Here is a 115,343-nt window from a genome sequence, read left to right as displayed (position 1 = left end):
TTCAGTATCTTGCCATGAAGTCCGGCAAGAATATCTCCGTCATGATGCCGTATGCGGATTCCCTGAGGTATATTGCAGACTGGTATGCGCAGCTTTGGGCAGAAAGCCTGGGAAAGCGTGTCAACTCCAGGGGAGAGACGGTTCATGCGGGGCAGACTCCTGTTAAGGCTTTGGGAGTGACCGATCAGCATTCCCAGGTTCAGCTCTATACGGAAGGTCCCTTCGACAAAGTGGTTACCTTTCTGAGAGTGGGAAGATACCGTACTACTGTGAAGATTTCCAATGGATTTGAAGGGATTCCCGCTGTGTCCTTTCTTGGAGGGCATACCATGAATGAGCTGATCCATGCTGAGCAGACGGCGACGGAATATGCCCTGCTGAAGGCAAAAAGGCTGAATTGGACCATTATCCTGCCGGAAGTGAATGCCTTTACCGTAGGCGAACTTTTATATTTCCTTGAAGTGGAGACGGCGTTTGCCGGGGAGCTTTTGGGTATCAATGCCTTTGATCAGCCGGGAGTGGAAGAAGGAAAAAATGCAACCTATGCGTTGCTGGGCCGTCCGGGGTATGAAGCAAAAAAGGCAGAACTTGCTGCAAGGCCGGAGAAGAAGCCGGAATATGTATTGAAAGGGAAGGTAAAGGAACCGGTCGGCGGCGCTGTATAACAAGCTGATAAAAAAGAGACATATTCCTGTCCTGCATCCGATAAGATAGTATCAGTGCAGATACAATACACCGTGACCGGAGGGCAGGATGCTGGATATTTTACAGGTACTGATCCATTTTGTCGTCGGATCCCTATTGATTGTGACCGGCGTGAACACCATGGGAAGCACACTCGAGCAGGCAAACTCGAAGCTTCTGGATAAAGCCATGCGTGCATTTTCAAGGAACAAATGGACTTCCTTTTTTACCGGCATCCTGCTGACCGGTCTGGTACAGAGCAGTACAGCGGTAACGATTTTGACGATAGGATTTGTGGATTCCGGCATCATGAAGCTGGAAAGTGCAGTCGGCATTATTTACGGCGCAAATATCGGGACGACGTTTACCGCCCAGTTCATGAGCTTTCAGATTACCCAATATTCCCGGTATATCCTGATAGCCGGGTGTATTCTGAGTTTTGGCCCGATGCGAAAGTTCAGGACAGCAGGCAATGTACTTGCAGGCATCGGTTTGTTGTTTTCGGGATTGGAGCTGATGGATAAAAGCGTAAACATCCTGAAGAACAATGCTTTTCTGGTTCAATGGCTGCAGGCTCACTCGGACAACGTCTTTCTGTGTCTGCTTGCCGGTCTGGTGATCACCATGCTGGTGCAGAGCAGCAGTGCAACGGTCGGAATGACCATATTGCTGTTCAACGGCGGATTGCTGCCGCTTTCTTCCGCTGTTGCGCTTACCCTGGGGGACAATATAGGGAGCTGTATTGTTGCCCAGATCGCCGGTATGGAATCCAGCACGGCGGGGAAGCGGGCCGCATGGGCCCATACCATTTACAATATTGCCGGCGTTCTGCTGGCATGGCTTTTCTTGTCTCAATTCTGCAGGTTTGTTCAGTTTATGACCCATTGGATGGGGCAGGACAGCAGCCGCCTTATTGCAAATGCCCACACGATGTTCAATGTGCTGAGCGCCATGCTGTTTCTGCCGATTTCAAAGTATTATGTGAGATTTCTTCAGTGTGTCATTCCGGAAAGGAAACCGATCCGCCGTCTGAAGGAATCCAGGCACCTTTGATGCCCGGATTCCTTTCGGTCGGGCGGACTTTTAATACTCATTTTCAAAACGCTATTTTGTATTCCGTTTTTTAATATATTTGATCAGATCATACCACAAAACCGAAGCAGCAGCCAGTCCCACAGCAGTCAGCAGCAGGGGGGCAGACAGCGCAGACAGCTTCAGGATGCCGGAAAGGGGTGAGTAAAGAATAAGGGCCAGTAACAACAGAGTGCCGGCATTTGCCACCTGCATCACCCGGTCTCCGGCAAGCCGCCGCATGGATCGGAACGCGGGATCGCTGTCGGAGCTGTTGACCTGTACCAGGAACAGATTTGCCAGCATAAGGATGGCAAGCCCCATGGAGCGGGCTACGGGCGCACGGGAAACATCTCCTTTCAGCAGGGAAAAATATGCGCTGAATGAGGCGGCGAATATGAACAGACCCTGCAGGGAACTTTTGAGGAACAAGCCGGGAGTCAGCAACTTTTTCTTCGGGTCGCGGGGGCGTCGCTCCATGATGTCCGTTTCCGCCGGCTGGCGCTCCAGTACAATGGAGCAGGTGGGATCGATCAGTATCTCCAGCAGTACAATATGGAGCGGTAGCAAAGGCAGTGCTGCAGGCGGAATCTTCAGCAGCGGCGCCAGCAGAGAAGCAAAGGCAATCGGAACATGGATCGTAAACACATATCCCACCGCCTTGCGGATATTATCAAAGATACGGCGTCCATCCCGTACGCTCTCCACGATGGTGGTAAAGTTGTCATCCATCAGGATGAGGTCGGCAGCCTCCCTGGCCACCTCGCTGCCACGTTTTCCCATGGCAATGCCGATATCGGCATATTTCAGGGCTGGTGCATCGTTTACTCCGTCGCCGGTCATGGCTACGATCTCCCCGTTCTCCTGGAATGCCCTGACAATGCGCATTTTATGTTCCGGCAGCACACGGGAGAAGATGGAAACTGTTTGAACGGCTCTTTGAAGATCCTCATCGCTCATGGCGCTGAGCCTGTCGCCCGTTAAGATGTCACCGCTGTGAGGCAGCCCTATTTTTCCGGCAATGGCGGAAGCCGTGGCGCCGCTGTCGCCTGTAATCATAACGACGCGGATACCAGCCTGGTTACAAACTGCGATATCCGCCCGGACATTTTCCCGCGGCGGATCGGCCAGGCCCACCAGCCCCAGCAGAGTGAGCCGGCAGTCGGTAATGGCGTCCGGAATCTCCGCTTCGCTGGCTGGCTTTGCCATGGCAACCGCAATCACCCGCAGTCCCCGACCGGAGAGCTCCGTGTTTTGCCGCTCAGCCTCCGCCCTTTGTTCGCCGGTAAGGTTACAGATGGTGAAAATCCGTTCGGGACTGCCTTTGGCAGCGATTCGGATTTCTCCCTCATGACGCCAGACATGGCCCATCATTTTCAGGTCATTGGTAAAGGAGTATTCCGTGAGAAAACCGCTTTCCTCAAAGAGGTGTTTCCGTGAAATACCCTGGTCTTCGCAATAGGACAGCATTGCCTTTTCCATTGGATCAAAGGGTTCGGTCTCGCAGGCCAGGCCCATGGTTTCCACCAGGCCCTGCCTGTCGCCGGCTGCAACCCAGATATCCTCAACGGACATTTGATTTTTGGTAATGGTTCCGGTTTTATCCACGCAAAGTACGGATACGGCACCCAGCGTTTCCACACTGGGAAGCCTGCGCACCAGGGAATGTTTTTTCGCCAGCCGCCATGCGCCCATGGAAAGAAACACGGTCAGGATAACCGGGAATTCCTCCGGAATCATGGCCATGGCCAGAGTAATGCCCGACAGGACACTCTCTGTCAGCCGGTCCGGGAAACCATGATCCGGGAGATTGCGCCAGGTAAATATGCCAATCAGGATAAACAGCCCGCCTGCAATGCCGGCGCAGGTTTTGACCAGATGGTTTATCTGCTTCTGGAGCGGAGTATCTTCCTGTGGAGCACCCGCTACGCTTTTACCGATTTTCCCATACTCTGTGCCTGTACCAATGTTCGTCACCCGAACGGCAGCGGACCCCTGGTTTACCAGTGTTCCCGCGTAACAGCGGTCCTTTCGCCAGTAATCCCCCGAAGGTTCGGCATCTCCTTCCGCGGTTTTCCAGACGCTTTCGGCTTCTCCGGTAAGGGAAGACTCGTCTATGCGAAGATCTGCACATTTGACGATCACCCCGTCGGCGGGAACCTTTATTCCTTCCTGGATCATCATAAGGTCGCCGGGTACCAGATCCGCACTGGCTATGGTTTGCTGCTTTCCATCACGGATGACGGCAATGCGGGGCTCGGACAGATCTTTCAGGGCATTCAGGGTTTTGTCGGTTTTCCATTCCTGAACCACATCTATGGTGATCATACCGGTTACAAAAATAAGCATGATTCTTCCATCATGGGGTTCTCCAAGAACAAAATAAATTGCGGCTGCCGCCAATAGCAGCAAAAACATGGGTTCACAGAGAATGTGCAGCGCCTTTTTGAAAAAGTTGTGCTTTTTTGGGGGCGTCAGCTCGTTTTTACCGAACTGCTCCTGAAGGCGTCTGACTTCGTCTGAGGTTAAGCCTGTTTCGACAGGGTTTGATGTGTTTGTCATAAAAGAATCCTCCAATGGCCTTTTGGCGTAAAAGATTTCTCCTATGGCACTCCATTTTTCAAAAGTCGGCTGTTCTGTCAGAATATGAAAAAACACATCTGCAGAACATACCACTGTCCCACAGATGTGTTGATCGTTCATCTGTTGCCGCTCTTTGGGCGGCCCGGCACCATGCCATACGGCATCGCCTGCTCAGTTTGTACTGTTGAACTCGCATTCCCATGGAATGTAATGCAGTGCAAAGAGATTACTATATAGTATATGAGCCCAGTTGGTTAAAGTCAACCGTTTTTTTAGGTTAATGTGAAAGATTACCGTATAGTATATGAGAGGGTATCGGAAATTTACCAGGATTCATTGAATTTTCAAGGTTCATCGCTCTTTTTAAACTGCGAAGTTTGAGTAGGTTATATATTTATTGCATGCTCGATAAAAATCTTATCTGGAGCCCAGTTCTATTTTTCATCCTGGAAAATTTCTATGTCCCAGCTAATTCCGAACCCCTTTCACTGCGGATAACTGTTATTATGATTCAGAATTTTTTGCTTTGTTCTCTCATCAAGAAAAGACCGAAGCTGCTGGAGCAGCTCATTGCCTTCAAAATATTCCCTGCCATAGCTCAGGTTGAATAAATAATCGAAGTCCGGCGGATTATCACCCTGGTTATGCTGTATAATCGTTTCTGCCTTATCCAATGCCTTTACCAGTTTGGCTTCCGGCGTTGTGCCTTCATTATATTCCAGCCAGACATTCACCATTCTGCGGGCCTGTGGTTCTGGCAGAATCGAAAAAACAGACTGCACCGCCCGATATTCGGATTCGTATTTTATTTTCTTGTCCGGGCATGACGCAGCGGAAACATCGCCATCATAGATTTCGCCAATATCATGAATGAGACTCATTATCAGAACTTTGGATAAGTCCAGCTCAGGGAAAGAATCTGACAGAACAGCGGCAAAAAGAGCAAGCCGCCATGAGTGCTCCGCAGTGCTTTCCCTGCGTCCTGTGCTGGTCCAGGCCGTTCGCAATACAGATTTCAGCTGTTCCGATTCTTCCATAAAAGATAAGAATTTTCTTATCTCCATATCTATTCTCTCCATTCGTGTTTTTCTTCATTGCCGGTTGCGCTGATAAGCAAAGTATACAATCGTTTTTAGCAATCCCGTGATCAGTAATATGGAAAAGGACATATAAAAAGCCGTCATATTGTACATAGACGAAGTAAGTGTAATGGACAGAAGCAAAAGCATCAGGATATCCACCACAATTCCTCCGCTTTTGTCATGAAGGAATTGATTTCTCTCATCCAGTTCCTGCCTCATCTGCTCTTTCAGGAGGTATTTGTTGCTCAGAAGCTTTTTGCTTGCATGTATTCTGTAAAACACATACGCCAATCCTCCGAAAAAGGCGATGCTGCTGAAAGACTGGGCCAGCGGCGTCATAATGCGCGAGTCACCTCCGCCTGTCTCGCCGATCACAACCATATACACCAGCATGCAGATGACGATCAGCCACAATATGCGGATACGCCTTCTGATTTTGTCCATATATGAAAAATGACTAGAGTCCTTCATACTTTCTGTCCTCCAATTCTTTATTCTCTTTCAGGCAGCACAAATCTTCAATGGTTGTTCTGAACACCCGGGCCATCCGGTAAGAGAGCATCAGGGAAGGATTATATTGCTCTTTTTCGATGGAAATAATGGTTCTGGCAGAAACATGAACCAGATCGGCAAGCTGTTGCTGTGTCCATCCATTGGCAGTTCGCATCTCTTTCACTCTTGTTTTCATAGGATCAGGATCCCCTCCTGCAATTATGAAGCCAACTTCATGTGAGGCTAGCTTCATAATATAGGAAAGAGTAGGAATTGTCAATATCCCTGGCAGATTTTTATGAATATCTTCCGGGTTCGCTTTTCGGATCACCAGGTTCATGGGTCGCGTCCTCTTCTATTTCATCAGCAGAGCCATAATGGCTTTGTGCGTGTGCAAGCGGTTTTCCGCCTCGTCAAATACGATGGAATGAGGCCCATCAATGATTTCGGTGGTGACCTCCTCCCCCCGGTGGGCAGGCAGGCAATGCAAAAAGACAGCATCGTGTTTGGCAAGGGCAAAGAGGGCAGAGTTTACCTGATAGGGGGAAAACGACTTAATCCTTTCGCTGCTTTCCGCCTCTTTTCCCATACTGGACCAAACGTCGGTATAGACTGCATTCGCATTTGCAATGGCTTCCTGTGGACTGTGGGTGATTTGCACCGAAGAGCCGGCAATGAACGCGTTTTTCTTTGTTGTTTCCACGATTTCCGACTTTGGCTCATAACCGGCGGGGCAGCCTACGGAGATATCCATTCCCACTTTGGAGCAGCCGATCAGCAGGGAATGGGCCACATTGTTCCCGTCGCCGATAAAGGCGAGCTTCAGACCCTGCAGGGTGGATTTCTTTTCATAGATTGTCATCAGGTCCGCCAGAATCTGGCAGGGGTGCAGTAAATCGGTCAGTGCATTGATGACGGGGACGGTGCCGTACTTAGCCAGATCTTCCACATCACGTTGCCGATAGGTCCGGATCATGATGCCGTCCACATATCGGGAAAGAACCTTTGCGGTATCTTCTATGGTTTCTCCCCGGCCGAGCTGAATATCATCGGAACTGAGGAACAGAGCCGAACCTCCCAGCTGATACATTCCCACCTCAAAGGAGACTCTGGTGCGGGTGGAGGATTTGGTAAAGATCATGGCCAGTGTCTTTCCCTTCAGCAGAGGATGGGCAATGCGGTTCCTGCGCTGCTCTTTCAGTTGGAGCGCCAGGGAGAGAATTTGAAATATCTCGTCTGAACTGTAGGACTGAAGCCCCAACAGATGCTTCTGCCCAAAGGGCTTTTCCGGTTTATAAGGATACAGATCCATTGATTTCATCCTTTCCTTGCTATTATGAATTCGGTTGTTTTATCGTACACGCTGCCGTTTACGGCTGTTTTCCCGGTATTTCCCCGATCGGGGATCTTCATGCTGGAAGCGAGCATTGCTTTGGTCAGGGCCCGGATACAGGAGGTGTCCGTCCCCATTACTTCACCGGTGGACTTCATCTCCGGTCCCAGAAAGGGATCCACGGTGGTCATCCTGGAAAAGGAGAAGACGGGAGCCTTTACGGTGACCAACGGGGATTCCGGGATCAGGCCTGTCCGGTAGCCCAGATCGGCAAGGGAGGTTCCAAGCATGATTCGGGTTGCCAGGTCCACCATGGGGACACCGGTTATCTTGCTCAGGACCGGTACGGTCCGGCTTGCCCGGAGATTGGCCTCCAGCACGAGGAGATGATCTTCCGGATCAATCACAAATTGGATGTTGAACAGTCCCTTGATGCGGAGCTCTTTTCCGATCCGGATGCAGGTATCCACGATCTGCCTGCGGACGGCAGGGGAGAGGTTCCATGGAGGATAAACGGAAAAGCTGTCTCCGGAGTGGACACCGGCCCGTTCGATGAGTTCCATGATACCAGGGATCACCACATCCTTTCCGTCGCTGACGGCATCCACCTCCACTTCTCTGCCGACAATATACTTGTCGATAAGAATCGTATGATTCTGCGCGGCCTGGACAGCGGCAGCCATATATTCCTCCAGTTCCCTGTCACTGTAAACAATTTGCATTGCCCTGCCGCCCAGCACATAGGAAGGGCGGACGAGGACGGGATAACCGATGGAGTGGGCAATCTTCAGGGATTCCTCCAAAGTAAAGGCCGTACTGCCGGTTGGCAGGGGGATATCCAGGGAATGGAGGACCTGCAGGAATTTATTCCGGTCTTCCGCCTTGTCGATGTCCTCCACCGAGGTACCCAGAATGTTGACACCGTTCTTCCGCAAAGGTTCTGCCAGATTCAGTGCAGTCTGACCGCCGAACTGGACAACGACACCCAGGGGCTTTTCCTTTTCGATGATATCCAGCACACATTCCAGGGTCAGGGGCTCGAAATAGAGAACGTCCGAAGTGTCAAAATCCGTGCTGACCGTTTCCGGATTGCTGTTGATGATGATGGCTTCCAGTCCCAGCTTCTGCAAGGTTTTGACGCAATGGACACTGCAGTAATCGAATTCGATTCCCTGTCCGATGCGGATGGGTCCGGATCCCAGTACAATGACCTTTGTATTGTCTGAGGGACGGACATCATCGTACCGGTCATAGCTGGAATAGTAGTAGGGGGTGACCGCTTCAAACTCTCCTGCGCAGGTATCCACCATTTTGTAGGAAGGCTTCAGATTCCATTTCTTCCGAAGATTTCGGATTTCATTTCCATGGGTGCCGATCAGCTCGGCGATATACGAATCTCCGAATCCATATTTTTTACAGTCATACAGGATCTCTTTTGTAAGATTCTTTTGGGACAGGACTCGGATTTTCCGGCCGATGCCGCTTATGTTTTTCAGCTTTTTGAGGAAGAACCGGTCAATTTTTGTCATGTCATATATTTCATCGATGCTGTATCCGCGGTTCAATGCTTCGGAAACTACAAATATCCTTTCGTCGTCGGGATTTTTCAGGGAATTCCGGATGTCCCCGCCGCTCCAGGTGGCGATTTCCTTCATGCCCAGATGATAGTTCAGCCGGATATCCAGGGAATCGATCGCCTTCAGCAGGGATTCCTCAAAAGTCCGACCGATGGCCATGACTTCTCCGGTGGCTTTCATTTGGGTTCCCAGGGTGCGGTCGGCGGTGATGAATTTATCAAAAGGCCATCTTGGCACCTTGGTTACCACATAATCCAGTGCCGGTTCAAAGCAGGCACATGTGTTTCCGGTCACGGGATTTTTAATTTCGTCCAGATTCAGCCCCACGGCGATTTTACTGGCTACCCTCGCGATGGGGTAACCGGTGGCTTTGGATGCCAGTGCGCTGGACCGGCTTACCCTGGGATTTACTTCGATAACCACATATTCGTAGCTGAAGGGATTCAATGCAAACTGGATGTTGCAGCCGCCCCGGATCCTGAGGGCGCGTATGATCCGGATGGAAGCGGTACGCAGCATCTGATATTCCCGGTTGGAAAGGGTCTGACTGGGAGCCGTTACAATACTGTCCCCGGTATGGATGCCCACAGGATCAAAATTTTCCATATTGCACACAACAATACAGTTGTCCGCATTGTCCCGGATCACTTCATACTCGATTTCCTTCCAGCCCGCAACGCTCTGCTCCAGCAGGACCTGATGAATCATGCTGTTCTTCAGGCCTTTTGCCACAATGGATCTGCATTCCTCCATATCATGGGCGATGCCGCCTCCGGTGCCACCCAGGGTATAGGCTGGCCGGATGATGACGGGAAATCCTGATCCGATGGCAAAAGTTTCTGCCTCTTCCCAGGAGGTGGCAATGATACTTTGTGCTACTTCTTCATGGATTTCCTCCATGGCTTTTTTGAACCGTCCCCTGTCTTCCGCTTTCCGGATGGAGTCCAGGGAAGTCCCCAGCAGTTCAATGCCCAGCTCTTCCAGAATCCCGCTCTCCGAAAGCTTTACGGCCATATTCAGACCGGTCTGCCCGCCCAGTGTCGGCAGAATGCCATCCGGGAGTTCCCTGCGGAGGATCCGGATCATCATTTCCAGGGTGATGGGTTCGATGTAAACTTTATCGGCCATGTCCGGGTCGGTCATGATGGTGGCGGGATTGCTGTTTACCAGCACCACTTCGATGTCTTCCTCCCGAAGAGCCTTGCAGGCCTGGGTACCGGAATAGTCGAATTCGGCTGCCTGTCCAATGACGATAGGGCCGGAGCCAATGACCAGTACTTTATTGATATCATGTCTTTTCGGCATGGAATTCATTACTCCTTTTTGCTACTGCAGATTTACGGCCAATGCGGCAATTCAGCCGCGGGGTATCCATGTTTATTGTTTCAAACCGGGTATCGATACGGTATCCGGAGGTGATGGCAGGATCAGACATCCGTCTCAGCAGCAGGCGTCTGAAACCAACTGCAGGAACTTATCAAATATTTTATTGGAATCCGATGGACCCGGCGAAGCTTCCGGATGAAACTGGATGCCGATGGCGGGATATTTTTTGCAGGAAAACCCTTCCACCGTTCCATCATTGAGGTTGATGTGGGTGATCTCCACATCCTGTGAAAAGTCCTCCCGCAGGGCATAATTGTGATTCTGTGAGGTGATGTGGATCCGGTTTTCCCTGAGGCTTTTAACCGGTTGATTTCCTCCGTGATGTCCGAATTTGAGTTTATAGGTCTTTCCTCCCAATGCCAGGCCCAATACCTGATGCCCCAGGCAGATGCCCAGAATCGGTTTTTTTCCGATCAGCGAACGGACGGTTTCCACAACATACGGAATTTCCATAGGGTCGCCGGGGCCATTGGAAATCAATATTCCGTCAGGCTTCAGGGACAGGATACTGTTCCATGACGTAGCAGCGGGTACGACACTGATATCGCATCCCGTATTTTCTAAAAATCGTATAATATTTTCCTTGACGCCCAAATCAAGAATAACAATTCTTAATCCGTTTCCTGCATAGTGGCGCCCTGTTCCGGTACTGACCCGGGAGACCAGATCCTTCTGTCCGGCCACTGTCTCACGGGCCTTTGCTGCAAGCATCCTGATGTTTCCGGGACTGTCGTCCTCTTCGCTGCTGATGACTCCTGCCATGCTTCCGAAATCCCGGATATGCTGCGTCAGATGCCGGGTGTCAATATCGCACAGACCAACAATGTGGTTCTTGCGAAAGAACTGATCGGGATTTCCAGTATTTCGCCAGTTGCTGGGCATATCGCAGAGTTCCCTTACCACAAAACCCTGAATATGAGGTTGGAAGGATTCATTATCTTCAAAATTAAATCCGTAATTGCCGATCAGCGGATATGTCATAACAACGATTTGACCTTGATAGGAAGGATCCGTCAGGATCTCCTGATAGCCGGTCATACAGGTGTTGAATACCACTTCACCGCATGTCCCGGACCGTTCTCCGAATGATTTTCCCACATAATAGGTTCCGTCTTCCAAAACAAGCAACGTCTTCATTTGCGCTCTCTCTTTTCTTTCCGGATGGAGGATTTCTTTGTATCATTCTATAATTATACATTAATATGCATATTAATTCAACATTTTAATGAAAGCAAAGATAATGAAAACAAAAAACTTTTTAGTTTTCATTACGGTTTGTTATTCCGCTGCTGTTTTCTTTCCAAACTTCAGAAGTTCCGGCGGCAGACCCCTGACGGCCCAAAGGGAAAGGAAAAAAGTAATAAAGCCAGCCACGACGGACAGGATCAGATCGGTCAGAACAGGGATGTGAAGGCGCCCCAGATTATTATGCAGGGCGCTGCATGCAAGCGCCATCAGAAGGGCAGAAAAGCCGGGTTTGAGAATCCAGTCCGGAAAGCGGAATGGCATTCTGGTGGTTTTCAGTACGGCAACAAGATTGCAGATGCAGACGATATCATTATTGAGGAAGACTCCGATCAAGAGACCGTAAACCCGAATGGACGGGTTTGCCAACAGGAAATAACTGCAGAGAATCTGGATCATGTTTCCGATCAGAAAATGGACGGCCCCCTGAGTCTGCTTGCCCAGACCGTTCAGAATACCGCTGCAGGTATGCGAAATTGCATGGAATACAATGGCATAGGAAATGGGAACCAAAAGGGTGCCTGCCATGGGCTGATGATACAGGATTTCCCCGATCGGTCTTCCCAGGGAAGCCATCAGTGCCGTGCACGGAAAGGCAGTCAGACAGGTGATCAGCATTGCCCTGGATACCTTGTTGCGGATTTCATCCCAGTTTTTCAGGGCCAGATTTTCCGAAAGGTCGGGAATAATCACCACGGTAAGGGCATTGGTTATGGCAGAAGGCAGGAACAATATGGGCAGGACCATTCCGGACAGTATGCCGTACATTCCCACTGCTTCTTCCCGGAGCATACCGCCGGCGGTCAGCCGCTGCGGAATCATGATGGAATTGACGGCATTCATCAGGGAGTTGATCAGGCGGGTTGCGGTGATCGGCAGGGCAATTGCCAGAATGGTCCCAAGGATTTTTTCGTGTTTGGCTGGAATTGGCTGCCTGGCAGAATACAATGCCTTTGAAGTCCGATAATATCTGTAATGCAGAAACAGCAGGCTGGCAAGTTCGCCAAAGACCGTTCCCAGCATGGTAACCGCAACCTTTGTGGAGTCATTCGCCTCTGAGGCAAACAGGAAGAGCAGAGAAAGCGCAAGGGCCATTCGTGTCAGCTGCTCGATGATCTCTGCCAATGCAGGGGGATGAATCTCCTTTATGCCATAAAAGAATCCTTTCAGGGAGGATCCCAGCCCAATAACTGTGATGCATGGAAACAAAACAAAAAGAGCACTTCTTGCCCGCTCATCTCCGATAATATTTTTTGCGATCCCATCCAAATTGCACAATGCGGCAATGGTAATCACAATGGAAACTCCTGTAACCAGCAGAAGGGTTGTCTTTACCACATGCCGGATTCCCCGGATGTCCCCCCTGGCATTTTTTGCAGATACCAATCGGGAAATTGCGGTGGGAAGACCTGCAGTCGTCAGGGTAATGGCAATCTGGAATACAGGGAAAACCAGCTGCATCAGGCCCATCCCCTGAGGGCCCATCAACCGGCTGAGTACAATGCGATAGACGAAACCCAGCAGCCGGACTATAAAATTGGCGATTGTCAGTACCAGAGTCCCATAAAGCAATGATTTCCTATTGATTTTCAAAATAAAAGCCACCGCCCAATGTAGTATGTCTGTTTTATTCTATTCCGGACCGGAGTGCTTTTAGAAGTGGATTCCTTTTCCCGGAATTTTGTTTTGTCAATAGTACAAAAAGTAAGCCGGCCGCCCGGTAACGACACGGGAACTGCTTGAAAATGGAGAGCTTTATCTGGTTTTGAAGCTTTTCGGTAAGGTGACCCAAAGGCTTTTCAGCGCAAAGTGGCATTAATACTCTTACGTGTTTCTGAGTACATTTTACCTGATTCCTTACCATACTTTGCTGTCCGGGGTTGATTTGCGCTTTCTCTATGCATTGATCAATTACCCGGATGCCCCTTATGGGATCTGATATCGAGGATAATTATGTGACAGAGGATGGCTATCGTGCGGTAAGTATGAATAAGTATGAACTTTGCGAAAAGTTATTGAATATGCTTCAAATATATTCGTGAAATGATTTTTTGCAATACAGAAATAGCAAATACGAAGAAGGCTGGTATGCATTTTACTTCCATATATGGATATATAGAGAAAATGTTATATGCAACCCCTTCAAAACAAAGTGTAAATTTTTTGTTAAGAAGTGCTATAGCCAGATTCTGCTTGTACGGATATAATAAAGATTGTATTGAGGGGTGAACGGAAGATCCAAATACGCAAGTGCATCGACAGGTGCGAAAATTCAATTATGGAGGGGTTTTAATGTCAAGTGTTACGCTTAAAAACATCTATAAGGTCTATGAAGGTGGCGTTACAGCAGTCAGCGATTTCAGCCTGGACATAGCCGATAAAGAGTTTATTGTTTTGGTTGGTCCTTCTGGATGTGGAAAGTCGACTACACTGAGAATGGTCGCCGGTTTGGAAGAGATCACCGAAGGTGAATTGTACATTGGCGACAAACTGATGAATGATGTCGCTCCCAAAGACCGGGACATTGCAATGGTGTTTCAGAACTATGCTCTGTATCCTCATATGACCGTATACGACAACATGGCTTTCGGCTTGAAACTGCGAAAGACTCCAAAAGCTGATATTGACCGCCGTGTAAAGGAAGCAGCACGGATTCTTGACATAGAGCACCTGCTCAACAGAAAACCAAAGGCGCTGTCCGGCGGGCAAAGACAGAGAGTTGCGTTGGGGCGTGCCATTGTCCGTGAGCCCAAGGTGTTCCTGATGGATGAGCCTCTTTCCAACTTGGATGCAAAGCTGAGAGTTCAGATGAGGACGGAGATTACCAAGCTCCACAACAGGTTGCAGACAACCTTCATTTATGTTACCCATGACCAGACGGAAGCCATGACAATGGGTACCCGCATTGTTGTTATGAAAGATGGATTCATTCAACAGGTTGACACGCCTCAGAATCTGTATGATTATCCCGTGAATCTGTTTGTTGGCGGTTTCATCGGAAGCCCCCAGATGAACCTCATTCCTGCCACTCTTGTTAAGGAAGGCAATGATGTTTATGCGACATTTGACGAAAACAGGATAAAGGTGCCGGAGGGCAAAGTAAAGAAATTCAAGGATCCGTCCTATATTGGCAAGGAAGTCGTCATGGGCATCCGCCCGGAAGATCTTCACGATGAGGAAATCTTCCTGCAGAGCTCAACGGAAAGCACTGTAAAGGCTTATGTGGATGTTGTGGAGCTTATGGGTTCGGAAACCTATCTTTATCTGAACCTTGCCGGTAACAACGTTACCGCAAGGGTAGATCCCAGATCCACTGCAAGACAGGGGGATACCATCCGCATCGCCATGGATTCCAACCACTTGCACTTTTTCGATAAGGAGACAGAGGAAAGCATCCTGGTTCGATAAAATAAGATAAAATTTCAGGGAAAAAGAAGGATTTTTGTCTGACAGGCAGAAATATTATTCGTAAGGATAGTATTTCTGCCTTTTATATTAGAAAGCATAGGATTGGAGAAGATAACGGATGGATAAAATTTCTTCTGTTAATCCGTGAATAAATTATGTATACTTTAAATGAGTAGGTGATAGGAATGTTAGTTGAAAAAAGAATGCAGAAAATTTTGGATAAACTGGTAAGGAGTATTCAGGTTGAAACGGATATATTGGATATCAACGGTATGATTGTTGCCAGCAGCGACAAGTCACGGATCGGAGAGACCAATTTTATCGTCAAGGGATTTGTTGAGGAAGAGGATAAGGCCATCTTTATCGACGACAACCGGACTTTTATGAAATTCACGGTGGACAAGACATTGGTGTATTTTCTTTCCATGGAAGGGACCAACCGGGTGATAAGGAATTATTGCCTGCTGATGGTATCCCTTATGGAATCCTATCTGAAAAATATGCTTCAGAAGCTGGACAAGGAAGAAGTCATGCGGCGGATCCTTTTGAATCAACTGGGTGAGCTGGAGCTTCAGGAAGTGATCCGGGACTATAAGCTGGAACTGGGGCTGACAAGGTGTGTATACATTATCCGGACGGAGGGGATGGAAGCCGATAATGTATATCATATGTTATTGAAAGCTTTTCCGAGGAATCATGGGGATATCCTTGTCCTTGTGGACGGCATGACAGTCAGCCTGGTAAAAGCCGTGCCAAAGGAAATGGATGAGGATGATCTGACGCAGCTGGCGGCAGCCATGGATGAAAGCATTCAAAATGAGATATCCAGCAAGCCTTATATCGGAATCGGCAAGGTTAAGGAGAATCTTTTCCAGCTGCAGGAGTCCTATGACGAAGCAACAAAGGCCATTGAGGTCGGCAAAATATACAACACCAGCAATCGGGTTTACATGTACAATACATTGCTGCTTGAGAGATTTCTCTATGAGGTCCCTGTGAATCTGTGTGAGACTTATAGTAAATTCCTGTTTACCAAGGAATACAAGAAGTTATTGAGCGATGAAATGATTCGGACGATCAATAAATTTTTCGAAAACAGCCTGAACCTGAGTGAAACTGCAAGACAATTGTTTATTCACCGCAATACTCTGGTCTACCGGTTGGATAAGGTTCAGAGAATCATGGGCCTGGATCTGCGGAACTTTCATGATGCCGTTACGTTTAAAATCATGATGATGTTGATGGACAGGTATACATGGGAGGCATAGCTTTGATACAGTTTAAGAATGTAACGAAAGCATATGACAATGGGATTCATGCGCTGCAGGATGTAAACCTGAAGGTGGAAAAGGGGGACTTCCTGTTTATCGTCGGGGCAAGCGGTGCCGGAAAATCCACTGTGATCAAGCTTTTGCTGAAGGAGATTGAACCATCCCAGGGGCAGGTCATCGTAGACGGTGTAAATTTATCCCATTTAAAGCGGAAGGAAGTACCTCATTATCGGAGAAAACTGGGAGTCGTCTTTCAGGACTTCCGCCTGTTGGAGGATAAGACCATTTATGAAAATGTAGCCTTTGCCATGGAAATCACAGAGGTTCCCCGGGCGGAAATTCAAAGACGGGTGCCTGAGGTTCTTAATATGGTGGGGCTGGGCAGAAAAGCGGACGATTATCCCGGACAGCTGTCCGGAGGAGAGCAGCAGAGAGCAGCGTTGGCCAGGGCTTTGGTCAACCGGCCTACCCTGCTGATAGCGGATGAGCCTACGGGGAACCTGGATCCGGAAACGGCAGACGAGATTATGAGAATACTTGTTACGGTAAATCGGAGAGGAACTACAGTCCTTATGGCGACTCATGCCAAAGACATTGTGAATTCCATGGAAAAGCGGGTTGTTACCTTTCAAAATGGCAGGATTGTATCGGACAAATGGAAAGGGGAATACTTCGATGAAATTAAGGACATGGAATGATATGCTGAAGCAGGGTTTTCGGAATGTATTCCGAAACCGGGTTATGTCTCTGGCGTCTGTCAGTGCCACTACAGCAGCCCTGTTTGTGTTGGGACTGATACTGGCAGTGATCATGAATCTCAACAATATGGTTGCAGGACTGGAATCCAAGGTAGAGGTAACGGTGTTTCTGAAGAAGGGCATTCAGGGAAAAGATGTTCAGGCCATGGAAATGCAGATAGAGAAATGGGATGGAATTGAGAACTGGAAATTCGTTTCCAGGGCAGACGCTCTGGAAACATGGAGAGACGAATGGGGAGATAAAAAAGATCTTTTGGAAGGTTATAATGCAGAAAACAATCCACTGCCGGATTCCTTTGAAATTCAGGTGAAGAAGCCGGAATATGTGGAACGGGTCGTAAAATCTGTTGAGGATTTTCATGCGGCGGAAAAGATTCAGTACAGCAAGGATGTGGTGGATTCCATTACCAGTATCGCCAATATCACCCGTATGATCGGAATGATTATTGTGGTTCTTCTCTGTGTCATGGCAATGGTCATTATCCACAATACCATCCGGATATCGGTTTTTTCCAGACACCGGGAAATTAATATAATGAAATATATCGGTGCAACGGACTGGTATATCCGCTGGCCTTTCCTGGTCGAGGGACTGACGCTGGGGCTGCTGGGTGCCCTGATTTCCGGCGGCCTGACAGCGGGAGTTTACAATGTACTCATGAGTCGTTTGGGAGACCATGGGGTGCAGAACGGGCTTTTCTCCATGTTCCGGATGCTTCCGCTGCGCAGCATTCTGCCCTGGATTCTTGGCCTGTTTGTTCTGGTGGGCAGTATTGTTGGAATCGCGGCCAGCATGTTGTCCCTCCGAAAGCATCTGCGTGTGTGACAGTTCATGGTTTTCCGGAAAGGATAACAAAGTGGGATGGGAGGAAATCAAATGCCTGAGTTGGTATTGGTGAGACACGGAGAGAGTGAGTGGAATCGGGAAAACCGGTTTACAGGATGGATCGATGTGGATCTTTCGGAAAAGGGGATCCGGGAAGCCACCCATGCCGGGGCCCTGCTGAAGGAGAATGGCTTTATCTTTGACATTGCCTATACCTCGGTTTTGAAAAGAGCCGTCAAAACCCTGTGGTATATCCTGGATGCCCTGGATCTGCAGTGGATTCCGGTTTATAAATCCTGGCGCCTGAATGAGAGGCATTATGGAGCGCTTCAGGGACTGAACAAATCGGAAACAGCCGGGAAATACGGAGAAGAGCAGGTCCATATCTGGAGGAGAAGCTATGATGTCCTGCCGCCTTCCCTTACAATGGAGGATGAAAGGTATCCCGGAAAGGATATCCGATATTCCGGTATCAGAAGGGATCATCTTCCCTTGTCCGAATCCCTGAAATCGACAGTGGAGCGATTCCTTCCCTATTGGGAGGATACCATTGCACCACAGATCCGTCAGGGGAAAAGAGTACTCATTTCGGCACACGGCAACAGTCTGAGAGCATTGGTGAAGCATCTGGAACAGATATCCGACCGGGATATTGTGGGGCTGAACATTCCCACCGGGGTTCCGCTTGTTTATGAATTGGACAACGGTCTTCAGCCAGTCCGGAAGTTTTACCTGGGGGATGAGGAAGAGATCCGGAAATCCATGGCGAACGTTGCCAACCAGGGAAAAGCAGAGGAGTAAAAAAGGCGGGAACCCTGTCAGGAGATAAAACAGGGAGAGATACCAGGCCAGACAAACGGCCTGGTATCTCTTTGTGTCTTTCCGGGTTCTTTCTGAAAATGTTCTGGATTGTATTGACAATTTATTTGAATTTCTATATCATACTATAGGGTGAAATTTATACGTATCAATAAACAAGACATCATTGGGAAGGCCATTCTATATCCCGAAACAATCAAACAGGAGGACTGAAAATGAATTGGCAGCAAAAGCTGAATGAAGTAAACCTGGACCAGGCCCAGGCTTTTCCAGGTCAGCTTACCGCATACCTGGAGAAAACTATCCGGAGTGAGACGCCAAAGCTGGCAGTTTCAACGGACCTGAACCTGAGCGGCAGATTTGAGGAGCAATGGATTGTGGTAACGGATACAAGCATCCATGCTCTTCAGCAACCGACTCCGGAGGATAAAGTGAGAATGAAGTCCTGGTCCCTGGCAATTGTCCGGAAAGTGGATATCAAAAATTATTATGGGGTTGGCTCTGTGGAATTGATTACAGCAGACGGAGCCATTGAGCTGCTTCGGTTTACCCTGCGCTTTCGGCAGAGATTCTATCGGTTTGCCGATTACCTTCAGAAGATATTAAGGGAAGAACAATTCAGTGTCGATGAGGCGGTTCATCAGAGCGACGGAGAAAGCATGTATGGGGAAAACAGATGTCCGAATTGCGGGACTCCGTTTCGCAGGGGAACCACCACTTGTCCCAAATGCTCCAAAAAAACCGAGACATTCCGTAGATTATTGGGTTATCTGCAGCCTTATCGGTGGAAGGTTGCCCTGATGCTGCTGACAACACTGATTTATACGGTACTGACCCTGGTGCCGCCTTATCTGCAGAAAATCATGATTGACGATGTGATCCGCAGGAGCAGGCTGGATTACCTCAGATGGATTGTATTGATCATCTTTGGATCCAGTCTTCTGAGTGCTTTGTTTCAGGGACTTCGGAGCTATCAGCTTGCCTGGCTGGGACAGAAGATCGTTTATGATCTGCGGTCCCGGGTATATGCCCATCTGCAGTCCCTGGGCCTAGCCTATTATGACAAAAGGCAAACGGGAGCCATCATGAACCGGGTCACCGGGGATACTTCCTCCATACAGAATTTTATTGTAAGCGGGATCCAGGAGACCATTGTGCAGATCTTTACGCTGGTTGCCATTACCATTATTCTGTTTGTGCAGGATTGGCAACTGGCTTTGATTGTCCTTTTGCCCACTCCCTTTATCTTTTTCGGGACAAAAATCTTCGGGAAAAGAATCCATAAGCTGTATCACAGGATCTGGAGGCGCCGGTCCAATATGAGTGCTGTGTTGGGAGGGGCCATACCGGGTATCAAGGTCGTAAAGGCCTTTACCCAGGAACGTTACGAGACGGAAAGGTTTCAGGAAGCACTGGAGGACTATTTTCATGAGGAGGTCCGCGCCATAAAATATCGTTCCACTTTCTTTCCGCTGATTTCCCTGGCTACCTCCATCGGTGCGGTGCTGATATGGGGCTATGGGGGCTACCGGGTGATTGCCGTCCGGGACATCAGTCTTGGTACCCTGACCGCCTTTATCGGCTATATGTGGAGGTTTTATCAGCCGATCACCACCCTCAGTCACCTGAATGAGCAGTACGAGGGCGCCATTACAGCCGCCGAACGGGTTTTTGAAATTCTTGATCACCAGTCAGAGTTCCGCCAGGTGAAGTCGGCGCAGAAGGCGGCTCCGGTGAGGGGGGAGATTGTGTTTCGCCACGTCTCTTTCTATTACGAGGCCGGGGAAGAGGTTCTGAAAGATATCAACCTTCATATACATGATGGTGAGCTGATTGGTCTCGTAGGTTCCAGCGGTGCCGGAAAATCCACTCTGGTCAACCTGATTCCCCGATTTTATGAGGCGACAGAAGGAGAAATCCTTCTGGATGGGGTCAATATAGAAGATATGGACCTCAACGTCCTTCGTTCCAATATCGGCGTTGTGCTTCAGGAACCGTATTTGTTTTACGGAACGATTGCCGAGAACATCTCCTATGGTCGGCCTTCGGCGTCTCTGGAGGAAATTGTATGGGCTGCCAGAGCGGCAAATGCCCATAAATTCATCATGAAATTTCCGGACGGCTATGATACTCTGATCGGAGAAAGGGGAATCGGGCTGTCCGGCGGTGAGAAGCAAAGGATTTCCATTGCCAGGGCAATCCTGAAAAACCCCAGAATTCTGATCCTGGATGAAGCTACGTCGTCTGTGGATACGGAAACGGAAAAGCTGATTCAGGAAGCCATCGACAGGCTGGTCCACAATCGAACGACCATCGCCATTGCCCATCGGCTGTCCACATTGAAAAACGCCCACCGGATCCTTGTCCTGGATAAAGGCATGATTGTGGAAGAAGGAACGCATGGTGAACTGATGAAGAAAGAAAATGGAACATTCCGCCACCTGGTTGAGATACAGGCGGAGGTTGCAAGAACAAATGTCGTATAAAGATGTCATGGGAGGTTCGTATGGAACAGGAAAGATGTACCACCGGGTCGGAAGATGACAATGCCGTTATGAAGATCGATTTTCTGAATCCCTCTTCTTTGGAATTTCGGCTGGACAGCTATATGAGATTAAACCTTTACAACAAAACAACAAGGGAGATTATGGAAGATGCGGATCTGAAACTGATGTTTCCCCTGACTCACAGGACCGGCTATCTGGAGATATTCAACGGGGAGGAAGAAATCGGCGTGATCCGCAATTTAAAGGACCTTAGTTCGAAAAATCAGAAAGTCATTGAAGAAGTTCTGGAGCAGAGATATTTCGTTCCGGAAATTACACAGATACGGAAGGTAATCGAAAGATATCGTCTGGTGTACTGGGAAGTTCTTACGGACCGGGGAGAGATGAACTTTTATACAAGGACAAGGCATGATATTGTTGTAAAGGAAAACCAGGTCTTTATTCGGGATATCGATTCCAACCGCTACCTCATCCGGGATATCACAAGGCTGAACCCTCAGAGCCGGAAGGAATTGAATCCGCAAATTTAGAATCATTATTTTCATATGCATTGAAATTGGTTTTGTCGCATACCATTCAATAGGGGAGGAGGTGCAGGTAAAATGGCCCGTAAATCATTATACAGGTTCCTGCTTCCCCTGTTTTGCGTTCTGATTCTGTTTTTGCTGGCCTTCTTTGCCTTCGAGAAGGCAATCCAGCCCACCCTTGTGGCCATGTCCGAAGCCAAGGTGGAAAGCATGAGCATTGTCGCAATGAATACGGCAGTAAACGAAATACTTGGCTCGGATGTGAAGTATACCGATCTTACCAGCATTATAACAGACTCCAACGGAAAGATTTCCACAATTCAATACAATACCATTCTGATCAATGAACTGGCCAGAAAAACCTCTTCCCTTGCTCAGGGCAAAATAGCATCCATGGGGCAGCAAGGCATAGATATTCCCATGGGCTCGGCAACCCGAAGCAAGATATTGGCCGGCAAGGGACCCAATATCAACGTGAAACTGATTCCAATCGGATCGGTAGCCGCGGACTTTTATGAAGAGTTTTCACAGGCAGGCATCAATCAGACCAGGCATAAAATTTACATATCTTTAAAAACCAGTGTGCATATTGTTGTGCCATTGGGAAGCGACACGATCAAATTGTCCAATAAAGTTCCCATCACAGAAACGATTATAACAGGAGAAGTTCCTGACACCTTTATCGACGTAAGAAATATGGATCAGGCCCTGAAACTGATTCCCATGGATTAAATGTATTGCACCCATGACATATTCAAAAGGATATGGGAATACATATAAATGTAATTGGTTTCTTACCAAACAGAACGATCAAAAATACAAACGAGGTGTCAGACAATGAACCTGATCAGTCCAAAAGAAGGCATTTACGGAATGAGGGGCCTGACCGATGAACAAGTGAAATCCTCCAGAGAACGGTATGGGGATAACAATCTGGTTCAGCAAAAAAGGCGAAGCTTTACAAAGGAGTTTTTAAGCAATTTCGGAGATCCCATTATAAAGATCCTGCTTATTGCCCTGGCTGTTAATATTATTATCCGGCTTGGCAGTTTTGAGTGGTATGAAACCATAGGAATTGCCGTTGCCATATTGGTTTCCACATTTGTATCCACCATATCGGAGTATGGAAGTGAATCTGCTTTTGAAAAGCTGCAGGAGGAAGCCCGGAAGACCAAATGCCGTGTGAAAAGGTCGGGTCAGCTTGTAGAGATCGGAGTCGGTGAAGTGGTGGTCGGTGATTATGTGCAATTGCAGGCCGGAGATCGCATTCCTGCAGACGGGGTGATCCTAGGCGGTGAATTGTATGTGGACCAGTCTCCGCTGAACGGAGAAAGCAGGGAGGCCTATAAGGCACCCCAGGAAGGAGGAAAGCGTAAACACTGCGATACAACGGATTTCAACGATCAAAACAGTTTGTTCCGCGGCTGTATCATTTCTTCCGGAGAGGCCATAATGGAAGTGCAAAAGGTAGGCGAAGGGACTCTTTATGGAAAACTGGCCCGTGACATTCAGGAGGCTCCCCGTGAAAGTCCCCTGAAGCTGAGACTGGGGAAACTGGCACAAACAATCAGCAAATTGGGATACATCGGGGCTGCCCTGGTAGCTGTCTTCGATTTGTTTCAATCCATTGTTCTTGCCAATTCCTTTGAGCTGGCTGCAATTCAGCAGTTTGTGCATTCGCCGAAGCTGATAACGGAATGTATCTTTCATGCTGTCACACTGGCAATATCGATTATTGTCGTAGCAATCCCCGAAGGCCTGCCCTTAATGATCACTGTTGTTTTATCTTCCAATATGAATCGTATGCTGAAGGACAATGTTCTGGTAAGAAAGCTTGTGGGAATTGAAACATCCGGAAGCCTGAACATTTTGTTTTCCGATAAGACAGGGACGATTACAAAGGGGAAGCTGAAAGTGGATTCCTTTTTCAGCGGGACTGGGACAAGTTATGACAATTTTCACAAGTTGAAAAATAAACGTTTGGGTGACCTTCTTTCCATATCCTGCGTTTACAATACAGGAGCATCCGTCAGCAGAAAGAATGGAAAGTCCGTTGCCATTGGCGGAAATACCACAGAAAGGGCCTTGCTGGAATTTGTTATGAAAGATGGTGCCCGGCAGGATCCGGTCCGGGTCATCAGCAGCGTTCCGTTCAGCAGTGTGAATAAGTATTCCAGCGCGCAGGTACGGGGAGCGCTCAGCGGCACTTTGATAAAAGGAGCTCCTGAATTGATTCTGCCCAAATGCACGACCTGTTATGATGAAAACGGGCAGAAGAAGCCCTTTCGCTCTTCGTTTAAGCTGAAAAATTACATGAAGAGGGCAACTCTAAATGCAGAGAGGCTTCTGGCAATCGCCATAAGCGACAGTCCGGTCGCCCGTCCCTCCAGCGGCATGACTTTGGTGGGGATTGTTCGCATAAAAGACGAGATGCGGCGTGAGGCAGTCCAGGCAATCAGGCAGGTGAACCAGGCAGGCGTACAGGTGGTCATGATCACCGGGGATAATAAGGATACGGCTTTTGCCATTGCCCGTGAGGCCGGATTGATGAAAGAGAAGGATAAAAACGCTGTATTGACAAGTGAAGATCTGAAAAGAATGTCGGATGATGAGCTCATAGTCCGGCTGCCGGAGCTGCGGGTGGTTGCCAGGGCAGTTCCTTCCGATAAAAACCGGCTGGTTAACATCGCCCAGAGCCTTGACATGGTCGTGGGCATGACCGGGGACGGGATCAACGATGCGCCTGCCCTGAAAACAGCGGATGTGGGATTTGCCATGGGCAGCGGTACGGAGATTGCCAAGGAAGCCAGCGATATTGTCATAATGGATGATAATTTCCTGTCCATTTCAAAAGCCATTTTATATGGTCGGACCATATTCAAAAGCATCCGCAAGTTTATTATATTTCAGCTGACGATAAACCTCTGCGCCGTCGGGATTTCCATTATCGGTCCGTTTATCGGGGTAAACTCCCCTCTCACGGTTTTACAGATGCTGTGGGTAAATATGGTGATGGATACGCTGGCGGGTCTGGCCTTTTCCGGGGAAGCACCCCTTACGGAATATATGAATGAGCCGCCGAAACAGCGGGATGAACCAATCATAAATTCCTATATGTATAACCAGATACTGATTCTGGGTTCCTATGTAACCCTGCTTTGTATACTGTTTTTAAAGCTTCCCTGGTTTCACAGGATCTTTGGTTACGATCCCGGCAATATTTCATTTATGACTGCGTTTTTTGCCTTGTTTATCTTTGCCGGCGTATTCAACAGTTTCAATGCCCGTACCAGCAGGTTGAAATTGCTGGCCAATATCGGCAAAAACCAAAGATTTATCACAGTCATGCTGTTTGTAGTGATGATTCAGCTGATCATCATATACTTCGGAGGAGCGGTTTTCCGCACCGTTCCGCTGTCCCTGCCGGATCTGTTCTTTGTCATCCTGATGGCAGTTACCGTCATTCCCGTGGATCTGATAAGGAAAATGCTGATCGGTTCCGCCTGGCGCGGCAATGCGATTTGAGGTAGAATGGCATTACCAGGATATACAGTAATACAGCAGCAAGCAGAAAAGAGGAATCAGCATGTCCATTGAGAGTAAGATCAGAACATACAGGAAAGAAGGTTTTCCAAAAATTCGCATATCGGATCAGGGAGATGGAACGTTTCGGAATCCCATATTGTATTCCGACTACTCCGATCCGGATGTGATCCGGGTGGGCGATGAGTTCTTCATGGTTGCCTCCAGCTTTTCCTGTGTTCCCGGGATTCCCGTTCTGTACTCCCGGGATCTGGTGAATTGGCAAATTGTGAATCATGTCGTGGATAGGATCCCTTTTCCGGAGTACGGGAAGCCGCAGCATGGAAGAGGGATCTGGGCACCGAGTATCCGGTATCACAATGAATATTTCCAGGTCTTTCTTCCCATGCCGGACGAAGGATTGTTCATGAGCAAAACGAAAGATCCATTTGGGAAATGGGATCCTCTGGTTTGTATCAGGAAAGTGAGGGGATGGATTGATCCCTGTCCGTTCTGGGATGATGACGGTAGTGCCTATCTGGTGAATGCTTTTGCAAAAAGTCGGATTGGGTTTAAGAGTGTTCTGGCAATCAGCAGGATGAAGCCGGACGGGACCGATCTTTTGGATGAGTTTCGGGTCGTATTCGATGGGAACGGCCGTCACCCTACGATAGAAGGCCCGAAGATGTATAAAAGGAATGGCTGTTATTATATCTCCGCACCTGCAGGAGGGGTCCAGACGGGCTATCAGGTGATTTTAAGGTCCAGGAATGTATATGGCCCCTATGAAGATAAGATTGTGCTGCATCAGGGGGATTCTGCGGTAAACGGTCCTCATCAGGGAGCCTGGGTTGAGCTGAAAAACGGAGAGACGTGGTTCCTGCATTTTCAGGATGCCGGTGCCTATGGCCGGATTGTACATCTTCAACCGGTTCAATGGGTGGACGATTGGCCCATGATGGGAGTCGACAGCAATTGCGACGGTATCGGAGAGCCGGTTTCCCAATACACAAAACCGGATATGGGAAAGCCGTGCCCTGTGGAAGTACCGGATACAAGTGATGATTTCAACGGGCAGGAGCTGGGGATGCAGTGGCAGTGGCAGGCAAACCCGGAGCCGGACTGGTACTCCCTGCGGGACAGGCAGGATCACATCCGGTTATTTGCCCGGGACGGCCTGCAGCAGGCGAAGAGAGTCCTGTGGAATGTTCCCGGTCTTTTGCTGCAGAAATTTCCGGCGCCTGAATTTCAAGTTACCACAAAAATGGATTTCCGGCCGGAGTCCGTGGGGGATCAGGCCGGATTGGTTATTATGGGAGTGAAATATGCTTATCTGGCTGCCGGAAAGGGGGAGGACGGAAGCTGGAAGTTGGTATTGTTTCGGGGAGACGGCTTGAAGGAAGAGGAATACGCCGAAGCCTGTACCGATATGGATTCCTGTCCTGTGTATCTGCAGGCAACCGTAAGCAGGGGTGGGAGGTGTGCGTTCCATTACAGCACGGATGGCGTGAATTTTATTCGGATCGGAGGGGACTTCACGGCGCAGAAAGGACAGTGGATCGGAGCAAAGGCAGGAATATTCTGCATCAACAATCAAGGCAAATACAGCAGTGGGTTTGCTGATTTTGATTGGTTCCTGGTGGAGGAAATCTGAAGCAGGCAGTAGTCTCGGGCACCTTGGCATGGCTGCAAAAAACAGTATGCTTGAGGGGAATAGCATAGAGCAATATATTGATAATGTTTTATTCGGATACAGCAAGAACAGGATAGAGTAATTGAAAGCGGTGAGATAAAATGACAATGGGATAAAAAATCTGTGAGGTGAGTGGTTTGAAAATAGGAATCTGTACGGATGTCTCAGACATCTCCAGGGTGGAGAAGATGGGGTTTGATTATCTGGAATCCTCTGTATCCAGAACTGCGTCCATGGGGGAACAGGAGTTTATGGAAGCAGTTCAGAGAGTGGAAGACAGCAGTCTGGAATGTGAAGCGTTCAATGTGCTGTTCCCGGGGAATATCAGATTAACCGGTCCGGAGGTGGATTTGAAGGCAGTCCGTGAATATCTGGGAAAAGCCTTTGACCGGATCCACCGGCTGGGAGCGGAGATTGCTGTTTTTGGAAGTGGAAGATCCAGAAAAGTTCCGGAAGGATGGAAACAGGAAGATGCCTGGAAGCAGCTTGTTGATGCAGCCCGAATTGTGGGAGATGTGGCTGCAAAATATGGATTGACCGTTGCTATGGAACCTTTGAACAGAGGGGAGACCAATATTCTCAATTCCGTGGAAGAGGGATATCACTTTGTCCGGGATGTCAACCATCCGAATATTCAGTTGCTGGCAGATTTCTATCATATGCGTCTGGAAAATGAGAGCATGGACGTATTGAAAAAGGTCGCCCCCGCTCTTCGGCATCTTCATATTGCCAACAGTCATGGCCGGGTGTATCCGCTGAATCCTTCGGAAGATTGCTATGGAGAGTTTTTTGAAGCATTGAAGAGTGCAGAATATAAAGGGAGGATCAGCATTGAAGCCGGTACCAGGGATATGGACAGGGACGCCCCGATTGCATTGCAGCTTTTAAGGAAATTTATGGAATAGCCATTGTTTTGTTTTCAGCTTCCTGAAGGAGGATCCATGGGTATGGCATTAAGATTCGGTATTCAACCATTTTGGTTCTGGAATGGAAAGATGGAAGACGGAGAAATTGCAAGACAGGTTCGGGAGATGGAAAGCCAGGGCATAAGAGGATTTTTTATACATCCCCGTCAGGGCCTTTCGGTGCCTTATCTGTCGGAAGAGTGGTTCCGCAAAGTGGGAATCGCCGTGGAGGAAGCAAAGAAACATGGACTGGAAGTATGGCTGTACGATGAATATCCATATCCCAGCGGGGTAAGCGGCGGACAGGTCCTGCTGGATCATCCCGAGTTTGAGGCAAAGTCGCTGAAACGCCTGGTGATGGAGGAATGCGGGCCAAAATCGATGGAGAAGGTTTTGCCATGGGGACAGGTTATTCTGGCAAAGGCGTATCCCCTCCATTCCGATACGAATAAGAAGATGGATCCGGTCGAGTGGGCGAATCCAGTGGATCTGGCTGCTTTTATTGGTACGGGTTACCGGGAAAATATTTTTCAGATGAGTGGATTGACCCAATACAACCGGAAACGATTTTTTACCGGTAATCCCGCCAAAAAGCTGTACTGGCAGGCCCCGGAAGGTCGATGGCATATTGAAATCATCCTGCAGACAACAGTGGAGCACTTTAAGTATTTTGGGAAATACATAGACACATTGAATCCAAATGCAATTGCTTATTTTATCGAAACCACACATGAACAATATCGGAAGCATTTTGGACCGGAATTCGGGAAAACGATCCGGGGATTCTTCAGCGACGAGGTCACAGCTTTTCCGGGCAGTATGCCCTGGTCTCCAACGTTGCCGGAGCTGTTTGAGAAGCGGAATGGGTATTCCCTGAAGGATAGATTGCCTGCTCTCTTTGAAAGAATGGGCGAAGATACCGATCAGGTAAGATATGATTACCGGAGCACCGTTACGGATCGCTTTATTCAAAGCTATGAGATTCCAATTCGTGACTGGTGCCATAACAATCATCTTCTCTATGCAGGAGAAAAGCCTGTTATGAGGAGTAGGCAACTGAAGTATTTTGACATACCCGGGATCGATGCCGGTCATCAGAAGGTTGGATCCATTCCTCTCATTGCCAGCCCGAATTATCGTGCCAATGGGAAAATGGCCGGTTCCGCGGCTCATTTTTATAAGAAACCTGGCGCATTGTGCGAGTGTTTTCATAGCATTGGCTGGGGCATGACACTGCAGGATATGAAATGGGTATTTGACTGGCTGGCTCTTCAGGGGATTTGCTGGTTTGTGCCCCATGCTTTTTTCTATACAACCGATGGATTAACCAAGCACGACGCACCGCCGTCTTCCTTTTATCAAAATCCGAACTGGCGGTACACTGGGTTGTTGTCGGACTACGCAGGAAAGATCACGGAAGTGATAACCCGAAGCAGACGCGAAGTCCCTGTTTTGTTGTTGGATCCAATATCCAGCCAATGGACAGCCATGGGCGAAAAACGTATCGTGAACAAGAAACTGAAAGAGGACTTTTCCGCCCTGCAAAGGCTGCTGCTGAGCCATCATCTGGATTATTACATCATCGATCCGGAGCTGCTGGGGCAGTGCACGATATCAGATCACTGCATCCAGGTCAATGGAGAAAAATTTGAACTGCTTATTTTGCCGCCAATGCTCAATATAGAGGACGATGCCTATTTCAAAGTGAAGGAATACGTGGAAAACGACGGGAAGCTGATTGGAAGCCTGTGCCTTCCCGTTGAGCAAATCGGGAAAGTATCGGATGTCGGGCTTTCCTTCAGCCGATGGTTTCATATGGATGCAGGAAAGGTATATCGGGAATATTTACAGGGAAAGAAAGGCGTGGATGATACAGACTGGCTGGGTTATCCGACACTTTCCAATGAGGTAAATTGCATAAATAAGGCTGAGAACACAAACAAGCCGGTTTGTCCGGGGGATTCCGGAAGTTTAAAGAATGAAGCTGTTATTTTTGCAGATGATCTGAAAACGATTCCGGAGCTGATTGGAAAACTCCTGGACCGGGATATTTCCGTGGAAACGGAGAAAGACGGAGAGCAGGATGGCAGTATTCTGTCTGCAGTTTATAAGCATGAAAACAAAACAACCTGCTTTTTGATCAATGCATCCGGAGCAGAACATCGGGTGAAAATCACATTGCGGGCAGATGGGATGCAGTCTCCCGGGCTGACATGTCTTCCCATCGGACCGGAAGGCGGTAAACCAATTCCTTATAAACAGCAGGGACAAAGGATTCATTTTCATTTGATGTTTTATCCGTACCAGTCCTTTTTGCTTGAGATGGAGGGCAGAAAATCAGAGGACTTTGGAGCAGAGGGCAGAAAATCAGAGGCCCTTGGAGCAGGTGGCCGAAAAGCAGAGGACGGAAGAACAGAGGATCCTGGAACCGAGGATTTGAACCAGATTCAGCAAAAAGTCTGTGAATCGATTGTCCGGAAGAATTTGGACATGGATGGAGACTGGAGCTTATCCGTGGATCGCATGAATTCTCTTCGGCTGGGCACGTGGAATTTACAGATAAAAGACGATCCAAAGGAATACCGGGTGAACTGCCAACCTATTATCAATCAGATAGCCGATGCTGGCATTCCATTGCCAGTACATCTTAAGGAATATTTTGGATGCCCAAGGGAGATGGAGTTTCCGTCCTTATCCTGTCGATATCGGACGACTTTTCAACTTGGTGCAGGCGCTGCCATTCGGCCTGTTCTGTTGGTCATGGAGCCTGGCAGCATAGAAGGAAAATGGTATGCTGAGATAAATGGCCATCGGATTCTTCCGGGCGATTTTCATGAAAAGGCCATCTATCTTCCGACCAATCAGGTGACAGACATCACGGACTACCTGAATACCGGGATCAATGAGATCCGGGTATGGGTGGATACAAAATATCATCATGACGGACTGGTGAATCCACTGTACCTGAGTGGAAACCTTTCGGTATATCAGGAGGAGCAGGATGGTGTATGGAGAATGGAATCTCCTAAAGCTACGGGAAGGATTGGGGACAGGAAAGGGAATGGTTTGCCCTTCTACGCCGGAACAATACAATATACCAGACAGATGGACAGCGAAGCCGGTTTCATTTTGGATGACAAAGAGGAAGAATGGGAGCTTTCCATCCGGAATCCATACTTTCAGGATGCGGCGGAATTGTATATCAATGGGCATTCTGCCGGAGTCCGTGCCTGGAGCCCCTACACATGGCGCATAAAGAAAGGCTGGCTGAAATCGAAGGACAACGAAGTTCGGCTGCAGGTGACGACTACCCTCATGGGATTGTTTGAAGGACAGTACTTTGATCCGGATCAGCATCAATATAGGAACATCGAAAATAGCTGATCTACCAATACCCGGAACGACAGAATAATCCGAAAAGCCCAAATTTAGGGAATACCTTTCACCCATATTTTACTCAACCTCTTTTTTGTTTACCATTTTGTGTAATAATCAGCTGACTGGTATTTTGGAATCATCAAAGTTCACTTTCTTACGAAATGCAGTAGGGGTACATCGATATTTTTTCTTAAAGAGTGTTATAAAATAGCTGATCGTATTAAATCCAACTGTTTCGGAAACCTGGGTGATATTAAGATCGGAATATCGGAGAAGCTTTTCCGCTTCGATGATTCTTTTTTCCGTAATAAACCCCATGATGCTGCTTCCTGTAACTTCATTAAAGCTATGGCATAAATAGTATTTGCTTATGTAAAATTGCGCGGATAGCATGTCCAGGGTAATCGGCTCGTTATAGTTGGAGTTAATATAATCAACAATCCGAGCGATCCGCTGTTCCTTTGAATTGACTTCTGCACTGCTTTCCATGGCATTGCCTTTGTCTACCATATCTACCATAGAGAGCAGTAGATTCAATAAGGAAAACAGTGCCTTTAGTTTCGTTATTGGTTCCGATTGCTGTGTAAAGGCCGGATAGATCTGCTCCGTCAGCTTGTGAAATAATCTTTGATTAAATTGATTCGGGAAAGAAAGCTTTTTCTTTTGAAACATTATCAGGACCTTGTTCCTGATATCCTGATCCGGAATGATATTAAGGGCTTCATCACTGATATAGATCAAGAATCTTTCCCCTTTTTCCCCTTTCTCATACCAAGTCTTGTGATATGTGAATTTGTTTACAAATATTACATCGTACTTATTCACCTGGTAGGATTTGTTTCCAATAAAGTACGTTGCCGCATTTCCAAGAAAATAATATATTTCATAGCAGTTATGATAGTGATTCAGGGGCATATTCTGTTTTTTGGGTGCTTGGGTATATTCTACCCGAAAGCCTTCCTTCTGTGACAAAGGTTCGTTCTTGATTTTCATACAGAACACCTTCTATTAAAGAACAATATTATGATACAAGAATCATTATACATGGCAATTCTGTGAAAGTAAAGAAGAGGATATTGTTATATAGTAATCAAGAACGGACTTTGCTTATGGCGGAGAGAATGAATTAAAACAGCCAGAAAGTGATATGATGCATGAGATGGCATCCGCTTTATGAACAATAGGTGGAAAAGACATTTTTAGAAGTACAAGAAACCGGCGTAAAAATACTTTGGAGAAAGAAAGGATGAAAGCCCCTTTGTTTGCGGATCAGGATTTTTACATTACGGAGTATGGAGCAAAAGGAGACGGCATTCACAGAAATACCGAATCAATTGCCAGGGCAGTGGAAGACTGCAGCCTGAAGGGCGGAGGAAGGGTTGTCGTACCTGCCGGAGTATGGCGGACTGGTCCGATATCTTTACGGAGCAATGTAAATTTACATGTACAGGAAGGCGCGCTTGTTGTATTCAGTAAATGTATTGACGATTACCCGCTTGTTTCCTCCAATTTTGAAGGGCAGGATACAGTAAGGTGCGTTTCTCCAATAAATGGAATGGATTTGGAGAACATTGCAATAACCGGAAAAGGCATTTTTGATGGTTCCGGAGAAGCATGGAGGCCCGTCAAAAGGTCAAAGATGACAGAAAGTCAATGGAACCGATTGGTTCGTTCCGGTGGATTTGTAAATATCGATAGCCAGACATGGTGGCCTGAAAAGCAAGCATCAGAAGGGGAACAATTTTTCAAAAAGCACAAGGCGGAAGCAGACAGGGAGGCATACGAATCTCATAAGAGGTTTGCCCGGCCAACACTTTTGAATTTGACACGATGCCAAAAAATATTGCTGGACGGACCAACTTTTCAGAACTCCCCGGCGTGGTGCATTCATCTCTTACTATGCGACAATGTAACGATTTCCAATATCTCCGTAAGAAATCCATGGTATGCGCAGAATGGAGATGGACTGGATCTGGATTCGTGTAAAAATGTAATGGTATCCTACTCCGATTTTGATGTGGGGGACGATGCAATATGCATGAAATCCGGAAAAGACCAGGAGGGAAGAGACCGGGGTGTCGCCTGTGAGAAGGTAAGTATTTGCAATTGCACTGTTTATCATGGACATGGTGGATTTGTAGTGGGAAGCGAAATGTCCGGGGATGTAAGGAATATTCATGTATCCGATTGCATTTTTATAGGCACGGATGTTGGAATCCGATTGAAAAGCTGCCGGGGAAGAGGCGGGGTTGTAGAGAAGATATGCATAGACAATATCCGGATGAAGGATATTCTAAAGGAAGGAATTTTAATGACAACCCGTTATGACAGTGAAAGGATCTTCGCAGAGACAGAGGTTGCATTGCCGATATCAGAGGGCACTCCCGAATTCCGGGATATTTCCATTCAGGGTATCACCTGCATCCATGCAGGCCAGGCGATTTCCATTTTAGGCCTGCCGGAGATGCCAATAAAGAATATTCATCTGGAAAACTGCTGCTTTAACGCAGAAAAGGGGGTGAAATGTGCTTATGGGAAGGACTTGAAATTTCATAAGATGAGACTTCTGATACAGGAGGATCCGATTCTCCCGTTCCGGAATTGCAGCGGCACGGAATTGTCTGAAATAGAAAAGGAGAAGAGCAAGAATTTATAAGTACCGCAATTTTTTTATATACCTATGCTTAAGGAAAACAATATTGTTAAAGTAAAAAGTTCGGGATGTAAAAGAATTATTTCTTAATATTATTGAAGCGAGTAAAATTATAGGTATGTACCAGGCAGGATAAAATTAAGAGCCGGGAAAGGCGATACCGGAATATCAAAAAAATGCAGATGGTGATAGAAAGGAATGGATGCATCCGGATCTTACCAACCGTTATACACATCGTCATTTGTCTCATATCTATCCGCTGCCCAGAGGGATAAGCAAGAGGAAGAAACAGATCTGGTATAAAAAAGAATCCTTTCAGCCATGGAATGCATCTTTTCAGCCACAGAATGCGTTGCTGATTTGTGGCGATTTGTAATTATAAATTTATCTGTGCGAGAGGGGAAAATATCAGATGATAGATCGCTATCAGCTTGTTACCCGACATAATCCCGTTTATCACAGAGCAGATATTCGTGCTCCGCTGTCTGTGGGGAATGGTGAGTTTGCCTATACGGCAGATGTTACCGGGATGCAAAGCTTCCCGGAAGCATATGAAAAAGGGCAGCCTTTATGTACGCAGTCTCAATGGGGATGGCATACGAATCCAAAGCCTTCCGGACTGTCCTATGAAGATTTTAAAATGACGGAATACGATACGCCTTGGGGTAAACAGGGATTTCCAACCAGTTCCAAAGGGCAAAAGGATCTTTACGCCTATTTAAGGCAAAATCCACATCGTTTGCATTTGGGTCAGATCGGCATGGAACTCAAAAAGGTTGGTGGAACAAAAGCTGTTTTGGAAGATATCACGGATATTCGGCAAACCCTCGATCTTTATCATGGAATACTCAAAAGCTATTTCAGGATAGATTCCACACCGGTTCAGGTGAGAACAGCTTGCCATCCTTCTCGGGAGGAGGTTGTCTTTTCCATTGAATCCTCTTTGCTGCGAGAGGGAAGGCTCACCGTTCGTCTTGCCTTTCCCGGAGCTTCTCCTGGCCGGTCGTTTTCCGAAGGAAGAGCTTCCCTTCCGGATCGATGGCCTGATTACCTTTCCGCTGCAGACTGGAGGCATCCGGAATTTCATCATACCTATCTGGTTGAGAGTGATACAAATACTGCAGTATTTCTCCGTAACCTGGATGATGACCGGTATTTTGTCAGAGCTCATTGGAGCGGGCAGGGCATTTTAAAACAGACGGCACCCCATTGTTTTTCTGTCTGCCCGCAGCCCGGATCGGATCGTTTTCAGATAGGCTTTGAATTTCAGCGTAGTTCATTTGAGCATGATGTCGATGAAATTGAGAACACCTTTCGCAGCAGTATCAATTATTGGAGCCAGTTTTGGTCTGCCGGAGGAGCAGTCCAGTTATCAGACAGCAAGGATCCAGGGGCAGAAGAGCTGGAACGGCGGTTGATCCTTTCTCAATATCTTACTGCAGTTCACTGTGCGGGCAGCATGCCGCCACAGGAAACCGGCCTGATGAACAACAGTTGGTATGGAAAGTTTAATCTGGAAATGCATTGGTGGCATGCTTATCATTTTACTTTATGGGGAAGGACATCTTTGTTGGAGAGGAGCCTGTGCTGGTATAACGCGAATTTGTCCAAAGCAAAACGGATGGCGAAAAGACATGGATTGTCCGGAGCACGCTGGGTGAAAAGCTATGGTCCGGAGGATTGGGACGATGCCATGCCTTCCGGAATCGGTCCACTGCTGATATGGTGTCAGCCCCACCCTATCAGCTTTGCAGAAGCCTGTTATAAAGCCTGTCAGGAATCAGCCTGCCCGGAATCCGGCGTTTCAATTCTGGAGAAGTACGGAGATCTGGTATTGGAAACGGCGGAATACATGGCGGACTTCGTCGTCTGGGACAGAGTGAACAAAAGATACATCCTGGCTCCGCCGATTGCCACTGCCCAGGAAGTTCATCCGCCCATGACGGTATGCAATCCATCCTTTGAGCTGTCATACTGGAGATATGGTTTAAAAGTGGCGCAAAGATGGAGAGAACGCATGAAATTAGGCCGCAGTGAAGAATGGGACGATATTCTTCAGCATCTTTCAAAACTTCCAGTGTATCAAGGAGTATATCTGGCCCATGAAAACTGCCGGGATACCTATACACGATATAACTATGATCATCCTTCCTTTCTGGCATGTTTCGGGGTTCTGCCGGGAGAAGATGTGGATCATGGGATTATGACAAACACGCTTGCCAGGGTATTAAGGCAATGGGATTTAAAGAAAAAAAGCTGGGGATGGGATTATCCCATGATCGCCATGACAGCGGCCAGGCTGGGACAGCCGGATGTTGCAGTTTCCATACTTTTAAATGATCTGCCGCAGAATCAATTTCTGGCAAACGGACATAACGCCACCCGAAGTGATCTGCCGTGCTACCTTCCGGCCAATGGCGCCTTACTGACAGCTGTTGCATTGATGGCGGCCGGATGGGAAGGGGGACCGGAAGAAGAAGCGCCGGGCTTTCCCAAAGACGGTTCCTGGGCCGTTCAGCAGGAGGGCATTCGAAAGTATGGGTGAGGATAGGCAGACTCCAACGGATGATTACCGTAACTCTATTCGTTTTGCCGGTGTACCACTTGTTGGTTTATAATCGGCTGGCGTATCTTTTGTTGGTTCATAATCCGTTGGTGTATCGTTGCTGGCGTATCCTTTTCGTGTCTTGACAACGAACCCGCTGTGCCCTAATATTAGTATATACAAGGGTTAAAATATCATTGAATTGAATAAATTGGGGAGGCATATCATGGGTGAAATATTCAAAAGCATTCCGAAGGTAAAGTACGAAGGGTCATCTTCCAAAAATCCTTTTGCGTTCCGGTATTATGATGCGGACAGGGTCATTATGGGAAAAACCATGAGGGAGCATCTTCCTTTTGCCATGGCCTGGTGGCATAATCTTGGAGCGGCCGGTGCTGATATGTTCGGAGTGGGTACAGCAGACAAAAGCTTTGGATCAAAGATCGGCACCATGGAACATGCCAGGGCAAAAGTCGATGCAGGCTTTGAGTTCATGGAGAAACTGGGCATCGAATATTTCTGTTTTCATGATGCGGATCTGGTGCCGGAGGCCGAAACCATCTCCGGGACCAATGCGCGTCTGGATGAGGTTTCCGATTATATCAGGGAAAAGATGAAACACACCGGGAAAAAGCTTCTTTGGGCTACGGCAAATATGTTCAACAATCCAAGATTTATGAACGGGGCAGGGAGCACCAATTCCGCGGATGTATATTGTTTTGCCGCGGCACAGGTCAAGAAAGCTCTGGATCTTACCGTAAAGCTGGGCGGCAGGGGCTATGTATTCTGGGGAGGCAGGGAAGGCTATGAAACACTGCTGAATACCGATATGAAATTCGAGCTGGAAAACATTGCGGCACTTATGAAAATGGCGGTGGAATACGGCAGGAGCATTGGTTTCAAAGGAGATTTTTATATTGAACCCAAGCCCAAGGAGCCGACAAAGCATCAATATGATTTTGATGCTTCCACGGCGATTGGCTTTCTGAAGGACTATGGTCTGGATCAGGATTTCAAGCTGAATATCGAAGCCAATCATGCGACGCTGGCAGGACATACCTTCCAGCATGAGCTGCGGGTCAGCGCGATCCACGGGATGCTGGGAAGCATTGATGCAAACCAGGGGGATTGTCTTCTTGGGTGGGACACGGATCAGTTTCCCTTTAATGTATATGAAGCAGCCATGTGCATGTATGAAGTTTTAAAGGCCGGTGGACTGAAAAACGGAGGGTTCAACTTCGATGCCAAAAACCGGCGTCCCAGCAATACCCATGAGGATATGTTCCTGGGATATATCCTGGGAATGGACACCTTTGCCCTGGGTCTCATCAAAGCTGCTCAGATCATAGAGGACGGCAGGATTGACCGCTTTGTGAAGGAAAGATACTCCAGCTTCGAAACCGGACTGGGCGCAAAGATCAGAGAAGGCGGGACGAACCTGACGGAGCTTGCCGAACATGCCGAAAAACTGGGAGCGCCTGAGCTGCCTGGGTCCGGAAGGCAGGAATATCTGGAGAGTATTGTGAATTCCATACTTTTTGGTTAAGCAATTGTTTCCGGAAGTACCATCGAACTAAGTATTATCGAAGTAAGTGCCATTGAAGCAAGTACCATCGAACTAAGTACCCTCAAAGGACCCATCAAGGAACGGGGCAGGTGTGAAATGTATTTTATTGGAATAGATTTGGGCACCTCAGCAGTAAAACTGCTGCTGATGAATCAAAATGGTGTCTGCGTAAAGAGCGTATCAAGGGAATATCCCATTTCCTATCCGAAGCCGGGCTGGTCGGAACAAAATTCGGAGGACTGGTATCGTCAGACATCGGATGGACTCCGGGAACTTCTCCCGGATATTGATAAATCCAGGGTGGCCGGGATTGGAGTAAGCGGACAGATGCATGGCCTGGTGGCACTGGACAAAAGCGATCATGTGATTCGTCCCGCGATTCTGTGGAATGACGAGAGAACCGCTGAGGAGACCGAATACCTGAATCAGGAGATTGGGAAAGACCGTTTATCGGCGGATACAGCGAACGTTGCCTTTGCCGGATTTACCGCGCCGAAGATTCTGTGGATGAGGAAACAGGAACCGGATCATTTCAGGCGCATTGCAAAGATTATGCTCCCAAAGGATTATATCGTGTATCGGTGGACCGGGGTACATAGTTCCGATCCTTCCGACGCCTCGGGGACATTGCTGTTTGATGTGAAAAACAGATGTTGGTCAAAAGACATGATGCAGATATGCGAGGTAACCGAGGAACAGCTTCCAGCCGTCTATGAGAGCTATGAGGTGGTTGGAACCATGAAAGAGGAGATCGCCGGGGAATTTGGTTTACCCGGGAATGTCAAAATTGTGGCAGGGGCAGGGGACAATGCGGCTGCTGCAGTTGGGACCGGTACAGTGGGGGAAGGAAGGTGCAACGTTTCCCTTGGGACTTCCGGCACCCTGTTTGTCTCCAGCGAACAATTTGAAGTGGATAAAAACAATGCCCTTCATGCCTTTGCCCATGCGGATGGCAATTATCATCTCATGGGAGTGGTGCTCAGTGCTGCTTCCTGCAATAAGTGGTGGATGGAAGAGATCCTGAAGACGAAGGATTTTGCCGGAGAGCAGAAGGATATTCATAATCTGGGCAGCAACCGGGTGTATTTTCTTCCCTATTTGATGGGAGAGCGTTCTCCCCACAATGATCCCAATGCCAGAGGAGCCTTTGTCGGCATGACCATGGAAACCACCCGGAAGGATATGACCCTTGCCATGATGGAGGGAGTGGCATTTGCAATCCGGGATTCCTATGAGGTTGCCCGATCCCTGGGAACCGGGATAAAGAGGACCAAAATGTGCGGCGGCGGAGCGAAAAGTCCTCTCTGGAGAAAAGTCCTGGCCAATGTTCTGAATCTGAAGGTGGACATCCTGTCCGTGGAAGAAGGGCCGGCACTTGGCGCTGCCATGCTGGCTGCGGTGGGCTGCAGAGCATACGCTTCCGTGGAGGAGATTGCGGAAAAGATTGTCCAAATCCGGACTACAGTGGAGCCGGACCCTGCAATTGTTTCTCTTTATAATGAAAGATACCGGGTATACCGGAGCCTTTATCCGGGGCTGAAGGATTTGTTTCCCAAAATGTAGATGTGTAGATGGGGTACATCATAGGAACTTACATAGGAACTTATAAAGGAAACAGGAGTGCTCTACATGGTAAAGTTCTATTCTTGAAACAATTATGCGTATCATTGAGTATGGAAGCTATAAAAACAGGATGGTGAAGAAATGGGAGCAGAAGCAGTTGAAGGAAGGACGAACCGAATCACAACGCAGGAAGCGGAAAAACGTGCGCGTAAGCTGGTGGATCAGATGACCATAGAGGAAAGAGCATCCCAGCTGAAATATGATGCACCGCCCATAGAGCGGCTGAAGATTCCTGCGTATAACTGGTGGAATGAGGCCCTTCATGGTGTCGCGAGGGGCGGCACGGCCACCATGTTTCCCCAGGCAATCGGTATGGCTGCCATGTTTGATGAACATTTTATGGAGGTAATTGGGAATATCATTGCCACCGAGGGGCGGGCGAAATACAATGAAGCGGCAAAGCATGGAGACCGGGATATCTATAAGGGAATCACCTTCTGGTCACCCAATGTAAATATCTTTCGGGATCCCAGATGGGGCAGAGGGCATGAAACCTATGGCGAGGATCCCTATCTGACGGGGAGACTGGGGGTCGCTTTTATAAAGGGCCTGCAGGGTCATGGCAGATATCTGAAGTCTGCGGCCTGTGTCAAGCATTTTGCAGTGCACAGCGGCCCGGAAAGCCTCCGGCACGAATTCGATGCGACAGCATCAAAGAAGGATATGTGGGAGACCTATCTGCCTGCATTTGAGGATTGTGTATTGGAAGGCAAAGTGGAAGGCGTCATGGGAGCGTACAACCGTACAAATGGAGAGCCCTGCTGCGGGAGCTATACATTGCTTCGGGATATCCTGAGGGGCAAATGGAAATTTGAAGGCCATGTTGTCTCAGACTGTGGGGCAATCGCAGATTTTCATACCGGGCACCTTGTTACCTCCACAGCCCCGGAGTCTGCCGCTCTTGCCATAAAGGCAGGATGCGATTTAAATTGCGGAAACACCTATCTTCACTTACTGCAGGCTCTAAAGGATAACCTGATTACAGAAGAGGATATCACCAGATCCGCGGTAAGGCTGTTTACCACCAGAATGAAACTGGGCATGTTTGATGAATGCGAATACGACAGCATTCCCTACTCGGTAGTGGATTCCGGAGAGCATAATGAAGCGGCATTGGAAGCCGCCCGAAAGAGCATGGTCCTTCTGAAGAATGACGGGATTTTGCCTTTGGACAAAGACAGGATAAAGACAATCGGGGTCATCGGGCCCAACGCCAACAGTCGTCTGGCTTTGAAAGGAAACTATTACGGGACTCCTTCCAGGACTATCACGCTGCTTGAAGGAATACAGGATTATGTCGGGGATGAGGTTCGTGTTTATTATTCGGAAGGCTGTCATTTATATAAAGACAAGGTGGAAAATCTGGGGCTGAAAAACGACAGGACAGCGGAAGCCCGGACTGTGGCGGAACACAGCGATGTGGTGGTCCTTTGCCTGGGTCTGGATGAGACATTGGAAGGAGAGCAGGGAGATGCCGGAAATGCCTCTGCATCCGGAGACAAGGCAGATCTGAATCTTCCGGAGGTGCAGGAGGATCTGCTGGAGAAGGTAGCGGCGGTTGGGAAACCAACCGTACTTCTGTTGTCAACAGGGAGCGCCGTGAGCATCAATTTCGCCGATAAAAAGTGCAATGCCATTCTTCAAACCTGGTACCCCGGGGCCAGAGGCGGTCAGGCTGCGGCAGAATGTCTGTTTGGCGACTACTCCCCTTCCGGAAAACTGCCTGTTACCTTTTACAGAAGTGTGGAAGAGCTCCCGGCATTCACCAATTACTCCATGAAGGGAAGGACCTATCGTTATATGGAAACAGAGCCCCTGTATCCCTTTGGATTCGGGCTTACCTACAGCAGGGTTGAGCTAAGGGATCTGAGGATACAGAACAAGATAGCAAAGGAAAGCGATATCCGGTTATCGGTGGAAATCAAAAATGCAGGGTCCTACGATACCGATGAGGTGGTACAGTTCTATATAAAGGACAGGAATTCTAAATATGCGGTTCCCAATCCCTGCCTGTGCGGCTTTCAGAGGATCCATCTTGGGAGGGGGGAAAGCAGGGTGGTGGAAGCCATGATTCCCAACAAAGCTATGAATATCGTGGACGGGGAAGGAAACCGATACCTGGACAGCAATCACTTTACGGTTTTTGCAGGGATAAGCCAGCCGGATCAAAGAAGTGTGGCCCTGACAGGCATACGGCCTTTGTCGGTTGAAATAAGCTTTTGATAAAAGTAATATTCTTCCTGGAAGAATCATAAGGATTGATTTGTAGTGAAAAAAGAGGATATGCTGAGATAATTCCTATGGCTGCCTTTGTTAGGGGGAATAAGCATGGCAGGCTTATGGAAGCACAACAAGGCTTTCAGCCGAATATTTCTATCCTATTTGATCCTATTGGCCATTCCAATGATTGTCCTTGGAGCCGTTCATTATTATCAGACATTGAAAATTATGGAGGATAAAATTGAGAAAGATAGTCTGGCGGCTTTGCAGCAATCTTCCGATACAGTGGATTCTTTTGTGGAAGGGCTTTATAGGATATCCAGTGAGTTTTCCCTGAATCAAAGGCTACATGATTTTCTTTATACAAAAGCGGAATCTGCACGGGATTTGAGCTCATTGGCCAGGCCGGTGATGTTGGATTTACGGAAATATACAATTTTAAACAATTTTATCGGAGATATCTATATCTATTCCAGAAAGAACAACTCTATTGTGTCGCCGACCGGTCTCTATACTCCGGAGATCTTTTTCAGCTGCGTCTATCCCCACACGTCTGACCAGGCGGAGTTTGGAAAATGGACAGATGCCATAAGGAAAGCAGATTTTCGAAAGACCATTCCTGTTACAGTAAATACTTGTGCCGGCAATATAGATAAGAAAATTCTTTTTAAGGATTCTCTGCCCAATGCACAGGATAATCTGGGATGTATCCTGGTGCTTATGAATCAGGATCGGTATCTGGATACATTTTCGGAAGTACTGAAAGGATATCATGGAAGCCTGTATATACTGGGCCATGACCGCCGGGTCATTGTATCGGAGAATCCCTGGCATGGTACGGATATTACAGAAAAAAATCTGCGATCCCGGACAGCTGCGGAAACGATTGCAACATCAGAAGGAAAAGTGCTAAAGGTACACATCACATCGACAAAAAACAACTGGAGATATGTAAGCATTATTCCATATAACGCATTCATTGATCAGGTAAAGATCTTGAAATTGTCCACCATATGCATTATCGTTCTGTTTGGTTTTTTTGCTTTTATGATATCTTTTTTTGCTGCTAACAGAAATTATGCGCCGATCAGGAACATCATACAGTTCATACAAACAGCATATGGAGATCAGGCGGAAGAAAAGGATGATTATCAGGTTATATCAAATATAATACAATCTTCCAGTGAAGAAATAAAGTCGAATCAGAAGATAATGAAGAGGTATATCCCTGTCATAAGACAGCGTTATCTGGCTGAAATTATAGGGGGGGATGAAAATTGCCAGGAAAGTCAAAGCGATTCAATGAATCAATTGCTGGGCATTCGTCTGGACTTCACTGTTTCTGCAGTGGCATTGTTTCATGTAAAGATGAAAGAAACGGCTGATAAGAAACAGGACGGGCAAAAGGAATTGTACAAGATTGCATTATGCAATGCCATAGAAGAAGTCGTGAAAGATCACTGTGTAGGATATGCAGTGGAAATGGGCCATAATACCATTGCCTGCATCTGTGGGTCGGATGTTGCAAACCCGGACAGTTTACAGGAGAACCTGTATGCGCTGGCAACAAAGCTGAAAAAGGATCCGGAGAACAAACTGGATATTGTTTTATCAGCGGGGATAGGAAATATCTATAAGGGTCACATGAATTTATCCCGCTCTTATGAGGAGGCAGAAGAGGCCCTTCATTATGCCGGGCTGATGAATGAAGAGATTGTGTACTATAATGATATCCTGAAGAATGATAATTTGTTTGCATTTCCTGTTTCAAAGGAAATACAACTGATAAATGCCATAAAGTCAGGGAAACAGGAAGAAGCACTGGAAGTTGTGAGCAGTGTTTATAATGAAAACTGTCTTCATAAACAGCTGACCTATGAGATGATGGAACTTTTTTTGTATGATTTGTACTGCTCAGTGGTTAAGGCAATGGAAGAGTTAAGCCTGAAGCATTGCGATTCCATCTTTCAAAGCATTCGGGAGCTGGATAATCCGGACAACGGACATCGGGATATGTCCTATTTTCTATTGGATATCAAGGAAAAGGTCATTCAGGTCTGTAAAGAAATCAAGATACAGCAGAGCGAACGGCCAGCAAAGCTGGAGAAAGGAATCCGGGTCTATATAGATGAACATTTTCTGGATCATCAGCTCAGTCTGGAAAGGCTGGCGGATGTGTTTCATGTCACGCCCCAGTATTTAAGCCGTTTTTTCAGGGAGCATTTCTGTAAAAGTTATGTGGATTATGTAAATGAAAAAAGAGTGGTGATAGCAAAGGACTATCTGCTTGGGAATGAAAAAGTCAAGGATGCCGCAGTAAAGTCCGGTTTTAATAATGTTGGTACATTTATCAATGCCTTTCGCAAATGTACCGGCTTTACACCCGGAGAATTCAGAAATGCCAGTCAATAGTTTACATTTTTATAACAGTATAATAATTGTAACAACAATACATTAAGAAATCGGAATGCTGTAGATTTCAATATTTACATTTGAACTCTTCTTCTTATAATGAAATTAGGAAACAGATATCTGTTCTGCAGGGTTTGTCTCGAGTGTTGTGAGGAAAGAAGTGCACGGGAGGAAAGGTGGCAGTTGAGCCACAAATAAATGATCAGAAAGAAGGGTTTCTATGAGAAGCATTAAAATCAAGGCGTTCGTTTTGGTATTGTCCCTGATACTTTGTTTGAACCTGATGACAGGCTGTAAAGGCACGGACCAGGCAGGCAAGGAAACAGATGAAAAAGCGGTGTCTCAGAATACACCAGATGTTTCCGATAAGAACTTGGAAAAAACATCATCCGGAGATGGGCCCAAAGATGATGCAAGTAAAAATGCGATCTATCCTATGAAAGGGAAGCCTGAATTAACCTATTGGGTGGGGCTGGCATCCAATGTATCCGCATTTGCGACAAATTACAGTGAGCTTCCATTCCGAAAGAATCTGGAGAAAGTCACAGGGATCAAAGTAAAATATGAGCATCCCCCCTCCGGTCAGGAACGGGAAACATTGAATGTACTGCTGGCTTCCAGGGAATATCCGGATATCATCGAGTATGCCTGGCCCGGATATCCCGGTGGTGTCACCAAGCTTTTCAACGATGGTGTCATACTGGAACTCACGGATTTGATGAAACAATATGCTCCGAACCTTGCTGCTTATTATGAATCGAATCCGGAAATTGCCAAGCAGGTAAAGAGCGATGACGGCAAGTTTTATCTCTCTGTTTCATTATAAACCCATGTACGGTACCATCATTGCATTTAAGAACTTTACTCCGGCAAAAGGAATTATGAACAGTCCCTGGGCAGGGCTGCAGCACTTTAAAAATTTTTTCTCCAGTGTTTATTTTGGCAGGGTGTTGAAAAACACCCTGATCATCAGCATCACTCAATTGATATTCGGATTTCCGGCGCCCATTCTGCTTGCATTGTTGATCAATGAGTTACGGAACCGGGCTTTTTCACGAACGGTACAAACCATCGGCTATATGCCCCATTTTATTTCCCTGGTAGTCTTATGTGGCATGATCAAGCAATTTACAAGCGACAGCGGATTTATTACTTTGCTGCTGTCTCATGTTGGACTCAAAAAGCAGACCATGCTCAATCAGCCTGGATTGTTTGTCCCGATCTATGTGATCTCCGATATCTGGCAGAATGTGGGGTGGGGAAGTATTATCTATCTGGCGGCATTAACAGGGATAGATCCGGAATTGTACGATGCCTCAAAAATCGATGGCGCCGGAAGATGGAAACAGACGCTGTATATAACGATTCCCTGCCTGCTGCCTACCATCATAATATTATTGATTTTGAGGACGGGAAGTATTCTCAGTGTCGGTTCGGAAAAAATTATTCTTTTATATAATCCTTCTATTTATGAAACATCCGATGTTATTTCCTCCTATGTATACCGGCAGGGCCTTCTGAATTCTGACTGGAGCTACAGTACCGCCGTGGGGCTGTTCAATTCCGTTGTAAATTTTGCACTGGTGGTGATGGTAAATAAAATAAGCAGGAAAACCAGCGAAATCAGTTTATGGTGATGGAGGGATTCCAATGAATAACAAGATCCGAGCAGGAATCGGGGAACGTATTTTCAATGTTGTAAATATATTACTTTTGATTAGTATTATGGGGATTACACTTTATCCCATGCTCTATGTTGTGTTTGCTTCGTTCAGTAAACCGGATCGGTTTATGATGCATTACGGGCCTTTATGGTATCCTCTGGGGTTTGATCTGTCTTCCTATCAGGCAGTCTTCAAAAACCCCAATATTTGGAATGGATACCGGAATACCATTTTTATCGTTGTGGTGGGAGTGGCTGTCAACATGTTCCTGACATTACTGGGAGGATACCTTCTGTCCAGGCGAAACTGGATGTTTCAGCGAGTAATGGCGCTGTCTGTCATCTTCACCATGTACTTCAGCGGCGGATTGATTCCCTTTTATCTGACGGTACGGGATCTTCGACTGGATAAGACTTTATGGTCGCTGATTCTTCCAACGGCAATCAGCACCTATAATTTGATTATCATGCGAACGGCTTTTGCGGCGATTCCGGAAAGCTTGGAAGAATCCGCAAAGCTGGATGGGGCAAGCCATTTTGTCATCCTCACAAAGGTCATGATTCCTCTGGTTGGGCCTACCATCGCAGTTCTGGTACTGTACTATGGAGTCGGACACTGGAATTCCTGGTTCAACGCCATGATATTTCTGATGGGAGTACGTTCAAAATATCCGTTGCAGCTGATCCTGCGGGAGATACTGATTCAGAATTCCCTGGATGATATGACCATGGGAGCGGGAATGGAAGATAGGGAGATGATAGCCGAAACAATTAAATACGCTGTGATTGTAGTTTCCACGGCGCCTATTCTTTGTCTGTATCCATTTCTCCAAAAATATTTTGTGAAAGGGGTTATGATTGGAGCGTTGAAAGGATAGTGCAGCACGCCGCCTTCAGATTGTCGTCGCATGGATAAATGCCTGGTATCTTTCAAATACTTGTGAAATGCCTATTATCTGAAATCTCAGATATATCTCCGTTTCCGGCTTGCAGTCCGGAAACGGCATTTTATATGGATGGAACATCCATCCGGACAGCAGCGGAAGAATGAACAATCGTCCAAACAGAAAAAAGAGGTCTGATATCCTTTCTTTTTGTCTATACTAATTAGTAAATACAGGCAAACATCTTTTGTATAAATGGATAGGGGATGTTATAATAATTATATTGGATGCGGCAACAGGGAGGGTATATATGATTAGCAAAAAGAAAGCTGTAATCGGGGCAGTTATCATTATTTTATGCACGGCGGTTTTTTCATCCCTCATTACACTTCGGGTGAATGAATACAAGATGATCAGTCAGGGAGATGTCATCCAGGCAGAAGATTATACGGAGCTGAGGGATTTTTACAGGAAATTCAATCAGGTAAAAGCAGTCGTTCAGCAGGACTATCTGGAGGAACCGAAGCTGAAGACGCTGTTGGACGGAGCGTTAAAGGGTATGGTCGCTTCCCTGAATGATCCGTATTCCTATTATCTGACAGCAAAGGAATACCAGGATTTCCTGGTGGATGTGGAAGGATCCTATGCGGGAGTGGGTCTTACCGTTACAGTAAACAAGGAAGACAACATGATTACCGTTGTGAATGCTATTAAGGGAGGCCCCGCTGCAGAAGCCGGCATTGTGACAGGTGATAAGATCATAAACATCGATGGAGAAGATGTGGATGGATCCATGCTGGATGCTGCAGTAAGCAAGATGCGCGGCAAGGCGGATACTAAAGTAAAGGTTTCCATTCTGCGTGACGGCAAAACCGAGGAATACAGCATCACTCGGAAGGTTGTCAATCTTCCCGATATGGAATACAAAATGCTGGACGACAAAATCGGATACCTGTGGTTGTACCGGTTTGATAAGAATTCCTCCGCCAATTTCTTCAGGGCTGTGGAGGAACTGCGTTCCAGGGGGATGCAGGGCATGGTACTGGATTTGCGCAACAACCCTGGCGGCTTGCTGGATGAATGTGTGGCAATCGGGGATAAGCTGCTTCCGGAAGGCTTGGTATTGTACAGTGAAGACAAGCATGGCAATCGGGAAGAATACAAAACAGACAAGCAATATCTGAAGATTCCCCTGGCCGTATTGGTCAATGAATACAGTGCCAGCGCATCGGAGGTTTTGTCCGGAGCCATACAGGACCATGGAGTTGGTGTGCTGATCGGCCATACCACTTTTGGAAAGGGACTGGTTCAGACCATCCGCGGGCCCTTTAAGGAAGGCGACGTCGTCAAGCTGACCACCGCGAAATATTTTACGCCCAAAGGCAGGGATATCAACAAAAAAGGTGTGGTACCCGATATTAAAGTAAACGAGCTGGAGGAAGCCGGCCAATTTGTCACGGATCATCCGGGAAAGGACCTTCCGTTGAATCTGGATGCTCCTCTTTCCAAAGGATTGGAAGAAGTGAAAAAGCAGCTCAGTCAGTAAGGGCGAAAAAGGAGAGACATACCATGTCCGGATTTATCAAAATGCTGTTTACTGCTTTTGCCCAATCCATAACGAGCTTTCTCTATCTTTTGATTCTGCTGATGGTTTATGCCGAAATCAAGAAGAATGCCCGGCTGGAAGAGTCCTGGTTGGGTTCTTTACGGGACACTTCAGGAAATCGTTTGATGGACAGTATGTTGTTTGGCATGATTGCAGGTCTGATTTCCAGCACTTTGATTATTTTGATAGGAATTCCCATCAATCTGAATACCCTGGTCATTCTCCTGCCTTTCTCCCTGCTCCTTACTTTGCTGAATAAGCGATATCTGTGCCTGTCTTATGCAGGAGGTGTTCTGTCCCTGGTCAGCCTGATCTTCGGCTGGCCGGATATGGATGTTCCATCGCTTCTGGCACTGATTGGGATCCTTCACCTGACCGAAAGTCTCCTGATTATGCTGGACGGGCAAAAGGAAACCGTGCCGGTGGTAATGGAACATAAAAGGTTCAAGCCCATTGGAGCGTTTGCGATAGGTAAGTTCTGGCCGGTGCCCCTTGTCATTCTGACGATTCCGTCCGGTATTCTGCAGACGGCGGGAGGAGGAATGCAAATGCCGGATTGGTGGCCTTTGTTCGGAGGACAAGGAGGCAGCGGTCTCATGCTGTTTCCCATTGCAGTCCTGTTGGAATACAACGATTTGGCTGTTACGGCCCGTCCGGAGCAGAGGGCAAGGAAAACCGGCCTGTGGATGGGCATGTGCAGCCTGCTGATCCTGGTTATCGCCGTTTTGTCTGTTCACTATGTCTGGCTGATGTTTGCAGGCGCAGTCCTGATGCCGCTTCTGCACGAATTTCTGTTGTATTGGAGCAGGAAAAGCCAGTTGAACGGAAATCCGATTTTTGGCGCTCCCTGGCGCGGGCTGCGGATACTGGATGTTGCGCCGGATACCATAGGCAGTCAAATGGGGCTGAAACCAGGAGATATTCTGCTGAGTCTGAATGGAAAGGGAGTCAACAGCGAAGAGATGCTTCGGGAAATTTTGCAGACTGCTCCAATGTATCTCTGGATTGATTACAAAAGGGACGGGAAACCGGGAACAGCAGAGTATCATTCCTATCATTGTGATGAGGATCGCATGGGGATTTTGTTTGTACCAAGAAAGACCAGTCGGTTTTTCCGGGCAGAAGAGCAAAAGGGTCCTCTTCTCCGGCTATGGAAATGGATTCAACGGATGCAGAGGCAGAGGAAAAATCGCGATCATTTAAAGGCTTAATCCTGAGGCCGGAGGCTCACGTCCCGGTTATCCGGATGGTCAGATGCAGTTTCACCTGGCTGGCCTGTCTGGAAGTATTCCAGCCAAATACGTGAAGCGAATCGATTTTTGAATGGAAAGACAAAGGCAAGGCAAACTGTTCTTCGAAACGCACGGATTGATTCGGAGAGAGGGAAACCTTGCCTATCATCTGAGCGAAGGATTTGTCACGGGACCATTGCCACAGCATCTGTCCTGAAGGCAAGTCCAGCTGGAAGTCATACCTCTGGCTGGTATTGTAATCCAGCTGCATGGTCCGATTGGAGAGGTTTGCCATCCACAATGACAGTAAGACGGTGTCTTCGGGCTGATAAACCGGCTTGTCAGCAGACAACAGCAGAGACAGTCCGGAAAGGACCCTGGCAGACTGGCAGGGCGGAGGAAAAGCAGCTGAAAGATAATCGGAATTCCGGACAGGAAGGGGAATGTTCAGTATCTGACCCGGATGAATCCCTTCCGGATCACGAATCGGATTGCTTTTCATCAGGGCAGATACTGTTGTCCGGAACTTCAGGCTGATGGAATATAACGTATCACCGGGCTGAACAATATACTGTATCATGGAATCTCCTTCCCTGGTATGTGTGAATTCCTTCCTATTTAGTATCATATATATTATATTATCCGGAAACTATTCCTGCAATAAGGGGACAAGCAATTCTTTTTTAGAACAGGTGTTCTGTTTTCTTGACAAATATGGTATAATGTCTGACAGTACGAGGAGGAAAGCGTATGAAGTTTGTGATCAAATCGGATATGAAGCCGCAGGGAGACCAGCCTCAGGCCATCGAGCAGCTGTCAGAAGGAATCCGGAAGGGAAAAAAGGATCAGACGCTGCTTGGCATTACCGGATCCGGAAAGACATTTACCATGGCCAATGTGATTGAAAGGGTTCAGAAACCCACCCTGGTACTGGCGCATAATAAAACCCTTGCAGCGCAGCTTTGCAATGAATTTCGTGAGATATTCCCTGACAACGCTGTGGAGTACTTTGTTTCCTATTATGATTACTACCAGCCGGAAGCATATGTTCCTTCCAGTGATACGTATATTGAAAAGGATGCCTCCATCAACGATGAAATTGATAAGCTTCGCCACTCTGCCACCTCTGCGCTGTTTGAGCGCAGGGATGTGATTGTCGTATCCAGCGTATCCTGCATCTATGGCCTGGGGAATCCCAAAGAATACAGGGATCTGACGTTATCTCTCCGGCCCGGTATGGTAAAGGACCGCAATGAGGTGCTGAAGAAGCTTGTGGACATTCAATATGAGCGGAATGATGTGAACTTTATCCGTGGTACTTTCCGGGTTCGCGGGGATGTTGTGGAGATCTTTCCGGCCAATTCCTCCGAGCGGGCCATACGGGTGGAGTTTTTTGGAGACGAGATCGATCGGATTACCGAAATCGATACTGTGACCGGAGAGATCCTGGGCTATCTGTCCCATGCCGCCATCTTTCCTGCTTCCCATTATGCATCTTCCCGGGAGCATATTGAGAACGCCATCGGCAGCATAGAAAAGGATCTGGAGGAACAGGTTGCACGGTTCAGGGAGCAGGACAAGCTGCTGGAAGCGCAGCGACTTCTGCAGAGAACGAATTTTGACATTGAGATGATGCGGGAAATCGGATACTGCAATGGCATAGAGAATTATTCCAGATATATGGACGGAAGAAGTCCGGGAGAGCCGCCCTATACGCTTCTGGACTACTTTCCAAAGGATTTCCTGCTCTTTGCGGACGAATCCCATGTGACTCTGCCGCAGGTTCGGGCCATGTACGCCGGCGACCGTTCCCGGAAGGAGACCCTTGTGGATTATGGATTCCGGCTGCCTGCGGCTTTTGACAACCGCCCGCTGAAATTTGAGGAGTTCTGCAGCAAGCTGAATCAGGCAATCTTTGTCAGTGCGACGCCGGGGCCTTATGAACTGCAAATGTCTTCCGGCGTGGTGGAACAGATTATCCGGCCTACCGGTCTGGTGGATCCGGAAGTGAGGGTCATGCCGGTGGAAGGACAGATCGACCATCTTCTGGGTGAGATCCGGAAAAGAGCGGAGCGGAAAGAAAGGGTCCTGATTACGACCCTGACCAAGAAAATGGCAGAAAGCCTGACAGACTTCCTGAAGGAAATGAATGTGAAGGTGAGATATCTGCATTCGGATGTGAAAACAATTGAAAGAATGGAGATCATCCGGGACCTTCGCAAGGGTGTGTTTGACGTTCTGGTGGGGATCAACCTACTTCGGGAAGGTTTGGATCTTCCGGAAGTATCACTGGTTGCGATACTGGACGCAGACAAGGAAGGTTTTCTGCGGTCCCAGACTTCCCTGATCCAGACCATAGGAAGAGCGGCACGGAATACAGCAGGTACCGTGATCATGTATGCCGACCGGATTACGGATTCCATGCGGTATGCCATTGATGAGACCAACCGCAGAAGAAAAATGCAGATGGATTACAACCGTCAGCACGGCATTACACCCAGGACCATTAAAAAATCCATCCATGATACGATTGAAGTGACAAAAGCGGCAGAAGCGCATTCCGCTTATGGGATAAAGAAGGATATGACCGCATTGGATCGGGAAAAGCTGATCCGGAAACTGGAAAAGGAAATGAAAGCTGCTGCCGCTGCCCTGGAGTTCGAAACCGCTGCCAGGCTGCGTGATCAGATCATGGAACTGAGAAAAGAACAGAAAACGGGGTAACGAATGAGTAAGGATGTACTGTACATCAAAGGTGCGCGTGAGCACAATCTGAAAAATATAAACCTGTCCATTCCCAGAGATAAGCTTGTCGTTTTTACCGGCCTGAGCGGATCCGGAAAATCGTCCCTGGCATTTGACACGATATATGCGGAGGGGCAGCGCCGGTATGTGGAGTCTCTTTCCTCTTATGCCCGGCAGTTTCTGGGACTCATGGAAAAACCGGATGTGGACTATATTGAAGGGCTGTCCCCTGCCATATCCATCGACCAAAAGTCGACCAGCCATAACCCCCGGTCCACAGTAGGGACCGTAACGGAGATTTATGACTATCTGCGGCTGCTGTTTGCAAGAATTGGTGTTCCGCATTGTCCCAAATGCGGGCGGGAGATTCACCGGCAGTCCATTGACCAGATGGTGGATGCGATTATGAAGCTGCAGAACCGCAGCCGCATTCAGCTGCTGGCTCCTGTGGTACGTGGCAGAAAAGGCGAGCACATCAAGCTTCTGGAGAATATCCGCCGGGACGGGTATGTCCGGGTCCGCGTGGATGGTGAAATGCGGGAGCTTTCCGATGACATCCGGTTGGAAAAGAACAAAAAGCATACCATAGAGGTGGTTGTGGATCGTCTTATTGTAAAGGACGGCATTCAGCAGCGCTTATCGGATTCCCTGGAAACGGTCCTGGCTTTGAGCAATGGTCTTGCCATAGTGGATGTGATTGACGGAAAAGAGATTCTTTTCAGCCAGAATTATGCCTGCCCCCATTGCGGCATCAGCATTGAGGAAATGAATCCCAGGATGTTTTCCTTCAACACTCCCTATGGGGCCTGTGATGCCTGCGATGGACTGGGTGTCATGATGGACATTGATCCGTCCCTTATCGTGCCCAATACGGACTTGCCCCTGGCGGAAGGCGCCATAGTGGCTCCGGGCTGGAACATGACCAACGGGGACAATGTGGCGAAGATGTATCTCAGGGGCTTGGCAAAGCACGACGGATTTCGCCTGAAAACACCTGTCCGGGATCTGGATGAAAAGTTTGTGGATCGGATCCTGTATGGAACCAAAGGAGAAAAAATCAAGTTCCACTATACCAGGGGGTATGGCTCGGGGACCTTTACCGCACCTTTTGAGGGCATCATTCCCAATCTGGAGCGACGCTACCGGGAGAGCCAGTCCCGATATGTAAAGGAAGGAATCGAATCCCTGATGAGCACAAAGCCCTGCCCGAAGTGCGCCGGCGCCCGTCTGCGTCCGGAGTCCCTGGCAGTCACCGTGAATGATGTCAATATCGACGAAGTAACCAGAATGCCGATCCGGAAAGCATTGGACTTTTTACAGAATTTGCAGCTGTCGGAAACGGATCAGCTGATTTCGCGTCAGATTCGGAAAGAACTGCAGGCCAGGCTGAAGTTTCTGGTGGATGTGGGCCTGGACTATCTGACACTGTCCCGATCCGCCTCCACTTTGTCCGGAGGCGAGTCCCAGAGAATTCGTCTGGCCACCCAGATTGGATCCGGTCTGGTGGGGGTGCTATATATTCTGGACGAACCCAGCATCGGCCTTCATCAGAGAGATAACAAAAGGCTGATCCGGACACTGAAGAATCTGCGGGATCTGGGCAATACGCTGATTGTCGTGGAGCATGACGAGGAGACCATGCTGGAATCCGACTATCTGGTCGATATCGGGCCGGGGCCCGGAGTTCACGGAGGCCATGTTGTTGCCGCGGGTACTCCCAAAGAGGTGATGGAGAACCCGGATTCCATAACCGGTCAGTACCTGAGCGGGAAGAAGCGCATTGCAGTGCCCTCCAAAAGAAGGAAGTCAAATGGAAAATGGCTGAAAATAACCGGAGCGAGGGAAAATAATCTGAAAAATATCCAGGCGAAATTCCCATTGGGTGTCTTTACCTGTGTCACCGGTGTTTCCGGATCCGGAAAGAGTTCTCTGGTGAACGGGATTCTCTATAAGGTTCTGGCAAGGGATCTGAATCGGGCCAAAACCCGGCCCGGAAAGTTTGACTCCATACAGGGAACGGAGTATCTGGATAAGGTCATCAATATTGATCAGTCTCCCATTGGACGAACGCCAAGGTCCAATCCTGCCACGTATACCGGCGTGTTTGACCTGGTACGGCAGGTATTTGCCATGACCAACGAGGCGAAAATCCGGGGCTATAAAAACGGACGGTTCAGTTTCAATGTGAAGGGCGGCCGCTGTGAAGCCTGCCATGGGGACGGTATCCTGAAAATTGAAATGCATTTCCTGCCGGATGTATATGTTCCCTGTGAGGTCTGCAAGGGAAAGCGATACAACCGGGAGACGCTGGAGGTAAAGTATAAGGGGAAAAACGTTGCTGATGTACTGGATATGACAGTGGAGTCGGCACTGGAATTCTTCAAAAACATTCCCAGACTGAAGAGAAAGCTGAAAACCCTGTATGATGTGGGGTTGGGCTATATCAAGCTTGGGCAGTCCTCCACCACCCTGTCCGGCGGGGAAGCCCAGCGGGTAAAGCTGGCCAATGAGCTGAGTCGCCGCAGTACGGGAAAGACCCTGTATATCCTGGATGAGCCGACCACCGGACTGCATACTGCCGATGTGCAGAAGCTGATTGCCATTCTCCAGCGGCTTACAGAAGAGGGGAATACCGTTGTGGTCATCGAACACAATCTGGATGTCATCAAAACCGCGGATTATATCCTGGACCTTGGCCCGGAGGGCGGGGACAACGGAGGGCAGGTGATTGCCACCGGGACCCCGGAAGAGGTGGCCGGGAAGGAAACCAGTTACACCGGCCAATTTTTAAAAAAAGTGCTGACGGGAGATTAAGCTCAGAAAATATTTTCAATATTCGGCTTCTCTTTTTCCGGTAAGTGAAGAAACATTTGCCGAAGGACGGATATTTCGATAAGGGAGTCTGTCTGCTCTTTTAACGATACGTATTTTTTGGCCCGGACGAGGGATTCGTCGATCCGGTCCACTTCGGCATGGTCGATCAGAATCTGCCATACAAAGCGGGTGGGTTTCCATATTTTGTCAATCTGCTTTACATGGGATTCTGCTTTTTCCCAGTCTTTATCCCCGACATTGCTCTCCAGTCTTTCCAGTTGAAGTGACAGTTTATCTGCATCATTCTGCAGAATATTCTGGCAGAACATCCCCAGTGCAATAATCACGACCAGCGGGAGAATTACCATCAGAACAGGTTTCATTGACCTTCCCCCCTTTCCCGGGGTTGGATATCCAGACGGTTCCCGGCATCCAGACTGGCAAGGAATACGTCCCCGGCACGGAGATTTCTGTCTTTCAGCTGCTGGTTCAGCCATGCCATATCCCGATTTGCTGTTTTCAGGTTCTTATGGTTAATATGTCCGTCCAGGATCAGGGTAATGGGGATCCCGTTTTTGGGCACGGCAATGTTCAGATCTTCGGGCGTTGCCGGCCGTTTTTCGGCTTTGGGAATGATATTCAGTTGACCTCCGGTTTCCAGAATGGCGTATTCTACATCGGCCGGATTGGGAATATTATTGGTTCGCAGCTGCTCCAGAAGATCGTTCAGGTTCATTCTCTGTTTTTTCATTTCGTTGAAGTTTATCTTTCCGTGCTCAATGAGAAAACAGGGTGAGCCGCATATAAACGACCGGACCCGCTCACTTTTCAGGTTGAGAAAGGACAGAGTCAGTTCTGCAAGGAGCAGGGCCAGGATGGGCAGAATGCCGCTGAGCAGCGGCTTGCCGATGTCCTGCATGGGTACGGATGCCAGATCGGCTATCATCAATGCCACAACCAGTTCGAAGGGCTGAAGCTGTCCCAGCTGTCGTTTTCCCATGAGCCTCATGCCTACAACGATAACGGCATATAGAATAAAAGCACGGATAAAGGAAATTATCATTGAATTCTTCATCCTTTCGCAAAAATGAAAGCACAAGCTGTTTCACTTGTGCTTTCATTTTCATTATAAATGCTGCATCAGCATGTCAGCTCTTACTGTTGAGGATGGTTGTTTCTGTAATCAGCGAACACCTTCTTTACGATAGTGCCTCCAATACGGCCGGCATCTCTGGAAGGAAGATTCCCGTTATATTCCTTGTTTAAGGTAACACCAATCTCATTGGCAACTTCATATTTCATGTTGTCGAAAGCACCGGAGCTGCGATTGCTTGAACGGTTATTGGCCACGATATCACCTCCTTTTTGCTTTGGTAGTCTTATTATTAACCGCATCCTGCCGTTCTATGTCTATTAATTTTTGGCAATATTGGGAACTCTGCTGTTTCGCCTGTATTTTAAATTTCGAATGACTTCCTTCTTATTGAAATGATTTCCCTCCGGACAGACAGTATGCCATGCCGCAGAAATCAAAAAATTCCCAAAAAATGCAATTCATTTTTCTCGGAAAAACTGTTGAAAAACCTTGTAATATATCGTAAAAATGCTATACTTAAGTTAAATATGCTGTAGACGAACATTGCTGGGAGTAAGAAAGAGGCGAAAGCAAGGGAAACAGGGTATTATAAGCATTTACTAAAAGGAGGATTTTCATGCGTAGAGCAGGTGGAAGAGGAACTGGCAGGCTTTTTTTGTTTTTATTGTGCGGTATTATTATAGGGACAATTGCGGGCCACATCTTATCTTTGTACGTGGATCAGCCGATCTTTACGCATACGGTCGCTTTAGGCACGGAGGCACCTCTGAAGCTTGATATGACGGTATTTACCCTTACGCTTGGTTTTACCCTGAATATTAACTTTGGTACGGCAATTGGCCTGATTATTGGCTTGGCGCTGTATTTTCGCTCATGAGTTCACTGATTTGCCTTCCGAAACAGGTTGTTCTGGCCTCTGCATCGCCCAGGAGAAGGGAATTGCTGGGGCAGATGGGGATTCGGTTTACGGTTGTTCCCAGTTCCCTGAAGGAGGATCCTCCTTCAGGAGACGCTTTGGAATATGTGTGCCGCCTTGCAGGACAAAAAGCCAGGGATTCGGCAGGACGGATATCAGAGGACGCTCTTGTCATCGGAGCGGATACCGCAGTGGTAAAGAACGGTAAGATTCTGGGCAAACCCAGGAATGGCAGGGAGGCTGTCGGCATGCTGCAATTCCTTCAGGGCGGCTGGCATGATGTGGTGACCGGTGTGGCGCTGATCGACCGGCGATTGGATTATATGGATCTGTCCCATGCATGTACCCATGTGGAAATGATACATCTGGACAGACAGCAGATACAGAAATATATTGACAGCGGGGAATATGCCGATAAGGCAGGAGGATATGGCATACAGGGCATGGCTGCAGCTTTTATTCCCAGAATAGAAGGGTGTTATTTCAATGTGGTTGGCCTGCCGGTTGCTTTGCTTTATACCATGCTGTTACGATATACTTCCTGTATAAAATCGCGGGGCAGGGTTATCGAAACCGATACTATCGGCAATAATCACTAGTACAGAGGTATTGAAAACAGGAAAGAGGGAAGGAGAAACAATAAGATGGGGCTTTTTAATATATTTTCAAGAGAACTGGGGATTGATCTGGGGACTGCAAACACATTGGTGCAGGTAAAGGGCAAGGGCATCGTGATACGCGAACCGTCCGTTGTAGCCATACGCAGTGATACCAAGCAGGTTCTGGCCGTTGGGGAAGAGGCCAAGAGAATGATCGGGAGGACGCCCGGCAATATTGTGGCAATTCGCCCAATGAAGGATGGGGTGATTGCGGATTTTGACATTACGCAGGAAATGCTGCAGTATTTTATCCGCAAAGCCATTCCCAGATCTCTGCCGTTTCATCCTCGGGTCGTTGTCTGCGTACCTTCCGGAGTGACGGAGGTGGAAAAAAGGGCAGTGGATGAAGCCACCCGTTCCGCAGGCGCAAAGGATGCCTATCTGGTAGAAGAGCCAATGGCCGCAGCCATCGGGGCCGGACTGCCTGTTCAGGAGCCCACGGGAAGCATGGTGGTGGATATCGGCGGAGGCACCTGTGAGGTTGCCATTATATCCCTTGGCGGCATCGTAACCAGCCGCTCCATCCGTATCGGCGGCAATAAAATGGATGAAGCCATTATTTCCTATATTAAAAAGGAATATAACCTGATGATCGGAGACAGGACATCCGAAGACATCAAGATTACCATCGGTTCCGCCTTTCCCAGGGAGCAGGAGGAAAGTATGGATGTCCGCGGACGGGATCTGGTGACCGGTCTGCCCAAGACCCTGAAGATTACATCCACGGAAATCCTGGATGCGCTTCGGGAGCCAATCGGCAGCATCATTGAAGCCATCAAGCTGACTTTGGAAAAGACGCCTCCGGAACTGGCCGCAGACATCATGGACAAGGGAATCATGCTAACAGGCGGAGGAGCTTTGCTGGACGGACTGGATGAACTGGTACGGCAGGAAACCGGAATGCCGGTTCAGATTGCCGACAGTCCTCTTGATTGCGTTGCCGTAGGCGCCGGAAAGGTTCTGGAGGAGATTGAGACACTGAAAAGAGTGGCTATATCCACAAAGGGTATCAGATAGGGGGAGAGATTGTTGCCCCAGTTCTTTAAACGGAAGCCGCTGGCAGTTGCCATTTTTCTGGCAGTTCTGTTGAGTGTACTGGCCATTGTTACTTCGGGACAGCGGGTGAAGCTTACCGCATTGGAAGGTGCGGTAGGTGAGGTGGTCACCCCTGTCCAGGGCTTTATGTATCGGATTGCAACCTCCGTGTCGAAGCTTTTTCGTTCCATTGGAGAGCGAAGGCAGCTGACAGCAAAGTATGAAGAGCTGAAGGACAGGGTGGCTCAGCTGGAACAGCAGCAGTTGAAGATGGATGAAACCGTTCGGGAGAACGAACGGCTGAGGACTCTGCTGGATTTTAAGGAAGATCGGGATCTGTTCACGGTTACCGGCGTTCGGATCACAGGCAAAGACCCTGGAAACTGGTTCAATACGCTGACAGCTGACAAGGGTTCCAAAGATGGTATTACCGTCAACATGGCTGTGGTGACGGACAAGGGCCTGATCGGAAGAGTAACCGATGTGGGGAGCCATTGGTCCAAGGTCCGGACCATAGTGGATGGACAGAGCTCTGTGAGTGCCCTGATCGAGCGGACCCGGGACAATGGCATGGTGAAGGGAAATAACACTCTGACCTTTGAAGATGGCTTGTGTCAGATGATCAACCTTCCGCTGGATTCGGATGTTGTGATAGGCGATCGGATCATTACATCCGGTCTGGATGGAATCTTTCCAAAGGGGATCAATATCGGAGAGGTCATGGAGGTGTCTTCGGAGAAACGGGAAACGTACAAAACCGCAATTGTAAAACCGGATGCCGACTTTCTGCGGATTGAAGAAGTATTGGTGATCCGCAGGGTGAACGAATGAGGAGGCAGGGACTTTAAGATGAAGATTTGCACCATAGCAGCAATTTTGCTGGGGAATGTCATTCTGCAGTCTGCCTTGCTCCCGTTTTTACAGATTGTCGGCATCCAGCCGGATACCCTTTTAATTCTTACGACATGCTTTGCTCTCCTGGGAGGCGGCAACGCCGGAATGTTGGCTGGCTTTTTCGGAGGTCTGCTGCAGGATGTTTTGTATGGGCATTCCATTGGAGTGAATGCCCTTCAGTATATGATAATCGGCTACCTGATCGGCTTATTGTATGATAAGGTTTTTGTAGACAAGATCTTTGTCCCTCTGTTTGTCGTTTTTATTGGTTCCCTGCTCCGGGGGATGATGATGATGCTGTATTTATATTTCAACCGGGCAGGTATGCCCATGTATTTTGGGTTTGCCCGGGTGATTGTGCCGGAAGCCCTTTACACGGCAGTTTTTATGCCGTTGATCTTTCGATGGATGTCCTTGCTTTATCAGCAGAGGTTTATGAGCCGAAAATGGCATTTCCGGAGAATTTAGTCGGAATGTGCAGGCAGGGAAAACAGAGGCGGAGTCTCATCCTTCTTGTTTCTACAGCATCTTATACAGGCATTCTGCCTGGAGATGCTTTCTTTTTTCCCTTTTTTCTTTGAGCTTGTCATGATAAAATAATAGGCAGCATGGGTTGTTTTCGAAGGGATTTGGTTTCCATATGATGAAAAAGTTTCTACACCTGATGAAAAATCGTTTTTTTGTTTTCGGCCTGGTGGTTGTTCTCCTGTTTACCGCACTTGGTACCCGCCTGGCTTACCTTACTGTGAGCAAGGGTGAGTATTACTATAACATGGCTCAGGAGCGCAAGCAGATCTCGGTGACTCTGAAAGGAGCCAGGGGAAACATTCTGGACCGCAACGGGATTCCTCTTGCCGTAAACCGGCAGACCTATGTCGCTCAGGTGGACAGGCGCTGGCTTCCCACCGACGGAGAAAAGATCAATGCGGTTCTTCTGAAGGCCATTGATATTTTGGAAAAGAACGGGGAAACCCTGCTGGACAGTATTCCCATTAAAAACAGCTCCATCGTTCCGAACGATACCGGGCAAAAGACTTCCGGCGGATTCTACTATAATTTCGGTACAAAGAATAAAGACACTGCCAAAAAGCGCTACGATGCCTGGAGAGAAAGCATCGGGATGAAAGGAAAGACGAAAAAGGATCTGCCGGCGGATCAGATGCTGGCAGAGTTGAGGGAGCATTATAAGATAAAAAAATCCGTTCCGGATGAGACGGCGCGGAAGATCATTTCCATCCGGCTGGATCTGTACTTAAACCGCTTTCGGCAGGACGAACCGGTGAAAATTGCAGAGGATATCAATTACCGGACCGTTTCCGGTATCGAAACCAATGCCGATGAGCTTTCCGGTATTCAGACTGTGGTTGAACTGAACAGGTATTATCCCTATGGGGAGAGCGCTCAGCATATTGTTGGCTATGTCGGGAGAATCACGGAAAACAATATGGAGTCCTATAAAAAAAAGAATGGAAAGACTCCGGAACAGGATGGTTATAATGTCTACAGCGATAAATATGGTCAGGATGGCGTGGAAGCTTATGCAGAGAAATGGCTGACCGGCAACACGAAGAAGAAGCAGGGCTATCTGAAGGCGGAAGTGGATGCATCCCGGCGGGTGATTCAGGTTCTGGAAGAGAAGGTTCCATGGAACGGTGATGATGCGGTATTGACCATGGATATTCGTCTGCAGCGCCGTACGGAGGATATTCTAAAGGAAGAGCTGAGTAAGATGAGGGAGGGGATCGAGCCCTACGATGGGGACAACCAGGCTCCCCTTGCCCACAACGGAGCCGCTGTTATACTGGATGCCAATACCGGGGAGATTCTTGCCATGGCCAGCTCTGCCGACAGCCCATACCCTTATGATCTGAATGATTTTGCCAGGGGGATCAAAACAGAGGAGTACAGCAATCTGGCAAAGGATCCTTCCAATCCATTGTTTGCCCTTGCTTTTCAGGGCGGCATGGAGCCGGGCTCCGTGTTCAAAATGCTGGTAGGCACGGCGGCTCTCATGGAAGGGAAGGTTTCCGTACAGGAGACCATATTGGACCGATATCGGCTTCGGCCTACAGCGCCAGCCTGCTGGAGCAAATACGGGCATGGCAGGGTGAATATTATGGATGCACTGAAGGTGTCCTGTAACTATTACTTTACTGCCATTGGGGACCGGCTGGGGATTGAGGATCTTCACAAATGGGCCGTCCGGTTCGGCCTGGATGGTCCGACGGGGCTGGAGCTTCTGACTCTGGACAATAAAAAGGACCAGAACGTGGTTTCCAGTCCGGAGGTTGTGGAGAGAAACCGCAAAAGAACGGCTTATGGTTCGGTAAAGCAATTGATGAAGGATAAATACGGGAAAGATCTTGCCAGCCCGCAGATAAAGGAGATTGTTGATATTGGAAGCGAATACACCAGGCTGATTCGTTACCTGACGGACAATAAGATTTTCAGGGAAAAGGATAAGGCAATCCGGAAAGCGGCCAATGATCTGTGCGATATCTCCTATCAGGGGAAATGGTCCGACATGGAGTATCTGCGGACCTTTATCGGGCAAAGTGCTACCAGTGTCAGCCCCCTGGCGATTGCCCGGTATGTTGCGGCTCTGGTAAACGGCAACCGGGTGCTGGAAACCCATATCATGAAAGAAATCCGGTCTCCGGAAGGCAAGGTGATTCAGGAAACGGATCCGAAATTTGAGCAGCTGCAGATCAGGAAGAAATATCAGGAAGCCATCAAGGAAGGCATGCACCGCGTTGTTTATGCAACCGGGGGTCCGGGCGGTCATGGCTCGGGAGTCAAGGCGTTTACCGGTCTGGATCCTTCCATCACTCTCGGCGGCAAGACAGGAACGGCGCAGGTTGTTCCGGGACAGGTGGAGAGGAATACGGCATGGTTCACCGCCTTTACTCCCTATGATAAACCGGAGGTCGTGGTGGTGGTAGCGGTTCCCAACGGAAAGCAGGCGGGGAATGCAGCCCCTGTGGCAAGGCGGATCATTGAGGAATATTACCGGCTGAAGGGCCAGGATCAGCACAACGATCTTTTGCCTTCCAATCAACTGTCCCAATGACAAAAGAGCTTTTGTTTCCGGCTGTCCGGCGCACTGCAAAAAGATATCAAAAATAGAGGAATCCGCTTGAATTTGTAGAATATTTATTAATTGACCATTCGTGATGACATCGGGGGATAGATAGAAAAATGATCGAAGAATCCGTACGGTTTAAAGGTACCCGGGGCGGGCTGAATATTTATGCAGCCCGTGAGGCCAACCTTCCGGATATTATGGACAGCTTTCTGAGAAAGCTTCAGTCCGGCAAGCTTTTTTTTGATGGCACCAAAGTCAATCTGATTTTTACCGGCCGGGAATTTGAGCCGGAGGAGCAGAAGCAGATATTGAAACTGTTTTCCCGGTATCTGAAACCAGGGACCGTGGAATTCTGTGGAAATCCGGAACCGATTAAGGAGGAAGACTTGCCGTCGGAGGATCATTCCGGATCCTTTGTTTGTCTGGAAGAGGGGATGACCCGGTTTATTCGGGGTACCGTCCGAAGCGGACAGTGCGTTTCCTATAAAGGAAACATTGTTGTGGTTGGGGATGTCAATCCCGGCGGGGAATTGATTGCCGGGGGCAATATACTGGTCCTCGGTATACTGCGTGGCATTGCCCAGGCAGGAGCGGACGGCAATGTCAAAGCGGTTGTTGCTGCCTGTTGTCTTCTTCCCACCCAGTTGCGGATTGCAGGAACGATCGCAAGGGCCCCCGAAGGAGAAACGACAAAGCCCTCCTGCCCGGAGATTGCCTATGTAAAAGAGAATCATCTGTTCATTGAGCCTTACCTTCCGGGAAGGGGAAGACAGGATCCGATGCTGCAGACGAATAGAATATAGGGGGAAAAGTAATGGGAGAAGTAATTGTGATAACGTCGGGAAAAGGCGGAGTGGGGAAAACCACAACAACGGCAAATATCGGCACGGCTCTTGCCCTGGAAGGGAAAAGAACGGTGTTGATCGATGCGGACATCGGCCTCCGGAACCTGGATGTGGTGATGGGTTTGGAGAATCGGATTGTATACGATCTGGTGGATGTGGTGGAAGGGGTTTGCAGGATGAAGCAGGCCCTGATCCGGGACAAGCGGTTTAACTGCCTGTATCTGCTTCCGGCGGCACAGACAAGAGATAAAAATGCCGTCACTCCCGCACAGATGCAGAAGCTTTGTGAGGATCTGAGAGATCAGTTTGATTTTATCCTCATTGACTGTCCGGCCGGTATTGAGCAGGGATTTAAAAATGCCATAGCCGGAGCGGACAAGGCGGTGGTGATAACAATGCCCGAAGTCTCTGCCGTACGGGATGCCGATCGGATCATCGGTCTTCTCGCGTCCAATGAGCTGACCAATCCACAGCTCATCATCAATCGGCTCCGGATGGACATGGTAAAGCGGGGGGATATGATGAACATCGATGATACCATTGATATTCTGGGAGTGGATCTTCTGGGTGTGGTACCGGATGATGAAGAGATCATCATCTCCAGTAACCGTGGAGAGCCTGTTGTTACGGGAAGTTCCTCCTTTGCCGGGCAGGCTTACCGCAATATTGCAAAACGTCTGCTGGGAGAGAAAGTTCCTTTGCTGGACATGGATACTGAGGAAACTTTCATGGACAGGCTGCGTAATCTCTTTACCGTGAAAAATAAAAAGAAAACATGGAAAGGGTGATGGACATTGCTTGATTTTTTCAGGTTTTTCGGCAAGGAAGACAATAAAAGCAAGGATATTGCAAAAGAACGCTTGCAATTGGTATTGATTCATGACCGTGCCAATGTTTCACCCAAATTTTTGGATATGGTGAAGGGTGATATCGCCAAAGTGATTTCCAATTATATGGAGATTGATGAAAAGGGGTTTGATATCCGTTTGTCCCGGGTTGAGCAGGAAGAGGATAAGTATACTTCTGCCCTGATTGCCAATATTCCCATCAAAAGAGTAAAGAATATGGGAAAGAACAATGGATAAGTTGAATGATCAGAGATGGAGTAGAATCTTAAATGTTTGACAAACGATTGATACGCAATTTTGATTTCGCTTTGCTTATCATTATCCTGCTGATTACCGTTATCGGGTTATTTGGAATTATCCTGGCGACCCGCTCCCCGGTAGAGGCAGGCGACAACGCTCTTTCAGAAATATTTGGCAGTTTCAATATGAGGCAGGTCAAACTGCAGATCCTTTGGTTTGTTTCCGGACTGGTGCTTATGCTGGTGGTAGTCAGCGTAGATTATCATACGATTATTGATTTGTCCGTATATTTTTACTGGATTGTTGTCGCCATGTTGATTGCAGTGAAATTGAAAGGGCAAACGCGCGGGGGCGCCCAGAGCTGGATTCCCATCGGCCCGTATCAGCTGCAGCCTTCGGAATTTGCCAAGATCTCCGTCATTCTTTCCCTTGCCCGCATTATGTCCAAAAAAGAAGAGACAGGAATCAATAATTTCGGCAGTATGGCACAAATCCTGCTGACTCTGGCGGTTCCCTTTGTGTTTATTGTCATACAGCCGGATTTGGGAACAGCCCTGGTGCTGATCGTTATCTTTATGGGCATGATTTTTGTTGCAGGGATCGATTACAAACTGCTGTTTGGTGTGATTGGTGTCGGTGTTGCTGCGATTCCCCCTGTATGGTTCAAATTTCTGGATAAATATCAAAAAAACCGTATTCTGGTTTTCCTGAATCCCGGACTGGATCCTACCGGAAAGGGAATGCAGGCCATACAGTCCAAAATGGCCGTTGGATCCGGCCAATTGACCGGCCGGTTGGGAAGCGGCGGATTTCTGCTTCATAATATGTTGAGTCAGCTGAACTTTCTGCCTGCCAAGGATACGGATTTTATTTTTGCAGTCACAGCGGAAGCTCTGGGCTTTCTCGGGGGCATCACGATTATTGTTCTGTACCTTCTATTAATTATCAGAACGGTTCGTATTGCGTCCAGGGCCAGAGATCATCTGGGCTCCCTTATTTGCATAGGGGTTGCTTCCATGGCTCTGTTTCATGTGTTTGAAAACATTGGAATGTGCATGGGTATTATGCCGATTACCGGCATCCCTCTGCCCTTTATGAGTTATGGCGGCAGTTCCATGTGGATCAATATGATTTCTTTTGGTCTCGTTCTCAATGTCGGCATGCGCAGACAAAAGATTACTTTTTAGGAGGTCATGGATTGAATATCGCTTTAATTGCCCACGATAAGAAAAAAGAAGATATGATAAACCTGTGTATTGCCTATCAGCAGATCCTGAAGGATCACCGGCTGTGCGCAACCGGAACCACGGGAAAGCTGGTGGCTGAAGCAACTGGTCTGAAGATTCACCGCTTTCTTTCCGGACCAATGGGCGGAGATCAGCAGATCGGTTCCAGAGTGGCCTACAACCGTATTGATCTGATTATTTTCCTGCGGGATCCCCTGACGGCTCAGCCTCATGAACCGGATGTCAATGCCCTCCTGAGACTGTGCGACGTACACAATATTCCTCTTGCCACCAACATTGCTACTGCTGAGGTGATGCTGAAGGCGGTACAGCGGGGAGATCTGGACTGGCGCTATCTGGTCAATCCGCCGGGTGGGGAGGATGACGCGGAAGGATCCTCCATGGATTTTTAATGGAGCATAATCTTTTCTCCTCTGTAATATATCTATACAGGAGACATGCCAGTTGATGTCCCGGTCCGATAAAGAGGAGGAACGGTTCTATGGAAGGAAAACAGTCTGTTGTCATACAGGGCAGAACGATTCATCGGAACAGGCCTGCAGAAAGGCCGGATCATCCGGACAGCGGAGTACCGGTTCGCCGTATAGCTGCCAGTCCGAAGGATGCGGGCCATGAAAGCCCCTATCGCCTGGCCGATCTGCGGGATTCCAGAAAGAGAAGCGGTGAGGAAAGGGGCATCGTCCGCCCGCGGACCCATCCGGCTCTTTATGGTTCTTCCGCTTCTTCAAAGAGCAACCGGAGGGAAGGCGGATGGATTGCTTCCCTGATGAAAAGGATTGCGGTGGCCGCGTTGATTGCTCTTGTTATTTTCCTGCTGAACAGCATCCGACTGCCCTTTGCACAGACTGCTGTGGATCAGGTGAAAATGGCGATTACCCATGAATTTGACCTGGATAAGGCACTGGGGAAACTGAAATTCATCGGGAAGTCCATTCCGGGAAAGGTACGTTCCGTTTTTCAGCAGGATACGAAAGATTCCGGGAGCGGGACAAAGGACAGCAAGGCCCGGGAGGGGAACGCTCTGAAGTTCCGTGCTCCGATTCAGGGGGAGGTGACACAGGTATTCAAGGAACAAATTCCCCTGAGTTCCTCAGACGGCATGTATGAGAATAAGGGGATTGATATCACAGCTGCCGATCATGCTCCTTTCTATGCAACGGCGGCCGGCGTGGTGGCGGCTGTGGAGAAGCATGAACTTTATGGCTCTTCCGTATGGGTGGATCATGGAGACCAGATTTTTTCCTTTTACGGAAGATGCGGGAAAATCAATGTAAAAGCCGGACAAAGCGTAAATGTGGGGGAGAAGCTGGGCACCATCGGAGCATCGTCGAAAGCGGCGCAGCCGATGCTTCACTTTGAGATATGGAGGAAGGATAAAGCAGTGGATCCGCTGAACTATATCCGGCATGCCAATCAGACTTCGGAGCAGAAAGGTGTATAGCCGGCATGCGAATAGGCAGAATATTTGATATCGATATCCATATCAGCAATTATCTTCTGCTCCTGGTGGCTGTGCTTCTGATAACGGGTCACGGCGGTAATTTTACCGCTGTTTTTTTCATTTTTTTCATTCATGAAATGTCCCATATTCTGATGGCCAGGATGCTGAAGATGAAAGTGGATGAAATTGAGCTTCTGCCCTTTGGCGGAGCCATCCGGATCCAGAGCATGTTTGAGCTGAATCCCCGTCACGAGATTCTGGTTGCTGCAGCCGGTCCCCTGTCCAATATCCTTTTGCTTCTCCTGTACTTCGGAGGGATTCAGATGGGATGGATCCCATCCTCTGCCAGGAATCCGGAATTTGTAAATTACAATCTTCTGCTGGCCGGGTTCAATTCGCTGCCGGCCTTGCCTCTGGACGGAGGAAGGGTCCTGCGTGCTGTTCTGTCCAGGCAGATGGGGCTGAAACGGGCAACGCAGATCGCTTCGAACATGGGACTGCTGCTGGCATTAATTCTGGTGACTGCCGGGTTGTATGGCTTCTATTATCATGTTTTCAATTACTCCCTGTTTGTTCTTGCGGGGTTCCTGATATATTCTGCTGTCAGGGAGAAACGCAATGCAACCTACGCCATGCTGAAGGACATCACGTTTAAAAAGGAATCCCTGCGGAAGGAAGGCAGCATGCCCATACGGAACGTTGCTGTTTTATCCGAACTGTCTCTGCAGGAGGTTGTAAAGAAACTCGTTCCGCACCGATATCATTATATCCGGGTATTGGATGAGCAGCTGAGGGAACTGGGCTCTTTGAGCGAAGGCCAGATTGTGAACGGCTTGTTGGATTATGGAGCCAATGCACCGGTGGGAAGGCTGCTTCGAAAAAGATAGGGGACAGGAAAGAGAAAATACAGGAAAGAAGAACTTTTTTGCCTTTTGAAAGACAAGGGAGATACACAAAAGATTGAACCGGAGGAGGCTGTTTTGTTGGACAGGAAGTTGCTGGACAGGGTGCTTGGTCAGGTATCCAGACCCGTCCGTTATATGGGAAACGAATATAATATGGTGGAAAAGGATCCGGAGGAGGTTTCCATACGCTTTGCGTTTGCTTTTCCGGATGTCTATGAAGTCGGGATGTCTCATCTGGGTATGAAAATATTGTATCATCTGATGAACGAAAGGGAAGATACCTTTTGTGAAAGGGTATTTGCTCCCTGGGTGGATATGGAGGAAAAGATGCGGGAAAACCGGATTCCCCTTTTCACGCTGGAAACGCGGGATCCGGTTTCGGAGTTTGATTTCGTGGGATTTACCCTGCAGTACGAAATGTGCTACACCAACCTTTTGAATATGCTGGATCTGGCCGGCATTCCTCTTTTGGCGAAGGACCGGACGAAGCAGGATCCGTTTGTGATAGCCGGCGGTCCCTGCACATACAATGTGGAGCCGTTGGCAGACTTTCTGGACCTGGTAACCATGGGGGAAGGGGAGGAACAAATCAGTGAGCTGCTGGACCTTTACGGGGAATGGAAGAAAAAAGGCGGGGACCGGGAATTCTTCCTCAGACAGGCTGCTGCAGTACCAGGGGTTTATGTTCCTCAGTTTTATGATGTGACTTACCGGGACAACGGGCAGGTGGAATCGGTGAAGCCGAATACTGCTGCCGCACCGGATCGTATTACCAAAAGGATTGTCCGGGACCTGGATCAGACGTATTATCCGGACCGCATGATTGTACCGTTCATGGATATCGTCCATGACCGCATTGTGCTGGAGCTCTTCCGGGGCTGCTCCAGAGGCTGCCGCTTTTGTCAGGCGGGTATGATATACCGTCCTGTCCGGGAGCGAAGCATGGACAAGCTCCTGGAACTGGCGGAAAAATTGGTGAAAAGCACCGGATATGAGGAAATCTCCCTGTCTTCCCTGAGCACGAGCGACTATTCCCGGCTGGAGGATCTGGTAAAACAGCTTATGGAGCGTTTTCGGGACAAGCGGATCTCCCTGTCCCTGCCTTCTCTGAGACTGGACAGCTTTTCCAGAGACTTTATTGCGGAAATACAGAAGGTCCGGAAAACCGGACTGACCTTTGCCCCGGAGGCAGGGACCCAGAGGCTGAGGGATGTCATCAACAAGGGGGTTACGGAGGACGACCTGGTCCGCAGTGTAACCGATGCCTTTGTCTCCGGGTGGAATACAGTGAAACTGTACTTCATGATCGGTCTGCCCACGGAGACGGAAGAAGACCTCCGGGGCATCGCAGAACTGGCGCGGCTGGTAACGGACTGCTACTACGGGTTGGAGCAGAAAAAGCGTCAGAAAGGACTTCGGATCACCGTCAGCACGTCGTCCTTTGTGCCAAAACCCTTTACTCCCTTTCAGTGGGAGCCGCAGAATGCCATGGAGGAGCTGCGGGAAAAGCAGCGTTTCCTGAGAAAAGCACTTCGTATGAAGCATGTGGAATATAACTGGAATGATCCGGAACTCAGCTTTCTGGAAGCCGTTTTTGCAAGGGGGGACAGGCGGCTCGGCGCCGTTTTGCTGTCTGCCTGGAAAAATGGTGCCCGGTTTGACAGCTGGGCCGATCAATTTCGCATGGACTGCTGGATGGATGCCTTTCGCCGGAATCATCTGGATCCCGGATTCTATGTATATCGGAAAAGGGAACGGGAGGAAGTGCTGCCGTGGGATCACATTGACGTTGGGGTCAGCAAGGCATTTCTGTGGAAGGAAAAAGAAAAAGCCGGACGGGGGGAGCGGACGCCGGACTGCCGGGTAAGCTGTTCCGGCTGCGGCATAAGAAAAACATGGGAGGGAATTTGCTGATGCGTTTTGTGGTGGAATACACAAAGGAAGAACGGGTCAAATACATTTCCCATCTGGATCTGATGCGTTCCATGCAGCGTGCCATCCGCCGGGCAGAGCTTCCCATTGCCTGGTCCCGGGGATATCATCCCCATCCGGTTATGGCCTTTGCCTCCGCTTTACCGGTTGGCATGACCAGTGAGGGGGAGTATATGGATATTCATCTGCTGGAGGGGATGGATGTTCCGGAATTGGAGAAAAGACTGAACAAAGCCCTGCCAAAGGGAATCACCGTAAAGCAGGCAGCTGCTGTGGATGAACAGGTTCCTTCCCTGATGAGCCTGGTGGAACGGGCGGATTACCGCATTGTTCCGGAGGATCCGGACTGGGACTGGAAACCGGCAGTGGACGTATTCCGGAGCAAGCCGGAGATCTGGGTGGAAAAGAAAAGCAAGAAGAAGGTGTCCACCGTAAATTTAAAGGAAGCTGTCCGGGATATCCATGCATGCGGGGAGCATGACAGGGAACTCTTTTTATCCCTTCCTGCCGGCAGCAGTGAAAATCTGAAGCCGGATCTGGTGGTCGATGCACTGTTGGAGGAAAAAGACAGGACCCTGTCCTTCTGTCGGACAGGGCTGTATCTCCGAAAAGACGGAAAGTGGGTTACCCCGTTGGCCCTGGGAAAACCGGAAGGAGGCATTCGGTGAACAGGAAAATCCTGATTGATGTCCGTCCGGAACAAATACAGGTGGCGCTTCTGGAACAGGATGATTTGGCGGAAATATATATGGAAAGCGCTGAACATCAAAGAATCGCCGGGAATATCTATCGGGGCAAGGTAAAGAATGTACTTCCGGGTATGCAGGCAGCTTTTGTTGATATCGGCGAGGGAAAAAATGCGTTTCTCTATGCAGGGGATATCCAACCCGGCAGGGAACCCTGCCCGCCCATTCAGGAACTTCTGAAGACAGGCCAGGAACTGACCGTACAGGTGGTGAAAGAGCCTGTCGGCACAAAAGGGGCCAGGATTACCACCCAAATCACTCTTCCGGGCAAATATCTGGTTCTGATGCCTGCTGTGAACTATGTCGGCATTTCCAGACGGATTGAGAATGAAAGCGAACGGCAAAGGCTGAAAAGCATTGCACAGACCCTTAAGCCGGAATCCATGGGATTGATTGTCCGTACGGAGGCATTTGGAAAAAATGCGGAGGACTTTGCCGCTGAGTTGGATTTTCTGACAGAACTTTGGGCTAAAATAGAAAGGGGAGAGCGAAAGGGGAAGGTACCAAGACCGCTGCACAGGGAGGAAAGCATTCTTTATCGGACGGTGCGGGATTTGTTCACCGGCGATATGGATCAGCTGATCGTAAACCGTTGGGAGGAATACAGGAAAGTGTCGGAGTGGACGGATCTTCTGTCGCCTTCCCTGCAGGAACGGGTGAAATATTTTGAGCCGAAGCGGGATCTGTTTGCATACTTTGGAGTCAGAGAGCAGATTGAAAGAGCGGCTCAAAGAAAGATCCGGCTGAAAAGCGGAGGCTCCCTTGTGCTGGATCCAACCGAGGCACTGACTGTGATTGATGTCAATACCGACAAGTATGTAGGCAAGGTGGACCTGGAAGATACCGTATTTCATACGAACCTGGAAGCTGCGGAGGAAATCACACGACAGATTCGGCTGAGGGATATCGGCGGCATCATCGTAATTGATTTTATAGATATGGAAGTCGCCGAAAATCGCCTGCAGGTACTGGAGGCCCTGAAGGCTGCCCTGAAGAGGGACCGGGCGAAAACAAACGTGGTCGGGTTTACCGGGCTGGGCCTGGTGGAGATGACCCGTAAAAAAATTTGACAGTTTACAGGAATTCGTGATAGCATAAGTCGTGTGTGAGCCGCTCGGGTAAGGTTTTGAAAATTCACCGCTTTGCGGGATACCGGTATCCGGCGAGACTGGTTTGAGGAGGTGTATGACAAATGTATGCTGTTATTAAGACAGGCGGAAAGCAATACCGGGTCCAGGAAGGGGATATCCTTACGGTGGAAAAGCTGGATGTCCCGGAGGGATCGGCTGTAAAGTTTGATGAGGTTCTTGCTCTCAGCAGGGATGACAGTCTGAAGGTAGGGACCCCGGTTCTGGACGGTGCTGCCGTGGAGGCAAATGTACTGGGTCAGGGCAAAGGCAAAAAGGTCACGGTGTTCAAGTATAAGCCCAAAAAGCATTATCGCAGGAAACAGGGCCATCGGCAGCCTTTTACCAGGGTTCAGATCACCAAAATAAACGGATAAGGCTGGCATACAGGCAATGATTCGTGTTTTTGTCCAATATGGACAGGATGGCTTGATTAGGGAGTTTGCTGTAAAAGGGCATGCAGGGCATGGTGAAGCGGGCAGGGATATTGTGTGCGCCGCAGTTTCTGCAGTGGCCCAAACGGCGGTGATTGGTCTGACAGATGTGGTGGGGATCTGTCCGAAGATGGTTCAAAAGGATGGACTTCTTCATTGTATTCTGCCGGATGGAATGTCGGAAAGGGAACAGGCAATGGCAGGTACGGTGCTTCGTACCATGTTTGCCGGATTGAAAAGTATAAAATGTGGATATCCGAATTTACTCTCCATAGTGGAAAGAGAGGTGGACTAAATGTTCAAAATGGATTTGCAGTTGTTTGCACATAAAAAAGGAGTGGGAAGCTCCCGGAACGGGCGGGACAGTGAGTCAAAGCGTCTTGGCCCCAAGAGGGGAGACGGACAGTTTGTGCTGGCCGGAAATATCCTGGTCAGGCAGAGAGGAACGAAAATTCATCCCGGTACCAATGTAGGAATCGGAAGCGATGACACCCTTTTTGCGAAAGTGGATGGCGTGGTCCGATTTGAACGGCTGGGCAAGGATCGGAAGAAGGTCAGTGTTTATCCCGATTCTAATGATGCTGTGGCTGAAATATGAACAACCGGGGAAAGACACGGAGCCCATTGTATAACAGTGGGCTTTTTATCATTTATTTGCAGGTGATGGAATGTTTGCAGACAGGGCACGCATTGTTGTAAAGGCAGGAAACGGCGGGAACGGATCCGTTTCTTTCCGGAGAGAAAAATACATACCCAACGGGGGTCCCGATGGCGGGGACGGAGGCAGCGGCGGCGATATTATCTTTGAGGTGAACCCGGGACTGCGAACCCTTATGGATTTTCGCTACAAAAAACAGTTCCGGGCGCAGCACGGAGAGAACGGGCGCGGACGAAACCAGACCGGAAAAAGCGGAGAGCCTCTTGTGATTGAAGTACCTCCCGGTACGGTGGTCCGGGAGGAACAGACCGGATTGGTATTGGCGGATCTGACCGTTTCCGGCATGCGGAAAATTCTGGCCAGTGGAGGAAAGGGTGGAAAAGGCAATGCCCATTTTGCCACTTCCACCAGGCAGACGCCCAGGTTTGCAGTGGAAGGCAGTGCTGGCCAGGAGCGTACTTTGGTGCTGGAGCTGAAGTCCATTGCGGATGTTGGACTGGTCGGCTTTCCCAATGTGGGAAAATCCACGATTCTTTCCATACTGACTTCTGCCCGTCCGAAAATTGCAGATTATCCCTTTACAACCCTTTCCCCCAATCTGGGCGTCGTCGGGGTCCGGGGAGATCGGTCCTTTGTTATGGCGGATATTCCCGGTATTATTGAAGGCGCACATGAGGGAGTTGGATTGGGTTATGAATTTTTGAGGCACATTGAGAGAACCAGGATACTGGTTCATGTGATCGATGGTTCCGGTATGGATGGCAGGGACCCATGGGAGGATTTTCATACGATCAACCGGGAGCTTGTGGATTACAGTGAAAAGCTGGCAGAAAAGCCACAGATCATAGTGGTGAATAAAACAGACCTCCCTGCAGCCCGGGAGAATGTGAAACGCATCCGGGAGGATCCTGCATGCATGCGTTATCCGGTGTTCGCGGTTTCTGCGGCGCAGAACAAGGGCTTTGATCCTTTGCTGGATGAGATTGTCCGGCAGCTGGACGAACTCCCCGAACCGGAGCCTCTGGTGGTGGAAGAAGACGCTCTCCGTCCTCCTGATAACACGGAAGAGCCTTATGAAATCACCCTGGTGAACGGAGAATATGTAGTATCCGGGCCGGTGGTGGACCGGCTGCTTGGAAGGGTCAACCTGCAGGATTATGAATCCCTTCAGTATTTTCAGAGAATGCTCCGCAAACAGGGAATCCTGGATGCCCTGCGGAAGCATGGCATTCAGGACGGGGATACGGTCCGGATGAAGGACTTATCCTTTGACTTCCTGGACTAGGATTTTTCACCGGCTGCCAGGTCCTCCATGAATTTCTGCTCCTTTGTGGGCTCGGAACCGTCTTTTTTATTCCAAAGCCAGGGCCCCAATGCAAGGAAAAGGAAAACAGCGGAAACCACGGTATAGTAAGCGGACTGCGATTTCAACCATCGGGACAGCAGGAGGAACAGAAGGGAATACCCCAGGTTGGTACGAATGCGTTTGGAAGACCGGAGCTCTTTCCGGAGCCTATCCGGCTTGCGCTTTTGATGACTGATTTCCTCATCAATCCAACTGTCGATGATGCTTTCTTCCGGAAACATGCCGCACTCTTCCATGATTTGCAGGAGACTGTCCAGATCCAACAGGTGTACCGGAATCCTGCTCTTTTTTTCTGATATCGTCCTGCAGGATTCCGAGTAGGTTCCTGAGGAAATAAATACGGCTTCTGCAGCTCCTTCCGCCTTTGCCTGATTCAGAAAGTTGTTCAGTGCCTGCGGAGGCATCTCTTCCCCCAGATCGGCATGGTAACAGCCAATTGCCGTTTTCCTTCCATGGAAAGTGGCTTCCAGGTGATCCCCCTGGTCTTTCAGGCTCCCGATCCCCCTGCATTTCAGCAGCATTTGTGTGATTTGCCATTTAAACTGCGTCCGGTCGAGCTGTCTGATATTTTCCATCAGGCGTTTTTTTGCCACCTGCCGTCTGCCATCGGCTTTTTCCTTTTGAAAGGATTTTCGTTTTCGCAGAGCGAAGGCAACAGTAACAAGGGCGTTAATGGTCAGGGCCAAAGCCAGGGAAAGTATCGGGATTCGTGTTCTGTGGAGGAACCACAGGTAACCTGCCATGAACAGGAGAAATTCGGTGAGCAGCAGGTTCAAAATCCAGATGGGCAAAGAGACGCTTTTTCCCTGTCGGTAATAACGAATGCGTTTTCTCCGGATCTTCCATTCTGAAATCCGTTCCTTGAGAGATAAGGAAGCAGGACTCATAACAACACCTCCTGCTAAGATCATTGACAGGGAAAGAGGTTTTTAATCATGGATGCATTTTAAGGTAGTCAACGGCTAAAATAAAAGGTAGAATAACAGGGGAATTATCAGGAAATCAGGTATTACAGAAGGAGGCACATTATGGCCCGCAGTCGTAAAACCGGTATTCTGGGCGGAACCTTTGATCCCGTGCATATCGGTCATCTTTTTATTGCGGAGGCGGCAAGGGATGCCTATGGATTGGACCGGGTCCTTTTCCTGCCGACCGGGGATCCGCCCCACAAAAAGGCAAGCCATCTGGCATCCGGCAGGGATCGGATCAATATGCTTCGGGCAGCTCTCCGGGATAATCCATCCTTTCAGGTGGATGATATGGAGGTGGCACGGGAAGGTACCACGTATACCATTGACAGCCTGAAAGAGCTGAAGGAAAGATATCCCGAGGATTTTTTGTATTTTATCATAGGAGGGGATACCCTTCTGGAACTGAAAACATGGAAGGACTTTTGCTCCGTGGCCGGCCTTTGCAGCTTTATCGCGTATCACAGGCCGGGGTATGAGAGAGAAGAGCTGGCGGAGGAGGCAGAACGCCTTGCCGGGATTTATCATGCGGATATTTGTTTTGCAGAAGGTCCCGGTCTGGATATCTCTTCAAAATATATCCGGCACAGGATGGAAAGAAATCAAACCGTCCGATATCTGGTACCCAAAACAGTGGAAGACTATATTGCAGAACACCATTTGTACAGAGGAGAGTGGTATCATGAAGGATCGTGGGAAGATCATCGGGCAGCTCAGCACATTGATGGATGAAAGAAGGCTGGAGCATTCCGTTGGAGTCAGCCGCTGTGCGGCGGAACTGGCAAAAAGGTATGGCGCGGACGGGGAGAAGGCGGAGTTGGCAGGGCTGCTGCATGATTGTGCCAAATGCCTGTCTCCTGATCAATCGGCGCGTCTGTGCCAAAAACACGGATGGGAGCCGGACAGCATAGAAAAGGCCAATCCATCCCTGCTTCATGCTCCATTGGGGGCCTTTCTGGCGGAAGATCTTTTCCGGATCCGGGATCGGGAGATTCTGAGTGCCATTTGCTGCCATACAACAGGCAAAAAGGGAATGACACTCTTTGAAAAGATCATATGTCTGGCAGATTATATGGAGGAGAGCCGGCAATACCCCGGAGTGGAGGATATTCGGGCCCTTGCCTTCCACGATATCAACAGGGCATTGCTGCTCGCCTTTGAACTTTCCATACGGAATGTTCTGGACAGAGGACAGCTGCTGCATCCCATGACCGTGGATGCACGCAACGATCTGCTTCTGGCAATGGACGGATCAGACAAATCCGCTGCCGGGGCATCGCTTAAGAATATCTGATTTCATCAAAAAAAGGAGGATTTATTTTTGAACAATCCAAACAACCTGGCACGGGAAATGACGAATATCCTGGACAGTAAAAAGGCAGAGGATATTCTGGTTCTGGATATCAGCGGGCAGTCTATACTGGCGGATTATTTCGTGATTTGTTCCGGCCGGTCTGAAGTTCAGGTTCATGCGCTTTATGATGCGCTTCAGGAGAAGATGTCTGAAAAAGGTATTTATCCGATCCATCTGGATAAAAGTGATCGGTGGATTGTACTGGATTATGGCGATATTATTGTCCACATCTTTCACAGCGAGGAAAGGAAATTCTACAATATTGAAAGGCTCTGGGCGGATGCTGCACGCAGACCGGCATCTTTTGAATCACCCGGGGACGGAAAAAGGAATGAAAAAGGAAACGGAAAATCCGATCCTCCTCAGAATTTGTGATACAGATAGTAGTTTCGCCGGCGCCTTCGGTGGTTGATCCGGAGGACGATGATTTTAAGCAGGAGAAACGCCAATGCAACAGAAAAAATTGCAATGAGCCAGGGAAAGTTTTTTTTGCTTTTGTCCGGTGCCAGCGCATCCAGAGCCGTTCTTTTTTTCACATTCCGCACGGCAGTGAGAGGGACTCTGGTAAGTACTTTTCCCCGCAGGCTGACTGTCAGTTCCCCAATGGACTGACCTTTCTGAATGGGGGCGTTCAATCGGGGCGGTGTATTGCTGTCCCCATTCGGTTTGGCAAACCGACTTTCATCCCATTGAATTTCCTTTCGGATTTCCGGAATATCCTGTCTGAGAAATACATCGCCCCAATCTCCGGAGGAAATCACGACTGCCAGGCTACCCCCGTCGCCGGAGACATGGTTCTCTACCGGGAAGGACTTTACGACCGTTCCATTTTTCAGGATCCGCCGGTACTGATAGTTGGCAAATCCATATTCAAACAGTTCCCTTGCCTCGCTCCATTGCTGTCCGGCGGCTGAATTTAGAATGACAGCGATCAGGTCCATGCCATCCTTTGCAGCAAAGGAAACCAGGCATTGGCCGGATTTGCTGGTATAGCCTGTTTTTCCCCCTGTGGCGTATTCGTAGAACTGCGAACTTTTCCTGTTCAGGAGCTTATTCCTGCTTCTCCAGAACCGGGGCTCTCCCGTAACCCCATTGGTGGTGTCCATGGAAGTAACCGAGATTGCCTGCCGGAAAAATTTATTTTTCATGGCGGCCCTGCCGATCATAGCCAGATCATAAGCTGTGGTATAGTGGTTTGGATCATGATATCCATGGGGATTGATAAAGTGGGACTCCCTGGCACCCGCCTCCCGTGCCCTCTGATTCATCAAATTGCTGAAATAGTTCAGGGCTTCCTGTGCTTTCAGGGGCTTGCCGGAAACGGAACGTGCGATATGTACGGCAATGGTATTGGCTGCATCGTTTCCGGAATTAATCAGCATACCCAGGATCAGATCCCGCAACGTAAGCTTTTCATTCTCCACCAGTCCGGCTTTCGTCCCATCCCAGGCAACCAGATTGATTTCATCCCCTACCGTTACCATTTCGTCCAGGTGTCCGTATTCGGAAGCGATCCATGCGGTCAGGATTTTTGTCGTGCTGGCAGGATAAAGCCGCATATGCTCCTCCCTTGCCTTCAGGATCTTTCCGGTTTGCTGTTCGATCACGACTTCGCCCTGTGCCATGCTTTCGGGGGAAACCTCCTGCCCAGCGGGCTTTCCGTCCGGAGGAGTCTCGTCTGCGGAAGCGTAAGCTGTCAGGCAGCCAGACACGATGGCTGTTATAATAAGGATACCGGAAAGAATTTTCTTTATTTCAAATCTTTTATGTCTCATTTTCTATTGCCTCATTTTCTATCCGTTTTTAGCATAAATTTCCCACTCCTGCAACGGAAGAACAACTAATATTTATTATATCATATCGGTATAGGAAAAGGGAAATTGATCCTGGCAATGGTATAGTCATTGCTTTATTTATATCAATCGGCAGACGGTTGGATAAATTTAGAGTAGAAATCTCAAACAGCTTTTTTATCCACTTTTCACATGCCTTTTCCATCTTTGTCGGCAAAGGAAAGTAAAGAGTCAAATATTTTGGAGGAATTTCTATATTTTAATCGAATATACTGAATATACTATTGAAATCGAATCAAATATTACGAAGGTGAGACTATGTTCCGTTTTGACAGGATTCAGCAGAAACTGCTGCTTGTTCTGTGCATCGCTTTTTTTGCTCTCTCAGGGTTTCTGATCTGTCGGGAGATTGGGCGCCGGAGCGTTTCCCCGGCAGCGGAGCCGTCCGGATGGGAAGAGACAGGTACGGACAGGCAGGAGCAGACTGTGACTTTGGAGGAAGATGAGCCGGAAGAATCCGGGAAGGCTGAAAAGCCCATAAAGGTTTACCTTACCGGACAGGTAAAGTCTCCCGGTGTGCTTACGCTTTCCGAAGGGGCCCGGGTGGAGGATGCCATTGAGCTGGCAGGAGGCACCCTGCCGGATGCCGACCTGGACCGCATCAATCTGGCCAGGAAGCTGAAGGATGAAGGAATGTATCATGTTCCTGCCGTGGGAGAGGAGATCTCTGACAATATGGACCCGGACGCTGCTTCCGCAATGGGCAGCGATGCAAAAGTCAACATCAATGAAGCCGACCAGGCACAGCTGGAAACCCTGAACGGGATCGGGCCGTCCAAAGCACAGAAAATCATTCAGTACCGGGAAGAGAATGGTGACTTTCAGTCCATTGAAGAGCTCATGAATGTTTCCGGCATTGGCGAGAAAACATTTGAGGGACTCAGGGAACAGATTGATGCCTAGAAGCCGGGCGGATCCGCGCAATCATGACGCATCCTCCCGGCGGCTGGATCGTATCATCTGGAATACGGAGACCGATGGAAAGAGAAAATTGATTTTGCCTGTTTAATATGATAAAATTGTTACAGAGCAGATTTGAAAGGATAAGGATGCCGCATGGGGAAAAGAATATTAATTGTGGATGATGAACCGGCCATTATAAAGGGACTGTCGTTCAGTCTGAAACAGGACGGATATGAGATTGATTCCGCTGCCGACGGAGAAGAAGCAGTTGAGAAATTCAACAGCAATCCCTATGACCTGATTATATTGGATGTAATGCTTCCCAGGCTGAACGGTCTGGAAGTTTTGGAGAGGATCCGGGAGCAGTCCCGGATACCGGTTATTATGCTGACCGCAAAGGGAGAAGACATGGACAAAATCCTGGGACTGGACTATGGTGCAGATGACTATATTACCAAGCCTTTCAATATTCTGGAACTGAAGGCTAGAATCAAGGCGGTTTTTCGCCGGTTAAACGGTGTAAGCGATGAGCAGGTCATACGGTTCAAGAATATGACCATCAATCTCTCCAGCCGAAGCGTCACCATTGATGGCAAGGACGTCAACCTGACGGCAAAGGAGTTTGATTTGCTTCAGCTTTTTGCCAGCCATCCCGGCAAGGTATACAGTCGTGAAAGTCTTCTGGAAATTGTATGGAAATATGATTACCTGGGAGATTTGCGTACGGTGGATGTTCATATACGGCGGCTTAGGGAGAAAATAGAAGAAAATCCAAGCCAACCCAATTTCATATTTACAAAATGGGGAGTTGGATATTATTTTGCGGATAAATAAGCATTTCTTTTCCAACCTTCGCTGGAAAATTGCCCTTACTTATTTACTGGTGATCGGGATTGGATTTTTCATGATTAATCTGTCCATTATGCAGAATTTACAAAAATATCTGATCAAGGACAGGAAAATTGATTATCAGAAATATTCCATACAGCTGGCACAGCTCATTGCAAACGATTATTACAACAAGGATCCCAATATTTTTTACCGGATACAGGACTTTGGTTATGAAGTGGTTCAGATGGAGGGAGAGTCCACCAGGATTCTCATTCTGAACCGTAATGGCATTGTGGAGCAGGATTCCTATCAAAGCACCAGTCTGCTGCGGCGGGATCTGACCCAGGACTATCCGGATGTTGTCAGCGTATTGAAGGGAAATTCCGTGCCTGCGAGGGATCTTTACATCAGGGCAGGCAATCCGCCGGAACGGAAAAGGATTCTGTATGCGTATGCCCCGATTACCCATTATACGGACGGAATTATTGGTATGGTATTTCTGTCCACGTCTCTGGACAGTGTGGAAACGGTTCTGGCGGATATCCGAAAAATCATTAGCCTTTATACCACTGCGATTACGATTTCCATTCTTTTGATCAGTTTTATTCTTTCCGGATTTATTACTCATCCCATCAAGGAAATGACTGCCAGTATTACCCGGATGAGCAAAGGTTATCTGAATCAGAAGGTGAGCATAACCGGCAGCAGGGAGTTCCGGCAGATGGGAGAAGCTTTTAACGTCATGAGCGAGAAGCTGGAACACGTGGATCGCGCCCGTAATGAATTTGTTTCCAATGCTTCTCATGAGCTGAAAACTCCGCTGAGCGCCATGAAGGTGCTGGCAGAATCGCTTCTGAGTATGGAGATGGATGATCCTGCCATTTACAGGGATTTTCTGACAGATATTAATTTTGAGATTGATCGGTTGAACGCCATCATTACCGATCTGCTTTCCATGGTCAATCTGGACCAGGATGTTAATGCGGTGGAGATCCGGAAGGAGCCGGTGGAGCTGACCAGCCTGGCGAAAAGGACCATCAGGGGTCTGAAGCTGCTGGCGGACCAAAAACAAATCCGTGTGGAAATGTTCAGCGAGGAAACGGTTACTGTAATGGGAGACGGCCTAAAGCTACAGCAGGTTCTGTCGAATATTATAGATAACGGTATAAAATATACACCGGAGGGAGGGCGGGTCACCGTCGAAGTTTACCGGACTCCGGATTATGCAGTGATGAAAGTGAGTGATACAGGGATTGGGATTCCCCAGGAGGATATGGCCCGTATTTTTGACCGGTTTTTCCGGGTGGACAAAGCCAGGTCCAGATCCACCGGCGGCACCGGTCTTGGACTATCCATTGCCAATCGTATTGTGATGATGCATCAGGGCTTTCTTCGGGTCAGCAGCGAAGAGGGGAAAGGAACGACATTTTATGTGGAATTGCCTTATGGCAACGTACCGGAGGTGTCCGATTGATATCTGTTCACGAATTTGTTAAGCTTGCTTAATTATTTTGTAAAACTATCTGGCTATAATGTTAGAATGGAAAGGCGGGTGGAGCTTATCAAAAAGCTGATTACCTGGATACTGGTTGTGTCCTGCCTGTTGGCAACAGCCGGTTGTTCCCATTTACCGTTTTCCAGAAACACAAAGGGTACAGGGGAAAAAGGAAATTCCGTAAAAGGACAGGGTGCGAAGACAAGCCCGATGCCGATCGATCCTTATGAACAGGCAAAGGAAGTAAAAATCACTCTGTATTTTAAACATGAGGTGGCTGATTTTCTGGTGCCGGAAGAAAGAACGGTTCTGCAGGATAAGCAATCTCCGGAACAGCTGGTTGTCGAAGAATTACTCAAGGGACCCAAAAAATTCGAAAGGCTTCTGGTCATGCCTCCGGAGACGAAAATCATTGATGTGACCAGAAAGGCGGACACTGTATTTGTCAATCTGACGGATGACTTTCAGAAACCGATTGATTTGTCCACTGTCCCGGGGAGGGAAGATACTTCCGGAGCGGATATTCCGAAGGTTCAGGCAAGATTGAAACGATTGGCCATTTATTCCATTGTAAACTCCCTGACCTATCTGAGCGGAGTAAATCATGTGCAGCTGATGGTTAACAACCGCCAGTTGACCTATCATGAAATGGGAGCGGAGCTTTTGATCGAGGATGGTTCGGAATTAAGCCCGGATTCTCCGATGGTTGCCATTGAAAGGGATAAAAGATGGAACCTTACGCCTGCCAGGACTGCAGGTCTGGTGTTGAATGCCTTAACGGCAGAGCCGGACTGGGACATCATATATATGTTCTTGTCCGACAAGACCATGGATGGTGACAATCTGCCTCCCCTGGATGAGTTCAAAAAGGAGATTCCCTCCATATCCGGCGGGATAATCGCTTTTGAAGACGATCCGGTACTGGATCAGGAATATTTGGGAGAAAAAGCACTGGTGAACGTGAAATATACCGATAAAACCGTAGATACCCTCAAGGAAGTGAACGAGGTGCTGACGGCGGACGATGTGGAAGGGATCTGGAAAATCCGGCTTCCGGCATTTATCAGCCGGCTCCGGCAATCAGGTACAAACAAGGCGAAGGATTGAAAGGAGGGAGATGGAAGTGAGGCATCTGAAAGTTCTGTGCTGCATGATTCTTGCGTTGTTCCTGGTGATGGCATCCTGTGAAAGGCAGTCAAGCCGCAGGGACAAGGATATTAGAAAGTTCAATGTTCTTTCCGAAAAGGAAATGAATGAGACCAAAGCGGCGAAAGATCCGTCAGGCGATGCATCCGGCATAAAAGATGCCACGGAAAGCAATGGCATGGATGAAAGCCTGTATCTGCAGCAACAACAGCAGCAGCAGAAGAAGCTGTGTCTTTACTTTTATGATGAAAAAGCCAATCAACTTTCTCCTGAGGTCCGGTCCGTATCCGGCTGGAACGAAAACGAGCTTCCCCGCAGTGTGATCAGGGAATTGATCCGGGGGCCCGGGACCAGCGGGTTGCGTCCGGTTCTCCCGCAGAATGTGGAGATAAACGATGTGGATTATACGGAAGATATTCTGTCTGTGGACTTGTCTTCCGAGTTTCTGAAGTCCGCGGATCCAATTGTCGCAAGAGCGGCACTGGTAAATTCCCTGCTGGATCTTGGCAAGTTCAAATATGTCAAATTGTACGTGGGCGGCAAGGAAATCACCACGCAAAACGGAGATAATGACGTTGTCCTCCTCGGGCTTCTTACCCAGTATCCCAACAGTGTTCCGGAGATGAAGGCATATGAGGCACAGAATACCGAGGGAAAGGATATCCATAAGACCAATCTGGAGTTATTCTTCCAGGATGAACGGGGAATGTATCTGCTGCCGGAAGCCCGGGCCATTACGGTAGCCGGGAAAAGTTATGCGGAAGCCATTGTAAGCGCACTGATCAAGGGACCGGTGGCTACGGATCAGGGATATTGTCCCACCTTGCCGAAAGGTACGACTTTGCAGAAAACGGGGGCTGTACAGCGGGAAGATGGTGTACAGGGGATTGCATTGTATTTTTCCAAAGAGTTCCGGGCGCAGTTTACCGGCGGTTCCACGCAGGAAACTGCCATGCTGGGTTCGCTCGTGTACAGCCTGACTTCCTTGCCTGATCTCAATTTTGTCAAGATCTATTATGAAAATGAGGCTGGCAGCTATATTGATGAACCGGTGCATGATGTATCCCTGAAGGAAGGGCTGACCAAGGAGGAATTTCCCAACAGGATCGGAAGAAGGGTCCGGATTTACTATGGAGATCCGGACAATATGCTTCTGGTGCCGGAGTATCGGGCTGTTTCCAAAAGCGAAAAGGACATTGCTGTACAGATATTGTCTGAATTGACCAGCGATCCCATGCATTCCGGTAATGTGAGGGTGATTCCGGAGGATGTCAGGCAGAAAGATATTAAGGTACAGGTTGAAAAAGGCCTGGCAATTGTCAATATCCCTTCTTCCTGTCTGAACAGGAAAACCGGCAGGGACAGTGACAAGGAGACGATCCGTGACTTATACGCCATTGTCAATTCCCTTACCGATCCCATGAACAGGTCCGACATCACACAGGTGCAGTTTACGGTGGATGGCAAGGCGGTGAAAAAGTATAAGGATATCTCGCTGAAGGATACTTTTTCCATGAATCCTGCATTGATAAAGGAAGGAAAGACACAATCCCAATAAGAGGGATACTCTTTCGGGTTGGAATAAAAGAAGCTGCCGGCTTTTCGGTGGTTTCTTTTGTTATTGATGAATTAATAATATTGTAAGGCTTTTTTAATACCTTTGTTTTCATATTCGTTCCTGAATGTGATATATTGACCATGGTGTCTGTATAATCATTTGGGAGGCAATCGCATGAAAAAGAAACATGTCCTGTGGATCCTGTTGGCTGTTGTGGTTTTGTTTACCGGTGGGACGGTTTATCAATCCTATCGGAAGAAATGGGCAGAAGAAAAGCGTATTGCACATATGAAGGAGACCGTGGAACACGATACTTTTTATGAGGGAACCTATCTGGACAATACGGCGCTGGGAGGTCTCACCCTGCCGGAAGCAAAGGAACAGTTTTCCCGAAAGGCCTCGGAGCGTCTTACAAATTATAGGGTGGAGCTGACCTGCCAGGACCGGAGCTGGGCATTCGGACAAACGGATATCAATGCCCGGCTCAATTGGGAAGATAAGCTGAATGAACTGTATCAGCTGGGCAGGAAAGGAAAGCTGGAGGAAAGGTACCGACAAGTGGAGAAAATCCGGAAGGAAGGGGTTCATGAGGAAACGGAACTGACCATGGATATTCCCCGGATTCACGATGCGGTCCTGTCCATCGCCAAAGAGCTGACCGTTGAGCCGGTAAATGCTGACATGCAGTTTACTCCCGAAAAGGAGAACCGGTTTTCCTTTACCTCTGAGAAATCCGGGCAAACGGTGGATGGAGAGGCTCTTTATCAGTCTGCCGGGCGCATCCTGCAGTCCGGCAAGCCTGACAAGGTTGCCATAGAGCCTGTCCCTGTGGAGCCTGCGGTACGGACAGCGGATCTTCAAAAGGCCACGCAGCGTATCGTGTCTTTCGGTACGGATCTGAAGAGCAGCAGTGCGAACCGCATTCATAATATCGAGCTATCGCTCAGCAAGCTGAACGGTCGGAAGGTAAATCCAGGTGAAGTGTTTTCCTTCAATAAATCCGTAGGACCAAGGACCAAAGCCAGGGGATTTCGAACCGCACCGGTTATTACAGCAGACAAGAGCATGAAAGATGATTTTGGAGGCGGGGTATGCCAGGCATCTTCCACCGTTTTTAATTCGGCTGCATTGGCCGGAATGGAAATTGTGGAGCGCTATCATCATTCCTTTCCGGTGTCCTATCTGCCGGCCGGCCGGGATGCAACGGTATCCTATGGATCGGCGGATTTCAAGTTCCGGAACAATCGGAAAACACCGGTCTTCTTTCATACTTACCGGAAGGGAAATCTGGTGTATGTTGATCTTTATGGAGAGCCGGTGCCGAATTCGGGAAGCTACAAGCTGGTTACGGATTTGCTGGAAACGATTCCGGCACCGGAGCCAAAAAAAGTATTGGACACAAAGGGCAAGTACGTTGCTGCCTCCGGTGGGCAGAAAGTACATGTAAAGTCCCGGACCGGCTATCGTCTGAATACGTATCGGGTGAAGTATGAAAACGGCAAACAGGTTTCCACAGAGCTTCTGTGCAGGAATTTTTATCAACCCATACAGGGAATAATATATTACCGTTAAACAGACGCTGTTCTCCGCGCTGTTTGGAAAGGAGAATTTGGATGGAACATACAATACAGGTGAACTGGAGTGGGAAGACCATCACAGTAAAAAAGGGAACGGTTCTCCGGGAGTTGCTTTCGGCTCCTTCGGATTCCAATTCCCCTCTGATCGTTGCAGCCAGGGTGGACAACCGGATCCGGGAACTGACCTATCCGTTGGAAATGGATTGCAGGGTGGAGCCGGTGGACTTGTCCATGAAGGATGGGGAACGCATTTATACCCGTAGCCTGACGTTTGTCTTTATCCGTGCCTGCAGGGAGGTGTTTCCGGACTGTACGGTTTCCGTCGAGCATTCCTTTGGCAACGGGCTTTACTGTGAAGTCCACGGCCGGATTACCCTTACGCCCAGACAGGTACATCGGATCGAACAGCAAATGAGAGAAATCATTGAACAGGATGAACCCTTTCAGAAGATAGAAGTCTCCAGGGAAGAGGCGGATGCAATTTACCGGAAAATGCGTTTTTCGGATAAGGCGGAAATCCTGAAATATCGTCCCGGGGATACCGTCGGTTTGTACCAGTGCAGCTGGATGATGGATTACCTGTATGGCTATATGGTGCCTTCTACAGGGTACCTGAAGCGTTTTGGCCTGAAGTTCTATCTTCCTGGTGTTATTCTGCAGTATCCTTCCAGGGAAAAGACAAACCGTTTACGGAATTTTCAGGACAACCCCAAATTGTTCAGGGTCTTCCGGCAGGCCGAAAAGTGGTCTGATTCCCTGGGAATACGGAATATAGCGGAACTGAACAATTGCATTGAAGAAGGAAGGGGGCGGGAGCTGATCCGGATTGGAGAAGCTCATCAGGAAAACCAGATTGCAGGGATGGCAGAAAGAATCGCCAGCCGGAAGGACGCGATCCGACTGATTCTGATTGCCGGTCCCTCCTCTTCCGGAAAGACAACATTTGCGCAGAGACTGAAAATACAGCTGATGGTGAGCGGTCTGCACCCCGTGCCAATATCCATGGATAATTACTTTCTGAATCGAAACCAGGTGCCTGTGGATGAAAATGGGAAGCAGGATCTGGAATCCATTGATGTGATTGACCTGGAATTGTTCAACGAACAGATGACACGGCTGATTCAGGGTCAGGAAGTGGAGCTTCCCCATTATAATTTCCTGACAGGAGAACGGGAATATATCGGAAACGTGATTCGTTTATCGGAAGATCAGCCTATTATTGTGGAAGGAATTCACGGCATGAATGAGAAGCTGACCGAAATGATACCGGGGGAGAACAAATTCAAAATCTATGTCAGTGCCCTGACCCAGCTGAATGTGGACAATCATAACCGGATTCCGACGACAGATGTACGGCTGATCCGAAGAATGGTGCGGGACTATCACTTTCGCAGCACTTCCGTGGAGGAAACCCTGGGAATGTGGTCTTCCGTCAGAAGGGGAGAGGAAAGAAACATATTTCCCTTTCAGGAATCGGCGGATATCATGTTCAATTCTGCCCTGCTCTATGAGCTGGCAGTGCTGAAGCCATACCTTCTGCCGCTGCTGGAAGGGGTGCCGGAGGAGCATCCTTTTTATATGGAAGTGAATCGGCTGAAGAACTTCCTGAAATATTTCTTAAGCCTTGATTCTTCTGAGGTTCCCAATAATTCAATACTCAGGGAATTCATAGGGGGAAGCTGTTTTGAAGAGGAAGTGACAGATGTTTTCTGAAATCAGGCCTTTACATATCCCTGTCTTTGTTATAAGATGGAACCTGCTATAACAGAGGGGAAATGCAGTCCTGTTTTGCCGGGACAGTGAGGGGTGTGAGATTGGTTTCTGATTTTTTAAAAGGCCTGGTCATCGGGATTGGTGCGATTGCACCGGGTGTCAGCGGGGGGACTCTTGCCATTTTGCTGGGTGTTTATGAAGAAATAACCGAAGCACTCGCCCATATCTTTACAGATTTCAAAAAGAAGGTTTTCAAATACGCTCCCATGGCATTGGGAATTGTTTTGGGAGTACTGGTCTTCAGTCGGGTCATTCACTATTTGTTTGAAAATTTTGAGATTCCGGTAAAATATCTTTTTATTGGTCTTATGATCGGAACCTTTCCGTCTTTGAAAAAGCAGGCCGACAAGCAGGGATTCCGCTATCGGTATTTGATAATCTTTATATTGTCGTTCGTGGTCACGCTTTTGCTTTCCAAAATGGAGGGCTCTGCAGTGAGGGCGGTTTCCCATGCCCGTCCCGGACTCCTGCATACGGCCCTTTATGGTGCCATAGTCGGACTGGGAACTTTGCTTCCCGGCATCAGCACCTCCTTTATTCTGATGTATCTGGGGGTATATCCGGTATTGCTGGAGGGGCTGTCCGGTCTGGATCTTTCTGTTCTGATCCCGGCAGGAATCGGAGCGGTGCTGAGCATCCTTGTGTTTGCCAAAATCATCAATTTATTGTTTCAGAAGGCATATGGATATACTTATTATGCCATATTCGGCTTTACCATTGGTTCGGTTTTTTCCATTTTTCCGGGCATTGGATGGAACTGGCGTTATCTTCTGTGTGTGCTGCTCCTCGTGATTGGCTGTGCCTTTTCTTATCGGCTGAGCAGCTACGAACCGGATAAACAGAGTAATAAATGATAAGTATAAAGGACAGGGCAGGGATACGGGATAAGTAACAGCAGAATTTGTCCGTGGACAGAAATTATGTTATACTTTCTTCGTAATCATTCAGGAAATAAACAGGAGATGTTACGATTGAAAATGATACAAAGAGTCCATTTGACTCTTATCGCTTTTATCTGTATCTTTTTGCTGGTATCCTGCGCCGGGTCAAAACAACAGGATGTCTTTACCGGTCCGGAAGTGAACCCATCCGCCACGGAGGATTCCGGGACCATCCGTCCGGAAACCCCGAAACCTTCCCCTGTGCCGAAGACAACCACTCTGGAGCTGCGGGCAGTGGGGGACATTATGATGCACGATCCACAGGTGGAAGCTGGTTTGCAGGCAGACGGCACCTATCACTTCAATCATTTCTTTGAAGATATCCAGCCTTATCTGAAAGGCGCCGATATTGTCATGGGCAATCTTGAGACAACTATCAGCAATGAAGAAAAAGGATACAGCGGATACCCCAATTTCCGGAGCCCTGCAGCTTTGATCGAGGCATTGAAGAATGCAGGATTCCAAATTCTTACGACTGCAAACAACCATGCTTTGGACGGCAGGGAGTTCGGCACCGTTCACACATTGGATACCCTGGATGGGTATGGCCTTCTTCATACCGGTACAGCACGGACTTCCGAAGAGCGGGACCGCATTCTCATGGTTGAGAAAAATAACATCAAAGTAGGGATTCTTGCTTATACCTATGGAACGAACGGTATGGAAGTTACCATTCCGGACGGGAAACTTCCATTTATGATAAATTATATTGACAGGGACAGAATTCGTGAGGACATTCACCGCGCCAGGGAGGAGGGTGCAGAGGTACTGATTACCTGTATCCACTGGGGAAAGGAATATGAAAGGAATCCAGGGGACTCCCAGAGGGAAATGGCGGATTTTCTCGCATCCCAGGGGGTGGATGTTATTTTCGGAAGTCATCCGCATGTTCTGCAGCCCATGGAGCGCAGGAAAGTCCGTCTGGAAGACGGTACGGAAAAAGAGGTATTTCTGATTTATTCCCTGGGAAACTTTATCTCCAATCAACGGGATCCCTATCGGGACAGCGGTGTGATTCTTGATCTGAAAATCAATAAGGATACCCGTACGGGGTCCATTCATCTGGGAGAAATTTCCTATACGCCGACTTGGGTTTACCGGTTCTCTCAGAACGGAAAGCCGGATTTCCGGGTGCTGCCAGTCGGTAAATTTATGAAGAACGGAGAGCTGAGTGGTACCGCAGAGGAGCGGATCCGTTCAGTGTGGAACGAAACGACCACCCATCTGGGACAGGACGGATTCCAGGTCAATGAATAAAACAATCCGGCAGAAATCTTCGTTCCCTGCAGGACAGAAAGAATTGAGGTGATTCCCGCGTGAGCCATTTTTTTGCCTATCTTTCCAGAATGAAGTTTATACAGCGCTGGGGCCTGATGCGCAACGTAAGCCGGGAAAACATTCAGGAGCACAGTTTGCAGGTCGCAATGATTGCCCATAACCTGGCGATTGTCCGAAACAGGTTCTACGGAGGAAGTGTGGATCCCCAGAGGGTCCTGCTTCTGGCTGTCTACCATGAAGCAAGTGAAGTGATTACCGGAGATCTGGCAACTCCCATAAAATATTTCAATCCCAAAATCAAAAAAGCCTATAAGGATATTGAAAAAGTGGCGAATAAAAGACTTCTGGCCATGCTGCCCGATGCTTTGCAGCCGGAGTATGAATCGGTGCTGTTTCCAATCCCGGAGGATGAGGATCATTGGAGGATTGTCAAGGAGGCGGACAAGCTCTGTGCTTATCTGAAATGCCTGGAAGAGCTGAAAGCCGGCAATAAGGAGTTTTCCAAGGCAGAACGGACCATTTGCCGGGAGTTGGAGCAGATGAAGGCGGAGCACCCGGAAGTGGCCTACTTTATGGAACAGTTTCTGCCCAGTTTTCAGCTCACCCTGGACGAATTGAACTGATCATCCCGGACCGCTTCATTGCGACGTAGAATGTAGAATGAAGAGAAAAATGAAGACAAAGGGAAAGAAAGCAAAAAAGAACAGGATCATGAAACAATAAAAAAGTGGGAAGGATACGGGAGGTTGTGGTATGAAAAAGCAGAGCATGATTGCATTTGACCTGGGTGCCGGCAGCGGCAGAGGCATGATAGGCCATTTCAACGGCAGCCGGCTTGAAATGGAGGAATGCCATCGTTTTTCCAATGATCCGGTGGAACTTACCGGTCACACCTACTGGGATATTCTTCGACTGTACCGGGAAATCTGCCAGGGACTGCTAAAATTCTCCAACCAGGAGGAAGACGGCATCGCATCTGTGGGCATTGATACCTGGGGAGTGGATTTTGGTTTGTTGGACCGTTCGGGACAGCTGATGGGCAATCCGTATCATTATCGTGATGTTCGTACGGACGGTATTCCTGAAAAAGCGTTTCAAAAGGTTTCCAAAGAGGAAATATATCAACGTACCGGCATTGCCTTTCAGCCTTTCAATACCTTGTATCAGCTCCTTTCTGTCCGGCTCTCCAATCCGGACCTTCTGGAGAAAGCATCTGCCATGCTTTTTATCCCCGATCTTCTCAGCTATTTCCTGACAGGAGAGAAGAAAACGGAGTTTACCGAAGCGACAACCAGCCAGCTTTTGGCTGCGGACAGCGGATATTGGGACAGGCAGCTGCTGAAGAAACTGGATATTCCGGATCACTATCTGACGGATCTGGATGTTCCGGGGACCAAACGGGGAAAGGTAAAAAAGGAAATTGCATCTCAGCTCGGGATCGGGGAGGTGCCGCTGATTGCGGTAGCCACACATGATACCGGCTCTGCGGTGGCGGCTGTCCCTGCTTCGGAAGGAAGCTATGCTTTTCTCAGCAGCGGGACCTGGTCCCTGATGGGAGTGGAAACAGGCCGGCCGATCATCAATGAAAACACGTTGAAATGGAATTACACCAACGAGGGATGCGTCGGCGGAAAATATCGTTTGCTGAAGAATATTATGGGCCTTTGGATCATACAGGAATGCAAAAGGGAATGGGATCGGAATGGGGAGCATTACAGTTTTGATGATATGGTACGTATGGCAGAGTCCGGCGCTCCGTTCCAGTCTGTGATCGATCCCGATGCAGGGCTGTTCTATTATGCCGGGGACATGCCTGAAAAGGTGCAGCGATACTGCCGCCGGACGGAGCAGCACGTACCGCAGGACAAGGGCGAAATCATCCGGTGTGTTTATGAAAGTCTTGCCCTGAAGTACAGATGGTCCTTTGAACGGCTGCAAGCCATACTTGGCAAATCACTGGACGCTCTGCATATCGTTGGCGGAGGTACCAGGAACCGGATGCTGAATCAGTTCACAGCTAATGCATTGAACAAACCGGTGCTTTGCGGGCCGACGGAAGCAACCGCCATTGGCAATCTGATGGTTCAGGCAATGGCGCTGGGTGAAGTCCGGAATCAGAATGAGATCCGTCAGGTTGTGAAGAAGTCTTTCCCGACGGAGAATTATCTTCCGGAAGCAACCGATGCCTGGGAAGAAGCGTACCATAAATTCTCAAAGCTGCTGCAGCAGGAGTCGGAAAGAAAGGATTCCTGAAAATTCCTTTGAAGGCAGTGCGGCAAGCTTTTAGCATTTATTTCACTGTTAAATTTCCGGTGCCTGGGGTACAATAGGTTCACAAGGGCTTGAGATGGTCACGACATCAGCTAATAATATTCGGGCGGGTTATTGTGTATCACCCTTCCATATTGACTTAGTTTCAGCTTTGTTTTACAGAATGGATCATTTTTTCGGGCCCTTTTTGGAGAGTCCCTCCCAGTGAGGGATTCTCCTTGATTTTTGGTATTTGATTGTTGACAAATCGCCGGCTTTCGGTTATAATAAATAAGTACCGGATGTGCGGAACACATTCGATATGGGATGGAGCATTAACTCAGCTGGCAGAGTGTCATCTTGACGTGGTGAAAGTCACAGGTTCGAGTCCTGTATGCTCCACCATACAATAGCGCGGGGTAGAGCAGCTGGTAGCTCGTCGGGCTCATAACCCGGAGGTCGTGGGTTCAAATCCCTCCCCCGCAACCAATTATTCATGGAAAGGTCAGTCCATACGGATTGACCTTTTTTCGCTGTTTATCTGATGAAATTTTGGTACTTGCATAATGGGGGACTCCATGAAAGGTCGCAGTATGCCTGGGCAAAGTCTGGCAGAACTATGAATTTTTTGATTTAAAGGATGAGTGGATATTGAACTATCCGAATATCGTACCGGGGATTTTCCTGTCCCGGCCCAATCGTTTCGTTGCCCGTGTAAGAATCAACGGCAGGGAGGAAACGGCTCATGTAAAGAATACGGGGCGATGCCGGGAGCTGCTGATCCCCGGCGCAGAAATTTATTTGCAGCATCATGATAATCCCCGGCGCAAGACCCGGTTTTCCCTGATTTCCGTAAAGAAGGGTGACAAGTTGATTAATATTGACAGCCAGGCACCCAATCAGGTGTTGAAGGAAGCACTGCAGGATGGAATTTATCTGCCGGGGCTGGCGCATCCGATTACCTGCATCCAGCCGGAGTCGGTATTTGGAAATTCCCGGTTTGATTTCTATGTGGAAGCCGGCAGGCAGAAGGTCTATATGGAAGCCAAGGGGGTCACACTGGAGCAGGATGGTGTCGCCATGTTTCCGGATGCTCCGACGGAGCGCGGAGTGAAGCATGTTCGTGAATTGACCCGGGCTGCACAAGAAAGTTTTACCGCATATGTTTTTTTTGTAATTCAAATGAAGGGTATATTCTGTATGATGCCAAATGACAGAATGCATGCTGCGTTTGGCAGCTCGCTGCGGGAGGCCAGGAAGGCCGGCGTTCATATTATAGCATATGATTGTATTGCCAAGCCGGAAAGTCTGTGCCTGGATCAGCCGGTTTCGGTCATTTTGTAGGAAGAAGTGCTTTTTTACACAGGATAGTTCTTGTTTCTATGCATTTTCATCTCATTATGCTATAATATGTTATGAGGAACTCAACGAGAATAAGGTGGTAAACTGCATGATGTATACGGAAACGGATTTTCTGGATGTCAGGAAACAGCTGAGGAAGATGATACTTATAACCGTGGCTCTGTCTCTTGTTTTTATTATGCCGGCAGTCGCTTTCATGTTGCGGCTGCCCCAATGGATTGGTGCCACATTTCTTACGGCGGGAGTCTGCCTGATTCTTTTCCTGTGGGGTGTTTTTGGCATCCCCATATATTATTATTATCATTTTATCAGGGATATATTTGAAGGACGGACACGGGAAGTAAAGGGCCTTGTCACAAAAGTGGAAGAAAAACCGGTTTATAAGGACAATCGGCTGCTTTATTATCAAATTTGGTTCAGGGATAACGAGGACAAAAAAGAAAGAATTCTGTTATTTGACGAAAACAAGGGCAAGCCGCCTGTACAGGCGGGGAAGCAATATTCTTTCCGGACCCATGAGAGCTTTATTACTCAGATTTCGGAGAATTAGCGGACCATTTATTCTGTCCAAGTATTTTTCCATTCTGACTGATGTAGACCGTGGTACATTCTTCACAGGGATTTTCCCGATCTTCACCGCGGTATAATCGAACCTCCAGATAGTCTCCGGGGTAGGATATGGGCTTTCCATCGGTTACAGGAAGCTGAACGGCTGTTTTCTGCCTTTTGTGGAACTCAATATAGGTTTCCTGGAAGGAGACAGTTTCTCCTAGCTCTTTCAGATAGTTTGCAGCCAGATTGATCGCCTTCAGATCGTCCATCTGCTTCAGGAAGGAGCTTCCCGCATAGGCTGCATGGTCCGATTCTGAAGATTCGCTTTTCACTTCACAGGCCGGGCGGCCCTTTTGAGAATCCGGGGTTTCTGTTTTCTTATTGCAGGAGCTTGCCAACAGCATGGAACCGACCAGGAACAGTACTGTGATGCCTTTTTTTTTCATCGTTGTCTATCCAGTCCCTTCTTTTCCTGTCTTTTTATGGCTCCCTTTATATATATGCATCTGCCTGCCCTTGTCATGCCATATCCAACGGCTGATTGTTGTTTTTCCTTTTGCCGGGCAGGAAATTCCGGTCATTTTGTAGAAGACAAACTTAATCAGTTAATCAGGGAAAGTTAATCAAGGGAAGGCAAGGAAGGGAGGAACGGGTTTATCCCGCAGAAGATGAGCAAAGAAAAGAAGTTACCAAAAAGATCAGAGATACCTGACAAATGGAAATGGAAGCTGGAGGATCTTTATCCATCCGATGAGGCATGGGAACAGGATTATCAACGGATCAGGGAGGCAATTCCCGATATTCAAGCAGCCAGGGGAACATTGTGTCAGTCTGCCGAACAATTTCTGAAAGGTTTGAATGTGTATTTTGAATGGGTGGAGAAGGCGGAACACCTGTTTGTTTATGCCAGTATGAAAAGAGATGAAGATAACGGTAATGCCGAGTCCCAGGCATTGCTGGACCGGGCACGGGAAGTCCTGACAGCGGGGGAAAGTGCCGCATCTTTCCTGGTACCGGAGATATTGTCCATTTCCAGGGATACTCTCAGGGACTTCATGGAGTCCTGTGAAGGCCTGAAGGTTTATGATCAGTACCTGGACGAAATCACCCGCCGGAAGGAGCACTACCTGTCTGACAGAGAGGAGGAAATCCTTGCCATGGCCGGTGAGATGGCTGCAGCTCCCAGAAACATATTCAGCATGATCAACAATGCAGATATTCGCTTCCCTGAAGTGCACGACGTGAATGGGGAAAAGATTGAGTTGACAAAGGGAAGATACACGCAGCTGATGGGAAACCGGGACAGGGCAGTCCGAAAGGAAGCTTTCCATGCCTTTTATGCGACTTATGCAGAGCAGAAAAATGCCATTTCTGCTGCATTGAATGCCAGTGTGAAAAAGGATATTTTTTTCAGTAAAGTACGGCACTACCCCTCGGACCTGGAAGCCTCCCTGGATGAGGACAATGTTCCGAAATCCGTGTATGATAATCTGATCGGAGCAGTGGGGCAGAATCTGGACGCAATGTACCGGTATGTTGACTTGAAAAAACATGCTTTACAGGTGGATGAATTGCATATGTATGATGTCTATGCCCCCATTGTAAAGGATGTGGACTGGAATATCTCCTATGACCGCGCGAAGGAAATCGTGGCGGAGGGATTGGGGCCTTTGGGTGCCGATTATCAGAAGATCCTGCAGAAAGGCTTTGCCGGCGGATGGATTGATGTGATGGAGAATGAAGGCAAGACAAGTGGCGGATATTCACAGGGAGTCTATGGCGTGCATCCCTATATCCTGCTCAATTACCAGGGAAATATCGCCAGTGTGTTTACCCTGGCCCATGAAATGGGACATTCCATTCATAGCTATCTGTCCGGTAAAAATCAACCCTTTGCCAAAGCTGAGTACCGGATATTCGTAGCCGAGGTGGCTTCCACTCTCAATGAGATTCTTCTTACAGAGCATCTTCTGCATACGTTGGAGGATCCGAAACAAAAAGCATACGTTCTGAATTATTATCTGGAGCAGTTCCGTACCACGGTATACCGGCAGACCATGTTTGCAGAGTTTGAGAAAAGCATTCACAATATGGCAGAAAGCGGTCAGCCGCTCACATGTGAGAGTATGTCTTCCGTCTATCGGGATCTCAATATCCGGTACTATGGCAAGGGAATGCATGTGGACGAGGAAATCAGCATGGAATGGATGCGGATTCCTCATTTCTACCGGACCTTCTATGTTTATAAATACTCCACCGGCTTCTGCGCTGCAGCAGCTCTCGCAAGCCAGATTCTTCAGGAAGGGAAACCGGCAGTGGAGCGTTATCTTCGGTTCCTGTCTTCCGGTGGTTCCGATTATCCCATCAATCTCCTGAAAAAGGCCGGTGTGGATATGACATCCACCGATCCGGTAAATACGGCTTTAAAAAGCTTCTCCAAAATGATCGGACAATTGGATGAACTTCTCTGACATACTGGTTCCTTCCTATGGAAGGGGAGTAGTATGATTATGATACGTCAATAAAAAGGAGACAGGCATGGATTATGAAAGGACTCCATCCTGTCTCCTTTTTCAATCTCTTTTTTTGTTTCTCCGCTCAGCAAGTTCTTTTTCACCGGCAACCAGCTGTTTCATTCGGAGCTTCCTGATCCGGATCCGTCCAGCGGGTCGGTTCCTGAAATGGTATCCGATTTATTTCCATCGTCAGATTTTTCCTCCGTCTCCGCCTTTTTCCTGGCTTCCTCCGTGGATTTTTCTTCGGACTGCGGAGCATCTGTCTGATACAGGGGAGCAGTGGATACATTGCCGTTTTTATGGAAATACGAGGTATCCTGATCTCCCGCTTTCTCCGCCTGCCCGGTCAATCGCTCCACAGACGTTGAATAGTCATAGGCCGCTGGATTGACCGGCGTCATCCCCTGTGGCCGGTAATAGTCCAGAAGGTTGGTTTCCAACACATGATCGGAAGTTTTAAGCAGCTTTGACATTTCATTTTTTATCATTGCTGCTTTATCATACGTATAGGTATTGGTCTCCGGTACCGGTTCTCCGGTGTTGTTATAATAGAGATTTTCCCCGATCATGGAATAGTCCGGCGTGATCAGATCTCCGTTCCGGAAGGGGACAATTTGCTTTCTTTCCGGAGACAGTAAATCCTGTCCCATCATCACGAAGGATTTGGTATCCACGCCAAGAAGATGAAGCAGCGTAGGAAGAATATCGATCTGGCCCCCATAGGTATTCACTTCCGCTCCTTTTTGATATCCGGGAATATGAATAATCAGGGGCACCCGCTTCATCTGCATGTTGTCAAACGCCCCCCAGGTTTCCGGATCCCGCCCCAGCAAAGGCGCCAAAGCCTTGTTTCTGGTGCCGGAAATGCCATAATGATCGCCATACAGTATAAATATGGAATTTTCATAGATATGGCTCTCCTTCAGATAGTTGAAAAATTCCTCCAATGCCTGATCCGCATAGTTTGCTGTGGAAAAGTAGCCATTGACTGCCTCATCCTTTGTATTGCCCTTTGGAATGCTGTTTTTCTCGTCATATGGAAACGGGAAATGATTGGAAAGGGTGATAAATTTACTGTAAAACGGCTGCTGCAGCTGCTCCAGATACTTTGCGGACTGCTGAAAGAACAGCTTATCCTTCAGCCCGTATTCTGCGGAATTTTCCTTTGTCAGGATAAAATCACCGGCATCAAAGAAGTAGTCATAGCCAAAGCTCCGGTACATATCGTTCCGGTTCCAGAAGGAACCGTTATTGCCATGAAACACTGCGCTGGTATAACCTTCCTTATCCTTCAGGATCTTTGGCAGGGCATAATACGTATTGTTAGCGTTTTGTATGAATGCAGAACCTTCGGATACACCAAACAGGGACGTTTCCGCCATCAGCTCCGCATCACTGCTTTTGCCCTGGCCAATCTGAGTAAAGAGATTGGGAAAAGAGAAGGTGTCCTTGCTGTGACACAGTTGATTCAGAAAGGGAAGAACCTCGTATTCCTTTCCGTCTTCACCAGAAAGCCTGAAGTCGATTAAGAACTGCTGGATGCTTTCCATATGGATGACGAATACATTACGTCCCTTTGCAATTCCAAAAGTCTCCGGGTTAGGCTTCGTATAACGGTTGGCGGTATAATTGACCGTTTCCATGACGTCCTGATTGTCGGGAGTCTCCGTGGATCGCTCTGTTTTTACCGTCTGGATGCTGTCATAGGCAGTAAACCCATTGATGCCAAGATATTTTACAATATAGTTCCGATCGAAGGTCCTGGTCAGCAATTCCGGACGGCTGATTTCAGCAAGGCACAGATTCATCAGGAAGATAACAAGGGAAAGGGCCAAAGCCTTCCATCCATTTCTCTTGTTGCAGAAAACCCTTTGATCCACAGAAACAAGAGGCGATTTCTTCTTCAGCAGGACAATCAGGAACACGACATCGATCCAATATAGAATATCATGCCACTTCATAAGCGGTGGTATGGCGGACAGGAAGGATCCCATGGACCGCTTGCCGGAAATACTCCTGGAGGTAATAATCGTACTTAAGGTCAGAAAGTCCGAGAATTCCCGGTAATAGAGGATATTGGCGTAAAGCAGCAGGGTATTTAAAAAATAAAGAAGGATAAGGGCTTTATGACCCCGTTTCGGATTGCCGGTAAACAGACAAAGCGAAAAAAGCAAAAGGGTGAAGGCAATCGGATTGATCAGCAGAATAAGATGCTGCAGCCAGCCCTTTACACCCAGGGAAAATTCCAGATGATAGCTCATATAGGTCTTGATCCAGGTCAGGAAAATTGCCAGCATATAGAATCCAAAATATTTATGATAAATCCGGACAATATTTTGTTTCAAAGTTTCCTGTTTCATAGTCTTCTGTTCACTCCCAACAAATATTACTGATCCATACTTCTACTTGATACATTATATAGGGTATTATAGAATATGAATATGGGCAAGTCAATATCATGCAATTCACACATTAAATCGGAACAGAACAACATCTCCGTCTTTCATGATATAATCCTTTCCTTCTGAACGCACCAGCCCGCTTTCCCTGGCAGCCTGGCAGGAGCCCAGACGGATCAGGGTACCGTATGGTACGATTTCTGCCCGGATAAACCCCTTTTCAAAGTCGGAATGGATCTTGCCTGCTGCCTGCGGTGCTTTGGTCCCGCTCTTTATGGTCCAGGCACGGACTTCCTTTGGCCCGGCCGTTAAAAAACTGATCAGGCCGAGAAGACGATAGCAATGTCTTACCAACCGATCCAGACCGGATTCCGGAATCCCGAGCTCCTGCAGGAAGGCATTTTTCTCATTCGGTTCCAGTTGTGCAATTTCCTCTTCTATTTTGGCACAGATAATCAGTACTTCTGCATTTTCCTTCTCCGCCTGATCCGTTACCGACTTTACCATGGGCAAGTCCTCCGGACTTTTCCCGATCTCCTCTTCAGCGATATTGGCGGCATAGATCACCGGCTTGGAAGTCAGCAGAAACATCTGATCCACCAAACGGGATTCTTCTTCGGTAAAGGAGAGATTGCGGGAAGGAATTCCTTTCTCCAGGTTGTCCCTTATTCTCTCCATCAAATCCAGCTCAATCCGATATCTTTTGTCTGCCTTCTGCAATTTGCGGGCTTTGTCCATCCGCTTCTCCAGGCTTTCCAGATCGGAGAAAATGAGTTCCAGGTTGATGGTTTCCATATCCCGGACCGGGTCAATGCTGTCCTCTACATGTACAATATTTTCATCCTCAAAGCAGCGGACAACGTGAACGATGGCGTCCACTTCCCGGATCTGGGACAAAAACTTGTTTCCCAGTCCTTCTCCGCGGCTGGCACCGTGAACCAGGCCGGCAATATCGACAAATTCGATCACCGTTGGTGTGGTCTTCTCCGGATGGTACATTTCTGTCAGCTTGTCAAGACGTTCGTCCGGAACAGCTACCATGCCAATATTGGGCTCTATGGTGCAAAACGGGTAATTGGCTGCTTCTGCTCCGGCTTTTGTGATTGCATTGAACAAAGTGCTCTTTCCTACATTTGGTAATCCTATGATTCCAAGCTTCATTACATTGTTTCCTCCAGTTTCCTTGCTCTGAATTCAATTATATACCATTTATCGGACAGGGGCAACCGGGAAATCGGGGTAAAAAAGATCGTAACTGCTACAGTACGATCTTTTGTTTGGCCCTGATTTGCTTGATCTGGGTGAAAATATGCCGGACTCTTGGATTCTCCGATTGGGTCAGGGTTTCATAATCGCCGATGAGGATCAGTTTCCTTTTTGCCCGGGAGAGGGCTACGTTCACCCTTCGGTAATCTTTCAGGAAGCCGGTTCGTGTCGGCATCCCGGGCAGCCCATAGTTGCTGCGGACCCAATTGATGATAATATTGCGCTGTTCGCGGCCCTGGAAAGAGTCTATGGTATAGATGCTTTTTTCAATAAAGCGATGCAGGCCTTCCGGATTCCGAAAGGATTTCTCATGCTGCAGAAAGACTTCTTTCAGCTTTTCCGCATGGGCTTTATATGGTGTAATGATACAGATATCAGACAGCTTCTCGCCTTCCTTCAACAGATCGAGTACTTTACTGACGGAAAGCATTGCTTCGGAAAGGTTATAATAGGTGGAGTCCTGCTCTGTTTCCTGCCGGGCCTGGATATCAGCAATTCCGGAAGTATCGACGACTTCGATGGTCTGCCCGGGGAACAGCCCTTCCCGCTTCTGCTTCGGAACCGAATAATAAACGGAATTATGGTTGGGACACAATCTTCCGTCATAGATCAGATCTGAAATAAAGGAAATCATATGGGGATTTTCTGTCCGGTAGTTGACATCCAGAAACAGGGTATGATACTGTCCCCTTTCCGTAATCAGCTTCTCAAACAGACTCCGCTGCAGTTTCTCCCGCTTCTCCAGATTGATATCCGGATCGTACTCCAGCAGAACCTCGTTTTGGATGGGAAAGGGGGGGATCTGCAGATGGTCGCCGATGATAATACATTTTTTTGCCATTCCAAGACTGAACAGAGTCTCCGGAATGTCCATCTGGGAAGCTTCATCAATGATAAGCAGATCAAAGGACGTATCCCTTTTGTTCCGATCCAGGTAGAAACCCATCGGTGTACCGAGGGTGATGCAGTTTGCATCTCCTATGGCATCCCGATACTGTGCATTTGAAGTGGAGAAGACCGGTGCATAGGAAAGGGAAGATTTTTTCTCAATATGGTTTCCTGTCCGCATAATCGGCACCCGGTCCTTGTAAAGCTTTTCCAGAATATTATCCACTGCCACATTGGTCTTGGCCAGTATCAGAATATTTTCCCCCCTTTCATAGGACTGGAGGGCAATTTCCTCAATCAGAGTGGTTTTGCCGGTACCTGGAGGCCCGTGGATAATTGCCAGGGGGTTGATTTCTTCATCCAGACTCAGGCTGAGCTGTACCGCCTGCCTCTGAGTTTCATTCTCCGGAAGGGTTTTGTTGTAAAACGCGTCGTCCGGCAGCTGTACCAAGGAATCGGATGTCAGATGTCCTTCCTTTTTCAGTCCCAGCGCCACGGAAAGCAGAGGATCCAGGGTGTCGTTTTCCACTTCCGTCTGCAGCTCACTCAGGTAATCATACAGGATGCTGTCATTGGAGTCCCAGGAAAGGGAATGCATGTCCGCATAAGCACTTTCTTCCTGCTCCGGAAACGGTTTCAGATCCAGAATATATCCATCTTCTGTTTTTTTCTCGCGGCATTCGGACACTTCGTATTCATTGTCCAGATTGTCCGTGATGACATCCCCCGGGTTCAGCGGAACCTTTACCTGACAGATGCAGGAACCTTCGTAAAGCACCAGAAACCGGCAGGGCACAAGATGGAACATTCTTATCTTGATGTTCAGGATTTCCCTGTAAACCGACAGGCTTTGCAGGATGGATTCCCGATCCGGAAGGGATATTCCGCCGGGATCGGCAAAATGGATCCGATTGGGTATCTCCGGCTTTTCCTTTATTCCCGCCAATTGATACAACTCGGATTTCGGAAGGCTGTAATTTCCATTTTTCCTTTTTCGTATGCCCAGCTCGTCCCTGGGTACGTTTTTCACGATCTCGTACAGAAAATCCATATACTCCCCGGGACTCATGGGAGCCAGAACGGTGATCAGTCCTTTTCGGTAAATTCCTGCCTCCCTGGCTTTGCGGATGGCTGTATACTTTCTCAGCAGGTCCGTAAAAGGGAATCGCTTCAGATATTCGTTTACAAAATCCTTCCGGTTGGCCAGACTGTCAAAGTACCTGGTCTGTGTGCTGTTGTCCAGCGTATTCAGACGGCCTGTTTTGGGATGGATCTCCATTTTGGGGATGCTCAGCTGATCAAAGACAAACTCATTGATCCGGTTGTTTCTCCCCTTTATTCTGGCAGCATAGTGGTAATACAGGCCGCTCAGGGTTTTGCCGTTCAGAAACGACAGGGGAACCGAATCAAATTCCCTGGTTCCCATGAGCCGGGGATGCCGGAGACCCATTTTGGAAGCAGCCCGGTACAGGATTTCCCTTTGCACCTTGACAGGAACATTTTCCCAATGACAGATGGAGGAATCTGCAATCATCCGGATCCATTCGGCATTGGACAGGGCCGGAATACCGAGATCATCACAAAGGCTCTGGACAAGGGCTCCTCCATGGTCCCCCTGCTTTTCGTGATAATGGGTATACAGTCCGGACAGTGTCTTGCCGCCCAGGAAATCAAAGCGGGCGGTGCAAAGGTCCCGGTAATCCAACCGCCTCGGATTCTGCAAATGAAGTTCCTTCGCAGCCCGGTACAGAATGTACCTTGTGACATCCGCCGGTATCCTGTCCCACGAAGTCTTGGAATCCGGCTGACTCAGAACCCGGATCCATTGTACGGCATTCATGGCAGGGATGCCTGCCAGGCTGCAGATATATTGAAGGGTATCCCGATTTGCCTTTTTTGCTCCCGGACGGTGATGATTGTACAGGCTGATGAGCGTTTTATTGTTCAGAAAGCGGCAGGGTTCCGCCATATCTTCGTATTTCAGCATACGGGGGTGTTCTTTGCCGGCTTCCCCGGCCTTTCTCCATAAAATGCATTTCAGATACGGATTGGGAATCAGATCCCATCTGAAATTTCTCTGATGAGATATCATGGAAAACCAGTCCTTCAGAGTCAGATGGGGAATATGAAACTGATCACAGATAAAATCAATGTTCCTTGCCCCGTGTTTGTCTTTGGCAAAATAACGGGATGCAAAACTGTAAAGGGACATTCCGTTCAATTCGCCGAGACCCACTTTAAGGTCCTCAATGGAAAACATCCTGGGATTGGAGTAACCGAGTTGTTCTGCTGCATCATACAGGATCCACCGAATGATTTCTTCCGGAATGATATCCCAGAAAATATTGGTGTCCGGACTGGTGATATAAGCAATCCAAACCTCTTTGGACGGCGTAAGATCCAGGGCCTCACACATTTTCCGGATAATGATGCCCCGTGCACCATCGTATCGATTTCGATAATAGGTATATAGACCGGTTAGTGATTTATTGCCAAGAAAGTGAAAACGTCTGGAAAAGTCATCGTTGTTCAGGAAAATCGGATGGGGGTAGCCCAGCTCAGATGCTGCCCTGCATAATATCTCACGTTTGATGGGATTGGGAACATTTCCCCAGGAAAACAGATTGTTGTTCCGGATAAAATTCAGCCAGTCCTCCTTCGATACCTGCGGAATGTCCAGCTTGTTGCAGATGCCCGCAATGATATGGACTCCCGGTTTGCGTGGCATACCTGTCTTGTAATAGGAATACAAACCATTGAGGGAAGCCCCGTTGAGAAAGGAAAAAGAGTGCTTTTCCAGAGCCTTGGAAGGGATCAGTCTGGGATTCGGCAGGTTCAGTTCGGATGCAATCCGATACAGCAGCTCCCGGTGAACGGTATCGGAAACCCGGCTCCACAAAAATGCCGGAGGCCGGGAGGAACGATCCCGCCGGGTGAGAATGTCCAGCACCCCATCCAGATCTTCATATAATCCATCCTTTTCGCACAACAACTTCAATTCTGTCAAAACTCCTCTCCATGAGTGGATAAAAGATAATAATTAATTCTTATTATACTCCGAGGGATCCTTCATGAAAATTGGTAAATCTCCTAAAAATAGTTTTTGTAATTGGTAGTATTCTGTCTGTTTTCCGATGGAACAGCCAGTCTGCGGAAACGTTAGAAAGAAATCTCTGCTTTCATGCACTTTCCAATTACGGAGAGATCCCGGGCATTGACGGTTTCCGCTTCCCGGGTGCCACCGCGGGAGCCCAGCAGCATAAGACCGCCGCCAAGGGGCTTGATTTCCCCGATACGTACCCGGTTCCGAAAGCGAGCGATATAGACTCCGGCAGTATCAATGGCGCCGGTTTTCTGCACGAGGACCAGGTCGCCTTTTCGAAGCTTCGGACGATCCAGATCGGTTTCCTGTTCGATCCGGACGAAAAATGCCCTGTCCATAGGAATGCCTTCCACCTTGTTGTCCTGAATGACCAGCTTTTTCTGGCAGAGTACCCCGGAAAGATCCTGCGTGTATACCTGCACATCTTTCAGGACCGTGGAGAAAGCCTGTTCCCACTGTGGAGCGGTGGCTTGTGCCGGGATATGGGCATGCCTTGCCGGGAACGGAGCGTTTTCCGATTCCCTGCGGACAGCGCCTGCCGGCTCTTTATTTCCGGTTTCCTGCGCAGAGGCATAAATGTCCCCGCCTTCATTCAAATTTACTTTTAGTATTTTGGAAATCCGATGGACCAGATTTTCATTCATGATTTTTTTACCATCTTCCGCTTCAAGAAGGTACGATTCGGATATCCCGGCTTTCTTTGCCAGTGCCTTGGGCGTCCAGCCTTTTTTGATCCGGGCTTCCTTTACTTTTTGTCCTAAACGGTTCATATGAATCCCCTTTTCATATATTTCCTATTGGTATTGTGCTGTCCCTATTTTAACAGGATGTCATCTTCTTTTCAATTCATATGGGGCAATCCATTCCTGCCAGGCCGGTCGTTTTTTGCTGACGTTGTATTTTTCCGGTATTTGTATGAATAGAGTAATAAATCCATTAAAAGTATAAAATAACAGTGCATGCTCCCACAGTCCTATTGTATAATGGGAAGGAACGTTCTATGATTGTGAGATGGAAACTTCAGACAGCGACAGTTTATCGCATCGTTGCGGAGAGGAGGGAGGGCATATGAAGAGTATCACATATGGAGAAGTCAGTTACGGCAGGATGTGCAGCCTGATCAGGAAATATATCGAGGAAGGCAGGGGCAACCCGGTCCGCATTACCGTCGGTACGGATTCCCAGAATTTTGATATTACCAAGGTCGTATTGGTGGTAGCGGTCTGGCGGATCGGAAGAGGTGGAATTTTCTTCTATGATATAAGGCGGACCAAAAAGATTTCCAACATCGAGCAGAAGATTTTGTTTGAGACCGGCATCAGTCTTGAAATGGCCCGGAAACTGTCGGATGACCTGACAGATGCGGGAATGAATTGCGACATTGATATTCATGTGGATGCCGGTTATGAAGGACCATCTTCGAAGATGATCCCTGAGATTGTCGGTTGGGTCAAATCCTGTGGGTTTGATTGTAAAATCAAGCCGGATTCCTATGCCGCCTCCAGTATAGCGGATAAGTATTCCAAATAAAACCGGAAAATATGATTTGCCAAACGGCAGTGGATTTAGTAGAATAAAGGCCATGATTTGACAGCCTAAGTCATATTTCTGCAGAATCAGGAAAGACGAGGAGGAGTATTATGAATATCATACTGCTGGGTCCGCCCGGATCAGGCAAAGGAACGCAGGGGAGTCTTCTGGCAAGGCGTCTGCATGTAAAACAATTGTCCACAGGGGATTTGTTCCGTGAAATACTGAACCATCCGACTCACCCGTTGTATCCGGAGTTACAGGTGATCAGGGAAGGAAAGCTGGTCTCGGATGATGTGGTAAACAAAGCAGTGGCGGATGGAATTTGTAAGCCGGAGTTCCAGAACGGAGTGATTTTTGACGGGTATCCCAGAACGATTGCCCAGGCGGAGGCACTGGATGAAATCCTGGCCGGCATGGGCCGCCCGGTGGATTTGATCATAGAACTGGACGTTGTACCGGAAGTTCTTTTTTTCCGTATTCTGGGCAGGCAAATCTGTCCCAACTGCAAGCGGGTATTTCATGAAAGCCAGCATCTGGAGGAATGTCCGGACTGCCATGTCCCCCTGATCCGGAGGGAGGACGACAACAGGGAAACCATCCGGAAGCGGCTGGAGGAATACAAAGGCAAGACCGCACCGCTTCAGGATTATTACCATAACCATGAGACAGCCTATATCCATTTTCTGGTTCAGGATGTTTCCAAAACACCGCAGGAGATCAATGACGGGATAATGGAACAAATGAAGCAGAAAGGCATTCTGTAAGGCGCAGTATGAAACGCTGCGTTTTTGCAATCGGGGATCTTCATCTTTCCGGAGCGGTCAACAAACCCATGGATGTTTTTGGGAGCCAGTGGATTCATCATTGGGACAGGATACAGGAAGACTGGAGAAAACGGGTCGGACCGAAGGATATCGTTCTGATCCCGGGAGATATCAGCTGGGCCATGCGGCTGGAGGAAGCAAGGCCGGACCTTTTGAGCATCGGCAGACTTCCGGGGGAAAAGGTTCTGATCCGTGGGAACCACGATTACTGGTGGTCTTCCCTGTCCAGGGTACGGAGCATTTTGCCTCCCTCCATGCACGTCCTGCAGAATGACAGCTTTCTGTTGGACGGCATTGCCTACTGCGGCACAAGGGGCTGGATCCATCCCGGCACAAAGGATTTCGGAGAACACGATACCAAGATATATAAAAGAGAGCTTCAACGGCTGAAACTATCCCTGGATCATGCGAACCGGTCCGCGGACAGCCGGATTGTCCTGCTTCATTATCCTCCCTTTGGCGAGGGAGGCAGGATTACGGATGCTGTGAGGATTCTGGAACAGTATCAGCTTTCCCATGTGGTATACGGGCATCTGCATGGAGAAGGAACGAGAGACGCTTTTGAAGGAGAATACAAGGGTACCCGGTACCACCTGGTATCCTGCGACCATATCGGTTTCCGCCTGAAGAGAATCGCTTGACCACAGTATTGGAGTGCAACGGGATGAATTCTGTGCACTCTTTTTTTATGAAACTTTTTGAATGTGGGAGGAATTCAGGAAGCCATATAGAATAATAGAGTAGAGTGGTACAAAGTGGAGTAAAGTGGTGGATGGGCATCTTCCATGACGGAGACAGGGAAGTGGGTGAGGCGGCTTGTTCATTGGGGAATATCAACATACGATCGATCCAAAGGGAAGAGTCATCCTGCCTGCAAAGTTTCGGGAGGAACTGGGCGAGAAGTTTGTGGTAACGAAAGGACTGGATCATTGCTTGTTTGTTTACCCCAACGGGGAATGGAGCAATCTGGAGAAAAAGCTGCGTACCCTGCCCCTTACCAGCAAGGATGCACGGGCCTTTATCCGTTTTTTCTTTGCCGGCGCCGCGGAATGCGGGGTGGATAAGCAGGGGAGGATCCTGATTCCGGCCAATCTGAGACAGCATGCCGATTTGAATAAGGAACTGGCCATTATCGGCGTCTCCACCCGGGTCGAAATCTGGGACAGGGATGCATGGGATGCCTACAACAATGAATCCAGTCTGAGCCAGGACAAAATTGTGGAACATATGGCAGAACTGGGTATCTGATCAGGGGAAGGAGAATGCGGTTATGGAATTTCATCATACCCCTGTATTGCTGCAGGAGACATTGAAATACCTGAACCCTGCCCCCGGCGGAATATATGTGGACGGCACCATCGGCGGCGGAGGACATTCCATAGAGATATTGAAGCGGATTGTTCCCGGCGGCAGACTGATCGGAGTGGATCGGGATCCGGAGGCAATCCTGGCGGTTTCTGAAAGGCTGAAGGATTACGGGCCTTTTCTTTCACCGGTGCATGGCAATTATATTGAAATAAGGGAAATAATGTCAGACCTTGGTATCCCTGCTGCAGATGGTATGCTGATGGATCTTGGGGTCTCTTCCTATCAGTTGGATGCTGTGAAGAGAGGATTCTCCTACAGGGAGGATGTCCGTCTGGATATGCGGATGGATACCACGCAGGAGTTCAGTGCCTATGAACTGGTGAACGGGTATCCGGAAGCAGAGCTGGCCAGGGTCATCCGGGAATACGGGGAAGAGCGCTGGGCGAAACGGATCGCCCGGTTTATTGTGGAAAACCGCCCCATTGCCACCACCGGGGAGCTGGTAAAGGTAATTAAGAAAGCCATACCGGCTTCCGCCAGACGAAAGGGGCCTCATCCAGCCAGGCGGACGTTCCAGGCAATCCGGATTGAAGTGAACCAGGAGCTGAGTCTTCTGGAAGACGGGATCCGAAATGCCGTGAGTATTCTGAAGCCGGGCGGACGTCTTTGTATCATAACCTTTCATTCGCTGGAGGATCGGATTGTAAAAAGAACCTTTCGAAATCTGCAGGATCCCTGTATTTGCCCGCCGGATGCCCCCATCTGCACTTGCGGGAGAATTCCGGAAGTAAAGATTTTGACAAAAAAGCCGATTATTCCAAATGATGTGGAATTGGAAACAAATCCCCGATCCCGCAGTGCAAAGCTTCGGGTATGTCAGAAGCTTCAACAGAATTGCGGAACTCATAAACAGCAGGGAGGCTGAATAAAATGGTAGTAGCAGAGAAATACGGATACCTTGAAGAGATGGAGCCGATTCCGGAACCGTCCCGAAAGGAGGAGCCGGCACCGAAAAGACAATCCGGCAGGAGGGTTTATCCGGAGCGCAGTATCCGGAACAAGATCCTGACCATCGGAATGGTTTTGGTTTGTTTTGCTGTCGCTTGCTTTGCTGTTTTTCGTTACACTTTGATTATGAATTACCATGACCGTATTGCGGAATTGGAAGATTCCCTTGACAAGGTATACAGTCAGCAGGACAGGCTGAAGGTGGAACTTGCCGGCGGTGAGGACCTGAACAACATTGAATTCAAGGCAACTGCAGACTTAAACATGCAGTATCCGGAAAGCGGTCAGGTTCAATATGTGGAACTTCCAAAGGAACCCGGAAAGCAGGAGAAACATGTGGATGCCGAAAAAACAGGCCGACCGGGGAAAAGCATCTGGAATCGTCTTCTGGGATTATCCAACTAGCACTTGTTTCCTGCTTTCCGGAAGGGGGAATGAACGATGTCAGCGCCTGCAGTGACAAATCGAAAAAGGCTTCTGATATTTTTGCTGGTGACTATGCTGATCCTTTTTGCACTGATTATCCGAACCGGCTATATTCAATTGGCTTGGGGGAATGAACTTCAGGAAAAAGCAATGGATCAGTGGACCAGGACTTTGGATGTTTATCCTAAGAGAGGCATTATATATGACCGGAATAAGGTTGTTCTGGCACAGAGTGCCAGTGCAGACAGCATTGCGGTGCGTCCCGGGCAGCTGGAGGATCCGAAGGATGCTTCGGAGAAGCTGGCTGCCATTTTGCAGATGGATGGGGAGGAACTCTATAAAAAGCTTGCAGACAAAAAGAAGTCTGAAGTTTGGATCAAGCGCCAGCTGAGCCGGGAAGAATCGGTGAAGATCCGTAAACTGAGTATCAAGGGCGTTTACTTCACGGAGGAGCCGAAACGGTATTATCCCAACGGAGATCTGGCTTCCCATGTCCTGGGATTTACCATGAAATATGCGGATCCGGGCGAAGGCCTGAAAGGGCAGGAAGGCCTGGAATTGTATTATGATAAATACCTGAAAGGGGTTCCCGGGCGGATCGTGATGGAAACGGACGCAAAGGGAAAGGAAACTTCGGATAATGTGGAGCGGCTCGTTCCTCCCATAGACGGATGGAATCTGATTCTTACCATTGATCAGACCATTCAGTATTTTACCGAAAAAGCTGTTTCGGATGCAATGGATAATTATCAGGCCAGCAAGATCTATGCCATTGTAATGGACCCCAAAACAGGGGACATTCTTGGCATGGCCAACCGCCCGAATTTTGATTCCAACGATCCGCCCCGGAAGCTCGGCTATAAAGCTATGGAGGATTATGTAAAGAATATTGCCGTCAAGGACAATATGGATCCCGGCTCGACGTTTAAGATTGTTACGGCAGCTTCTGCCCTGGAGGAAGGAGTTGTAACAAAAAATTCCACCTTTTTTGATCCCGGATACCGGATTGTGGATGGCCAGAGGATCAAATGCTGGAAGGTGGGAGGCCATGGACAGCAGACTTTTTTTGAAGTCGTTCAGCATTCCTGCAATCCGGCTTTTATGGATATGGCTTTGGGGCTGGGAGTGGATCGGTTCTATGATTATATTCATGCTTTTGGTTTTGGCAGCCGGACCGGTGTGGACATTGCCGGTGAGGAAAGCGGCGTGATTATGAACCAGGCATCGGTCAAGAATGTGGACCTGGCACGTATGGGGTTCGGTCAGGCCATTGCGGTAACGCCGCTTCAGCTGATCAATGCAGTATCGGCTGTGATCAACGGCGGGTCCCTGATGCAGCCAAGACTGGTCCGGGCGCTGGACTTTGATGACGGGAACAAAAAATCCCATGAGGAAATCGATCCCGTAAAAGTTCGCCAGGTGATTTCCCCCGAAACATCGCAAATCATGCGGGAAGTGCTGCAGAGCGTGGTGAGCGAGGGCAGCGGAAAGAAAGCGTATATCCCGGGTTATCGGGTCGGAGGCAAAACCGGAACTGCCCAGAAATACAGTCCCGGCGGCGGGATCAAGCAGGGGGCAGTGATTTCTTCCTTTATCGGATTCGCACCGGCGGATGATCCCCAGGTAATTGTCCTTTTCATGGTGGATGAGCCGAAGGTTGCAGTGGATTTTGGCAGTGTGGTGGCTGCGCCTTATGTGAAATCCATTCTGGAGGACACGTTGAAGTATCTTGGAGTGAAGCCGGTATTTGATGAAGACACCAGGAAGGAAACCCGGAAAGTCACCGTACCAAACGTAACCGGCAAGTCCCTGACGGAAGCGGCCCGGGTGCTGCATGAAGCCGGGCTGGATTATCTGGCGGAGTCTTCCGGCACGAAAGTTACGAAACAGATGCCGCTGCCGGAAGCGGAAGTACTGGTCGATACCACGGTGCTGCTGTATACCGGAAACGGATCCGGCTCCGCGGAGGGAGAAGGCGAACAGGTTGCTGTCCCGGATGTTACCAAGAAATCCGTACGGGAAGTAAACAATATCCTGACTTCAGCTGGTCTCAGGCTTCAGATTGAGGGCTCCGGCATATCGGTTCGTCAGGATCCACCTGCGGATACCGTGGTTGCGCCGGATACAGTGGTGACGGTGTCCTTTGAACCGCCGAAATAGGAGGATACCGGCCGGGACTCGCCGGTTAACCGGCCATCCGGCCGGGGATCTTCCGAATGAGCGCTGAACGGTTTGCTGCCGGCCATCCGGGACAGGGGCCTTCCGGTGCGGAGGATACGGAGGACTCCGGGGATTCAGGAAGGGGCAGAGAGGGTATAAATGGTAATATTTTCGTATATACTTACAAAAGAAACAGGCTGCCTGAATAAGGGTGGCGGCTGGGAGGAATTGGAATGCAACTGAGGGAAATGTTGAGAGATACAGAAGTTCTTCATGCAGAAGGATCCCTGGACATTGATATCAATGCAATTACTTACGATTCGAGACAGGCGACCTCCGGGTCCTTGTTTTTTTGTATAGAAGGTTATCGGACAGACGGGCATAAATATGCTGCAGCGGCAGTCGAAAAAGGGGCCGTGGCGGTGCTGCTCCACAGGGATATTCCGCTTCCGGAGGGAATCACCAGGGTATTTGTGGAAGATACCCGCAGGGCCATGGGCCTGATTTCCGCCGTTTTCCATGGAAACCCGTCAAAGGATATGATATTATTTGGCGTAACAGGTACCAATGGGAAAACAACCACTACCTATATGATCAAATCCATCCTGGAGGAATCCGGGAAAAAGGTGGGACTGATCGGGACCATTACCAACATTATCGGAAACCGGAAGATCCCGTCGCAGCGAACGACGCCGGAATCGCCGGATTTGCAGAAACTGTTGGGCGATATGTCCCGGGAAGGGGTGGAAGCGGCCGTTATGGAAGTCTCTTCCCATTCCCTGGCTTTGGAACGTGTGGCAGGTTGTAATTATGAAGTCGGAGTGTTCACCAATCTTACCGAGGATCATCTGGACTTTCATGGCACGATGGAAAATTACCGCAATGCGAAGGCCAAATTATTTCAGCAGAGCCGTCTTGCTGCGATCAATGTGGATGATGAGAACGGACGGATGATTCTGGAAGGCCTGAAAGGCAAGGTGTTCACCTACGGCATCCATCAGCCTGCTGATATTTTTGCGCGGGATATTGAAATCACAGCGGAGGGGGTGTCCTTTCATCTGCATATTCTGGGTGCCAGCATCGGAATCAACCTGCACATTCCCGGTTTGTTCAGTGTATACAATGCCCTTGCCGCAGCTTCTGCCTGCTATGCGGCGGGAATTTCCCTTTCCGATATCCGCAGCGGTCTGGAATCCATGCGGGGGGTTCCGGGCAGGTTTGAGCTTCTGGATACCGGCACTGATTATTCCGTTATTCTGGACTACGCCCATACTCCGGACGGCCTGGAAAATATCCTGAAGACAGCCGGGGATCTGACAAAAGGAAGAATGATTACCTTATTTGGATGCGGCGGGAACCGGGAACGGGCAAAGCGGCCAATGATGGGAGAGATCGCAGGCAAATACTCTGACTTTTGCATCGTAACGACGGATAATCCACGGGATGAGGCCCCCATGGCAATCATTAACGAAATTCTCCCCGGCTTGCGAAAGACGGACTGCGCCTTTGAAGTGATTGAGAATCGCAGGGAGGCCATCCAATATGCGTTGAAAACCGCAGGGAAAGGCGATGTCATCCTCCTGGCCGGAAAAGGTCATGAGACCTATCAGCTGGTCAAAGGCCGGACCTATCATTTTGATGAAAAGGAAATCGTTGCGGAGTTCCTGGGAAAGGAGAAAGTCTGATGAGACCTTTGTCCATTGAGGAGACAGCAACTGCGGCACATGGAAGGCTGATACGGAAAGGGAAGGCGCCTGGGATTACCGGCGTATCCACGGATACACGGACCATGCGGCCCGGTGATCTGTTTGTTCCCCTGATCGGGGAACGGTTTGACGGGCATAAATTCCTGCCGCAGGCGGTTCAAAAGGGTGCTGCCGCAGTTTTGACGCAGGATCTTCGGAATCCTTTACCGGATGGCATATCCACCATATATTGTGAGAATACCCTGACTTCCCTGCAGGAACTGGCTGCATGGTATCTGAAATCCATGCGTATCCCTGTTGTGGCAGTCACCGGAAGTACCGGGAAGACCAGCACCAGGGATATGATTGCCTGTGTTCTGTCCGAACAATACTGTGTCCTAAGTACGCAGGGAAACTTCAACAATGCCATTGGACTGCCGCTGACCCTGTTTCGTCTGGAGCCCTGTCATCAGGTTGCCGTACTGGAGATGGGAATGAGCGGATTCGGCGAAATCCGGCGCCTGGCCGGCATTGCCCCTCCACGGATTGCGGTTCTGACCAATATCGGCATTTCCCATATTGAAAAGCTCGGGAGCCGGGAGAATATACTGAAGGCAAAGCTGGAAATCTTGGAACGATTCCAGGCGGGCTGTACCGCAGTGCTCAACGATGACAACGATTTGCTGCATCAGGAAGGGAATCGGATGGAAGAAAGGAAAGCACCTTTTTCGCTGGTGCGGTTTGGAACCGGACCGGGTGCGGACTACCGGGCGGAGGGGCTGCGTCCGGCAGGGGAATCCGGGATGGAATACACTCTGGTTGCAGACGGGGCAAGGTTTCCGGTCCGGCTGAGGGTACCCGGAAGACATAATGTACTCAACAGCCTTGCGGCGATTGCAGTCGGAAGGTCCCTTGGCATTGGAATGGACCAAATATGCAGCGGCCTTCTGAAGCATACCGGGGGACAAATGCGTTTGCATATAGAGAATATCGGACGAGATGCCGATATTAAAATAATAGATGATGTTTATAACGCAAGTCCGGATTCGGTCCATGCTGCCATGGAGCTGCTGCGGAATATGGCGGGCGGACGGAAAATTGCTGTTCTGGGGGATATGATGGAGCTGGGTGATTATTCCGAAAGGGCACACCGGCAGATCGGTGAAATGGTGGCCGAATATGGCACGGATATACTGATTACGAAGGGAAACTACAGCTCCTGGATTGCGGATGGGGCAAAAGAAGCAGGAATGCCGGCGCAGTCCATTTATCATTTTCCGGAAAACCGGGGAGTCATCCGGTGGATGAAGGATGGATTGTCCGGCGGGGACCGCATTCTGATCAAGGGATCCCGGGCCATGAAAATGGAGGAAATCGTGGCATATCTGAAAGGAGGAGATTTTTTCGGATGAAGTATTTTGCGATGGTTGTGATACTTGCCTTTCTTGCCACGCTTTTGATGGGCATACTTCTGATTCCCTGGCTGAAGAAACTGAAGTTCCGGCAAACGGTGAGGGAGGACGGGCCGAAAAGTCATTTAGCCAAAACGGGAACGCCTACCATGGGAGGATTGCTGTTCCAGATTCCGTTGATAGTCATCAGCCTGATTCTGACCAGGGGAAACCGGGACTTTGTTTTTTTTGCCGTTCTGTCCACGGTCGGTTTTGGGCTGATTGGTTTTCTGGATGATTATATCGGAATCGTGAAAAGCCGCTCCCTCGGACTGCGTGCCTATCAGAAAATCATCGGACAGCTGGTTCTGTCTGTGGCACTGGCGTATTATGCCTATACCAATGAATATATCGGCAGCAGCGTCATCCTGCCCTTTGTGGGGAAGGAATGGGATCTTGGAATCTTTTATATTCCCGTCACTGTGTTTAT

Annotated in this window: 94 protein-coding genes, 2 tRNA genes and 1 riboswitch (2 of these 97 only partly in view); of the genes, 76 read left to right on the top strand and 20 right to left on the bottom strand. The window is 48.6% G+C overall.

Annotation, left to right across the window (positions count from 1 at the left end):
- Positions 1 to 665, top strand: partial view of a glucose-6-phosphate isomerase gene (locus tag QBE55_13680; GenBank protein WZL78535.1) — the 3' portion only. Its footprint begins 808 nt before the window's first position; the window shows 665 of its 1,473 coding nt (coding positions 809-1,473); the start codon falls outside the window, past its left edge; the stop codon is at positions 663 to 665.
- A gap of 88 nt (positions 666 to 753) precedes the next feature.
- Positions 754 to 1,737, top strand: coding sequence for a Na/Pi symporter (locus QBE55_13675; protein WZL78534.1), 984 nt, complete (start codon positions 754 to 756; stop codon positions 1,735 to 1,737).
- Positions 1,738 to 1,788: 51 nt separating this feature from the next.
- Here the strand turns inward: QBE55_13675 and QBE55_13670 are convergent, their stop codons facing one another.
- The 8 genes from QBE55_13670 to QBE55_13635 form a co-directional block, all read right to left on the bottom strand.
- Entirely contained in the window at positions 1,789 to 4,317 is a 2,529-nt protein-coding gene (locus QBE55_13670) for a cation-translocating P-type ATPase (GenBank protein WZL79954.1), read from the bottom strand.
- 111 nt (positions 4,318 to 4,428) lie between these two features.
- Positions 4,429 to 4,523: riboswitch (NiCo riboswitch) on the bottom strand.
- Positions 4,524 to 4,823: 300 nt separating this feature from the next.
- On the bottom strand, positions 4,824 to 5,402 hold the full coding sequence (locus tag QBE55_13665) for an HD domain-containing protein (protein WZL78533.1): 579 nt from the start codon (positions 5,400 to 5,402) through the stop codon (positions 4,824 to 4,826).
- Positions 5,403 to 5,429: 27 nt separating this feature from the next.
- On the bottom strand, positions 5,430 to 5,891 hold the full coding sequence (locus QBE55_13660; protein WZL78532.1) for a hypothetical protein: 462 nt from the start codon (positions 5,889 to 5,891) through the stop codon (positions 5,430 to 5,432).
- Positions 5,878 to 6,108, bottom strand: a complete 231-nt coding sequence (locus QBE55_13655) for a helix-turn-helix transcriptional regulator (protein WZL78531.1) — start codon at positions 6,106 to 6,108, stop codon at positions 5,878 to 5,880. The genes QBE55_13660 and QBE55_13655 overlap by 14 nt, the downstream gene beginning before the upstream one ends.
- Before the next feature lie 159 nt (positions 6,109 to 6,267).
- Complete coding sequence (gene argF, locus QBE55_13650) at positions 6,268 to 7,224, bottom strand: ornithine carbamoyltransferase (protein ID WZL78530.1); 957 nt, start codon at positions 7,222 to 7,224, stop codon at positions 6,268 to 6,270.
- Between the two features lie 5 nt (positions 7,225 to 7,229).
- Positions 7,230 to 10,127, bottom strand: a complete 2,898-nt coding sequence (carB, locus tag QBE55_13645) for a carbamoyl-phosphate synthase (glutamine-hydrolyzing) large subunit (protein ID WZL78529.1) — start codon at positions 10,125 to 10,127, stop codon at positions 7,230 to 7,232.
- Between the two features lie 135 nt (positions 10,128 to 10,262).
- The gene (gene carA / locus QBE55_13640) at positions 10,263 to 11,345 is read right to left on the bottom strand and encodes a glutamine-hydrolyzing carbamoyl-phosphate synthase small subunit (protein WZL78528.1); all 1,083 of its coding nucleotides are present in this window, start codon (positions 11,343 to 11,345) and stop codon (positions 10,263 to 10,265) included.
- Between the two features lie 141 nt (positions 11,346 to 11,486).
- Entirely contained in the window at positions 11,487 to 13,046 is a 1,560-nt protein-coding gene (locus tag QBE55_13635; GenBank protein WZL78527.1) for a polysaccharide biosynthesis protein, read from the bottom strand.
- Between the two features lie 699 nt (positions 13,047 to 13,745).
- On the opposite strand from QBE55_13635, the gene ugpC reads away from it, so the two are divergent.
- The 12 genes from ugpC to QBE55_13575 all read left to right on the top strand — a co-directional run bounded on the left by ugpC (position 13,746) and on the right by QBE55_13575 (position 31,073).
- The gene (gene ugpC / locus QBE55_13630) at positions 13,746 to 14,861 is read left to right on the top strand and encodes a sn-glycerol-3-phosphate ABC transporter ATP-binding protein UgpC (GenBank protein WZL78526.1); all 1,116 of its coding nucleotides are present in this window, start codon (positions 13,746 to 13,748) and stop codon (positions 14,859 to 14,861) included.
- Positions 14,862 to 15,076: 215 nt separating this feature from the next.
- Positions 15,077 to 16,129 carry a helix-turn-helix domain-containing protein gene (locus tag QBE55_13625; GenBank protein WZL78525.1) on the top strand — a complete coding sequence of 351 codons (1,053 nt, stop codon included), beginning with the start codon at positions 15,077 to 15,079 and terminating at the stop codon, positions 16,127 to 16,129.
- 2 nt (positions 16,130 to 16,131) lie between these two features.
- On the top strand, positions 16,132 to 16,830 hold the full coding sequence (gene ftsE / locus QBE55_13620; GenBank protein ID WZL78524.1) for a cell division ATP-binding protein FtsE: 699 nt from the start codon (positions 16,132 to 16,134) through the stop codon (positions 16,828 to 16,830).
- The gene (ftsX, locus tag QBE55_13615; GenBank protein WZL78523.1) at positions 16,808 to 17,716 is read left to right on the top strand and encodes a permease-like cell division protein FtsX; all 909 of its coding nucleotides are present in this window, start codon (positions 16,808 to 16,810) and stop codon (positions 17,714 to 17,716) included. The genes ftsE and ftsX overlap by 23 nt, the downstream gene beginning before the upstream one ends.
- Positions 17,717 to 17,767: 51 nt before the next feature.
- Positions 17,768 to 18,517, top strand: a complete 750-nt coding sequence (gene gpmA, locus QBE55_13610; GenBank protein ID WZL78522.1) for a 2,3-diphosphoglycerate-dependent phosphoglycerate mutase — start codon at positions 17,768 to 17,770, stop codon at positions 18,515 to 18,517.
- 233 nt (positions 18,518 to 18,750) lie between these two features.
- Positions 18,751 to 21,021 (top strand): ABC transporter transmembrane domain-containing protein, encoded by a 2,271-nt coding sequence (locus QBE55_13605; protein WZL78521.1) that lies wholly within the window; start codon positions 18,751 to 18,753, stop codon positions 21,019 to 21,021.
- 20 nt (positions 21,022 to 21,041) lie between these two features.
- A complete protein-coding gene (locus QBE55_13600; protein ID WZL78520.1) occupies positions 21,042 to 21,572 on the top strand; it encodes a DUF1854 domain-containing protein in 531 nt (176 codons plus the stop codon).
- Between the two features lie 72 nt (positions 21,573 to 21,644).
- On the top strand, positions 21,645 to 22,301 hold the full coding sequence (gene yunB / locus QBE55_13595; GenBank protein WZL78519.1) for a sporulation protein YunB: 657 nt from the start codon (positions 21,645 to 21,647) through the stop codon (positions 22,299 to 22,301).
- A gap of 105 nt (positions 22,302 to 22,406) precedes the next feature.
- On the top strand, positions 22,407 to 25,094 hold the full coding sequence (locus tag QBE55_13590) for a calcium-translocating P-type ATPase, PMCA-type (protein ID WZL78518.1): 2,688 nt from the start codon (positions 22,407 to 22,409) through the stop codon (positions 25,092 to 25,094).
- 61 nt (positions 25,095 to 25,155) lie between these two features.
- Positions 25,156 to 26,745: a glycoside hydrolase 43 family protein gene (locus tag QBE55_13585; protein WZL78517.1), complete on the top strand. Its 1,590-nt coding sequence runs from the start codon at positions 25,156 to 25,158 to the stop codon at positions 26,743 to 26,745.
- 176 nt (positions 26,746 to 26,921) lie between these two features.
- On the top strand, positions 26,922 to 27,689 hold the full coding sequence (locus QBE55_13580) for a sugar phosphate isomerase/epimerase (GenBank protein ID WZL78516.1): 768 nt from the start codon (positions 26,922 to 26,924) through the stop codon (positions 27,687 to 27,689).
- A gap of 42 nt (positions 27,690 to 27,731) precedes the next feature.
- Positions 27,732 to 31,073 carry a glycosyl hydrolase gene (locus QBE55_13575; GenBank protein WZL78515.1) on the top strand — a complete coding sequence of 1,114 codons (3,342 nt, stop codon included), beginning with the start codon at positions 27,732 to 27,734 and terminating at the stop codon, positions 31,071 to 31,073.
- 108 nt (positions 31,074 to 31,181) lie between these two features.
- Here QBE55_13575 and QBE55_13570 read toward each other — a convergent pair whose 3' ends face one another.
- Positions 31,182 to 32,060: an AraC family transcriptional regulator gene (locus tag QBE55_13570; GenBank protein ID WZL78514.1), complete on the bottom strand. Its 879-nt coding sequence runs from the start codon at positions 32,058 to 32,060 to the stop codon at positions 31,182 to 31,184.
- Between the two features lie 253 nt (positions 32,061 to 32,313).
- On the opposite strand from QBE55_13570, the gene QBE55_13565 reads away from it, so the two are divergent.
- From QBE55_13565 to QBE55_13515, 11 genes are all read left to right on the top strand, one after another.
- Entirely contained in the window at positions 32,314 to 33,723 is a 1,410-nt protein-coding gene (locus QBE55_13565; protein ID WZL78513.1) for a glycoside hydrolase family 28 protein, read from the top strand.
- A gap of 409 nt (positions 33,724 to 34,132) precedes the next feature.
- Positions 34,133 to 36,265 (top strand): glycoside hydrolase family 65, encoded by a 2,133-nt coding sequence (locus QBE55_13560; GenBank protein WZL78512.1) that lies wholly within the window; start codon positions 34,133 to 34,135, stop codon positions 36,263 to 36,265.
- Positions 36,266 to 36,491: 226 nt separating this feature from the next.
- Entirely contained in the window at positions 36,492 to 37,811 is a 1,320-nt protein-coding gene (xylA, locus tag QBE55_13555) for a xylose isomerase (GenBank protein ID WZL78511.1), read from the top strand.
- A gap of 117 nt (positions 37,812 to 37,928) precedes the next feature.
- Positions 37,929 to 39,395, top strand: a complete 1,467-nt coding sequence (xylB, locus tag QBE55_13550) for a xylulokinase (GenBank protein ID WZL78510.1) — start codon at positions 37,929 to 37,931, stop codon at positions 39,393 to 39,395.
- A gap of 141 nt (positions 39,396 to 39,536) precedes the next feature.
- A complete protein-coding gene (locus tag QBE55_13545) occupies positions 39,537 to 41,678 on the top strand; it encodes a glycoside hydrolase family 3 C-terminal domain-containing protein (GenBank protein WZL78509.1) in 2,142 nt (713 codons plus the stop codon).
- A 105-nt stretch (positions 41,679 to 41,783) separates the two neighbouring features.
- The gene (locus QBE55_13540) at positions 41,784 to 44,087 is read left to right on the top strand and encodes a helix-turn-helix domain-containing protein (GenBank protein ID WZL78508.1); all 2,304 of its coding nucleotides are present in this window, start codon (positions 41,784 to 41,786) and stop codon (positions 44,085 to 44,087) included.
- Positions 44,088 to 44,307: 220 nt separating this feature from the next.
- On the top strand, positions 44,308 to 44,913 hold the full coding sequence (locus tag QBE55_13535) for a hypothetical protein (GenBank protein ID WZL78507.1): 606 nt from the start codon (positions 44,308 to 44,310) through the stop codon (positions 44,911 to 44,913).
- Complete coding sequence (locus tag QBE55_13530) at positions 44,879 to 45,724, top strand: ABC transporter permease subunit (GenBank protein ID WZL78506.1); 846 nt, start codon at positions 44,879 to 44,881, stop codon at positions 45,722 to 45,724. Before QBE55_13535 ends, QBE55_13530 begins: the two co-directional genes overlap by 35 nt.
- Before the next feature lie 13 nt (positions 45,725 to 45,737).
- A complete protein-coding gene (locus QBE55_13525; protein WZL78505.1) occupies positions 45,738 to 46,628 on the top strand; it encodes a carbohydrate ABC transporter permease in 891 nt (296 codons plus the stop codon).
- A gap of 316 nt (positions 46,629 to 46,944) precedes the next feature.
- Positions 46,945 to 48,180 (top strand): S41 family peptidase, encoded by a 1,236-nt coding sequence (locus tag QBE55_13520; protein WZL78504.1) that lies wholly within the window; start codon positions 46,945 to 46,947, stop codon positions 48,178 to 48,180.
- A 23-nt stretch (positions 48,181 to 48,203) separates the two neighbouring features.
- Positions 48,204 to 49,451, top strand: a complete 1,248-nt coding sequence (locus QBE55_13515; protein WZL78503.1) for a PDZ domain-containing protein — start codon at positions 48,204 to 48,206, stop codon at positions 49,449 to 49,451.
- Between the two features lie 16 nt (positions 49,452 to 49,467).
- On the opposite strand, the gene QBE55_13510 is transcribed toward QBE55_13515, so the two are convergent.
- On the bottom strand, positions 49,468 to 50,052 hold the full coding sequence (locus QBE55_13510) for a BsuPI-related putative proteinase inhibitor (protein WZL78502.1): 585 nt from the start codon (positions 50,050 to 50,052) through the stop codon (positions 49,468 to 49,470).
- A gap of 170 nt (positions 50,053 to 50,222) precedes the next feature.
- Between QBE55_13510 and uvrB the strand changes: the two genes are divergently transcribed.
- On the top strand, positions 50,223 to 52,196 hold the full coding sequence (gene uvrB, locus QBE55_13505; protein WZL78501.1) for an excinuclease ABC subunit UvrB: 1,974 nt from the start codon (positions 50,223 to 50,225) through the stop codon (positions 52,194 to 52,196).
- Between the two features lie 3 nt (positions 52,197 to 52,199).
- A complete protein-coding gene (uvrA, locus tag QBE55_13500; GenBank protein WZL78500.1) occupies positions 52,200 to 55,031 on the top strand; it encodes an excinuclease ABC subunit UvrA in 2,832 nt (943 codons plus the stop codon).
- A 2-nt stretch (positions 55,032 to 55,033) separates the two neighbouring features.
- On the opposite strand, the gene QBE55_13495 is transcribed toward uvrA, so the two are convergent.
- From QBE55_13495 to QBE55_13485, 3 genes are all read right to left on the bottom strand, one after another.
- Positions 55,034 to 55,414, bottom strand: coding sequence for a DUF4363 family protein (locus QBE55_13495; protein ID WZL78499.1), 381 nt, complete (start codon positions 55,412 to 55,414; stop codon positions 55,034 to 55,036).
- Positions 55,411 to 56,094, bottom strand: coding sequence for a DUF421 domain-containing protein (locus QBE55_13490; protein ID WZL78498.1), 684 nt, complete (start codon positions 56,092 to 56,094; stop codon positions 55,411 to 55,413). The genes QBE55_13495 and QBE55_13490 overlap by 4 nt, the downstream gene beginning before the upstream one ends.
- A gap of 92 nt (positions 56,095 to 56,186) precedes the next feature.
- Positions 56,187 to 56,381, bottom strand: a complete 195-nt coding sequence (locus QBE55_13485; protein WZL78497.1) for an alpha/beta-type small acid-soluble spore protein — start codon at positions 56,379 to 56,381, stop codon at positions 56,187 to 56,189.
- A gap of 362 nt (positions 56,382 to 56,743) precedes the next feature.
- Between QBE55_13485 and QBE55_13480 the strand changes: the two genes are divergently transcribed.
- The 20 genes from QBE55_13480 (at position 56,744) to obgE (ending at position 74,424) form a co-directional block, all read left to right on the top strand.
- A complete protein-coding gene (locus tag QBE55_13480) occupies positions 56,744 to 57,004 on the top strand; it encodes a DUF4321 domain-containing protein (protein WZL78496.1) in 261 nt (86 codons plus the stop codon).
- On the top strand, positions 57,001 to 57,642 hold the full coding sequence (locus QBE55_13475) for a Maf family protein (GenBank protein ID WZL78495.1): 642 nt from the start codon (positions 57,001 to 57,003) through the stop codon (positions 57,640 to 57,642). The genes QBE55_13480 and QBE55_13475 overlap by 4 nt, the downstream gene beginning before the upstream one ends.
- Positions 57,643 to 57,687: 45 nt before the next feature.
- Positions 57,688 to 58,719 carry a rod shape-determining protein gene (locus QBE55_13470; protein ID WZL78494.1) on the top strand — a complete coding sequence of 344 codons (1,032 nt, stop codon included), beginning with the start codon at positions 57,688 to 57,690 and terminating at the stop codon, positions 58,717 to 58,719.
- A 12-nt stretch (positions 58,720 to 58,731) separates the two neighbouring features.
- Positions 58,732 to 59,568, top strand: a complete 837-nt coding sequence (gene mreC / locus QBE55_13465; GenBank protein WZL78493.1) for a rod shape-determining protein MreC — start codon at positions 58,732 to 58,734, stop codon at positions 59,566 to 59,568.
- A gap of 18 nt (positions 59,569 to 59,586) precedes the next feature.
- Positions 59,587 to 60,099 (top strand): rod shape-determining protein MreD, encoded by a 513-nt coding sequence (gene mreD, locus QBE55_13460; GenBank protein ID WZL78492.1) that lies wholly within the window; start codon positions 59,587 to 59,589, stop codon positions 60,097 to 60,099.
- 172 nt (positions 60,100 to 60,271) lie between these two features.
- The gene (locus QBE55_13455; GenBank protein ID WZL78491.1) at positions 60,272 to 62,701 is read left to right on the top strand and encodes a penicillin-binding transpeptidase domain-containing protein; all 2,430 of its coding nucleotides are present in this window, start codon (positions 60,272 to 60,274) and stop codon (positions 62,699 to 62,701) included.
- 128 nt (positions 62,702 to 62,829) lie between these two features.
- Positions 62,830 to 63,519: a septum site-determining protein MinC gene (gene minC / locus QBE55_13450; protein ID WZL78490.1), complete on the top strand. Its 690-nt coding sequence runs from the start codon at positions 62,830 to 62,832 to the stop codon at positions 63,517 to 63,519.
- Positions 63,520 to 63,530: 11 nt separating this feature from the next.
- Positions 63,531 to 64,349 carry a septum site-determining protein MinD gene (gene minD / locus QBE55_13445; GenBank protein ID WZL78489.1) on the top strand — a complete coding sequence of 273 codons (819 nt, stop codon included), beginning with the start codon at positions 63,531 to 63,533 and terminating at the stop codon, positions 64,347 to 64,349.
- Between the two features lie 6 nt (positions 64,350 to 64,355).
- Entirely contained in the window at positions 64,356 to 64,646 is a 291-nt protein-coding gene (gene minE / locus QBE55_13440) for a cell division topological specificity factor MinE (GenBank protein WZL78488.1), read from the top strand.
- Between the two features lie 32 nt (positions 64,647 to 64,678).
- On the top strand, positions 64,679 to 65,836 hold the full coding sequence (rodA, locus tag QBE55_13435) for a rod shape-determining protein RodA (GenBank protein ID WZL78487.1): 1,158 nt from the start codon (positions 64,679 to 64,681) through the stop codon (positions 65,834 to 65,836).
- 11 nt (positions 65,837 to 65,847) lie between these two features.
- Complete coding sequence (mgsA, locus tag QBE55_13430) at positions 65,848 to 66,288, top strand: methylglyoxal synthase (GenBank protein ID WZL78486.1); 441 nt, start codon at positions 65,848 to 65,850, stop codon at positions 66,286 to 66,288.
- Between the two features lie 89 nt (positions 66,289 to 66,377).
- Positions 66,378 to 67,337, top strand: a complete 960-nt coding sequence (locus tag QBE55_13425) for a M23 family metallopeptidase (protein ID WZL78485.1) — start codon at positions 66,378 to 66,380, stop codon at positions 67,335 to 67,337.
- A gap of 5 nt (positions 67,338 to 67,342) precedes the next feature.
- On the top strand, positions 67,343 to 68,224 hold the full coding sequence (locus QBE55_13420) for a M50 family metallopeptidase (protein ID WZL78484.1): 882 nt from the start codon (positions 67,343 to 67,345) through the stop codon (positions 68,222 to 68,224).
- A gap of 96 nt (positions 68,225 to 68,320) precedes the next feature.
- Positions 68,321 to 70,156 carry a TIGR03960 family B12-binding radical SAM protein gene (locus tag QBE55_13415; GenBank protein WZL78483.1) on the top strand — a complete coding sequence of 612 codons (1,836 nt, stop codon included), beginning with the start codon at positions 68,321 to 68,323 and terminating at the stop codon, positions 70,154 to 70,156.
- Positions 70,156 to 70,842 carry a TIGR03936 family radical SAM-associated protein gene (locus tag QBE55_13410; GenBank protein WZL78482.1) on the top strand — a complete coding sequence of 229 codons (687 nt, stop codon included), beginning with the start codon at positions 70,156 to 70,158 and terminating at the stop codon, positions 70,840 to 70,842. The genes QBE55_13415 and QBE55_13410 overlap by 1 nt, the downstream gene beginning before the upstream one ends.
- On the top strand, positions 70,839 to 71,990 hold the full coding sequence (locus QBE55_13405) for an Rne/Rng family ribonuclease (protein ID WZL78481.1): 1,152 nt from the start codon (positions 70,839 to 70,841) through the stop codon (positions 71,988 to 71,990). Before QBE55_13410 ends, QBE55_13405 begins: the two co-directional genes overlap by 4 nt.
- A 122-nt stretch (positions 71,991 to 72,112) precedes the next feature.
- Positions 72,113 to 72,424: a 50S ribosomal protein L21 gene (gene rplU / locus QBE55_13400; GenBank protein ID WZL78480.1), complete on the top strand. Its 312-nt coding sequence runs from the start codon at positions 72,113 to 72,115 to the stop codon at positions 72,422 to 72,424.
- Between the two features lie 16 nt (positions 72,425 to 72,440).
- Complete coding sequence (locus QBE55_13395) at positions 72,441 to 72,776, top strand: ribosomal-processing cysteine protease Prp (GenBank protein WZL78479.1); 336 nt, start codon at positions 72,441 to 72,443, stop codon at positions 72,774 to 72,776.
- Complete coding sequence (gene rpmA / locus QBE55_13390) at positions 72,777 to 73,079, top strand: 50S ribosomal protein L27 (protein WZL78478.1); 303 nt, start codon at positions 72,777 to 72,779, stop codon at positions 73,077 to 73,079.
- A 70-nt stretch (positions 73,080 to 73,149) separates the two neighbouring features.
- The gene (gene obgE / locus QBE55_13385; protein WZL78477.1) at positions 73,150 to 74,424 is read left to right on the top strand and encodes a GTPase ObgE; all 1,275 of its coding nucleotides are present in this window, start codon (positions 73,150 to 73,152) and stop codon (positions 74,422 to 74,424) included.
- On the opposite strand, the gene QBE55_13380 is transcribed toward obgE, so the two are convergent.
- Positions 74,421 to 75,392 carry a restriction endonuclease gene (locus QBE55_13380; protein WZL78476.1) on the bottom strand — a complete coding sequence of 324 codons (972 nt, stop codon included), beginning with the start codon at positions 75,390 to 75,392 and terminating at the stop codon, positions 74,421 to 74,423. The genes obgE and QBE55_13380 overlap by 4 nt on opposite strands.
- A gap of 141 nt (positions 75,393 to 75,533) precedes the next feature.
- On the opposite strand from QBE55_13380, the gene nadD reads away from it, so the two are divergent.
- From nadD to rsfS, 3 genes are read left to right on the top strand one after another with little or no spacing between them, the layout of a single operon-like run.
- Positions 75,534 to 76,205 carry a nicotinate-nucleotide adenylyltransferase gene (nadD, locus tag QBE55_13375; protein ID WZL78475.1) on the top strand — a complete coding sequence of 224 codons (672 nt, stop codon included), beginning with the start codon at positions 75,534 to 75,536 and terminating at the stop codon, positions 76,203 to 76,205.
- Complete coding sequence (gene yqeK / locus QBE55_13370; GenBank protein ID WZL78474.1) at positions 76,156 to 76,767, top strand: bis(5'-nucleosyl)-tetraphosphatase (symmetrical) YqeK; 612 nt, start codon at positions 76,156 to 76,158, stop codon at positions 76,765 to 76,767. The genes nadD and yqeK overlap by 50 nt, the downstream gene beginning before the upstream one ends.
- Positions 76,768 to 76,824: 57 nt before the next feature.
- Positions 76,825 to 77,202, top strand: a complete 378-nt coding sequence (gene rsfS, locus QBE55_13365) for a ribosome silencing factor (protein WZL79953.1) — start codon at positions 76,825 to 76,827, stop codon at positions 77,200 to 77,202.
- On the opposite strand, the gene QBE55_13360 is transcribed toward rsfS, so the two are convergent.
- Entirely contained in the window at positions 77,190 to 78,602 is a 1,413-nt protein-coding gene (locus QBE55_13360; protein WZL78473.1) for a D-alanyl-D-alanine carboxypeptidase, read from the bottom strand. The genes rsfS and QBE55_13360 overlap by 13 nt on opposite strands.
- Positions 78,603 to 78,938: 336 nt before the next feature.
- On the opposite strand from QBE55_13360, the gene QBE55_13355 reads away from it, so the two are divergent.
- From QBE55_13355 to QBE55_13285, 15 genes are all read left to right on the top strand, one after another.
- Positions 78,939 to 79,583, top strand: a complete 645-nt coding sequence (locus tag QBE55_13355) for a helix-hairpin-helix domain-containing protein (GenBank protein WZL78472.1) — start codon at positions 78,939 to 78,941, stop codon at positions 79,581 to 79,583.
- Positions 79,584 to 79,736: 153 nt separating this feature from the next.
- Entirely contained in the window at positions 79,737 to 80,417 is a 681-nt protein-coding gene (locus QBE55_13350) for a response regulator transcription factor (protein WZL78471.1), read from the top strand.
- Positions 80,404 to 81,888, top strand: coding sequence for a HAMP domain-containing sensor histidine kinase (locus tag QBE55_13345; protein WZL78470.1), 1,485 nt, complete (start codon positions 80,404 to 80,406; stop codon positions 81,886 to 81,888). Before QBE55_13350 ends, QBE55_13345 begins: the two co-directional genes overlap by 14 nt.
- Before the next feature lie 78 nt (positions 81,889 to 81,966).
- A complete protein-coding gene (locus tag QBE55_13340) occupies positions 81,967 to 83,016 on the top strand; it encodes a GerMN domain-containing protein (protein WZL78469.1) in 1,050 nt (349 codons plus the stop codon).
- A gap of 16 nt (positions 83,017 to 83,032) precedes the next feature.
- Positions 83,033 to 84,613, top strand: a complete 1,581-nt coding sequence (locus QBE55_13335) for a GerMN domain-containing protein (GenBank protein WZL78468.1) — start codon at positions 83,033 to 83,035, stop codon at positions 84,611 to 84,613.
- Positions 84,614 to 84,787: 174 nt separating this feature from the next.
- Positions 84,788 to 86,185: a VanW family protein gene (locus QBE55_13330; GenBank protein ID WZL78467.1), complete on the top strand. Its 1,398-nt coding sequence runs from the start codon at positions 84,788 to 84,790 to the stop codon at positions 86,183 to 86,185.
- Positions 86,186 to 86,226: 41 nt separating this feature from the next.
- On the top strand, positions 86,227 to 87,903 hold the full coding sequence (locus QBE55_13325) for a nucleoside kinase (protein ID WZL78466.1): 1,677 nt from the start codon (positions 86,227 to 86,229) through the stop codon (positions 87,901 to 87,903).
- 101 nt (positions 87,904 to 88,004) lie between these two features.
- A complete protein-coding gene (locus QBE55_13320; GenBank protein ID WZL78465.1) occupies positions 88,005 to 88,817 on the top strand; it encodes a DUF368 domain-containing protein in 813 nt (270 codons plus the stop codon).
- A gap of 123 nt (positions 88,818 to 88,940) precedes the next feature.
- Positions 88,941 to 90,161: a CapA family protein gene (locus tag QBE55_13315; GenBank protein WZL79952.1), complete on the top strand. Its 1,221-nt coding sequence runs from the start codon at positions 88,941 to 88,943 to the stop codon at positions 90,159 to 90,161.
- A gap of 89 nt (positions 90,162 to 90,250) precedes the next feature.
- Positions 90,251 to 90,805: a 5'-deoxynucleotidase gene (gene yfbR / locus QBE55_13310; protein WZL79951.1), complete on the top strand. Its 555-nt coding sequence runs from the start codon at positions 90,251 to 90,253 to the stop codon at positions 90,803 to 90,805.
- Between the two features lie 130 nt (positions 90,806 to 90,935).
- The gene (gene rhaB / locus QBE55_13305) at positions 90,936 to 92,435 is read left to right on the top strand and encodes a rhamnulokinase (protein ID WZL78464.1); all 1,500 of its coding nucleotides are present in this window, start codon (positions 90,936 to 90,938) and stop codon (positions 92,433 to 92,435) included.
- Positions 92,436 to 92,761: 326 nt separating this feature from the next.
- Positions 92,762 to 92,837, top strand: a tRNA-Val gene (locus tag QBE55_13300).
- A gap of 8 nt (positions 92,838 to 92,845) precedes the next feature.
- A tRNA-Met gene (locus QBE55_13295) sits at positions 92,846 to 92,921 on the top strand.
- 162 nt (positions 92,922 to 93,083) lie between these two features.
- Entirely contained in the window at positions 93,084 to 93,776 is a 693-nt protein-coding gene (gene sfsA, locus QBE55_13290; GenBank protein ID WZL78463.1) for a DNA/RNA nuclease SfsA, read from the top strand.
- A gap of 106 nt (positions 93,777 to 93,882) precedes the next feature.
- Complete coding sequence (locus tag QBE55_13285) at positions 93,883 to 94,344, top strand: hypothetical protein (GenBank protein WZL78462.1); 462 nt, start codon at positions 93,883 to 93,885, stop codon at positions 94,342 to 94,344.
- Here the strand turns inward: QBE55_13285 and QBE55_13280 are convergent.
- Complete coding sequence (locus tag QBE55_13280) at positions 94,322 to 94,792, bottom strand: hypothetical protein (protein WZL78461.1); 471 nt, start codon at positions 94,790 to 94,792, stop codon at positions 94,322 to 94,324. The two genes, QBE55_13285 and QBE55_13280, sit on opposite strands and share 23 nt — an antisense overlap.
- A 222-nt stretch (positions 94,793 to 95,014) precedes the next feature.
- Between QBE55_13280 and pepF the strand changes: the two genes are divergently transcribed.
- Positions 95,015 to 96,817 (top strand): oligoendopeptidase F, encoded by a 1,803-nt coding sequence (pepF, locus tag QBE55_13275; protein ID WZL78460.1) that lies wholly within the window; start codon positions 95,015 to 95,017, stop codon positions 96,815 to 96,817.
- A gap of 161 nt (positions 96,818 to 96,978) precedes the next feature.
- On the opposite strand, the gene QBE55_13270 is transcribed toward pepF, so the two are convergent.
- The 4 genes from QBE55_13270 to QBE55_13255 all read right to left on the bottom strand — a co-directional run bounded on the left by QBE55_13270 (position 96,979) and on the right by QBE55_13255 (position 105,288).
- Positions 96,979 to 99,222 (bottom strand): LTA synthase family protein, encoded by a 2,244-nt coding sequence (locus tag QBE55_13270; protein ID WZL78459.1) that lies wholly within the window; start codon positions 99,220 to 99,222, stop codon positions 96,979 to 96,981.
- 105 nt (positions 99,223 to 99,327) lie between these two features.
- Entirely contained in the window at positions 99,328 to 100,422 is a 1,095-nt protein-coding gene (gene ychF, locus QBE55_13265; protein ID WZL78458.1) for a redox-regulated ATPase YchF, read from the bottom strand.
- Between the two features lie 97 nt (positions 100,423 to 100,519).
- Entirely contained in the window at positions 100,520 to 104,422 is a 3,903-nt protein-coding gene (locus tag QBE55_13260) for an AAA domain-containing protein (protein WZL78457.1), read from the bottom strand.
- Positions 104,423 to 104,574: 152 nt separating this feature from the next.
- Positions 104,575 to 105,288: a helix-turn-helix transcriptional regulator gene (locus QBE55_13255; protein WZL78456.1), complete on the bottom strand. Its 714-nt coding sequence runs from the start codon at positions 105,286 to 105,288 to the stop codon at positions 104,575 to 104,577.
- 298 nt (positions 105,289 to 105,586) lie between these two features.
- Between QBE55_13255 and QBE55_13250 the strand changes: the two genes are divergently transcribed.
- The 10 genes from QBE55_13250 to mraY all read left to right on the top strand — a co-directional run.
- Positions 105,587 to 106,048 (top strand): ribonuclease H-like YkuK family protein, encoded by a 462-nt coding sequence (locus tag QBE55_13250; protein WZL78455.1) that lies wholly within the window; start codon positions 105,587 to 105,589, stop codon positions 106,046 to 106,048.
- Between the two features lie 110 nt (positions 106,049 to 106,158).
- Positions 106,159 to 106,815 (top strand): nucleoside monophosphate kinase, encoded by a 657-nt coding sequence (locus QBE55_13245; GenBank protein ID WZL78454.1) that lies wholly within the window; start codon positions 106,159 to 106,161, stop codon positions 106,813 to 106,815.
- A gap of 8 nt (positions 106,816 to 106,823) precedes the next feature.
- Positions 106,824 to 107,516, top strand: coding sequence for a metallophosphoesterase (locus tag QBE55_13240; protein ID WZL78453.1), 693 nt, complete (start codon positions 106,824 to 106,826; stop codon positions 107,514 to 107,516).
- 175 nt (positions 107,517 to 107,691) lie between these two features.
- Complete coding sequence (mraZ, locus tag QBE55_13235) at positions 107,692 to 108,123, top strand: division/cell wall cluster transcriptional repressor MraZ (GenBank protein WZL78452.1); 432 nt, start codon at positions 107,692 to 107,694, stop codon at positions 108,121 to 108,123.
- A gap of 22 nt (positions 108,124 to 108,145) precedes the next feature.
- On the top strand, positions 108,146 to 109,108 hold the full coding sequence (rsmH, locus tag QBE55_13230) for a 16S rRNA (cytosine(1402)-N(4))-methyltransferase RsmH (protein WZL78451.1): 963 nt from the start codon (positions 108,146 to 108,148) through the stop codon (positions 109,106 to 109,108).
- A 5-nt stretch (positions 109,109 to 109,113) separates the two neighbouring features.
- Positions 109,114 to 109,596: a hypothetical protein gene (locus QBE55_13225; protein WZL78450.1), complete on the top strand. Its 483-nt coding sequence runs from the start codon at positions 109,114 to 109,116 to the stop codon at positions 109,594 to 109,596.
- Positions 109,597 to 109,632: 36 nt separating this feature from the next.
- Entirely contained in the window at positions 109,633 to 111,777 is a 2,145-nt protein-coding gene (locus tag QBE55_13220; GenBank protein ID WZL78449.1) for a stage V sporulation protein D, read from the top strand.
- Positions 111,778 to 112,010: 233 nt separating this feature from the next.
- Positions 112,011 to 113,462, top strand: a complete 1,452-nt coding sequence (locus QBE55_13215) for a UDP-N-acetylmuramoyl-L-alanyl-D-glutamate--2,6-diaminopimelate ligase (protein ID WZL78448.1) — start codon at positions 112,011 to 112,013, stop codon at positions 113,460 to 113,462.
- Positions 113,462 to 114,874, top strand: a complete 1,413-nt coding sequence (murF, locus tag QBE55_13210) for a UDP-N-acetylmuramoyl-tripeptide--D-alanyl-D-alanine ligase (protein ID WZL78447.1) — start codon at positions 113,462 to 113,464, stop codon at positions 114,872 to 114,874. Before QBE55_13215 ends, murF begins: the two co-directional genes overlap by 1 nt.
- Positions 114,871 to 115,343 carry the start of a phospho-N-acetylmuramoyl-pentapeptide-transferase gene (mraY, locus tag QBE55_13205; protein ID WZL78446.1) on the top strand. Its footprint extends 523 nt past the window's final position, so the window shows 473 of its 996 coding nt (coding positions 1-473); it begins with the start codon at positions 114,871 to 114,873; its stop codon lies beyond the right edge, outside the window. Before murF ends, mraY begins: the two co-directional genes overlap by 4 nt.

The organism is Eubacteriales bacterium mix99 (assembly GCA_038396605.1).
Taxonomy (GTDB): Bacteria; Bacillota; Clostridia; order Caldicoprobacterales; family DTU083; genus UBA4874.
This window is presented reverse-complemented; position numbering and strand designations above follow the sequence as displayed.

Excerpts from the sequence above, each read along its gene's own strand:
- QBE55_13585 (WZL78517.1), top strand. The coding sequence starts at position 25,156 with ATGTCCATTGAGAGTAAGATCAGAACATACAGGAAAGAAGGTTTTCCA.
- gpmA (WZL78522.1), top strand. The coding sequence starts at position 17,768 with ATGCCTGAGTTGGTATTGGTGAGACACGGAGAGAGTGAGTGGAATCGG.
- QBE55_13420 (WZL78484.1), top strand. The coding sequence starts at position 67,343 with ATGCGAATAGGCAGAATATTTGATATCGATATCCATATCAGCAATTAT.
- QBE55_13425 (WZL78485.1), top strand. The coding sequence starts at position 66,378 with ATGGAAGGAAAACAGTCTGTTGTCATACAGGGCAGAACGATTCATCGG.
- rsmH (WZL78451.1), top strand. The coding sequence starts at position 108,146 with ATGGAATTTCATCATACCCCTGTATTGCTGCAGGAGACATTGAAATAC.
- mreD (WZL78492.1), top strand. The coding sequence starts at position 59,587 with ATGAAGATTTGCACCATAGCAGCAATTTTGCTGGGGAATGTCATTCTG.
- QBE55_13605 (WZL78521.1), top strand. The coding sequence starts at position 18,751 with ATGAATTGGCAGCAAAAGCTGAATGAAGTAAACCTGGACCAGGCCCAG.
- QBE55_13670 (WZL79954.1), bottom strand. The coding sequence starts at position 4,317 with ATGACAAACACATCAAACCCTGTCGAAACAGGCTTAACCTCAGACGAA.
- QBE55_13355 (WZL78472.1), top strand. The coding sequence starts at position 78,939 with ATGTTCCGTTTTGACAGGATTCAGCAGAAACTGCTGCTTGTTCTGTGC.
- QBE55_13515 (WZL78503.1), top strand. The coding sequence starts at position 48,204 with ATGTCCGGATTTATCAAAATGCTGTTTACTGCTTTTGCCCAATCCATA.
- QBE55_13330 (WZL78467.1), top strand. The coding sequence starts at position 84,788 with ATGAAAAAGAAACATGTCCTGTGGATCCTGTTGGCTGTTGTGGTTTTG.
- QBE55_13350 (WZL78471.1), top strand. The coding sequence starts at position 79,737 with ATGGGGAAAAGAATATTAATTGTGGATGATGAACCGGCCATTATAAAG.
- QBE55_13510 (WZL78502.1), bottom strand. The coding sequence starts at position 50,052 with ATGATACAGTATATTGTTCAGCCCGGTGATACGTTATATTCCATCAGC.
- QBE55_13495 (WZL78499.1), bottom strand. The coding sequence starts at position 55,414 with ATGAAACCTGTTCTGATGGTAATTCTCCCGCTGGTCGTGATTATTGCA.
- rpmA (WZL78478.1), top strand. The coding sequence starts at position 72,777 with ATGTTCAAAATGGATTTGCAGTTGTTTGCACATAAAAAAGGAGTGGGA.
- QBE55_13665 (WZL78533.1), bottom strand. The coding sequence starts at position 5,402 with ATGGAGATAAGAAAATTCTTATCTTTTATGGAAGAATCGGAACAGCTG.
- QBE55_13520 (WZL78504.1), top strand. The coding sequence starts at position 46,945 with ATGATTAGCAAAAAGAAAGCTGTAATCGGGGCAGTTATCATTATTTTA.
- QBE55_13565 (WZL78513.1), top strand. The coding sequence starts at position 32,314 with ATGAAAGCCCCTTTGTTTGCGGATCAGGATTTTTACATTACGGAGTAT.
- QBE55_13490 (WZL78498.1), bottom strand. The coding sequence starts at position 56,094 with ATGATAATTTCCTTTATCCGTGCTTTTATTCTATATGCCGTTATCGTT.
- nadD (WZL78475.1), top strand. The coding sequence starts at position 75,534 with ATGGCCCGCAGTCGTAAAACCGGTATTCTGGGCGGAACCTTTGATCCC.
- QBE55_13455 (WZL78491.1), top strand. The coding sequence starts at position 60,272 with ATGATGAAAAAGTTTCTACACCTGATGAAAAATCGTTTTTTTGTTTTC.
- QBE55_13380 (WZL78476.1), bottom strand. The coding sequence starts at position 75,392 with ATGAGTCCTGCTTCCTTATCTCTCAAGGAACGGATTTCAGAATGGAAG.
- rsfS (WZL79953.1), top strand. The coding sequence starts at position 76,825 with ATGACGAATATCCTGGACAGTAAAAAGGCAGAGGATATTCTGGTTCTG.
- QBE55_13535 (WZL78507.1), top strand. The coding sequence starts at position 44,308 with ATGAGAAGCATTAAAATCAAGGCGTTCGTTTTGGTATTGTCCCTGATA.
- ychF (WZL78458.1), bottom strand. The coding sequence starts at position 100,422 with ATGAAGCTTGGAATCATAGGATTACCAAATGTAGGAAAGAGCACTTTG.
- QBE55_13240 (WZL78453.1), top strand. The coding sequence starts at position 106,824 with ATGAAACGCTGCGTTTTTGCAATCGGGGATCTTCATCTTTCCGGAGCG.
- QBE55_13560 (WZL78512.1), top strand. The coding sequence starts at position 34,133 with ATGATAGATCGCTATCAGCTTGTTACCCGACATAATCCCGTTTATCAC.
- ftsX (WZL78523.1), top strand. The coding sequence starts at position 16,808 with ATGAAATTAAGGACATGGAATGATATGCTGAAGCAGGGTTTTCGGAAT.
- QBE55_13255 (WZL78456.1), bottom strand. The coding sequence starts at position 105,288 with ATGAACCGTTTAGGACAAAAAGTAAAGGAAGCCCGGATCAAAAAAGGC.
- carA (WZL78528.1), bottom strand. The coding sequence starts at position 11,345 with ATGAAGACGTTGCTTGTTTTGGAAGACGGAACCTATTATGTGGGAAAA.
- minC (WZL78490.1), top strand. The coding sequence starts at position 62,830 with ATGATCGAAGAATCCGTACGGTTTAAAGGTACCCGGGGCGGGCTGAAT.
- QBE55_13480 (WZL78496.1), top strand. The coding sequence starts at position 56,744 with ATGCGTAGAGCAGGTGGAAGAGGAACTGGCAGGCTTTTTTTGTTTTTA.
- pepF (WZL78460.1), top strand. The coding sequence starts at position 95,015 with ATGAGCAAAGAAAAGAAGTTACCAAAAAGATCAGAGATACCTGACAAA.
- QBE55_13660 (WZL78532.1), bottom strand. The coding sequence starts at position 5,891 with ATGAAGGACTCTAGTCATTTTTCATATATGGACAAAATCAGAAGGCGT.
- QBE55_13245 (WZL78454.1), top strand. The coding sequence starts at position 106,159 with ATGAATATCATACTGCTGGGTCCGCCCGGATCAGGCAAAGGAACGCAG.
- QBE55_13220 (WZL78449.1), top strand. The coding sequence starts at position 109,633 with ATGTCAGCGCCTGCAGTGACAAATCGAAAAAGGCTTCTGATATTTTTG.
- QBE55_13360 (WZL78473.1), bottom strand. The coding sequence starts at position 78,602 with ATGAGACATAAAAGATTTGAAATAAAGAAAATTCTTTCCGGTATCCTT.
- yfbR (WZL79951.1), top strand. The coding sequence starts at position 90,251 with ATGAAGTTTATACAGCGCTGGGGCCTGATGCGCAACGTAAGCCGGGAA.
- uvrB (WZL78501.1), top strand. The coding sequence starts at position 50,223 with ATGAAGTTTGTGATCAAATCGGATATGAAGCCGCAGGGAGACCAGCCT.
- minD (WZL78489.1), top strand. The coding sequence starts at position 63,531 with ATGGGAGAAGTAATTGTGATAACGTCGGGAAAAGGCGGAGTGGGGAAA.
- yunB (WZL78519.1), top strand. The coding sequence starts at position 21,645 with ATGGCCCGTAAATCATTATACAGGTTCCTGCTTCCCCTGTTTTGCGTT.
- QBE55_13600 (WZL78520.1), top strand. The coding sequence starts at position 21,042 with ATGGAACAGGAAAGATGTACCACCGGGTCGGAAGATGACAATGCCGTT.
- QBE55_13270 (WZL78459.1), bottom strand. The coding sequence starts at position 99,222 with ATGAAACAGGAAACTTTGAAACAAAATATTGTCCGGATTTATCATAAA.
- QBE55_13540 (WZL78508.1), top strand. The coding sequence starts at position 41,784 with ATGGCAGGCTTATGGAAGCACAACAAGGCTTTCAGCCGAATATTTCTA.
- QBE55_13590 (WZL78518.1), top strand. The coding sequence starts at position 22,407 with ATGAACCTGATCAGTCCAAAAGAAGGCATTTACGGAATGAGGGGCCTG.
- QBE55_13575 (WZL78515.1), top strand. The coding sequence starts at position 27,732 with ATGGCATTAAGATTCGGTATTCAACCATTTTGGTTCTGGAATGGAAAG.
- QBE55_13410 (WZL78482.1), top strand. The coding sequence starts at position 70,156 with ATGCGTTTTGTGGTGGAATACACAAAGGAAGAACGGGTCAAATACATT.
- QBE55_13470 (WZL78494.1), top strand. The coding sequence starts at position 57,688 with ATGGGGCTTTTTAATATATTTTCAAGAGAACTGGGGATTGATCTGGGG.
- QBE55_13475 (WZL78495.1), top strand. The coding sequence starts at position 57,001 with ATGAGTTCACTGATTTGCCTTCCGAAACAGGTTGTTCTGGCCTCTGCA.
- QBE55_13315 (WZL79952.1), top strand. The coding sequence starts at position 88,941 with ATGATACAAAGAGTCCATTTGACTCTTATCGCTTTTATCTGTATCTTT.
- yqeK (WZL78474.1), top strand. The coding sequence starts at position 76,156 with ATGAAGGATCGTGGGAAGATCATCGGGCAGCTCAGCACATTGATGGAT.
- QBE55_13675 (WZL78534.1), top strand. The coding sequence starts at position 754 with ATGCTGGATATTTTACAGGTACTGATCCATTTTGTCGTCGGATCCCTA.
- rplU (WZL78480.1), top strand. The coding sequence starts at position 72,113 with ATGTATGCTGTTATTAAGACAGGCGGAAAGCAATACCGGGTCCAGGAA.
- QBE55_13655 (WZL78531.1), bottom strand. The coding sequence starts at position 6,108 with ATGAAAACAAGAGTGAAAGAGATGCGAACTGCCAATGGATGGACACAG.
- murF (WZL78447.1), top strand. The coding sequence starts at position 113,462 with ATGAGACCTTTGTCCATTGAGGAGACAGCAACTGCGGCACATGGAAGG.
- QBE55_13225 (WZL78450.1), top strand. The coding sequence starts at position 109,114 with ATGGTAGTAGCAGAGAAATACGGATACCTTGAAGAGATGGAGCCGATT.
- QBE55_13395 (WZL78479.1), top strand. The coding sequence starts at position 72,441 with ATGATTCGTGTTTTTGTCCAATATGGACAGGATGGCTTGATTAGGGAG.
- ugpC (WZL78526.1), top strand. The coding sequence starts at position 13,746 with ATGTCAAGTGTTACGCTTAAAAACATCTATAAGGTCTATGAAGGTGGC.
- QBE55_13215 (WZL78448.1), top strand. The coding sequence starts at position 112,011 with ATGCAACTGAGGGAAATGTTGAGAGATACAGAAGTTCTTCATGCAGAA.
- QBE55_13525 (WZL78505.1), top strand. The coding sequence starts at position 45,738 with ATGAATAACAAGATCCGAGCAGGAATCGGGGAACGTATTTTCAATGTT.
- xylA (WZL78511.1), top strand. The coding sequence starts at position 36,492 with ATGGGTGAAATATTCAAAAGCATTCCGAAGGTAAAGTACGAAGGGTCA.
- obgE (WZL78477.1), top strand. The coding sequence starts at position 73,150 with ATGTTTGCAGACAGGGCACGCATTGTTGTAAAGGCAGGAAACGGCGGG.
- uvrA (WZL78500.1), top strand. The coding sequence starts at position 52,200 with ATGAGTAAGGATGTACTGTACATCAAAGGTGCGCGTGAGCACAATCTG.
- xylB (WZL78510.1), top strand. The coding sequence starts at position 37,929 with ATGTATTTTATTGGAATAGATTTGGGCACCTCAGCAGTAAAACTGCTG.
- QBE55_13530 (WZL78506.1), top strand. The coding sequence starts at position 44,879 with ATGACGGCAAGTTTTATCTCTCTGTTTCATTATAAACCCATGTACGGT.
- rhaB (WZL78464.1), top strand. The coding sequence starts at position 90,936 with ATGAAAAAGCAGAGCATGATTGCATTTGACCTGGGTGCCGGCAGCGGC.
- QBE55_13570 (WZL78514.1), bottom strand. The coding sequence starts at position 32,060 with ATGAAAATCAAGAACGAACCTTTGTCACAGAAGGAAGGCTTTCGGGTA.
- QBE55_13280 (WZL78461.1), bottom strand. The coding sequence starts at position 94,792 with ATGAAAAAAAAAGGCATCACAGTACTGTTCCTGGTCGGTTCCATGCTG.
- QBE55_13285 (WZL78462.1), top strand. The coding sequence starts at position 93,883 with ATGATGTATACGGAAACGGATTTTCTGGATGTCAGGAAACAGCTGAGG.
- rodA (WZL78487.1), top strand. The coding sequence starts at position 64,679 with ATGTTTGACAAACGATTGATACGCAATTTTGATTTCGCTTTGCTTATC.
- argF (WZL78530.1), bottom strand. The coding sequence starts at position 7,224 with ATGGATCTGTATCCTTATAAACCGGAAAAGCCCTTTGGGCAGAAGCAT.
- QBE55_13250 (WZL78455.1), top strand. The coding sequence starts at position 105,587 with ATGAAGAGTATCACATATGGAGAAGTCAGTTACGGCAGGATGTGCAGC.
- QBE55_13545 (WZL78509.1), top strand. The coding sequence starts at position 39,537 with ATGGGAGCAGAAGCAGTTGAAGGAAGGACGAACCGAATCACAACGCAG.
- QBE55_13325 (WZL78466.1), top strand. The coding sequence starts at position 86,227 with ATGGAACATACAATACAGGTGAACTGGAGTGGGAAGACCATCACAGTA.
- carB (WZL78529.1), bottom strand. The coding sequence starts at position 10,127 with ATGCCGAAAAGACATGATATCAATAAAGTACTGGTCATTGGCTCCGGC.